Genomic DNA, 114,207 nt, shown 5'->3' with positions numbered 1-114,207 from the left:
CCGCTTCGCTCTGACTCCGTCAGCCGAATACTCGCGGCCTCCGGCCGCTTCGTTTCGCGCGTCCCCGCGCGAATTGCCCGCCTCCGGCGGGGGCGTTATGGAATGGGCCTCCGGCCATTCCATAACGTGCGTTCCTCCGGAACATAAAAATAGATTTAAGGAGTTTTGGTGCCTCCGGCACTACCCCTCCGGGTGGGGTTTTCAATACTCCGTATTCGAGGTGAAGTTGACTTGCTGTCAGGTTTCAGTCTTCCCTTTTGGATGAATGTGATTCCCTCCGGGAATCACTAGGGAATTTCCAATTCCCTCTATTTCCGGGACAGTTAAGCGAATTCCCGGAAATGTAAGGGTGGTTGGCCCTCCGGGCCAACCCATGTCCGGCAGAGCCGCCGGGGCGCCCTCCGGGCGCCTCTGTGGGCCCCCTGAGGCAGCCTCACGGGATCAACGTCCAGGCGCAGCACCCCGGTGCCGCGCAGTACCTCCGGCCTCTCCCCCGAGCCCCGAGGCTGGCCGCGTTGACCGCGTCCGCACCCTCTCCTCATCCAACGGGCGCGGGGGCAGGGGCAGCAGAGGGGATGTCTGCAGGCCGACCAGCCCGGATGGGGTTGCCGGCCTGCAGAGCTATCCGGGTGCTCTGCAGGCTGCCGCAACACCCATTGCAACCTCTATCGCAACATCGTGGCGCAACATCCAGCGCAACCCGTAACGCATCATGGGTTCCCCATCGGCCATAAAGACACTAATATTTGAAGTACTGGGGAAAGGCGACCCCCAGGAACCGCAAGGGACCAGCGAAGGGGAAGACGTGGAGATCCAGATCTCTGACGGAATCGTCCGGCGGGTGCGCGGAGGTACGGACGCACCCATGAACAGCCTTGCAATTCAGGCTCGTACAGTCGCGAACTTCCTGCCTCTGCTTTGCCAGCGCGCGGGGGCGAAAATCGTCCACAACTCCGACGCAAATTACACCGGCATCCGCTTCGACACCAAGGTCGGCCCGGTAGTGCTGGAAATGCCGACGGGAGACGGACCTTACCGGCTCGTGCACGAACTCGCTGAGCCGGACATGAACGGGCGCACTGAAGTTGAGATGCGTCGGTTCCCGCAGATCTACAAGCCCCAAGGAGTAGCGCACATCACGGCTGAGTTCCTCCGCTCACGCGGATTCCTGAACTAGTCCGGGCGGGGGGGCACCCCACCGGGCGCCCCCTGCACCCACCATCACGGGAAGGGGAAGGCAGGTAATGGATAACACGCGAAGTGCGGAGCAGGCCGAGGAAGCCGGAGCGCCTCTCACGAACGCCGAGCAGGAGCAGGCCGGTTACGCGCTGCGGGAGCTCGCCCGCAGCAAGACCGACCCGGACGCCCTGAAGATCCCGCAAGAGCAGTTGGAGATGGTCCGACCGTTCTTCGAACTGGGTTGGGCCCTGGGAGTGCGCACCGGTCACACCGGTCCGGCTATGGCCGGTGTACCGGTAGATCGCGCTACCGTCGCGCACGCATGGGGCATGCTGCGATGTGTGCGGGTGGTGCCGCAGCTCGCCGGGCCGGTGGTGGGGCAGAAGGTCAGGTATCACGGCAGCCTGACGCAGCGTCACGGCATCTACTGGGTCTACGCGGTGCACACGTACACCGCGCCGTTCGCTGAGGTCCCCGAGTCGCGCTACGACCTGTGTGACCTGCGTGGTGCAGTGGCGGTCAAGAACGCGCGGCGCAAGAGTCTTACGCCGCTGCCTGAGTTCCGCGCACTTGTCTAAGGCGCAGGTCAGGGGTGGGTTCACCTCAACGACAGAAACACTATTATTGGAGTCATTCGGGGGGCGGTGGCCCCACCCCCCGAGCCCGCAGAAACCAACGTCGAAGGGGAACGGCAATGGCAGACCAAGGAGCCCGGCAGGTGCTGCCGGAGGTACAGAAGTACCTCGAGACCGTGGAAGCGGCCGCCACAGCTCGCAACGCGGCCATCAGCGAGGCGGAGGGTAGGTACCCCGAGCGGTACAGCTCCAGCCAGGGCGGCCAGCGCCAGCACAGCGCATACACCAAGGAGGTCAACAACGCCTACGCGGCTTGCGGCGCCACCCGGGAGGCCGCCTGGGAGACCCTCAAGACGTCCGGTGACCCGCTGGTGAAGTGGATCACCGAGAACTGCGCGGAGTACCGGAGCCAGGCTCTGCACGTCTTGGCAATCCTGCCCGCCACGGTCGATGAACTGGATGATCTGGCGGACACGCAGGGCTGGTGCGGGGTCTGGAACGAACTACTTCAGCAGGCAATGGAAGCCGGTGTCGTACCCGGCATCACTCCCCCGAGTCCCGCCAGGAAAGCCGTCTTCGAGCGGATCGATCAGGAAAGCTGCTGTGACATGGGGCCGACGGCCCAGCGACGCATCAGCAAGGCCCTGGACGCCCTGATCCACGAAGCCCTCACGGCTCAGGCCAGCACCACAGAAACCACGGCGTGACCGAGACGGGACACCCAGCCGCCTGAGTCCGAGTAACGGCAACGCCGAGCCGCCGCGCCCTGCTTCCCCCGGCAGGGCGCGGCACCCCGGCGGACCTCCTGTCCGCCGGGCAGGGTGCCGTCTCCGCAGCCACAGCCATGTCGGCAGTGCCGGGAGGGGAACGAGGCACACAAACAGCCGGACCCCCGGGGCCTCGGTGACCGCGGCCGGGACTGCAGCAGCCGTAGCACCCGGTTGCCCCTGGGGGTAACCGCTCACCGCCCCCGCCCTGTGCCGGCGGTCGAGTTCACCGCCTCCCGCAGCGGCAGTGCCCCCTGCGGAGCATGGCCGCCGACTCGTCCATGCGCGCAGACCCGCCCTGCTGTGGTCGGCGCCTGCTGAGACCGAAGAGCTCCAGCTCAGGGGGCGGGTTCACCTCCGAGTTAAAAACACTATTATTGAAGTTGTTCGGGGGCGGTGGCCCCGCCCCCTGAACCCGCAGAAACCAACGTCGAAGGGGAACCGTGAGCATGACCGACGTAAATACCGCGTTCGCCGCTGAGAAGGCTGCACAGGTCGAAGCCGTCCGCGAACAAGAGCGCGCCCTGCAGGCCCGCGTCGACCGGGGCGAGGTCCGCATGATCGGCGCCGACCGGTACGAAGTCCTCACCGGCTGGGACCGGGGCGAGACGTTCACCGTCTCGCGCAACACCGAGGGGCAGATCCAGCAGATCATCGCCAACCACGGGCTCGACAGGCAGGCGGACGGCACCATCGCCCTGTATACGTCCTCCCCGGCCTGGCACGGCCTCGGTCAGATCATCCCCGGAGGCACCACGGACATTGACGAGGTGCTGCGCCTGTCCGGGCTCGACTTCGAGGTCACCACGGTGCCCGCCCTGTACGAGTGGCAAGGTGAGACGCGCGAGCACGCCGACCAGCAGCACACCATCCGCGCCGACACCGGCGCCGCTCTCGGTGCGGTCGGCTCCCGCTACACACCGATCCAGAATCGGGCGGGGTTCGTCTTCCTCCAGGAACTGGTGAGCCGCTATGACGTGGTGTGGGAGTCCGCCGGGCTCCTGCGCGGCGGGAAGCGCGTGTTCATCTCCATCCGCCTCCCGGAGGCGGTCACCGTGGATGCCGACGGCATCAGCGACATCGTGGTCCCGTACATCGCCGTCATGAATGACCACTCCGGCAACGGCCAGTTCCAATGCGTCGTCACCCCCTGGCGTCCTGTCTGCGCCAATACTGAGCGGTTCGCCGTCCGTGACGCCGTCACCCGCTGGGCCGTCCGGCACACCGCAGGAGCCACCAGCCAGATCAAGGAAGCCCGCCGTACCCTGGGCCTCTCATCCCAGTACTTCGAGCGGTTCACCGACGAGGAAACCGCGCTGGCCCGCACGGATATCGCCATCGCCGACTTCCACCAGGCGATTGCCGACCTGTGGCCCCTCGACCAGGACGCCTCCAACCGGAAGCGGACCAACCACGCCACCCGGCTGGACGCCCTCGACGACGCATTCCGTACCGAGAGCGAACGCGTCGGACGGACCGCCTACGCGGCCGAGCGCGCCATCACCGGCTACCTCGACCACGTCACCCCCAGGCGCCCTCCGCAGTCCATGACTGAGGAAATCGCACGCGCCACGGCCGTACTCGAAGGCGCCGACGACGAGATCAAGAACAAGGCCCACCGGCGCCTGCTCCAGCTCCGCACCCGCTGAGCGCCGAAACCGGCGGCCTCAGCTGAAAACCCCCGTGCGGGCCGGGAACCTTCCCCGAGCCCGGCCCGCACGGGCCAGCCTTCTCCAGGACCGCGAAGCGCACCTTGCCACCTCATTCAGGGAGCAGAGCGTGCCCACCCCCGCACCTGCCGTGCGGCGGCGGCGCGACGCGTCTGCGCAACGGGCCCCGGGCCCACCAGACGCCTGCTGGTCCCACGGGAGCAGTGCGGCCGGCCTCCGGAGCTCACCGCCCCCTCCAGCGGCACGACCCGGTGCGCCGGTAGGGCCGTTCAAGGACCCGACGCCAGGAGCTGCACCTGATGCCCAGCCTGACGACGCCCTTCCGCGGCCCGCCCGCAGCCACACCAGCTACCGGGCAGCTGGCCCATCTATCCCCGATGACTTCACCGACTACCTCCAAGCGACGGTGTACCCGATCAAGTCCGCCGCGGACACGCCCTGGCGCACAGGACGGCAGAGACAGAGACACTCACCGCCGTCACGGGTGCCTGCGCGGACCATGGCGCGCGCCGCAATGACCCGTCCGACTTCCTCAACGTCCCCACCCGCGCGGCCCCCCGCCCTGTTCTGCTTCCTGATGCAGTGGGCAGTCCGAGGCCGGGTGGACCGCTGCACAGAGTTCGCACCCGGTCTGGCTGGTGATGCTGGCTGCCCTCTTTGCTCGCAGTCCTCCAGATCGCTGGCCCTCCCCGCCGGCACTCAGCGGCGGGGAAGGCCCTTCTGCTCGCTGATGCCGCCCGCACGCTGCCAGCGAACCCCGTTCGGCGCTGCCATGACAACGGAGCCGCCGCAGCCGGTCCGGGGAACCCGCAGGTGAGGGGGCAGGTTCACACACACCCTAAAGACACTAGTATTTCCAGAGCGAGGGGGGTTTCTCTTCCACCCCGTCCCTCTCCCGCCCGGGCCCGAGCGAAGAAGCCACTGTGCCGGGGCAGTTCATGTGCACCCGCAGCACCGGACAGTGGTCCACGCGCTTCCCGTACCGCTACCGCATCGCCCGGCCCGTCCGGCCGCCCCGCCCGGCGCGGAAGACGCTCGGATCATGCGTTGGCTGATGAGCCTCGGTGAGCGCATCCGGCAGGTCGAGAACCCCGCCCCCGATGCCGGACCTACACACCCAGCCGCCCTGGCCGCTCCTGACCGGCCGCCCGAACACACAAGGGAGCACACCTTGGCAACCTTCGACCACATCACCCGCGAGCGCTGCGACGAGTTGGGCCGCGCCCTCACGGCGGCCGGTCTGCCCTGGACAGACAACGGCCGTCAGGACAACCCCGCTCTCTTGACCTACACCGCTACCGACGCTCATGGCCGCGAGTGGCGCATCAGCCCGGCCACCAGCAGCCAGATCGTCCCGTCCCGTCCCGCGAGTATCTGGCAGGCCCGGTCCGCCGAGCTGATGCACCAGACGCGGCCCATGTCCGCACAGGCAGTCGTCGACCACATCCGCAACTCCCCGACGCCCCGGCCCTCCGGGAACCGCCAGGACGAGCCCCTCGACGAGCGAGCATGCCTGCGGCGAAGCCCTGTACGCACCGACCGCCAGGCCATACGGCGCGCCCTGCGACGCGAGATCACCGGAACCATAGGCCTGCTCACCGACGAACACGATTTCCGTGCCATGCGGCGTTACCGGAGCTTCGCCTTCGACGACTGCGCGACCTACTGGAACGCGGTCGAGGAGCTCCTCAAGGCGCGCGCCTCCCGGGGCATCTACACCACGGTGGCTCTCTTCGACCCGCAGGAGTACGCCGACTTCTGCGCCGACGCCGGCCTGGCCCCGGACACCCCGTCCAGCCGGACTCGCTTCACCGCCGAACTCGCCCTCACGGGCCCGGTCATCCCGTACGAAGGCCAGCCGCTGTCCGAGCTGATCCCTGTCCTGATCGACGAAACGGTCCGCCAGGCCACCTGGGAGTACGCCTCCACAGCCTTGGCCCGCCTCGGCAACTGCGCCACCTGCGGCGAGGACATCGGTCGAGCAGCCTTGGCCCGTGCCGTGGAGCTCCTCTCCCGCATCCTCGACACGGCCCGGTCGGGCAACCACTCCCTCGTCTGCAGTGTGAGGGCGGCAGCGGCACCCGAACCCCTCATCTCCACCCTCCACGCAGCTACCGACGCCGACAGCACCGCGCCACTCGATGAAGCCGAAGCCCTCGAGTTCACCACGGTTTTCGCCTTCGGCCTTGCGAGCCGGAGCCCAGGCGGGCTCGTCATGCGCACCACCGCCCCGAACACCACCGACCGGGCCTGCGGCTGGCGGTTTCGCGGGGGGCACCTTGAAGCCCTCACGGCAGGCGAGGTCTTCGACGCATACTGCACCGACATCGCTTCGGGCGATCCCATCCCGCCGGAGCCAGCCGTCGACTACTGCGCGGCGCCCGATCTCGGGCAAGAGCGCCCGAAGCCGGGCCATCACCATTGAAGGGCCGCCGGAACACCTTCGGCCGCCTGCCTGACGCGCACAGGCGGCCGAAAAACCGCAGGTCGGGCGAGGGTTCACACCACCACTTCTCCGGCCACGGGGAGTTCCATGGGCGAGCTGGAAGGCTGTTTCTGGCACAAAGAAAGGTGTGTCACTCATCCCCCGCCGCCCGGCCTCCCCTCCCCCTTCCAGCCTTGGGAGTTGCCGTGCTCCGAGCGCTGATCCGTGTCCTGCGACCGGCCCGTCGGCGCATTACCACTCGCCGGGTTGCGGCCAAGATCGCGATCCTGCCGCCCACGGCGCGCGAGACGTGCGGCAACGACGTCGGGGCCGGGGAGGCCATCGCCTGCAACCGCGGTCGCCTCGCCACCGCGACCGCCATCGTCCTCTGCCGCAGCGGCTGCACGCTGCCGGTACGCGACCTCGGCCTGGACGACGCCGTCCGCCCTCCGCCCCGATCCCGGGAACCTGCGCGGCCCTCCGCCCCGCCCTCGCCGCCCTGGCAGCCGACGCCTCCCTCATCGCCACCCGCTGACCCTCACACGCCATGCGGGGCGCCGGCCTGCGGGCCGACGCCCTGACCTGTACCGGCATCCAAGCGACAGCAAGCCCGTCGACACGCTCGCCCCACGCCGAGACGGGCGACGTCACCAAAGAGAGTGCTCACGATCCAGCTCCCGTCGGCATTGAGGAAAGAAGGAAGCATGAGCAACAAGCAGACGGCCGCGGCGTTCACGGACACGGCGGCCGCCCGCCTCGCGGGACAGATGATCGCCTCCATCAAGGCGGCCTCACAGCGGATCAAGCAGGGGCCGGACGCCGACGGCACGCCGTGGGGCCCCGAGCACGCCGGATACGCGCTCCTGCACTCGCTGGGCCGCTGCACGGATGACCTGCAGGACCTGGTCAAGAAGAAGGGGTGGACGCTCGAGCAGACCGAGGTGCCCCGCGCCTGGGGTACGCGGTGCGTGAAGGTCCACGCCCTGGAGACCGACGACGTGGTGAGCATCAGTGGCCGCTGGACCGAGGTGCGCGACGTGTGGGGTACCGAGGAGGGCCAGGACCCGGCCGAAGACTTGGGCGAGGACCACGACGACGTACCAAAGATCCGGGAGATCCTCGACCCGGCGCTGCCGTACACGCGCCTTGCGCTGCGGGTGATCGACCCCGAGCGGTCGTTCCCGCACGAGATCGTGTTCGCGGTCATCGGCTTTGACTATCAGGACCTGGTCACGATGCAGGTTCCGGCGGTGCTCCATGTCTGACGAGGACCCGTTCGAGCCAGGCACCGCCTGCGTCACGAAGAAGATGCGCCCGCCGGCCTGCGGGAGAACGACGTCGTGACCATCGACGGCATGCGCACATGAGCGGCGCAGGAACAGGGGCGCACAGCGTCAGGCCGGTGCAAGGCCGCTGTCCATTGCGCCCGTGCCGCCGCAGAGCGCAGTGGCGGCCGGTTCCCTGTCCGGCCTCTGCGCACAACGCCCTGGGAGCCCACTTCAGGAAGCCGCGTTTTCGCGGGTCAGAAGGTATCTGGACCCCATAACTAAAAACACTATTATTGAACTTAAAGCGAGGGGCCCCTCACCCCCTCGCCGATTGGGCAAGGAGAAGGAGAGCCCCATGGCCACCGCTGCCTCGGCCGACACCCTGGGCACCCACGAGGAGAACGTGCCTCAGTCCGTCTATCTCGACCCGGCGCTGGTCCTGCGTGATGAGCAGAACGCCCGTGAGCACGACACCGAGCCGGACCAGGAACTGATCGCCTCCGTCAAGGAGATCGGCGTCCAAGACGCCATCAGCGTCCGGCCCCGGCCTGACGGCACCTACGGTGCCTTCAAGGGCTGGCGACGCGCCCAGGCCCAGCAGATCGCCAACGCTACCGCTGAAGAGGACGGCCGCCCGGCCCGCAGGATCAAGGCGTACGTGCGCGACGACCTGGTCGGCCGGGACGGCTGGACGCGGTTCCTGTCCCTGGTGGAGAACAAACACCGCGAAGGCATGAGCGAGCGCGACATCCTGCGATCCCAGGAACTGTCCCTGATCGACATGAGCGACATCGAGCGGCGCCAGGCAGCCAAGGCCCTGGGGGTGGGCCGCAATGCCGCCACGCATGCCAAGGCGGCGCAGAGACTCGACGACGCCGCGCTGCGCCGGGCGGCGGCCGGAGGCATGGACCTGGAGCAGACTGCCCAGCTCGCCGAGGTCGAGTCCATCACCGGTGCGGAGCGCCGTCTGCTCGCCGCTCTCCGGCGTGACCAGGAGGAGGGCCAGGGTGGGCGCGGGCACTGGGATCAGGAACTGGCCCTGCTGCGCGCCGAACTTGACTACGTCGCCGAGCGCAAGAAGGTCCTGGCGAAGCTGGAACAGGAGGAGATTCCGGTATTGCGGGCGGCTTCGTGGGGAGAAAAGGACCCCTCCAAGCCGCTGTCCCAGCTCACCACCGGTCTGGGGAATCCGCTCACCGAGGAGAACCACCGCCGGTGCCCCGGTCACAGTGTCCGGCTGGATGAGGAGAACAGGCCGGTCTGGCACTGCGCCCGGCCGGTCGAGCACGGTCACAAGGTCCGGCCGCAGCCCAAGAAGCCCCGCACGCAGGAGGACGAGCAGAGAGCGGAGGAGCGCCGCAAAGTCATTGCCTGCAACCGGGCGTGGAAGGCCGCCGTCGGCCCGCGCCGTGCGTTCGTCACCCGGCTCGTGCGCATGAAGGCTCTGCCGGACGCGGCGCGCGTCTTCGCGCAAGACGTCCTTTTCACCGTTCCCTGCTTCTACAGCTCCTGGACGGACAAGCACGAGTTCGAGACCGTCGCGTGCTTCCTGGGCATTGGCTATGAACGTGAGTTGGGGAGTCGTTTCGCGATGAGTGTGGGTGTCGCGTTCTGACCGACATTGCGATGTCGGTTTGTTTTGACGTCAGGCGGGGGCTTGCGGTGGGACTGTGGGGTGTGCTTCTGCCGCTGGGGGCCTGATGGGTAACTCGCAGTCGAAGGTCGAGCTGTACACGGCGATCCGCAAGGATCACTTGCTGGGGATGTCGATGCGGTCGTTGCAGCAGGTTCACAACGTCACGTGGCGGACGGTGCGGCGGGCTCTGGACGGGAAGTGGCCGGAGCCGCGGAAGAAGCCGCGGCGCAAGGAATCGCGGCTCGATCCCTACAAGACGTTGATCGACTCGATGCTGAAAGCGGATCTGGATGCGCCGCCCAAGCAGCGGCACACCGCGAAGCGGATCTTTGACCGGCTGGTCGAGGGGCACCAGGCCCGTGACATCTCGTACTGCATGGTCCGGCTCTACGTGAAGGACCGGCGCAAGGAGATCCGCCGCAAGGCCGGGGTGGGCCCGGAGGCGATGTTCATCCCGCAGAAGCATCTGCCCGGGGCGGAGGCGGAAGTCGACTTCGGGGACGTGCACATCGTGCTCGCCGGGGTGCCGACCAGGGTCTACCTGTTCTCGCTGCGGCTGTCCTACTCCGGCAAGGCGGTGCACCGCGTGTTCGCCTCCTGCGGGCAGGAAGCCTTCCTCGAAGGACATGAGCACGCGTTCCGGCGGCTGGGCGGCATCCCGCGCGGGAAGATCCGCTACGACAATCTGCGGGCCGCGGTCGAGCGGGTGCTGGGGCTGGGCCGGGCCCGGGTGGAGTCCGACCGGTGGACGGCGTTCCGCTCGCACTGGGGCATCGAGGCGTTCTACTGCCGGCCAGGCATCGAGGGCGCCCACGAGAAGGGCGGCGTCGAGGGGCAGATCGGCTACTTCCGGCGCAACCACTTCGTCCCGGTCCCCGAGGTCGCGTCGCTGGCGGAGTTGAACGAGCTGGTGGACCGGTGGGACCTTCAGGACGAGAGCCGTCGGCTGCGCTCGCGAACCCGCACGATCGGTGAGGCTTTCGCCCACGAGCAGTCGATGCTGAGACCGCTGCCCACCGAGGTGTTCGAGACGGGGCGGTGGTTCACCCCGCGCGTCAACCGCTTCGGCCAGATCACGGTGCGCTCCAACACCTACTCGGTGCCGGTCCGTTTCATCGGCCGGCAGCTGCGCGTCCTGCTGCATGCCAACGACCTGGTGGTCTATGAGGGTCGCACCGAGGTCGCCCGCCACGAGCGGCTCAGCGGCCGGGGCGGCTCCCGGCTCGTGCTGGATCACTACCTGGAGGCGCTGTTGCGCAAGCCGGGCGCCTTTCCGGGGTCGACTCCGCTGGAACAGGCCCGCTCCGCGGGCCGGTTCACCCCGGTCCACGATCGGTGGTGGGCGGCGGCCTGCGCGGCACACGGGGATGCGGCCGGCACCCGCGCTCTGATCGAGGTGCTGCTGCTGGCCCGGCATATGGAGCACGAACACGTTGTCGCGGGGCTGGCGGCCGCGATCAGGGCGGGCGCGCTGACGGCGGACGCGGTCGCGCTGGAGGCCCGCAAGGCCGCCGAGGGCGACACCGGGGAACTGTCCGCACCGGCTCCTGGCACAGGTCAGACGGAAGGGCCCGCGGCGACGGTGACGTCCCTGGCCGACTGGAGGCTGTCCCACTTGCCGCCGGACAACCGGCCGCTGCCGTCGGTGGCCCAGTACGACCAGCTGTTGAACCGCCGCGGCCGCAGGGCCGGAAACGAGAAAGAAGGATCATGAGCCCACGCAAGCGCGGACTGACCGAAGAAGCCGCCGCAGCCTCGATCGACCAGGCATGCCGGATGCTGCGGCTGCCCTCCATCCGCCAGCAGTTCGGTGACCTGGCCGATGCCGCGGCCCGTGATCAGATGTCCTATCGGGCCTTCCTGGCCGAGCTGCTGATGACCGAATGCGACGACCGGGCCCGGCGCCGCTCCGAGCGCCGCATCAAAGCAGCCGCGTTCCCGCGGGAGAAGTCGCTGCGGGCCTTCGACTTCGAGGCCAACCCGAACGTTGACCCGGCCACCGTCAACACCCTCGCGACCTGCGACTGGGTCAAGAAGAGCGAGCCGCTCTGCCTGATCGGGGACTCCGGCACCGGCAAGTCCCACCTGCTGATCGCGCTGGGCACCGAGGCCGCCTTGCATGGCTTTAGGGTCCGCTACGTGCTGGCCACCAAACTCGTCAACGAGCTGGTCGAGGCCGCCGATGAGAAGCAGCTGTCCAAGACCATCGCCCGCTACGGGCGCGTCGATCTTTTATGTATTGACGAGCTCGGCTACATGGAACTCGACCGCCGGGGCGCGGAGTTGCTGTTCCAGGTGCTGACCGAACGCGAGGAGAAGAACAGCGTCGCGATCGCCTCCAACGAGTCGTTCTCGGGGTGGACCAAGACCTTCACCGATCCGCGACTCTGCGCGGCCATCGTGGACCGGCTCACCTTCAACGGCGCCATCATCGAGACCGGCACCGACTCCTACCGCCTCGCCCACACCAAGGCCCAGGGCGCACAGAACAAAACCAGCTGAACAGCTCTCAGCATGACCAGTTCCCGCTTCCGATCAACCCAGGTCGCCCTCTACCCTGAGGTCAGGTGAAGTGGGGCTTTCGTCCCGCACCGCAGGCTCCCAGCCCCCGGGCCGTGAACACCGAGGCCGGCTGGAGCCGCATCGCCGACTACACGGCTCCAGCCTCCGCTCTCCACGCGTGACCGGTCGGCGGGGCACTCCCGCAGCCTCGCCCCCACGCCAGGAGAGCACCTCGCGCGAGGACCAGGGGGGAGCCGTGGTCCCGCGCAGGGCCCGGTCGCCGCCCCATCTACGGCGCGGCGACCGGGCATCTACCAGCTTCCCACCACAGGAACGCGATGTCCGCCCTACGGCCCAACACTTCGCCGCTCGGTGGCTTCGTGGTGTCTTCGGGAGTCGTTCCGGGGCGCCGGGCAAGGCCAGTGTCATTGAAGGTCACCCGGTGGTCATGGCTCGCTGCTGGGGAGGTGGGTGCACTCTCGTGTGAGGGCAGTGAATGACGAGCGGATGCGCGGGAAATTCGCTCTTCGTACCAATATCGGCAAGATGGGTAGGGTCTTCACCCCCCTTGCCCTATGTTCAGAGGAAAGCCTCTCCGCACCACTCGGGTGCTGTCATACAGAGGTTCTCTCCCGCAGCAGAGTGAGCCTGCGGAGCATGAGCGCCGGGCCCCGCATCCACTCCCGCGGATGCCGCTGAGGCCCGGACCATCCCTCGGAGCAGATCAACGCCGGACTGCCTCATGCCCCCGGCAGCTTCGAGGGAGTGCTCCGCGGTATCAGGGGGGCCGCGGAGCACATGGCACGAGGCCGCCGCACCCGAAGCGGCGGCCTCCGCCACGACACCCGACGTGCGGTTCCTTATCTCTTCGCGTTGTTCGTGCCTGTGGTGCAACACGCAAGGAGGGGAACCCGATCAGCAACTCATGGCCCGTCCCTCAAGCCGCCTGCCGCGTGGTGCGTCTGCACGGGGAACTCGACATCGCCAGGATTCCCGAACTCACCACGCTGCTGCGCGGAACCTGCCAGCAGACACGGACCGCCTGGCTCATCGTCGACCTGCGACCCGTCACCTTCATGGACTCCACCACGCTCCGCGAACTGCGCACCGCACAGGAACGCTGCGAACAGTCGGGCAAGGGACTGCGCCTGGTCTACGACCAGCCCTTCATCAGCCGGCTCCTGGCCCTCCACGGCGCGACAGCGCAGTTCCCGCGACACGCCAGCACCAACGACGCCTGGGCAGGCCGCGAAACACCCCCGAAGAACTGACCGCCCACCGCCCCGGGCCGGGCACACAAAGGGGAGTGAACGGGCGGCGGCCGCCGTTGCGAACGACGGCCGCGTGCCCCGTCCTGGTGGCCGCTCCCCGGCCACTGGAGCACTCCCTCCAGGCAGCCGGGGGCGTGGTTTTGCCCGGCCTCAAAGGTGCCCCGAGGGACTGGCCGGACTGTCGGCGACTTCCGCGGGAGAGGAAGGCGAGCCCGGCGCTTGTGGGATGCGCCGCAGGCTCACTCTGCTGCGGGATAGGCCCTCACGGGTGCGTCAGAAGACGGTGGAGGACTACTTTCAGCCTAGGCCGCCGCCACGGCTCCTGACCCCCACAAGCGTGAACTGTTACGCGGAACCGGCATCGGATGCGGCACGCCCCACACCCAGGCTCTGAGCCAGCCACGACGGGACCCTAACGTCATACACGGCCTGGCATGCCCGGCTTCACGAGCCGGTTCCGACATCAAAAGCTATCGCGATTGATCATGCCTAGATGCGCTCCGTGACTCCCCAACACATCGCGAAACGACTCCCGCTCGGACCTCCACAGCCACTGGGCATCAAGCAGCCCCAGAACGCCGACCCGGCAAAGACGGCGGCGCAACTGCCCAAGACACGTGTGGCGAGCGCCCTGTTCGCGCATGTCGCCGCTGCATGTGAGTACGACATCCGCGAACCCAGGACCTGGTCGAACCTCACCGAGCAGCAGGCTCGCTACCTGCTGCTCCTGGAGGAGCTCGGACAGCGCGACCACGGCAGCTACCGGCTGTCGGAGGTCGAGAGCCAGGCCGTGGCCAGCCACCGGCCCGACGCCGCGTAACCGCGTTTCCCCAAGCCCCGGCCGGGCACGCCCGGTGCCCAGCTGGTCTCTCCATTCCTTGTGTCCCAGAGAGGCGAAGAGCAATGCCCATCACCATGGCCGAAGTCCGGCATTTCATAAGCCGGTTGCCCGATCCGACCGCCGTCGCGCAGGTCCAGGAAGCCGCCGCGAAGCGGCTCGGCGAGATCGATAGGGCCGCGTATGCGGGCGTCGTGGCCGGACGGAGGGCCCGCCTCAACGACTCCCTGCGCCCGGCCTTCCTGCGCCGCCTCACCGGCGCCGTGCAGGAGCGCAGCCGACGCGGTAACCGCCGCGCAGGCTTCCTGCTGGACGAGGAGTCCACCCGCGTCCTACGTAGCGACCCGCGCAACAGCCGCTACCGCATCTCCGAGGACACCAAGCGCTTCCGGCTCTCGGACATCCCCCTCGCCTGCATGGACGTGATCGACGACTGACCCAGGCCATAGGGCGGCGCCCCGGCGAGGGGCGGTGTCTGCCAGCATCCGCAGGTCAACCGGCCAGTCTCTTCGCTCCCCGGCCCGCGCACGAAGGGCCCGCCCTGAGCTTGTTCCTTAGAGGCCGGGATGCCAGAAACCCTCAGCACGGGCGAGCTCGTCCTGGGACCTTCGTGCAGAGCGCAGGCGCCGCCTGACCGACGCGCCCCGTCCGTGACGGTTCAGTACTGTCCGTTGACCGGAATCCAGCCGGACCATGACTCAGGCTTGTAGAACTTGCCCGTGTCGCCGTCGTAGCGCAGAACTCGCAAACGGACGTTCCCGTCCTCGCGGTAATCCTTGTTGCACGTCGCCCAGGTGTCTACGCCGAGCTTGTTGATGCAGACCGCGGAGGGCCGACCGTAGTCGGTGTAGACGCCGACGGCTGCGGACATGTCGTCCTTCTCTGTGTCCCGGGACCAGACGATGTCGCCGTTGTGCTGGAAACATCCCCTGGAGCCGTAGGCAGCAGTCATCCCGAGGCACGTGTCAGATGCCGCAGCGGCCCTGGACGTCCCTTCCACGAACGGGACGTCGGCCCCAGGCGCCGGGGAGACACCCTCGATGATCTCGACATCCGACGGCAGCAGTACTTCTTCAAGGCCCACCGGTGAGTCGTCAGCCAGTGCTGGTGCCGCAGCGACGGCCGAAAGCGCAAGCGCTGTCGCGCCCACGAGTCCACACCATCTCAAACGCCAGGTTTCACGCATGCTTCACTACCCCCCACTTGTGACCTCCGGAGTGAAGCCACCATCTGCTAAGTGTGAACAGCATGTGAGGGTAGTGGATCTTTGTGCGCCGTGAAAGAGGCTTCTGCTGCGTGAGACCCTCAGGGGGCTTCTGCGGCGGTATAAGTGGCCGGCGCCCGTCTTCAACTGCTTGAGCTGCCGGGGCGCCCGGTTGTAGCTCGGAAGCTGCAACGCGATGCGGACGTGTGCGTCCAGAGCCGCACGCACGAGTGCAGCGTGCACCCTGAGAGGGCACTCAAGCGGTGACTTGCATATACCGGCTCATCAAACTCGTTTCGGTAACGAAGCACTGCGTTCGCCTCCGTGCCGCAGCTGCCCCGGTCGACCGGATGCACCGCAGGCAGGTGCTCTGTGCCCTGCCTGCCGAGAACGACGGGGTCGAGGACCTCTTGGGCTGCGAGTTGCATCGGCAGCAGAAGAGGCGGCACGCCTCTCATGCGTGCCGCTTTGAGGCTTTGTCGTCTCGCGTTCCTCAGCCGCTCCTGACGGCGTAGTCATGACCGCAGTCGGTCATGCTGTGCGACTTACTGCGTGTCAGGCGCCCCGGATCCTGGCTCACCATCGGTGCTTTCGGGGAACGCGAGATCGAGAGCGCACTCCTCCGGGATCTCAGCGGCAGAGGTCTCACACTTCGCGGAATCCGCAGTTCCCTGGCCGCCCGTCTTCGGAGCACCAGCCTGGCGCTTGCCTGTTTCGATCTGCCCCTTCATATCCTCGACGGAGGAAGGCTTTTCGGGGGCGGTGGGCCCGGCAGGTCGCGTGGTGTCCGCGGCATCCGGCGAGGAAGAACAGGCCGCTGTGGCAGTCGTAGCGCACATGACGAGTGCGGCGGAGGCCGCGACGGTGCGAAAACGCATGTAGATCCCCTTACGCGGACGCTCAGACATCCGATTCGGTTGTTGATCTACCATGCCACATTGTGCGGTACGGGCGGCAGGGGAACCGTAAAGAAAGCGTACTAGGGCGCGACATGCGCACCGATGAACGGTGACCGAAGCCGCGGGACGGGTCGTGTCGGACAGCGCATGTTTGGTGGGAGTAACCGGTGTGGTGCAGCCAATGCCCCATAGCGTCAGGGAGGGAGAGCCGCGGCTTCGGGCTCGCCGACGTCTGCCGACACATTGGCTCATTATGCACACATGGTCTTCATCCCCGTCCCCTGCCCAGTTGGCGAACGTGTACAACCCACCAGGCACACCACGCTTTTGAGAAGCCGACAGAAGTTCTCCACGGCCCAGTCCCCCTCCGGCCCCTGCGAACCTGCCGGACGGCCACTGGTTTTCGGAACACGAACACCTGCTGACCGTTTCAGCTGCTCGCGGGGGGAGCAGCCCCAACGCTGCGGAGCCTGCCGGGCCCGCGCCGTATCGTTCCCCCTCTACGACTGATCCCCCAGGCGGGTGGCTGTAGCGCACTTCTCCCGAACTACCGGGCCCGGGCCAGCTACCACCGATACGTGATCAAGTCTTCGTTGCGCAGCCTCGCCGTCGCCCTCCTTGCCCTGCCCGCCCTCGCCGCCGCGCCCACGCACGCCGCGCCGTCCGCTCCCGGGCCCTACCACCTGCCGCTGGCCGAGGCCATCGACGCGCTCCCGCGTTCCGCGGAGTCCCGCGCCGGCTATGAGCGCACCAGCTTCCGGCACTGGATCGATGAGGACGGTGACCGGTGCAGCACCCGCGCCGAGGTCCTCATCTCCGAGTCCCGCACCAAGCCCGACATCGAGGGCAAGTGCAAGGTCACTGGAGGGTCTTGGTACTCGTACTACGACGGGAAGACGCTCACCGACCCGAGGGGCCTGGACATCGACCACATGATCCCGCTCGCCGAGGCCTGGGACTCCGGTGCCTCCCAGTGGAGCCCCGACCGCCGCAAGGCCTACGCCAACGACCTCGACGCCGAGACATCGCTGGTCGCGGTCACCGCGAAGAGCAACCGCTCCAAGGCCGACCAGGACCCGGCCCAGTGGCTGCCGCCGCTCGCCGACGCCCGCTGCACCTACGTGGCCGAGTGGGCAGCGACCAAGCTGCGGTGGTCGCTGAGCGCCAACAAGGCGGAGATCGCCAGGCTTCGGGACCTCGCCCAGGAGTGCGGGCACCAGGACGTCGGCTACGTGAAGGCGCCCGAGGACACCGAGAGCGCATGAGGTGAGCGGCTGGCAGCCGCCCGCGAGGCTCGGGGTCCGCAGGCGGGCCCACACGGCTTCCCGGTATGCCGGGAGCTCATGACTCGCTGCGCCGCGCTTGTCACCTGATTCAGTGCAGACAACCCACCAGGCGCGGCAGGCACGCTCACCAGCCTGTACCCCAAAGTGCGGCAGGAGCCTGGGGATTACGCTAGTTACTATTCAACATCCGGTTGGGAGATGGAGAGTAGATCCCCTTCGAGCTTGAAGGCGAGCGGTATTCCGCTGCGGAGCACCGCAACCAGGTCAGCGTGGTCTCCGGCGCGTACCCAGCCACGCAAATTTCCCGGTGCGTCAGTGATTTCGATCTCTTCGGCGGGGCCGGACTCGGGCCAGTGCAGGCTCACATCAGATTCGAACGCCTCCCATGACCGGTAGGTGTCGCGATCGTACGCGTCCACGGCGAGTTCAACCGACGAATCCTGCAGCAGAGCGCGTAGCAGGCTTCGCCTGCGGGTGCGGACGTACTCGATGAGGTCGTCGGTTTCCAGATCGCTTGCCTGGTACAGCGTGCGCCACTGGGTGATGTGCTGGTCCGCGAGCCACCGGCGAAGACCGGTGGGTGCAACGCCTTCAGCCTCGGCCCGGCGGCCGATGGCGTGCGCGAGGGTTCGTGAGTGGATGCCCGAGGTGAGGAGGTGAAGGGCCTGCTCGGTGTCGACGCCGTAACGCAGACACCAAGCGGTGTCGGGACGCAGGCGCACGGGCGCCGACGCTACGGTCAGGTGATCGTTGGTGAGTCGGATGAGTGCCCCGAGTGTCCAGGACAGATAGTGCTCGAAGGTCTCGCTGATGTTGGCGACGGTCTGCTCCAGCGCCCAGTCGGAGGGGGATTGGGGAAGCCACTGGCGTGCGAGTTCGGGAATTGGCGTGCCGTCGATCCAGGCGTGCATCGCCTCCTGGAGATCGACCTGCACCCGGATGCGCCCGCGAGGGGCACGCCGGTCGTGGAAGACCCAGGCCTGCCGTCTTTCGGGTAGCTCAAGTAGCACGTCGAAGGCGCGCCCCTCATCCAAGACCTGCAGCGTTTGAGCCAGGGTGAGACTCTCGGGCTCGATGATGTCCCACGCACTCACCGACTCCGGTGCAATACCATGCAGGACGCGTTCGGCAAGCCGCCGGGCAAGCTGGTCGAGCGTCCGGGAGCTCTTGAGGCTGGTGCCGGTCGTGGTCCACCGGCGGCGCGCTGTGGGCGAGGTGGCCAGGTATCGCTGTTGGGTTTGCTCCGCCAGGTGCTGCCATCGGTCTTTGATGTCGTCGGGAAGCTGCTGCATGGCCAACAGCCGGTCGACGGCCTGCAGGGGATTGCCCGCCGTGAGCTGTTCGTCGGCATCAAGTACGAACCACACATAGGAGATGAAGTCGCTGGCTAGCGACTGTGCGACGGCCAGGATGCCATCTGCGCTCTGGGCGATAAGTTCCTCGGCTTCCGCTAGGGCGTTCAACGCCTGCTCAGTGGTCAGCGCGGACTGAACCTCCAGGTCTGCCTCTGTGGGCGTGAACAGGTCGTGATCGCTCGCGTCTATCCTGCGGTTGAGGGCGAGGAGGATCCACCCTTCGCTTTCCTGACCCGCGCGGCCAGCCCGGCCGACGGCGTTGAGCAGCTTCGCGGCGTCCAGCCCTGGAACGCCGTTGGCCTGTGCACGCTGGTCCTCGCTCAGGGCGGCGGTGATGACGACGGTGCGGACCGGCAGGTTAACGCCGTCGGTGAGGGTAGTGGTGCTGACCACAGCCTTAATGAGGTCGTTGCGCAGGGCGCCTTCGATGGCCTCCAGCACGTCGGTGGGTAGAGCCGCATGGTGGAAGGCGACGCCGCGTCGGGTGCAGGCGATGAGCGGGTGGGCTTCGCCGAGCTGGGCGCTGAGCTCCTCGGCCAGGAGATGTGCTGGCTCGTGCTCGGGCAGATGGTCTGCCATGGCCCGGGCGGTGTTCTGTGCCAGCTGGCGGGTGCTGGTCACCACGAGCATGGGACCGGCAGGGAGAAGATAGTTAGCGGCGCGGGCGAACATCTTGTAGGCGGGGGTACTCTTCGCGTCCTTGGAGGACCAGTCCTTCGGGTTGCGCTGGCCGAAGACGAGTTCGCCGAGCGGGTCGTCGTGGCTGGTCGTCAGTTCGGCGATGCGCGCGGCTTGTGCCGGACGGATGCTGATGCGCACCGAGACGGGTACCCGGGTCGTGTAGGGCTTGGTCTTCGACCGCCGAGCAACAGTCGTCTTCTGATCCCACAGGGGGTTGGTGGTGAGCAGCCCGTGCAGGCGCCGCGGTCCTCGCCACGGGGAGGTGAACAGGACGTCCGGCTCATGAGGGTCAAGCCAGTGAGCCAGCGCCGCGCCGTTGCCGACGGCCGCCGACAACAGGACCAGCCGCGGGGCATCCGGGTGCGCCTGGCAGAAGGCCAGCAGGCCTTCCAGGAGGAATCCACGCTGGCCTTGCGCCAAGTGGTGGGCTTCGTCAATCACGATGAGTGTCACATCGCGCAGCGCTTTCTGCGGGTCGTGGCGCAGGGCGTGCATGAGGCGCTCGGGGGTGACCACGTCGATGTCCGCCTCGTCGTCCTGCTCGGCGACGGGATCTGACCACAGGGGGAAGTCCGGGGTGTCCACGCCGAGTTCTCGGTCCAGAACACGCAGCCGGTCGCGCAGTGAGCGGCGCATTTCACGGCTCAGGCTCCGCAGCGGCGACACATAGATCACGCGACCGGGCACAGTCGCCAGATGAGTGCACATGATGAGCTGCGAGACGAGGCTCTTGCCGGCACTGGTGGGCACGCTCACCAGGAGACGGTCCGTTGCGGGATCGAGCGGGTTGGCGGCCGGCCGGGTGAGCAGTTCACGCTGTGGCGGCCACAGCGTGAGCACCGGCGGAGACGTCAGGGTGAAGGCCTGCGCCACCGCACGCGGGGTGCCCGGGGGTAGAAGGCTGTGCAGACTGCCGTCGGCGAGGTCTCCGATCATGTGCAGAAGGTGCGCCGCGACCCATCGGGCGTTGAGGTCGCCTGAGCCGGCCTCACCACTGAGCACGCTACGCAAGGCGGTCTCTGCCCTGGCCAACCTGTTCCGGGCGCCGTAGGTGAGGAAGTTGGCCACCGCTGCCACCGCGTCGACCACCGCTGCGGCCGGACCGAACAGCGTTCCGCTCAGGTCGGGTTCCTGCAGCTCTTCGGCAAGATCCGCAAGCTCGGCCCGCCAGTAGCGCACCAGGGTGCGCACGGCGGTGGTCTGCAGACCGAGGAAGGCGACCCCCGCCTCAAGAGCCAGCGTTTCGATGAAGTCCCTGACCGTGAGCCTCGATTCGCCGCCCAGCTCCACGCCTGCCAGCTCGGCCGGGCCATGGCACAGATAGCTCACGCGGCGAAAGACGGCCGTCGCATTCGGGTCCTGGCCGGCACGCCGGTAGCCCACCTGTGCTGCGAAGGCGAGCGAGAGCTGCTCAACGGGCGCTCGCTCCGTACCGGCGAGCGCGAGATCGAAGATGTGGGCACTGACGGCGAACGCGTGGCGCTGACGGGTCGGCGTGTACAGCTCGGCCGCCTCGGACAGGGCACACACACCGTGGAGATACCAGGCCGTGGTCAGGACCTGGTCGCTGATGACGAAGCGGTTCATGATCGCCCCGACCTCGATGTCGGCGATGAGGCGGATCAGCTGCTCCGGGCTGGGCAGGGCATCGGGCTGGGGCGGCCCGAGTGCATCACGCAGCACGGGCAGGTTCAGAGTGCGCTCCACAGATACCCCCTCACCTGGGAGGCGAATGCGGCAAAATCCTCGACCGCGACGATCAACCCGCGCAGCTGACCTGGGTGCACCAGATTAGGGAGATAGGTGGGTACTTGGGAGAAGGCGGAGCGCTTCGGTGTGCTGGCCGTATTGGTCGACACGCTCACGCCAGCCCCGCCGCGGGGATCGGCACGCATCCACAGTTCAGTCAGCTCAGACATGAGCAGGCCGAGATCCCCGGGGAGTGTGGAGTTCGCCCACGAGATTTTGGCGACGTACTCCTCTCCACGCCGGGCCAACTGGGTTGCGGCCGAGGTGATCGTGCCGCTGACCGAGCCGCCACCCGTGAACTTCTTGATCTCCCACAGCTTGAAAATCAACGACGTGTCCGTTGCTGCAGCGATGCGGTGGACGGCGAACCCATCCGCGCCCCCCTCGGTCACACTCCAGCTGGGCGGCTCCAACAGGGCCAGCTCATGGCCGGTCACGTCTTCCTCACGGGTCAGCAGATACCACAACCACTCCCCAACATGGCCGGGTACGTGATCGTCGGCGTCCGTGCCCGTAGGAGGCAGCCCGAACACCGGCTGCACAAAAGGCTTGACCAGGCGGGCTTCATCGCCCGACAGCGACTTGGCCGCAAGCGCCGCATCTCGCCACCACTGATAGGCGCGTGAATGACCGGCACGATTGGACATCAGCGCATCCGCGATGATCCAGGCGACAGCGGCGCGCTCGACTGCACTGTCATTGGCGAAGCCGATGAGCTGCCACGGACAGACTGCATCCGCAGCCTGGGCCGTCCGCGTGGTGAATGGAGAAACCTTGTAGCCGAGTGCGGCTGCTGCCTGATCCGCATCGGCAGCGGACACCCGAAGAACGTCCGATCGTGGCACCGCAGCCCGCCCTACCCGTTGCTGAGCCCCTTGCGAAAATGCAACACAGGAGCGATCCGCCTATCACTCGATCATACGGAATTGCCCACGTGTCTCAGGAGCTCTGATCGCATCGCACGGGGCGGTCCTGGCGATCATGTCGTTACGCAGTCGCCCGACAGGGCCGCGTACTGGGCGCTGCGCAGCCGCTCAACGGCCTGTCTAGGGTCTTCCATGTCTCATGAGACATAGCGAAGTCTGGAGAAGATCGGGCGCACTGACCGGATACCACAGCACCGCGTTCGCCCCTGGCGAGGTAGCCATCCTGAGCAACCTGGCGCTCGTGCACGGCCAGCCAGCGGGGCCAATTGCGCCAAGAACGGCAGTGGCAGGAGCAGGGCATCGGGGTACTCTCCTCCCTCGATCGCGGAGTGCAGCTCAGTGGTGCGCTCGACACCCTGGCAGTGATCCATTCGTTCCTCGGTGAGTGCGGCCCAGCCGTGGAGCGACCCCGAGGTGATCGGAATCTGCCTCAAGGAAGACACGCCGCAGGCTCTGATCAGCCTGCTGATCAATCGGGCCGTCGCGTACCACGAGCCGGGGCGGTACGAGGAGGCCCTGGCCTACAGCACCGAAGCTCTGCGCCGCTGTCAGGACCGCCACGACGAGGCGGACGCCCGGGTGGTTGTGGCGATCCACGCACCACACACCGGGTACGCCGACCTGGCCGCCATCCAGGCTGAGCTGGCGCTCCAGGCGGCCCGCACGTCCGGTGGCCCGGTCAGTGAGATCGACGCCCTGATCCCGTGGGGCAGCGTGGACCAGCTGCGCGGAAACATAGCCAGCGCCACCGTCCTGCTGAGCAATGCCTTGACGATCGCCGAGCGCCACGGCTTGCGCCAGCAGCACGCCGGGGTACAGACCTGGCTGGCCCGCGCCTGCCTCGTCGCGGGCGACGCCGACCGCGCCGCGGACCTCGCGGAAGGCACCCTCGCTACAGCTCGCGGCCTGGAGCTCCGCCTGATCGCCTGCCTTGCGTTGACGCGCTCGCAGCCGCCCGGCGGGCCACCGGCGATCCCACCACAGTGGTCCAGCATGCCGCTGAGGCCGAGCAAGTCGCGCAAGAGACCGGCTACCGCAGGCCACCCGGAGCAGGCCTCACCTGAGACTCATTACGGCAATGAAGCGGGGAGCGCCTGCGGCGCCGAGGCACTGCAGCGCCGGGTGGCCGATAAGGAAACCCGAGTCTGGCTCGGGGCAACAGCCGTGCCATGTGCGGCGGCTGCCGCTGACCCCGCGCCGGCTTTCGCTCCCGTCTGGGAGGCATACTCGATGATGATGACGACGACCCAGCGCATCCTCGACCTCGCTGTGGCGGCACGGGCCAGCCTCGACGAGGAGCTGGTGCTGCTCCTGCACGAGGCGAACGAGCTCTACCAGCAGGGACTCCAAGAGCTGCACCGGAGTGTGGCGGCGCGCCTCGACGAGCTGCCCATCGCGGAGTTGATGGCCGCTGCGGAGAGGGCCGGTATGCCCTGTGATGCAGCGCAGGACCGCGATGAGGTGATCCTGCTGCTGGCTGTGGCCGAATGGGAGATGACGCCGGCCGCCATGGCGTACGCGGAAATGGCGGAGGACGCCGCACGGCGCGGTGTGTGCTTGATCCCTGAAGACTGAGCCGTGAGCGCGGCCGTCCCGGAGAGACCTTGAACTGCTGGCTGGACCTCCTACCGCAGCTCCTGCCATTATTTGCCTTGTGGGCCGGGCCGGCCGGCCTACTTCTGACAGGACGGACGGTTCTGCCATGGCCTCGCGTCGTGAGCCTCGCCTGGCCGACGCTGCCGAGATCGCGGCGGAACAGGGTCTGACGGCCGCGCGCATCAGCGGCCTCTATGCCGAGCGCGCGAAAAACGCGGACGGCGTGTCTTTTCCCGAGATCGCGGGTATGCGCGGCCGCGCCCGCCTGTGGGACCACGAGAAGGTCACCGAGTGGTTCGCCCACCGCAAGCCGGCAAGGCTCCAGGAACACTCACCGCCTTCCCTCGACCCGGAGGAACTGCTGCACGCGGCGGCTGCCTCACGGTTCCTCGGCTACAAAAACTCCAACCAGGTCACCACCTTCGTCCGCGACCACCCCGGGTATTTTCCCGAGCCGGACGCCGTCGAAGAGCTGGGCACGGCCGAGAACCCCTACCGCCGGCAGCTGTGGCGCGTGCAGACCCTGCTGGACTGGATGGCCACCCGGCCCGGCCGCGGTAGACGAGCGGGAGCCAAAGCGGCACCGCCCCTGCCCCACGTTCCCATCGACGGTGATCCCGACGAGCTTCTGGGCGCTACGGAGGCGGCCGCCCTGCTGGGATACAAGTCCCTCGGCTCCTTCTCCAGCAGCCTGTCCCAGGGAAACCTGCCGCTGCTGGAAACCACGGACGGAGTCGCCGAGAACGCCGGGCGCCAGAACGGACGCCGACGGTGGACGCGCCGGCGCATCCTCAAGCAGGCCGCCCGGCGCAAGACCAAAAAATAGAATCCAGCGGTGAGCCCGTCTCGCTCACCGCCCCAAAGACGCGGCAGCCGGTTACGGGCGTTGGTCCCTTGCGGGCCGGCTGTCGCACGATGGCCGGCATGGCGTGGCTCGCCACCACGCCCCCGCAGCAGATCCTGCTGCGGACCGGCCATCGCCTCCATCCCGCCCGCGTCCGCCCAGGACGTCTGCTGATACATCCTGGGGCCCAGTGCTCTGTCCTCCCCGCACCCTCTCCCGTGACTCAGCCTCGCCGTTCCGCAGTTGCAGGCAGGCCAGCCCCTGCTGGCCGTCACCGACTTGAAAACCGGTGGTCTGGGGTACGTGGTCCGGGCCGGCCCTGAAGTGGTGGCACCGTGTCGTGTTCGTGATCGTGGCCGGGCCTTGGTGGTCGAAGGCTTGGCCGGGGGTGTCGGGTTTCCTCCCCACAGGCGAGCACGACGACGGTGGGGAGCAGATCCTCACGGCCCTGGTGCGCAGCCGTACAGACGCTCTTGGCCGGGCGAGTGGACGTCGACAAGGTCTTCTCGCGTCCGGGTGCCACGGTGAGGAGAGGAGACCTCTATGGCCGGTGAACTGCTACGCCACCAGGTGCTGGCGGCGCTCGCCCAGCACCGCATCGCCACCACGAGCCAGCTGCATCAGATGCTCCGGCCCAACGGCACCCGGCAAGTGGTCTCCCGCGTTCTGGTCAGACTGCGGGTCGAGGGGTTCATCGACTTTACGGTGCTGCCCAGCGCATCCCTGGCGCGCCCCCGCGCCTGGCACCTCACCGAGCAGGGCGGCCGTCTGGTCCGGGACTTGCCCATCCTTCGGGGGCGCCAGCCCTACACCATCGCTTCCACAGCAGCGGCATCACTGAAGACACAGCACACGCTCGCCGTCGTACGAACCCATCTGACCTTCAGCGCAGAGGCCCGCCGACACGGTCACGAGCACGGGCCCTGGGACTGGACTCCTGAGGTCTCGCACTCCGTCGGCGAGGGCGATCGCCTGGTGGCCGACGCCGTCATGCACTACACCCTGATCGAAGACACTCAACGGCGAAAGCTGCGCGCCTTCGTGGAAGTCGACCGCACCACCATGAGCAGCGAGCGCCTGGCCACGAAACTGATCGATTACGCACGGCTCTATCACTACGACGGGCAGCCCATGGGGCGCCGCAGGGCGCCCGCCTCAGCCGGGCCGGGCTGGCTTCGCTGGTATCCGGTATTCCCGCGGGTACTGTTCGTGCTGACCGGTGCCCCCCGCACCCGGCTAACCAGCCGGGTCAGCGATCTGCAGGAAATGGTTGCCCAGCACCCCCTCGTCGCTTCACTGGGCCGCGCAGTGCCACTCGGCGCGGCCATCCTCGAAGACCTCGAGGAACACGGGCCCGCCAGCAACGTGTGGGCGCCGTTGCGCGGCGGCAGCCCCGGCTCCTGGGCCGCCCTGTGAAGCGCCCTCGAGACTCGCTCTCGACTAGGGGGCCAGGGCTGGAGGAGTAGTCCTGTTGTCCGTCGCCCCTGGCTCACGGCAGCCGGAGCAGCGTTGTCGGTGATGTGGTTCCAGCCGCTCTCGCGACATCTCCACGCAAACGTGCTCGGCCCTCAGCGTCTCTGCCATACACCGGAGATGCCCACTCCCCCAACCTTCAGCGACAGGCTCAGCACGGCGAGCACCGTCGAGACTCTGGTCAAGGCCGCACATCAGGCCGGCCGACTACGTCGCGACGTGGGCATGGGCAATCTGGTACTGCTCGCTCTCCATCTGGCATCCGCGTCCTCTCCCCAGGAGCTGGAGCAACCCGGCCGTTCCGCGCAACCACGCCTCTGTGCGGGCGGCACGTTCCGGCATCATGCATACTCAACACATAAATCCCTGCCCCTCGTTCGCCCCGTATGACCGTTATGACCAAATCGGCGAAAGTGCTCGAAATCAGCTTCTGCCAGTAACAAACCTGCAGGTCGAGGAGTGTGCTCCCCGCGCCCGCGGGGATGGCCCCAAGAAGCGGGTCACGGTCGAGGCGATCGTCAAGTGCTCCCCGCGCCCGCGGGGATGGCCCCCGCCTCTTCGAGCGCCTGATGTACGCGGCCTCGTGCTCCCCGCGCCCGCGGGGATGGCCCCGGCGTGAACCGGTACCTGCGCAGCAGTCGGCCAGCGGCGCGGCGAGCAGTACGTCGCTGCCCAGGAGCCCCCGCCTCAGAGGGCGAGGCAGGGGCTCCTGGGATTCGGCTATCGGGCGAGTTGCACCTTGATCGGTACGTACGGGAAGCGCGTCACGTTTTCGGACAAGGCGGCTTTCTCGCTCGGGTCGATGGCGAGCCGCCAGGGGGCCTTGATGGCGGCCCACTGAAGCCGAGCGGCTCCGAGGTGAGCAGGCCCGCCCTCCGGTTCCGGACTGGATCGCAGAACGGGGCCAGGCGTGGCGGCGCACTCTGGAGTCCTGGCCAGCGTTGCGCCGGTAGTCGTCTATCCGCCGTCCGGTACGGGAGGCCGGCGGGTGGTCGTGCGCGGGCAGATTCTTGGCCTTGCGCACAGCGACCGCGATGTCCTGGAATTCCTGCGCCGGGCCGACCTGCCGGACGCGGAGGAGCTGCTCGACGATCCCGCTTGGGTGACGAGGCGGGGCGGGCAGGCGCACCACTACGAGGCGGCGTAGTCCCGCCGTCCGCTATACCGCGGCTGTGTCGGTTGGCGCTGGTACGTACTCGACCTGCTGGCGGCCGCAGCCCTCGGCGAGCTTCTCCAGCGCGGCGACCTCGCCCTTGTTGGCGGTCAGGTTCCAGCGGAGCTTGGTGGCAGTCCAGTCGGCTGCGTAGGTGCAGCGGGCATCGGCGAGCGGCGGGAGCCACTGGGCCGGGTCTTGATCGGCTTTGCTGCGGTTGCTCTTCGCGGTGACTGCGACCAGGCTGCGCTCGGCGTCGAGGTCGTTTGCGTAGGCTTCGCGGTGTTTGGGCGTCCACTTCGAGGCGCCCGAGTCCCAGGCCTCGGCGAGCGGCACCATGTGGTCGATGTCCAGCCCCTTGGGGTCGGTGACGGTCTTTCCGTCGTAGTACGAGTACCAAGTCCCTCCGGTCACTTTGCACTTGCCTTCGATCACTGGCTTCGTGCGGGACTCGGAGATCAATACCTCCGCGCGGGTGGCGCACTTGTCGTGGTCGGCGTCTACCCAGTGCTTGAAGCTGGTGCGCACGTAGCCCTCACGGGCTTCGGTAGCGCGCGGCAGCTTGTCGATGGCCTTGGCGAGGGACAGGCGGTGCGGCTCGGGGGCGGCCGGTGTGGGGTGGGCGGGCGTGGCGGCCAGGGTGGGCAGTGCCAGGAGGGCGACGGCGAGGCCGCGCTTCAAGGGGTTGGTCATGTTTCGGTGATAGCCGTGTCAGGCAGGCGCGGTAGGGCAAAACATTCGGTGACCACCCGCCTGGGGGATCAGTCATACCGAGGAAACGTCTCGCCAGGCCCTCGGCCCTGCGGTATCCACAGGCACACCTGTTCGTGTGCGCCTTGCCCTACTGTGGCGCTCTCGATGGAGCATAAGGGGGCGTCATGCGCAGGGTGGAGCTGACGGACCAGGCCGATGCGGTGATGGAGGCGCTGCCGGACGACGTGCACGAGGAGGTGCTCGCCGTCATCGACGCCGTGGCCGACGCCCCGGACGCACGGGCGGGGCAGGCCGCGGTGTTCGGGGCGTCGAGCTGGGTCACGTTCTCTCTGGCAGGCGAAGTCGTCAGCGTGCTCGATGTGGGCTGGACGGGCTGAGTAAGGCTGACTGCGGTCCCTAGGCTCCGGAAGTGCCGCCCCGCTGGCTCGTGGACCGCTAGCACGGATTGCCCGGGGCGCGCGTGACACGGTCGTCCCGTCCCGCAGTGCCGCGGACTCCTTCTCGGTCGCACGGAGGGTACGGCGACGGCCTGGCCGGCGTGTGCACACGACGTTTGAGTCCTGGCGCGACTTGATCAACGACATCAAGTTGTTGCGCCTGGACTCGTTCCCGATCGCCGACCGGCTGCGGGCGCTGAAGGCGGCCTAGGCCGCGCGGTCAGTGGTGGCCGTTGCCCTGGTCTTCCTCACGGTCGGCGGGCGCGTCCGCCACCCCGTCCTGGCATCCGTCTGGGCACGGGGCCGTGCCCCCGTTCACCGTGATGGTGCCCTGCCCGCCGCAGTTATTGCACGTCGCCATCAGCTTGGCGCCGGGCGATGACTTGATGCATGCGCAGCGCGAGCCGCCGCTGCAACGCCTTGCGTTCGACGAGCTGGAGCAGCCGCGTGTACTGCCCGTCTTGCTGCAGAGCGGGGATCCATTTGCGGTCGACGACGCTCATGCAGGTCCTCCCCTGAAGGGTGGGGTCAGGCAGCAATCCCGGCGGCAGCCGCGAGTTCTCGTACGCCCGGTCCCCGCGGGGGCCTGCAGTGGGTCTCAGCGACGGTGTTCTTGATCGAGGGGCGGTTGCGGATCTCGCCCAGAGAGGCGCGGGCCGCGGTAAGGAAGGAACGCGTGGCCTGCTCGGGCCTGCCCACCCTCCACTGCGCGCGAGCGCGGTCGGTGTGGATGCGGCACTGGCGCTCGGCTGTCGTGAACTGCCCGGCGTGCAGATCGCCGACCGGCTGCGAGCCATGCATCTGCCGAGGGGCTGAGCCCCGTCAGGCGGGCAGGTGCCATCGGGGGCCGTCCGGGGAACCTAGTCAGACCGTCTGCTCCAAAGCGGTGTCGGATACCGTCATGCCGAACTCCGTCAGTGTGGGCGCCCCGGCCTCCTGCCAGGCTTCCAGCGCCGCTTCTACTTGGTCCCACAGACGTAGGGGCCCGTGCTGGTGCACCGTGGTGCCGTTTCCGTCTGGTTCGGTCCATGCCTGAGATCCGGTGGCCACGTCCCGCAGGATCACGCCGGCGCTCGTGGTCATCAGCTCGGCGGAGGGTGCGGCGAGTTGGGCGACGAAGTGACCAGCCCATTCCTGGAGCAGAGCGGGGTCCACGCGTGCGGGGCGGGTGTTGCCGTCGTGCCGCAGGAGGCTCGGGTGCGGTGGGCGCTCGTGCGGGCGGGCGAGCATGTAGGAGATGGGGTCGGCGGTGAAGCGGCCGTGCGCCGCGCCGGTGTCGTCGAGGGTGAGGCGAATGAGTCCGGAGGCGAGCATCCACCCGCTGATGGTGGTGGTGATGGACCCGCCGTCGGCCAGTTGCCACAGCCAGGACCGGGGGATGGAGCGGACCGCGCAGGTGGCGATGACCGCGTCGTAGTCGGCCTGTTCCTGGTGTCCTTGCAGGCCGTCCCCGACCACCAGCGTGGGCGCGTACCCGGCCTCATTGAGGTGCGTGGCCGCGCGCGGCCACAGCGGTGTCGTACTCGATGCTCACGACCTGCTTCTCGCCGAGCCGGTGGCACAGGATGGCCGTGGAGTAGCCGGTGCCTGTGCCCACCTCCAACACCTTCTCGCCGCCTTGCAACCCAGCCACTTGCAGCGTGCGTACGACGAGGGAGGGAAGGGTCGCCGACGAGGTGGGTGTGCCCGAGATGGGGCCCGTCGCGTCGGCCGCGTCCACGCCGTCGACCTGGGTCACCAATGTTCGGTCGGCGTACACCAGGCGCAGCCACTCCTGCTCGCTCACCTCCCCGCGGCGCACCGGCTCCCACCGGCTGCCTGCGGGCCGGTAGAGCGCGGTATCGAGGAACAGGTCACGGGGCACTGCCGCGACCGCGTCGCCCCATTGGGGGGCGAGCGTCGGGTTGCTGCTGCAGATCTCGGCGGCCAGGGCGCGGCGCAAGGGGGCGGTGTCAACGGTCACGGTGTTCTCCCGCATGCTGAAGCTGGTCGGCGACGGCGCGGACGAGTTGGCTGGTGATCGGTTCGGGGAACCACGCGAACTGCCCGTTCGGATTGCACTCGTACCACCATGCGCGGTCGGCCGCGTCCAGGCCGAAGTCGAACGCGCCGAAGACCAGCCCGAAGGCGTCCAGGTAGGCGCGGACACCCTTGGCCAGCTCGGGCGGGGTGTCGATGAGCGTGTAGGTGAGGGCGTCGTAGTGACGGCGCCAGTCCGGTCCCGGCGCGCCGTCGATCCGCACGGTGAAGACCTTCTTGCCCACGGCCGTCACGCGCAGATCGGCTACCGATGGCACCCGGTGCTGGAACTGGTGCATGGTCTGGGCGATGCCCGCGGTGAGGTCTGCCGGGTCCACCTCGTCGACCCACACGGTCAGCGCCTGCCCCTGGGCATCGTGGTAGTCGGTGCTGCGCAGCGGCTTGTACACGACGGGGCCGTGCTCGCGGGCGAAGTCGCGCGCTGCGGCCGGGTCGTTGGTGAGCAGGGTCGGGGGGACTTCGAACCCGCACCGGGCGGCCACGGCCAGCTGGGCCGGTTTGTACTCGGCATCCCGGTTCCGCCATGGATGATTCACATAGTGCGCGCCGGGCAGCGACGCCAAGAAGCTGTGTCTGAGCCCAACATGACAAGTTCGCTGAGGCTCGAGAGCGTTGGTTGAGGATCCCGAAAGTGCGAAGGAGTGGCGGGGAGGGTGAGCTAGCCAGGAACATGGGGTTATGGGGGGAAGATCGCTTCGGGCGCGAAGAGTGTGGTATTGGCTGGCAGGTCTCGCCGCAAGTGCGGTGGCCCTGGCTGCTGCGTACGGTTTCGGGTTGGAGGTAGCAGCTCTGGCGGTCGGAGTGCCGCTGGGACTCGGAACGCTGATTCTCTCAGCGCCCGTGGGGTGGATCGGGGAGACGCTGAAACCCCACCCCCGGACGCTGGCGGATGTGGAGAGAGCGCTGGTCAATGACGTCAGAGATCAGTGCTATTACCACGTCACCCTGTGGAATTCCCACAATCCGGGCATGTCCGTGGCCTGGCAGGCGGATCCGGCCTGGGTGGCGGGCTGGGAATCGTTGCGTCAGGCTGCGAACAGTCGCGTGCCGCCCTCTGGTCGGGATGACTGGCGTCAGGACTTCGCAGGCCTCAGCGGCGGCGTCAGTGGAGTTACCGGTATCGCTGACGTCTTCCTCGAGCGTGTGCCGGCGCGTCGTCTAGTCGTGCTGGGTGAAGCGGGGACGGGCAAGACCACGCTGCTCAGGCATCTGGTGCTCAGTCTCCTTGCCGCGCCTTCCGACCTGGCACGGGTCCCGGTGTTGGTGCCGCTTGCTTCCTGGGATGCCACCACAGAGTTCAAGAAATGGCTTGAGACGCGGCTTCCTGCCCAGCACGCCTGCCTCGGAGGGGCTCCGCCGCATGACACGCACGAACCTTCACTCGTGCGCGCCCTGCTCAAGGAGCAAAAGCTTCTCCTGGTCCTGGACGGGCTGGACGAAATGCCCCGTCATATACAAAAAGACGCACTGAAAAAGATCAACGACTGGCTTCGGCCTGGTGAGCCCCTTGTGTTGGCCAGCCGTCCCGAGGTCTATCGCAGGGTTGCGGGCCTCGATGCGCAGTCCTCTCCCCGGCGGGCGGCAGCGTGGCTCGGAGGCGCTGCTGTTATCACCATGCTCCCTCTCGATGACGCTGCGGTGGAGGAGTATGTGGCAGGCGACGTCCCAAACCGGGGATACGCCGACCGCTGGGCCCCCGTCTTGGCCCGGCTCCGGTCGCATGGGTCCGAGCCAGTGGCCGAGGTGATGCGGGTGCCGCTGATGCTGTGGCTGGCGCGAAGCATCTATGGCCCTAGTGGAAACGTGAGCTACGGCTGGGGTGGCACTCTGCCGGATCCCGTCGAATTGTGCGACCGAGAACGCTTCGCCTCTGTCAGCGAGTTAAAGGAACACCTCTTTCGGAACTTCGTCCCCAGCGCGTACCGCGGCAGCGGTCACTCGGCAAGAGCGCGCTGGGATACCGAGAGCGCCGGAAGGATCCTCGGCTATCTCGCCAGGAACGGACGATTCTTGAGGGACTCGGTTCGGCCTCATGACGTACTGCCGGGCAATGGATGGGGATGGCCGCTGGTCGAGGCCGTGGATGCCTTGGCTGCCGCAGGCGGAGTCTGGCTGGCTCTGCAGGCGGTTAGCCGCTTTCTCGGGCAGTTCCCAGGCTGGCTCATCTGGGTCCCGGGCGTCTGGCTGGCTTATGTCTTCCTCTACATTTTCGGTTCCCTCCTGGCAGGGAGTGCGGAAGCGCTTTTCACCCTGGTGCGCTGGTGGGGCTGGCCGGCCATCGCCATGGCAGCGGCGAGCTGGTGGCTGGACTGGCCCGGGCTGTGGACAATCGGCTGGTTCGTCGGCGCGTGGTTCCCCTTCTTCCCGCATCCCGAGGATGTCCGCTTCGGACATGACCGGTGGTCTGACCGGTTTGAAGCGGGAGTCTCGTGGGCCACTTGCGGAGGTGCTTGCTGCGCCATCGCCCGGTCTGTGGGGGCGCTCGACGTCGACCTACTGATCGGCCTGGTCTGTGGGTTGGCCTACCAGATCCTTCGACGGCTGCTAGCCCGGATCGACCGGTTCTGGGGAAGGCTGACGACCCCGGTACCCCTCGCTGGAGCCGTTGGGGTGGCAGTCGCCATGGCACTGGATCTCAACTGGCACGGCCTTGACCCGGATGACCTGGTGTCCAGCTGGCCTCACACACCGCTTGGTGCGGCGTTGGTGTGCTGGCTCATCGTTGTCGTTCCCCACAACATCCGCTACTACTGGCGTTGGGGCTGGCCGGAGACACCTGTCCGGCCTCGGATACTGTGGCGTTTTCTGCCCACGCGGTGGCCCGAAGCAGTGGCGGTTCTCCCGGTGGCGCTCTGGTTTGGACACCATCTAATGCAGGACTGGCGGGTACTGGGGGCGGGGATACTGGCGGCGGCCGGGATGCTGCTGATCATTCGCTTGCTGCGCCGCTGGGCGGCCTTTCTGATGGTGTATCAGCCTGTCAGGGCTTACCTGCACCTTCAGGGTCGACTGCCGTGGCGTCTCAAGGACTTCCTAGAAGACGCTCACGAACGCGGAGTGCTGCGCAGAAACGGTACCTTCTATGAATTCCGCCACATTGATTTGCAAAACCACCTTGCCAACCAGCCGTAGCTGGTGATGTGGGAACCGCTGACGTGACCGAGATAAAGACAGCCATGCCGTCAGTTCATACGGTGACGGTATGGGTGGCGACGGAGTGCCCCGACTGCGGCTGGTCGTGATCGCGGACGACGATGCCGGGCCGCGGCTGTGTCGCGGGTGCGGTGGTCCGCTGATGCCGGTGGCGAAGGCCACGGCGGTGTTCTGTTCTTCGGCGTGCCGGTCTCGGCACTGGCGGCAGATGCGCAGGGCGCGGGCGAGGACCGAGGCGGTCCAGGCCTGCGTGACGGCCAACTGCCCGGAATGCGGAAGGTCCTGGACGGTCGGGGTCGACCGTCCCGCCTCGGCAAACTACTGCTCTCCCGCCTGCCGCAAACGGGCCTGGCACAAGCGGCGCTCGCCGCGGTGCGGGGTGTGAGGCGGCCCATCCGACAGCCAGTGCGCCGATCCACGCGCTGGGGCCGTACGCCCTTTCCTGCGGCCGCAGGCCGTAGGACGGTGCGGAGTGACGGGTCGCCAGGGCAAGTTGACGGCATAGCAGGAGTGCCGCACCCGGACCCGTGGGGGTGGTGTCTGGATGCCCGCGGTGATCGGCAGTGTGACCCGGGAACGCTACGACGAGCTGGTCAAGCTGGGACGGGACTGGGTCGCCACGATGAGCGGCGTCCAGTGGTGGATCGGTGGTGCGGCCCTGGAGATCGAGCCGATGCGCTCGTATGGGGGTGCGAATCCGTCCGGGAAGGACGACCTGTTCACAGTCAGCGAGGCCATCCGGCTGTTCGCCGAGGATATCGGCCTGTCGTACTCCACCGTTCGTGACTACCGGTGGGTGGCCTCCCGCTGGCCGAAGGAGCGCCGGCGGGCGGACGTCTCGCACACGATCCACAAGATCCTGGCTGGTATCCAGGATCCTGCTGAGCGGTTCGAGGCGGTGAACAACCCCCCGCCCAACCCCCGCGGCGGACAACCCCGCTGGACGCACGACAGCGCGAAGCGGGTGGTGGGCTGGAAGGTCGACTCCCCGCAGAGCGTGCAGGAGAAGGTGGAGGCGATCCACGATCTGGCCACCGACGACGCGGTGGCGGCGGTGGTGACCACCGACTTCCTGCGCCGTCCCGCGATCGCCTCGAAGGCCATGGCCGACGACACCGCCCGGCACGCCGTGAACGAGGCCCAGTTCGACCGGTTCCGCATGCAGGCCCAGTTCGCACGGGAGGAAGCTGCCCCGCAGCTTGAGCGCATGGAGCACAGCGCGCAGTTCATGGACCTGGTCGCGGCCTGCGCACAGTTCGTCACCACGGCCGGCAGGATCGTGCCGAACCTGCGGGGCGAGCAGTACGACGCCGGTGAACGCGACACAATCGCCCGCGGCCTGGCGCGGGTACGCGCGGCGGCCGACTGGATCGAGAACGCTGTCACCCGGGGCGAGGTCGACCTGGACGAGCAGCTTGAGAAGCTGCTGAAGGGCTCGGGTGAGTAGGCGATGGGGCGGGGCGTCCCCGCTCATGTCCACGCCGAAGCGATCCTCGCCGCCCTGCAAGAGGCCCGCCCCGCCGGACTGACTATCACCCAGCTGATGGCCGCCACCGAGCGCACCCGCGCGCAGGTCCACACCGGGCTCGCGCACCTGCGGCAGGTCGCGGCCGCGCGTGGTCTTCCGCCGGTGACCTGGGACAGGCGTTGGGGATACCGGCTGCTGGATGACGCGCCGGAGGTATGGACCGGCTACGAGCGGGCGTTCTTCGACACCGTGCACCACCGGGTGGAGAACTTCATCGCCGGGATCCTCCTTCCGCACCAGAAGAAGACCCCAGAGGACCCCTACATCCGCACCGTGATGGCCCAGATGGGCGCGATCGAGTCCACCCTCCAGCTGCTGGCCAACCTGGAGTGAACCGGAATGGCAGGAGGCGGGCCGCGACCGTCCCGCAGTTGGCTCCTCGGGTCGCGGCCCGGCACCATCATGCTGCTGCCCCGCTACCACTACCCCTCCGACGCCAGCGACCTCGAATGGGCGCTGCTCGAACGCCTTCTCCCGACGCCCGCATGCCAGACCCCCAAGGGCGGCGCTCCCGAGAAGTGGCCCCGGCGACGGGTGGTCTTTACCGACTGTCGATATGGCCTTCTCGCGGAGGAGCTGGGCGGATGCGTCGCGAACGTCTCCGGGACGTTGAATGCGCTGGAGATCCCTCGGAGGAGCCTGTTGCTTGGAGAAGAGGCCACCTGTCGAGGACTTGGCCGCCTAGTCTTGACGGCGCCTGGCCCACGTTGTTGCGGCCCACCAGCCACCGAATCCGGCCCAAATACCGGCAACGAGGATGCCGAGGCTGACGAGGGCCATTGTAGGGAGCCACGTTGCCGCCACCACCAGTGGACCGACCAGCGCTGTGAGAACGGAGGCCACGAGTCCAAGGGCCGTGCCCCCAGCTGTTGCGGCGGCCATCTGCCGAGCTGGGTCTTTCCTTTCGCGGACATTGACATCCAGCAAAGCTGCACGGCAGGTGAGCGCAGGGTCGGGACCGTCCACCAAGACCGAGAAGGTGATCGTCTGCTTCTTGGCAATGAGACTTGGGCCGACTCTGAGTGCTGTTCCGTCGATGGCGACAGTTGGCAGGTGGAGCGAGGAAGGTTCGGATGTCACTTTAAGAAGGGCGACAATGCGAGCCCTGACGTCGAGACGGATAGGCAGGCCGGCGTCATACTGATTGCTCGAAATGTCCCTACGTCCCTTATTGATCATCTGGACTTGCAGCACGTGCGGTTGCGCAAGGGCGTCACCGCCGTGCCGGACCTCCAGGCTGCTGCCCGCACCATCGGCTGCTTCGAGCAGGTTCGTCCGAGCCGACATCCAGTAGGCCATCTGCCGCTTGGGGTTGGCCGCCCGCAAAGCAGCCCAGCCTGCAAAGAATCCCGCGATCAGACCGCCAAACACTGCAAGGGCCGCCCAGAGGGTGGCTGAGGCATACCAAGAACCTGCGAACGTCATAGCGGACCCCATCGAGTGTTTTCCGATTGCCCGATTCCTCGCCTACTCGCTGAGCTGAGACGTATCTATCCCAGCTTCCGGTTGCGTCGCCTCCAGGCATTGTGTTTCAAGATCAGCGATGCGCTTTTCGGCGAAGCGAAGGTTGGAGCGGGCTCCTGCGAGGCGTTCTTGAAGGCTCCGGTGCTCGCCCGTCAGCTGTTGGACCCGGCGTTTAAGGGTGGTGTTTTCTGTGGTGAGGGCCTGGACGGTCTCGCCGGGGACCATCTGGTCGAAGTCGCGGATCTGTCCCATGAGCTCGCCGATGCGCTGCCGTTGGATGAGGACCTCTTTCTGGGTGCGGGTCAGCTCGGCCTCGGCGTTCAGAGCACGCTCCCGCCAGGATGCCTCGATCCGATCGTGGTCCTGTTGGCCCTGGCGGTCGTGGCGACTGCGGTGGTCGGCCGTGGCGTTCTGGACAAGAGCCCGTGCGTCAGTGTTCTCGTAGAGGAATGTTGCGGACACTCCTGCTCGTTCGGCGACGGCCCGGACGGTCAGGCGGCCGCGTTCGCGGCGGAGTTGGCCGAGCGCCTCCTCAACGCGGGCTAGCTTGTCCCAGGTCTGCCGATGGCGGGCGGCAATGGCGGCCGCGGTGGAGGCGGTCATGCGGCATCGTCTCCGTGCTGTTTGTGGGCCAGATCTTGGGCTCGGAAGGCGGTTCTCCAGACCTTTCCGAAGTAGTCCTGGGGCCGTCGCAGGTCGAGAGCGAGGGCGTCATCGAGCAAGCCGACGGCCGCCAGCGCCTTCTCCAGGCCGTCGATCGCTCGGGCGGTCGACTCGAAGACCTCGTGCAGGTAGTCAGCGGTGGTGCTGTCGGGTGCGCGCTCGGCGAGCATCCGCCACTGCTCGCGTTTGCGGTGCCAATAGACGAGGTCGGCGCCGGATATGACGAACTTGTCGCAGTTGTGGCAGGCGAGGTTGAAGGGGCAGGCATCGCCGTTGACAACGGGCTGAAAGGTGCAGAAGCCACCTTCGGCCGGTGTGCTGCGGCGGGTGAGGTCAATGGCGAGAGCTTCGGCCTCCTGCCGAGTCATCGGCTCAGCGCCGGAGAGCATCAGGCCCGGCTCGGCGGATCCGGGGCCGGCGACCCAGAGCGCGTTGAGGGCTTCTTCGAGGCGGGGGCCGGTGTTGGCGAGGTGGACGTAGTGCTCGGCCATCGCCTCGGAGAACTGGCCCAGGTAGCGCTTGACGTGGGAGAGATCGGCGCCGTTCTTGAGCAGGTTGGTGGCAAGGGTGTGACGGGCCTGGTGGGCGACGACGTGGGCGATGTCGAGGGTGTCGACCCAGTCCCGGAAGTTCTGGGAGAACCAGCCGTAGCTGACGCTTTGCAGCATGCGCCGGTTCTTCTGCTTGCGGGGGAACAGGGCGATCTTCAGCCGTTCCTGTGGAGTCGGCGGCCGTCCGAATCGCTGGATGAATCGGGTGACGGTCTTGTCCTGGCGCTGCTGGATGCGGCGGTAGAGCCGCTCAGGGATGCGGATGGCCTGGTCGTAGTTGCCGACCTTGGTCTGGTCGTGCCAGAACATCGGCAGCGAGTTGAGGCGTCCGATGCACTCCAGCCGGAGTTTGAGGACCTCGTTGCAGCGGCGGCCAGTGAGGACGAGCGCCTCCCATGCGTCGCGTAGTCCGCGGTCGCTCGGGTCGAAGTCTTCGAGGTTGCTCAGGCTGGTCTCGTCTGCGAGGGCCCGGGCGACGTCGTCGGGGAAGGGCCGACGCCGTCCGCTTTTGTAACGGCCGGTCGGCAGAGTGACGATGAAGCTGCGGGGCAGTCCGATGCGTTCGGCCTCGCCGGACTCGAGCGCGAAGCGCAGGATCCGCCGGGCGCCGTTGAAGGTCGCCGCCATCGTGCTCTTGGTCACAGGGGTGGGACCGCCGTCCGGCCCGCGGCCGCGGGTGTGGGCGCCGAGGGATTTCAGTCCGTGCTCGGCGCGATATCGCTGGTCGGCGATGAAGTCGGTCATGTGGGCTGCGGGCTTTGTCGTGCTGCCCAAGAGGTGGGTGGTGGAGCGGAGTAACTCGTGGACCATGCGGGCGAGGCGCAACGCGAGGGACTACGAACGGCTGATGTCCCACGCGGAGGCCCACATCCAGTGGGCGTTCATCACCCTCATGTCCCGCCGTCTGGCTCGGCAGCTCCGTCGCACCGAGGCGGTCCCGGACACCCTCGCGGCAGCCGCCTGAAGATCCCTCCACTGCCGTTCGCCTGCCCGCCCCCTCGACGCCCGCCCGAACGGCAAACCGAGGTATCACCATGCCTCATGGCGCCGGGGCCTGCGGAAAGGAGATATGACACAGCTTCCAAGAGGCCGCCCAGACCGAAGCGGACCTCTTCGACGGACCAGCGGGCGTCCTGCTCCTCCAGGCCCGCCGGGGCGGCGTAACTCCCGCAGAAGAACCCCCCGCTGGCCTGGTACCTGTGCGCTCTGCCCAACCCGTGAAACTGGAGCCAGAACGCCCACCTGGCTTTCGAGGGCGACGAGGACCTGCGGCGCCTGGCCGCCTACCGACTGCTGGCCGCGTACGACTCCAACCAGGCCGGGGCCAAGTCGTCACGATCACTGGAGACGACGAAGCCGGAACCGAGAGGCGCGAACTCGGTGACGCCTCGAAGCTAGTCGACACCGGGCTCGGCTACCTTCTCGGCTCCGAGCAGACCATCACGGTGGCGGGCGCGGAGCATGCCGACGAGGAATCGACGGACGAGGCCGCCATGGCGCTGGCCGTTCAGGAGAAGCTGAGGGCGTGGGCCGAGAAGGAACTGCTGCCCCTGCGTATTCAGCAGGCGGAGCGGACCGCGCCCCTGCTGGGCGACGCGGTCTACAGCCTCGCCTGGGAACCGGCGAAGGGCCGCGTCCTGCTGCGGACCTGGGACCCGGACCTGTTCTTTGTAGGCGCTACAGGTCATCTCGTCAGCCGGTAGAACAGCTTAACCGCGCGAGTTCGGCGAAGCTTTCCATTCTCGATCGAGGATGGCGTGTACAACCGAGTCGCGCCACTGGCCAGCCTTCCGCACGTGTTCACGGATGACCCCCTCCTCGACCAGACCGGCAGCGGACATGGTCTTTGCGGATGCCTCGTTGAGCGGAGACCGAGCGCCCCAGACACGGTGAAGGCCAAGGTCATCGAACGCGAGCGCGAGAAGAAGGCGGACGGTTTCAAGCCCGTACCCTGCCCCCCAAACGTCAGGACGAAGGGCGAACCCGAAGGTAGCGGCGAGCTGCTGATGCGGGTCCGTGGCGAGGCGACCGAAACCGATAACTTCGTTGCGATCTCGCTCGACGACAGCGAGGGCGTACTCACTCCGCGGTGTTGCCTTAGCGGAGGCGACTGACCGAGACACGATGGCGCCGACCTGTTCGCGGGTGCGGGGCTCGAAGGACAGGTGTTCCGTGGCTTCGGAACTCCCGTAGATCGTGAACACCGCCTCCGCGTCCTCGATCTTGAATTCTCGGAGGATCAGACGCGGGCTCAAACGCTTGACCGGGTACATGCTCGGGACCCTACCCGCGCAGGTTCAGCGCGGCAGAGCTGGCCGTCGCGCGGGGAATTGCTCAAGTTCTTCGCGGAGTTCGCGGGCTGTGATGGCTGCACTGGCGGGTGTGCGGACAAGGGCTTGGTGGACGCGGAGGGCGGAAACGACGATGCCGTTGTTCCGATGAGTGCCGGGCAGGTCGAGGACGGGACGGATGGCTTCGGCGGCGCCTTCCAGCTCGCCGCTGTTGAGTCGGATGAGGGCGAGGTTGCACTGCGCTCCAGCAAGGTCACCGAAGGCCCAGTTCGGAGCACTTGGGTCGCTGAAACCCTGCACGGCCAATTCAGCTTGGGCAGAGAGGCCCGCGTCACCGTCGCCGAGGAGTGCTCCCGCCTCAACGGTGTAGTAGAGCTGCTTCTCCGAGGCGTAGGTAAGCAGACCACCGAGGGCATCGAGGTCGTCCGGCACGGTGCGTTCGCGTCGTTCGGTGGCTTCGCGGGTAACTGCGGACACGGTCTGTGTGTCACCCAAGACGGCCGCTGATCGAGCTTGCAGGCCAAGGAGCCACAGCGCGACGGTGCCATCCAAGGAGGCTGCGATCGCGGAACCCCGCCTGGCGTAGTGCAGGGCGTCTCCCATCTTCCCCGACCAGTACGCGATGAGGGACTTGAGTCCATCCACCAGAGCCATGAGACCGGGGTGTTCGGCCTCCTTCGCGCAGAAGCCGGCGACACGGGTCATGGTCATCGCTTGATCGGGATCCTCCATGTCGTTGAACCCCTTGGCGACAAGGAAGGAGAGCACGCCTGCGTTGAAGTGAAGGTCGCGGAGCTGTGTTGGTCGAGCCCTGCCGCCCTCCAAGATGCGGAAGGCATCTTCCTGTGCCGTCAGCAGGTCTTGCCAGATGAGCGAGAGGGGGTCGCGCGGGTACGCGGAGACGAGCCGTGCGACTTCCTCGTTGAGGAAGCCGAGGGTGTCGTCCCCCACCCTGTCGCGGTCCGCTCCGAGAACGAACTCCTTTGCGCGCCGTGCAGCCATCGCACCCGTCCTTTTCATCTCGTTCAGGGCCATGCCGGGTTCGACATGGGGTTCGGTGAGTGGCGTGCTGGCCAATGGGACGAAACCGGGCTCGGTTCCCTCGGGAACCTCGGTCCACAAGTCCTCGATGCTGTAACCCAGCATCTCGACGAGGACGGGCCGGAAGGCTCTCATCGGCTTCCGTCCGTCGTAGAGCCATCCCTGGAAGGTCTTGGGCGCCGGGTTGACGTGCTTCAAGCCGAGCCGCTTCGCGGCTGCCTCGTAGGGCGGCAAGAACTCTTCGTGGCTTCGTATTCCGCGGGACTCGAGGATGTGCCGGAAGAACAACATGTCGCCTCCCTTCATTAGCTCAGACCGTCACTCGCATCGACGGTAGAACGCCCTCCTTCCAACTTTCCCTGTGTCACGGCTCTTTAGCGGATCCGGGGACAAGCCGAGGGCGAGCCGAGGAACGGCGTCAATCTCCCCTCAGAAGCCGAGGACGAGATGGGGGTAGAGCCGTCGGGCTGCTGTTGCCACGCTCGTGCCAGAACTCGCTGTGAGTGCTTGAGCGAACACGATCGTGGAACCAGGGAGCTCCCCGTGAATGCGCAGAAGCAGACCGCTACTCCGCCACCAACGGTGGCCGCGGAGACTCGCTCCATTGGAAGGGTGGTCGTTCCCGTTCGGTGGTCCACCAGGCAACTGAAGCCCGAGGCGTCGCAATGACCACTCCGCTGCCCCAACGCACCTTCACCCCGGATTGGGCTATCCCGGCCGCCGGCGAGCCCGTGTTCCTTCATCGTGACGATGAGTACGTCAGCCGCGAAGAGGTTGCCTCCGACATGGGGGACCTGACTGCCCGTGTCCGAGCCCTGCTGGGCCTCCAAGAGGGGCTGCCGTCTGTTGCATTGCCGTTGGGCGGGCGCTTGTTCGACGTGGTGGTCACCGCGAGCGGTGACGCCGCTCGGGCCGTTATCCGGCTTATGGATGAAGCCCAGCCCGACGGCTGTTGCGGACCAGTGATCGAGGACCCCCGGCGATCGTGGCTGTACTGGCTCGTGCCCCCTGGCTCCAGCACACGGTGGGCACCACATCAGTACGGCACGTGTCTCGGGCAGCCACATCAGATCGTGATCCCGCCCCTCGAGCAGAGGGACCCTCCTGGTGCCTACTGGCTCCGGCCTTTCACGAACGACCGCCTTGTACCGCCGGGACCGCTGCGGGACCTTCTCACCGCCTTCCGGCCCGCGCCTGTGCCGCACGAAGTACTTCTCGCGGCCGAATTGAGAGCATCGTGATCATCCCCCACGAGGCTTCGGCTCGGTCCGACCGTGTGGACTCTGCTCCCATCAAGCAGACGATCACGGAGGCGACCCTCCCCGGGGTGGCAATGCCGCCGCGGGCCATGCTCGCCGTGCGCATCACCGCGCTCATCAGCCACGTGAAGACGCTGCTGCCCGCGGTGCCACGGGAATCTCCCGCATACGGGCACGCCCAAGACCTGGTCCTGCCCCGAGCTCGGCCTGGTCCGCAGACCAGTCATTACGAGCTGTGGCAGTACTCCCTCACCCTCGCCCACGCCGTCCAGGACCTGCTCGACGTGGCCCAGCAGGAAGCAGGACCTCATGCCGCCCAGCACTGATCAGCACCCGCCGCAACAGGCCGAAGCCTCCGTCGGCGTTGATCACGTCGCGATCTGTCGCGCGGTAGAGCGCGCGCTCGCCACACCCCCGCCGCCACGCAAGGACGACATCCTCTTCAGTGGCGAGCCGCTCGGACCGCCCAGCGTGGTGGATCAGACGAAGATGCTCTTGGCCGTGCTGCCCACGTTGCTGACCACCTGCCAGGACGTCGTCGCGTCGTGGGAGCCCGAGCCGCAGCAGATGGTGCTCCACATGATCCGTGACTGCCACGCTCTGATCGAGCGGCGGCCCTTCATCCCGAACGCCGTGGACGCCCACGACTACCTCCTCCAGCTCGCCCGGGAGACCCGAGCTATCGCAGCCCTCGTCTACAACGGCCGATGAGCCATCGTGCGATCGCCCGTGCCGAGATGGCTCTTACCTTCCTGGCTTGTGCCGCACTCCTGACTGCCTCGTTGACTCGCGGCGGCTGATCTCCCGCTCCACATCCGAGTAGGAGCGGGCGGTGCCCTCCACCTGAGGACTGTGCGTGGGCACCAAGGGGGTCGTGCGCGCCTTCCCCTTGCACCGGTGCGCACGGCCCCTCCTCACCCTCCCGGCCTGGTGAAGGGGGTCACACCTCACCAGACCGGGCACACCGTGCGCTCGACGAGATCAGGTCGGGAGCGAGCGCACGGAAGGGCCCCCGAGGCCCACCCCGGGTGCCGCCCCCCGTGGCGTCGGCGCGGCACCCGGGGCCACCCCCTCGAAGGAGGGGGTGGCTAACCGGTATGCGTAGAAAGGCAGTTCATGGAATCCCCATTCCTCCCACCCTTCGTCTGCGCCCTCCTTGCTAACGGCGCCACCCCGGGCGAGGTCCCCGCTGTGGCAGGCGCAGACGCCGCGCAGTGGCTGGAGCCGTTGAAGCAGAACGTCGTCGACCACCTGCGCGGGCCCGCCCTCCGCAACAAGACGGCGTCCTTCCGGAGCGACGGCTTCGTGCACATCCCCCTGCCCAGTGGCCAGAACGGCACGTGGGCACACCTACGCCTGTGTGATGACGACCAACTTCTGCCCTGGCCGGTGACCGCCAGTGCCGTCGTGCTGCCGCGTACCGGCAGCATGGTTGTGCTGCACCTGGCGGGCAGCACGATCCTGGAGATGTTCGGACACGGACAAGACGACGGTGCGAGCTTGCCCCAGTACGTGCGCACGCTGGGTCCGGGGCACGTGATCGCTGTCCACGCCGGCACGCGGTGCGCTACCCAGAGCCTCGACAGCGTCCAGCTCATCGTGAGCCAAGACCCCGACTTCCCCAAAGGCCGGGTGCCGTTGCCCCTGGAGGACCAAAGTTGGGCCATCCACGGCGCACGGTGGCGGCTCAGTGTCCCGTCGGCCAGTCCCCTCTCCGCTGCTCTCGCCCGGAGCGACGCATGATGTCCGCCGTCCCTGATTGGCTGCAGAGCATCACCTTCGGCGCGGACCTGCGCACGGCGCACCTCACCGGCTTCCTTCTTCTGGACCGGCTGGCTGCTGACCGGGCCCTGCTGTCCCAACTCGTGCACCGGATCGAGTTCGATGTGGAACGACTCGCGGCGAGCCGCGTGACACTCCTGCTGGACCGGTTGTCGCTGTATGAGCCGCCGGACCACAGTTTCGAGATCCGGCTGAACATGAACCCCCGCCAGGACAACCAGCTCCTCCCACACGATCACTGCTACGACTTCGCAGCGCGCATCCTGACCGGGGGCTACACGCACGTGGTGCGGTGCCGCACCAACGGCAACGACGGGGACTTCACCGCTGGGGACCTGCTGACGGGCGTCGTCACCCTCGAACAGCCCGGCTCCTCCTACACGCTGGGGCACACCGCGGTGCACCAGGCAGTGATGCTTCCCGGGACGGTCAGCCTGTTCGTACGCGGCCCCCGCCGCAAACGCCGCTCGCACGCCGCCGCCGACCTCATGCCGCCGGTGGATCAGTGGCCCGCGCCGGCCGAGCCCGACGGCGCTCCGGAGGAATCGAGGTCGGCCACGCGCGCCGAGTACCACGCGATGCGCCGCCATCTAATTCAGCAGGGCCTCATCGACTGACCGGCCGCCGTACCCTCCGTGGTTTTCGTGCCGCGCTCCGGCACGGAATGCTACGGCGCACCAACCGCACCGCCCCTCAAGGAGCCCAGCATGAACGCCAGCACCGTCCTGATGACCGATCACCCCGCCTGGGCCCAGACCACCGGCGGTACGTGGGCGCGCGCCGTCCGCAGCGGCCGCGCGCTGTGGATGGCTTCCTGGGGGTTGTCCGGGGTGCAGCTGCAGTGCCTCGATGGCGCGGAGGACACCAAACCGGTCATCGCCGTCACCGAGCCGGGCCTGCTGCCCGCGGGCGTGCCCGCCGAGCTCCAGGTGGCGCTCGTATCGCTCGGGGTCGCTCAGCGGCTGGCCAATCCGTGGCTGTGGGACGCCCTGACCGCCGCAATCCTGCGGCAGGTCGTACGCGCAGGCCAGGCCCGTCGCCTGTACCGCGCCTGGTGCCGCACGTATGGGGCGACGGTGGACACCGCGCACGGGCCGCTGCACATCGCCCCGGAACCCGAGCGGGTCCTGGCCCTGAGCGATGAACAATTCGCCGAGGTCGGGGCCAAGTTCCACCGCAGCGCCCTTCGGGCCGCCGCCGAGCACTACACGCGCCTCCACGCCGACTGGGCTCAGCTGCCCGCGCCGGAACTGGCGACGGCTCTGACCGCGGTGCCGCGCATCGGCCCGTGGACCGCGGCGGCCGCCGCATCCGACTTCACCGGGGACTTCAGCATCTACCCGCACGACGACTACGCCGTACGGGCCTGGGCGGCTCAGGCCGCCCCCTCTTACGCCTGGCCCGACAAGAAGGACAAGTCCTTCGGGCCGCTGTGGAAGGCCTTCGCCGGGCCCGACCCCAAGAACCTGCACGCGCTGACCCTGTTGACCCTCGCCTTTGGGTCCCACGCGCCATCCCGGTAGCCCCTGCCGCAGGGGTGCCGGCCGCTTCCTCTCCGTTGACCTGGAGGAACCATGCTGGCCACACCCGCACCATCACGTTCGTCGGCCCTCGACCTGATCAGCGGCGCCGACCCGCAGCACCCGCTCGACGCCCTGTTCGTGAACGCGCCGCTGCGCGACTACGACGTCCGCCCGCGCCTGAACGACTACACCCTGCCGGTCCTCGGCATGGCCTACATCGCCACATACGCCCACCAGGTCGGCGGGTTCAACGTGGGGGTCCTGGACGCCGAAGCGCACGGTCTGGGCCTGAAGGAGACCGCACGCATCATCAACCGTGCACGGCCCCGCTGGGTGGGCATGAACCTGCTCGCCCCCACCTACGAGATGTCGGCCCAGATCGCGGCCGACCTCGATCCGGGCATCGCGCTCATGGCCGGCGGACACCACGCCAAGGCCATGCCCGAGCGGATCTTGGCCGACCCCCGCATGGCCAACCTGCGCGCCCTCGTCTTGGGCGAAAGCGAACTGCGGGTGGCCGCCCTCCTGGAGGACGAGGACCGCCGCCGGGAGCTGCCCGGCGTGCTCTGGCGCGACCATCTGCTGGGCACCCGCGCCACCGGCATCCAGCGGGATCCGAAGCTCACCGCGCAGATGCTGGGCCCGGACATCAACGCCCTGCCCCATGTCAACCGTGCCTTCCTGCCCCAGGACCCCTACCAGGCGGCGCCCACCGAGACCGACCGCCGCCTGGCCGAGAGCCGCGAAACACCGCTCCTGGCCCGCGGCGCACGCCACGGCCACATGGAGGCGAACATCGTCGGCTCCCGCGGCTGCCCCTACAACTGCACCTTCTGCGGCGCCGCCGTCAGCGCCAACCCAGACGCGCTGATCCGTGTCCGCGCCCCCGAGAACATCATCGAAGAACTCGACACACTGCACGCCGAGTACGGCACGACCGCGTTCCGCTTCGTCGACGATCTCTTCCTCGGCATCGGCCGCGTCATCGAGGAACAGATGGCAGCGTTCACCCGCCACAGAATCGGTGAGCGGTATGTGTGGGACGCCACCGGCCGCATCAACGTCCTGGACCGGGTCTCCGACCGCGAGCTGGAGCGGCTCGTCGCCAACGGACTGCGCGAGGTCGCGCTCGGCATCGAGTCCGGCAGCGACCGCATCCTCAAGGCGATGGACAAACGCATCAACGCCGCCATGACCGAACGCGTCGCGCGCCGCCTGGTCGAGCACGGCATCGGCGTGAAGGGCTACTTCATCCTCGGCTTCCCCGGCGAGGATCACGACGACATCCAGGCGACCGTCCGCCACATCCACAACCTCTGGCGCATCGCCGACCGCAACCGCGCCACCATCCGGGCCAGCGTGTTCGAGTTCCGCCCCTACCCAGGCACCCCCGTGTGGGACACCCTCACCGCCGCCGGCCACCACCCTGACCAGCTCCTCGCCTACGGCGACGTCGACCTCACCCAGGACGGCGCCGACGAATCCATGCGCCAGCGCGACGAGTTCAACTTCTCCGTCGGCATCCAGTTCGGTGACGTCCCCCTCACCGCGGTCCGCTCCACGCTGGCCACCCTCACCCGCGAGCAGCACGAGCGCAATCAGGCCCCCCAGGGGGCCGCGGCATGACACAGCGACGCGGAATGTTCATCACCCTCGACGGCCCCTGCGGCGTCGGGAAGTCGACCACCGTCGAGGCCCTGCGCCGGGAGATGCACCATCGGGGCGTCACCGTGCGCCAGACCGTGGAGCCCTCCACCAGCAAGCTCGGCACCTTCACCCGCGAGAACGCCTCCGCCATCCACGGGCACGCCCTTGCCTGCCTGGTCGCAGCAGACCGGTACGCGCACATCGAACACGAGATCAAACCCTCACTCCACGCCGGGGACACGGTCATCTGCGACCGCTATGTCGCCTCCACGCTCGTGCTGCAGCAGCTCGACGGCGTGCCCGTGGACTTCCTGCTCGACCTGAACGCCGACATCCTGATGCCCGACCTGGCGGTGATCTTGACCGCGCTGCCCGGACTCATCGCCAACCGGGTAGCTGAACGCGGCGCCCGCCACCGCTTCCACCTCGACCCGACCGCACCGCTACGCGAAGTCGACCTCTACGCCGAAGCAGCCCAGACCCTGATGACCAAGGGCGTCAAGGTACTCCTCCTCGACACCAGCGACGCCACCCCATCGGATGTCGCCAGCCGCATCGCCGACGAATTACCGCCCCCCTCGGTAGCGTCGGCTGACACCTCCAGACCAACAACCCCCCAGGAACCATGAATCCCAACCCCAAGCCGGCCCAGCCCGTCATCGACACGCACGTCATCCTCCGCGACGGCGACAAGATCCTCTTCTCCCTGCGCGGCGGCAACTACGGCACCAATCAGTGGCACATGCCCAGTGGCAAACTCGACACGAACGAAACACTGCGCGCCGGCGCCGCCAGGGAACTCTTCGAAGAGACGGGCGTCACCGTCGCGCCGGAAACACTGCGCCTGGTCCACGTGGTGCATCACAAGCAGAGCGAGTCGATGGAGCGCATCGGTTTCTTCTTCGAAGCGACGCAGTGGGATGGCGAGCCCGTCAACAAGGAGCCGCAAAAGTGCCTCGGCCTTGAGTGGTTCAGCGTCCACGAGCTCCCCGACGACATCATCCCGTACCCCGAAGCGGGACTCCTCGGCTACTTGGCGGAGGGCACCCTCACCGAGCACGGCTGGAAGCCGAGCGACACGCCGTCCGTATGAACTCCTCCGGCCCGTCTTCGCCGCGGCGCAGCCCTGCCCTGCGTCGCGGCTGTGCCGCCCGGCCTTTCCTGCGCCCCCGAACCAGAAGAGGAGCCACCCTGTGGTGACGTCCACCCAGCCCATCCGGATCGCCATACTCGGAACCCACTCCACGGGCAAGACGACGCTCCTCAGGCGCATAGAGATGGAGCTGCGTGGTCACGGCCTCTCCGTGGCGCGCACCGGGCAGCTCGGCATGCGCGCCTCCGCGGCCGGCCTGCCGACGATGCAACACCACACGGTTCAGTCCACTGAGTGGATCATCGCTCAGGGCATCCTTGACGAGACGACCGCAGCCGCTCAGGGTGCCCAGGTCATCCTTATTGACCGAGCCACCCTCGACGCCATCGCCTACTTTCAGGCCGCGATGGCATTCCGCGCCGAGACCCCGACCCGTCTCGAACGCGAACGGCTTCTGGCTCTGGCCTCCACACAGCTCCCCAAATACGGCCTACTGCTCGCGACTGTGCTCGACGGGAGCATGCCCGTCGACACTGACCACGACCCTGGCTTCCGGTGTCTCGTCGACCAACACGTGCACCGTGTCCTGGACAACGACGTTATCCCCCACCACAGGGTGACCAGCGACCCCGACAGCCAAGCCCACGCGGTCGAGGTCGCCGTGCAGCACTGCCTGAAGGAGGAGGTCGTCTGACTTCCGCGCGTTCATGGACACCATCACCGTTGCCGGAAGGGCCGTGTCTCAGCACGGGTTCGCCCCCTTACACCTGACCGGCTCCTGCGCCTGAGACGACGACCGCGACACCCCGCTCAGCCAGCCGTGCAGCCCCTGCTCCTGCCCCTCTTTCTTAACTCGAAAGCGCAGCTCAACCGAACATGGCCGACTTACACGATCTGCCGCGGTCGACACTACGGCGGCTCCCCGACAGGTCCCGCTCCCAGATCCTCCCGCTCTACAAGGTGCTGCTGGAGGAGCTGCACACGAAGAAAATCGTGCCGGGACAGGTGATCACCTACCACGAGCTGACACACCGCTTTAGCGCCCAACTTGAAGTAGTGGCCTGCGTCATGCGGCTTCTTCGGCACGACGGCCTAGTGGAAACCAGGCCCCGCCTGGGCACACGCGTCATCGTCGACGGTGAGACCTGGACGGTCCCTGACCGGGATAAAAACATGTCCCTCGCCGCGTATGTCGAGAAAGTCATGCGCGCCAGACTCGCCGACCGGGTGTATCCGCCGGACACCCAAATACCGACCTTAGGTTTGCTGGCCGAGGAGTTCGGAGTGGGGGTCAAGACCGTCCGCAACGGCCTCATCCCGCTCTTCCAAGAGGGGCTTCTGAAGACCTCCAACCACAAGAGGTACGGGACGAAGGTCACGAGACGGGTCGACAGGACGCCGCGCACCAAACTGCTTCAGCTGGCCAAGCGCCCTTCGCACCCCCGCGGGACGCTTCACCGGGCATGGGGAACAGCGAAGACCCTCGCTGAATGGAGCCGTGACGAGCGGTGCAAGGTGCCCTACCGAACATTAAAATCGCGGGTCCTAGACCACCACTGGCCACTCGAACACGCACTCACCAGACCGCGCGATGTGTAACCGAGCGCGACCCTTGACGTAACGCAACGCGGCACTGCCGCGTCTTTCTGAGTGGCCATAGCCTTGGAGCGGGCCCGAAAGCTTCATGGGAGAGCCCTGCACATGACCAATGAGGCTTCGTCCCGCCCTGCCACCGCAAGCAGGCACCCGAACAGCTGGGTCGTCGCAGCCGAGATCGCCGTCGACGAGGCCATGGCCCGCGTCGCCGACTTCCGCGGCTCCTTCAAGACCAAGGTCGAGCAGCGTATCAACGCGCTGGACACGTACTGCAGGGACTGCCGGCGTCCTTACCTACGACCGCCTCGTCTCCATGGTCTCGGTGCCCCGCATCCCCGTCTCGTGGCTGTTCGCCCTCGCCCCCGGCGGACGCCTGGTCACCACGATCACGGGCACCGGCCTGATCGTCACCGCCGACAAGACCGACGACGGCGGCGCCAGGGGTCGCGGAACGTCCTGGCGGGCGGCATTCGCATCAAGGACGAGCGCGGCAACCCGACCTACGCCGACGACCTGAGCGAGCTGAAGAACTTCCTGCCGTTCCAGGTCGAGATCGGCTGCGGTACCAGCGCCGAGGCCGGCGTGCCGCCGCTGCACTTCCTGCACGAGGTGTACCGGGTCACCGAGCGGAGCGACAACGTCGTGAAGCAGGCGCACCCGTTCGTCCTGCGCCCGCGGCAAGACACCCTCGTACGGGAGATGCTGCTCAACGATACGAAAAAGGCGGACGACCTGGTCGAGATGTTCCGCAAGAGCTTCCTTGCCCAGCCGACGGCCGCGCACCACGCGCTGCATGAGGCAGGACACTTCGTGGGCCCCGTGAGCCAGCACAACTTCGATCTGCTCGCCGCGCGTGCCGGGGTCCCGGAGCACTTCGTGCGCCGCTACGACCAGAAGATCCGGCCCGTGCCGTTCCACCCCGAGGCGAAGTCACTCGTGGTCATCGGCCTGCACTCCGACCGGCGATCTGTCCAGAAGCGGGCCCGCCAGCGCGGCATGCAGGTCTTCTACGTCGACACCGAGGGACTGGAGGAGCGCGGCCGGTACATGCCCTACCCGCTGGAGGGTCCGCAGGACGGCGACATCATCGTGAAGGCCGCGGCCATCCCCACCCTCGTCAACCTGTGCCACCAACTCGGCGTCAGCTGATCGCGCCCCTGCCCGGAGCACTGCAGCCGGAGGTGAACCGCGCTGCCAGGGCTCCGGGCAAGCTGGCGCCCCAGCGCGTGTCCGCCGTCTCGAACAGCGCAATGCGCCCTTGAGCGACTCGACTTGGGAGCCCCTTGCCAACCGATAGCGTCGGGGGCACATCGAACTTGGTGTGTGCCGACCAGACAAGGACGACCTGCAATGCGTGATTCGGTGGCATGGACGACTCTGATCGTCGGCGGCAGCGGCTTCCTGGGAACCGAGTTGATCCGGCAGGCGAAGGCCGCAGGGCACACCGTGGTCGCGACGTACACGACGAAGCCGGGCGACGCCGCACCGTCGGCCTGGTACCCGCTGGACCTACGAGATGCGGAAAACCTGGAAGCCGTCATGGCCGAGGTGAACCCGCAGCGCGTCCTCAACGTAGCGAGCGGCGGGGCCGACTGGGCGGTCACGGCCCAGGGCCCCATCCATCTTGCGATGCTCGCGGCCAGGCACGGCATCCGCATGGTCCACGTGTCCAGCGACGCGGTGTTCTCCGGCGCCCGGGGCCGCCGCTACGACGAATCCTGCCTCCCCGACCCCCTCACCCCCTACGGCGCAGCCAAGGCCGCGGCAGAGACCGGAGTGCTCGCCGTGCACCCGAAAGCCACTGTCGCCCGCCCGTCACTGATCATCGGCTATGGCCGCTCGGCACACGAAAAGGCCGTCCACGAACTCGCCGCCGGCGCGCGCGACGGCGCCCTGTTCACCGACGACATCCGATGCCCCGTACACGTCACCGACCTCGCCGCCGCCCTCCTGGAGCTGGCGGCATCCGACACAACCGGCATCCACCACCTCGCCGGCCCTGACGCTGTGAGCCGACACGAACTCGGGACGCTCATCGCTCGCCGAGACGGCCTCGACGCCACGCGGCTGCGCCCAGGCCTGCGCGCCGACAGCACGCTGCCCGGCGCCCTCGACGTGCGCCTCGACAGCCAGGCGACCCAGAAGATCCTGCGGACCACCCTGCGTGGTGCCCGACAATTCTGCGCCGAACCCGAGTGACCACCATTGCCGGTATGCGAGAACGCCCGGGTACGCCACGGGGGGAACAGATTGCGACTTTCACTCCGGGTGTGAAGGGGAGTGAAGTCGACGTAACGGAACGCGGCACTGACTCGTCTCCCTGAGTGACCATGGCACTCACGAGCCTGTGACCTCGCCCGTGCCCGGCCAGCGATGCAGTCAGCAGTAGCTGCGGTGCACACGGCGGCGGTGGCCGCGCCCACGGCACCCCCGCAATAGCTGAACCGACGTTTTCGCCGAGCTCGCTCACCTTGTCGGTCTTCCACGGCTCAGTACACCAACCCCGGCGCCTGCCAGGTGCGCACGAGATGGTTGAGCACGGCGGTCTCGATGCCGATGGCGGCGGCCACGGCCGTGAGCGGGTGGCCCAGGCCGTGGTGGAGGACGGCCACGTCGTACTGCAGTGGCGAGTGGGCGGTCAGGGGCAGGGGGCAAGAGCGGCTGCCGGTGTGGGCCACGAGCTGTTCCCAGGCGTAGGCACCTGGATTGGGGCGGCTGATGACGTAGGGCCAGTGGGTGATGATGTGGCCGAAGGTGGCCGCGACGGCGTGCTGCGCCTCGTGGTGCGGCAGATGGGCGTGGGCGTAGCCGAAGTAACAGTTGTGGTGCAGGGAACAGAACGCCTCGAAGGCCGGCGGGAGGGCGAGCGGAGTGCCTGCCCCGATGGTCGGGGTGGTGAGCCGAGGGCGGCTGGGTGCGCCGCGGGGGCCTGGGTGCCGGCACGGCGGGTCCGGTGTGGCGGGGCGGGAGGTGGAGGCCCGGGCGAGGTTACTCATCCGAAGGCTCCGGCGGGCAGAGGGCTGACGCCCGGGGCGGTGGTGCGGTCGGGGTGAGGCCTGGCGGCCGCCCAGAGGGGGCGGATGGTTTCGGGGCGGCCGTGCAGGGCGCTGACCAGGCGTCCCATCGTTTCCCATTCGGGGACGTGGGCGCCCTCCAAGATGGTGGAGATTTCGTGGGTGGACAGCGTGTGGTCCAGGCGTGAACTGAGCTGTGCGACGTCGGGGTTGGCGTCGGCGAGCAGGAGGCCGCGTAGGGCGGCGCTCAGGTTCACGGGTTCGGCGGGGCGCAGGCCGCGGGCTTCGTTCCACAGGGGCAGCAGGTCGGCCGGGTCGGCACCGCAGGCGGTGGCGATCACGCGGGTGATCCGCCAGGAGGGCAGGCGGTCACCGGTCAGGACACGGGAGATGTAGGAGGCGGAGACGCCGGCTTTCCTGCCGAGCGCGCGCAACGTGAGGGTGCTGGTGCGCTGGAGCTGGGACAGCGCCCGGGCCAGTACCTGGCCGGGGTGGTCCAGATCCCTGGCAGGGATTCCCTCATCGGTGGTCTCCGTGGTCTGCTCCCCCGGGCCCGGGGCGGCGGTGCGGTGCGGAGGGCGCTGGCGGGGGACGGCCCTCACCGGCGCGGCGGCGGCCGGCGGCGGCTGGCGGCGCTGGGCGCGCAGCTGGCGGCGGCGGCCGGCGGCTTCCGCGGACCAGTGGCGGCTGACATTGTCTGTGCCGACGTTCAGGGCGCGGGCGATGTCCGCGGACTTCTTCTTGTGCCCGCGGGCCTGCTGCACCACGGCGGCGGTCAGGTCCTGCACCTCCCGGTCGAACAGCGCGATCTGCTCGAGGGCCTCGAGCGGCCGCCCCTCGGTGATGAGGTCCTTGACGCTCTGCAGGTGGTGGACGCATTCACCGACGACCTGCTCGGCGTAGGCGTCGTGGTCGCTCTCACCCTGGAGGCCGGACAGCTTCCGGTAGGCGCGCCCGCACGCGTCGGAGCAGTACCGCGAGGGCCGGCCCGGGCGGGGCTTGGCAGTCTGCGGGACCGGCTTGGTGCAACCAGGGTTGGCGCACCTGGGGGCCTGGTCCTTCGGAGTCATGTCGTGTAGTCCCTTTCGGGGGTGTGCTACCGGGAATCTCAGGTGGAATTGGGGGGTTCCACAGCGCCCCGAAGATTGCTCTCGGGGTCATCTCTGATCGCCGCCCGGTCCGTAGGCGGCACAGCCGGGTGCCGTGGGGCCGCTGTCGGCAGCAGCCCCACGGCACCGGTGGCGTCAGGTGACGGAAATACGCCGGTAGCGCACATACGAGCGGCGCAGGGCGAGCACGAGGAACGGCACGACGGTAAGCGCGAATTCGCTCGACTCGGGCCGCATGACGAGCACGACGACCGCGAACAGTGCCGAAATGACCCCGCCGAGCTGCATGTTGACCTGCTGGTCACGCTGCTCGCAGGGTTTAGCCCAGACCTGTCGAGGGATGCTAGCTTCGGGTCCCTTCAGCCGGACGGTCCGCACCGGTCGGCTTGGAATGTGGTCGGGAGGCATACGCCCTCCTAGATCAGTGATCCGAACAGATGGCGAGTCAGCCCTGGTTCAGATGTGGCGTCCGGGCCGGGGCTGCTCGTATGCCGCCGAACGTACCGTTCACGCAGACGAGGCACCATCACTACAGTCCGTTAATGGGACACTTGCGGTTCTCTCTCGTTCGCTTTTGCGACTCCGATCGGAACTCGATCCAAATCGGTCAGACTGCAACGCAACAGAGCGCGAATATGCGCCAGTCACTCAGCCGGGTATGGCGGACGGTCGCGCCAGTCGCGCCACCCCTATGCCCACGCACCACCCCGCGCTCACCGACGCGCCGCCTCCTGAACGAGCTCCGAGCCCCCTTCGGCACCAAGCGACGCCAGCACGATCCAACGCCGGCACCCGCGACGGCCTCCGTAGCGAACGCCGCCCGGCAGAGCATCACGCCGTGGAGGGCACGTGCGCATCCTGACCGTGTGCCTCGGCAACATCTGCTGCTCTCCCTATGCGTGCTCGCGCACTGCGGCGGCCCGGCCGTGGAGGTGCGCTCGGCAGGCCTGCGCGACAAATGGGTCGGCATGCCCGCCCACCGCTACATGATCGCTATCGCGGCCGCCCACGGCTACGACCTGCGCAGCCACCGCACCACCCAGGTGAGCACCACTCTGCTGGAGTGGGCGGACACCGTCCTGGCGATGGACCGCGCAGTACTGACGGAGCTGCGCGGCTGCACCGATGAAGCGATCGCCGGCAAGCTCGCCCTGTTCCTCGGCGACCAGGACGTCGCCGCCCCCTAGGGGCAGGGCGACGACGTGTTCACCGCCTGCGTGGCCACCATCGAGGCGGCCGTGGCGCAGCACCTTGCCTGACCGGCAGGGGCCTACGCTCTGGCGGCCGCGAGCACGACATCGACCAGGCGCTCGGCGGCGTCGGGGCGCCCGTAGGACCGGGCCCGTTCCGCCATCGCCGAGCGCTGCTGCGCATCCGTCAGCAACGGTGCCGCCGCGGCCTGCAGCCGCTCGGCCGACACCTCGTCGACCAGTGCGACGGCCGCCCCGTTGTCCGCCAGGTGACGCGCGTTGTGCACCTGCTCGTTGCCGGCCGAGGTCGCGAGCGGGATGAGCACCGCCGCCTTGCCCAGCGCGGTCAGCTCGCTGATCGTCCCGGCACCGCTACGGGAGATCACTACGTCGGCCAGGGCCAGCACGTCGGGCAGCTCGGCACCGACGTAACCAGTGAGGTGATAGCGCGCCGCGCTCGACGCAGGCAGGTGTGCTGTCTGCTGGCGCAGGTTCTCGACGTTGTCGCGGCCGCACTGGTGGATGACGTTGGCGTGCTCGAGCAGCCACGGCAGCGCCCCGCACACGACGTCGTTGATCTGCTGCGATCCCTGGGCGCCACCCGTGCCGTAGATGGTCGGCAGCTGACGGTCGAACCCGTGCAGGTTCAAAGCCTGGATGGCCTTCTCTCCCTGACCGGTGGGGACTTCGGGGCGCACCGGGTTGCCGGTGACCACCGTCAAGGCACGCACCGCTTCCGGCAAGAGTGGCACGGTGGACTCGGAAGAGACGGCCACACGGGTATCGCTGCTGCGGCGAGAGTCTTAGGCCAGCAGGCCGTCCGCCAGGGCGCCAACGTCCGCTTCACCAAGACCAGCCGCATCCTCGCCGAGCTCGCCGGCGGCCACGCGGACCGCACCTGGGACAGGCGCTTGCGCGAACTCATCCGCCCTGACCTGCTCATCCTCGACGGCTTCGCCATGCGCCAGCTGTCCGCATCCCAGGCCGACGATCTCTACGAACTCGTCTCCGAACGACAGGGCCGATCCCTGATCATCACCAGCAACAGGGCGCCCAGCGACTGGTATCCCCTCTCCCCCAACCCGGTCGTCGCTGAGTCCCTGCTGGACCGGCTGATCAACTCCAGCCACCAAGTCATCATGAACGGACCCAGCTACCGGCCCAACAAGCGGCCAAAGGGCCCCACCGGCAAGCCGGACACCTCCGCCGGCGGCTAGAACCCGCCCGAGCCGATCTTGTTAGATGCCCTCAGCGGCCGAGCGAGCCGATGAAGTGGTCCAGCCGAGAGACGACTTGCCACAGGACCTCAACCGATCCTGCGGCATCGTCCGCAAGCTCCAGGCCATGGTCCGCCGAGGGCACTTCCAGGACATCGTGTCGCAGGGATGCAGCAATTCGTGAATCCCAGAGCTTGTCGGCACTTCCGCCGATGAGGAGGGTCGGCTCCATGGCTCGCCGGAGAGCCGCGGCAACATGGTCGATGGTCAGGACCGGGGTGAGCCAGGCTCCCGGGATGTTCCTGTCAGCTGCGATGCCGCAGGCGAGGGAGCCCAGGGACTTGCCGACGACGAGCCGACAAGCCCCCGCCTCGGCTTCGATGGCCTCGGTGACCTGTCGCTCTACCCATGCGATCCGGTCGTCCACCGTGAACTGCGCGAACCCATCGGGGATCTGCCACCACAACTCCTGAACCGTCCAGCCGTGCTGGAGCAGGACACTCCGGGCGAAGTGCAGTAGCGGCCTGGCAGGCGAGTAACCGACACCTGGAACGACAACTGCGACACGATCTCGGGCCCCGTCGAAACGGGTGGGCATGGCGAAGGGGACGGGATCAGACATGGCCGCAGACTACTAGCGAGCTGATCACGTGGCTCCCGGTGCTCGAACGCCACCACAACCACCACCACCTGGGGAATTACGTGACCGTCGACAGATCCTCAGCCTACCGACCACCACCTCCCGAATGCCGCGTTTCAGGGGTGCGGAGGCAGTTAGCGATCAACCGGCTCAGGCATGTCAACGAAAGGTGACGGCAAGTGGCTTGCCCCCGTACAGGCTGGTCGCCTCACGGCCCTGGCGATCGGTAGGTTGTGCCGTCGAACATTGATGCCTGCTCAAAGAGGGGTCAGGGATGAAAGACCCCGAGCTCACGATCAAGCTCACCTGCGACGGAGCAAGGATCCTGTCGGACTGGCTGGAGCGACTGCAGACGACCGGCCTCAGCAACACGGTCGACCATCCAGCCGCATAGGCGCCGATCCACCGAATCGCCGGCCAGCTCAACCAGATGCTCCCCGCTCTGTTCTTCCCCAGTGACGACGAGCGGCTCGAGGAAGCACGGTCCTGCCGAGAGTTCAGAGCGGCCCCCGGCCGGCCGCGGCAAGCAGCTCTGGCGGAGTGCCTATCAACGCGGGAGGGCTGGGATTCAGTCTCCGGGTGTCCCGTGTGTGATCGTGGACGAAGTCGATTTGCAGGCCGTACTGATGGTCAGACTGCTGGTGCGAAGGCCGTGATTGCCTCGACGAGATCGGCCGGAGCTTCCAGCGGGATCAGGTGACCCGTGTTCGGGATCACCGTGAGGTCGGCTCCGGAGAGGTAGGGCACCAGGTTGTTGACGAGCACGTCGACGGGCTCGACATGGTCGTTCTCTCCGGCGACGACGAGGGCGGGGACGCTGATCATGCGAGTGTGCTCGCAGATGTCCTCCGCGATGCCGCGCAGCGGCCACTCAGTACGGGCGGCATCGGAGCTGGCCCGTGAGTCGGTCGCGATCTGCGACTTGATCGATTCGGGCAGCTCGGTCGCGGTGAGGATGTGATCCCGTGCGCCGGCGACGGACTCGTCAGAGTCGTAGGCGCGGGAAAGGCCTTCCTGGTACTCGGGAGTGATCTCTACGGCGGGCTTCGCCGGAGCGGAACCGACGAGGATGATCCCGCGCAGGCCCACGGGCCGGGTCGCCGCTATGAGCTGTGCGATCTTGCCACCCATGGAATGCCCGACGAGGAGGTAGTCGGTGATGCCCGCGTCGGCGATAACGGCGAGCGTGTCGTCGGCGAGTTGGCGGAGGCTGTAGGGGCCGGCCAGGTTGCTCGAGCGGCTCCACCCGCGGAAGTCGACAGTGAGCATGTCGCGTCCAGCGAGGCGGTCGACGACGAAGTCCCAGGTGCGGGCGGATCCACCCCAGTAGTGCAGGAACACCAGGGTCGGTCCGGTCCCCCGCCGGTGGTCGTAAGCGGGCAATAGCGGCTGCTGCGTCATGTTCATCGTGACTCTCTCGATCAAGGTTCTGAGGCGGTTGTTCTGTGTGTTCATCGAATCTCTTCCGCTGTGCCGGGGCATCGGCACGACTGGTCGCCTGATGGTGGAAACTGGACAGATGGCCGTGATCCGCCAGATGACTTACCAGCCCGTCGGGCGCCGTGCCGCCACTGTCGAAACCATGACGTTCGACCGCCTTCGCGAGCTGAACGACGGCGGGACGCAGCGTGCCGACTTCCACGTCCTGGCCGTCGTCGATGCCGGGCACGGATCCGTCACCGTGGACTTCCTCCGACACCCGCTCCAGGAGCGGTCCGCGGTGTGGGTCGCTCCTGGAGCTGTGCACCGATGGGATGACATCGCTGGCGTGGCTGGGCACGTCGTGCTGTTCGTGCCGACCGCGCCGGTCACCCACGCCACCCGGGAACTCGTCGCGTCCCCGGACCTGGTCGCACACTGGTGCATTCCCGACGCGGACTGGCCGTTCGTCGAGACCGCGCGCGACCATCTCCTCCTCGAAGCATCCGCCCCGCCCGGGGATATCTCGACGGAGCTGCCCGAGATCCTGCTCTCCGCGCTCATCGCCCGGCTACGGCCTCCCCACGCCGAAGTACGGTCGATCAATCCGGTGTTCCGGCTGTTCCGGTCCAGCGTCGATGCGCACTTCCGGGAACATCACGACGTCGGCTACTACGCCCGGACACTGGGATACGCCCCCCGCACCCTCACAAGAGCGGTGCAGCAGGTCACCGGCCGCAGCGCGAAGGCGTACATCGTCGATCGGATCGTCCTGGAAGCCAAACGGCTCCTCGCACACGACCGCCTCACTGCGGCCGCCTGCGCCAACACGCTCGGCTTCCCCGACGCGTCCAACTTCTCGGTGTTCTTCCAGAGGGCGACAGGCATGCGCCCGGGCGCATGGCATGCGATGGTGGCCGCCGAGTGAGGGGATGTACTTAACAAAGGCACCATCCATGAGCACAGAGCGTCGCAACTCCATGATCGTCAGGGCTCCGTACCCGGCCCGCTGCTTGGGTATCACCGTGCCTATCTGTGCGACCTCTAACGACCTGGGGAGCGATACCAGCTCCGGATCTGCCTGACGGTCTGGGCCTCTGGAGGGAGCACCGTGGAGCGGGCGCGGCACGGTTGCCCGTGGTGCAGGGTCGAGGGCGGGTGCCGCGGGGGCATCACTTGCCTTTGCCCGGGGTGCGTTTGGCCGGGCGCCCGCGGTGGTCGAGGTGACCGGGGCTTGGCCCAGGAACCTCACCGAGATTGAGCGGCTCGGTGTACTGGTTCTTGACCCCGCTGACGCACCGATGCTGGCTGGCGATCCGTGTATTGGCGTGGCTGGCCCCGCGCACGGTCGGACACTTGCCGTTGCGCTTCGGCCAGACCCAGTCGCACAGCTTGGTTTAGCGGCCGTCGAATTGTTGAGCTTCCTGTGACGTGGTGCTGTACAAGAACTCGAGTGATGTGGGACGGCTGCGGGCGGGCGGCTTCTGGGGGCGGAATGATTCATGCTGGATGCGTGACGATCAGCGGGGGAGGCTGTGATGGGGCGTCGTGAGAAGCCGGTGGACCCAAGTCAGGGGCCGGTGGAGGAGTTCGCGTACGCGTTGCGCAAGTTGCGTCAGGAGGCGGGCACGCCGACCTACCGGGCGATGGCTCGGCAGGCCGGCTATTCGGTCACGGCCCTGTCGACGGCCGCCGCAGGGGAGAAACTTCCCTCCTTGGCGGTGGCCTTGGCATACGCGGAGGCATGTGGAGGAGACAGGGCGCAATGGCAGGAGCGATGGCGTAAGGCGCAGCAGGAAACGGAGGCCCGGGCCGGCGTCCCGCAGGAGGAGACGGCCGTGGCGCCGTATCGCGGACTGGTGCGTTTCGAGGTCGGCGACCGAGATTTGTTCTTCGGCCGCGCCCGCCTGACCGACGACCTCCTCGGCCTGGCACGTGCCCACCGTGTGACGGCCGTGTTCGGCCCCTCGGGCAGCGGCAAGTCCTCTTTGCTGCGCGCCGGCCTTATCGCGTGCCTGCGTGAGGCCGAGGACGCCGCGTCGCGCCCGGCGGCTATTCGCGTCCTGACCCCTGGGCCGCGTCCGGCAGATCACACGAAGCTGTTCATCCCGGCAGCGGCGTCAGGGGAAACCTGGCTGATCGTGGACCAGTTCGAAGAGACGTTCACCCTCTGCCACGACCCGGCGCAACGGCGGGCGTTCATCGATCTGTTGCTCTCCGCCCGCGACGGCGGCAGTCGGCTGCGGGTGGTCATAGGTGTGCGGGCCGATTTCTACGCCCGCTGTCTGGAACACGAGGGGCTGGCCGCGGTCATCCAAGAGGCGAGCCTGCCCGTCGGCCCGATGACGCCGTCCGAACTGCGCGAAGCGATCGTCAGACCCGCCACTGCAGCGGGGCTGATCATGGAGCGCGCCCTGACCGACCGCCTCATCGAGGAGGTGGGCGAAGAGCCGGGCGGTCTGCCGCTCCTGTCCCACGCCCTCCTCGAAACCTGGCGCCGCCGCCGGGGCCGCACTCTGACCCTCCAGGCATACGAAGCGGTCGGCGGCATCCACGGCGCCATCGCCCAGACAGCCGAGGCGTTCTACACCCAGCTCACCGAGCCCCAGACCGAGACCGCCCGCCGCATCCTGCTGCGCCTGATCACCCCGGGCGACGGCACCCCGGACACCCGCCGCCCCGTCGACCGGACCGAGCTGGACAGCACCGGCCCCACGGGCAGCGACTCCTCCACACTGCTGCACACGCTGGCCCGCGCCAGGCTGATCACTCTGGACGAGACCACTGTCGACCTCGCCCATGAAGCCCTGATCACCGCATGGCCTCGGCTATACCGATGGATCGACGAGACCCGGGAGCGACTGCGCCGCCACCGGCGCCTGACCCAGGCCGCACGCCACTGGCAAGATCGCGGCCACGACAGCGCGACCCTGCTGAGGGGTGCGGAGCTCACCGAAGCGGAAGACGCTTTCCGCACCGCTGAGCAGCAGGGCGACCTGACGGTCCTGGAACGGGACTTCCTGCATGCCTGTGCCGCGGCCCGGACCCGCGGGCGGCGGGTCCGGCACGGTGTGACAGGTGCGGTAGCGCTGCTGGTCTCGCTCGCGCTGGTGGCGGGCACCGTCGCCTGGCAGCAGAGCAGGACCAGTGAACAGCGGCGCCGAGAGGCGGTGGCCCGGCGGGTAGCCGCAGTGGCCGACAGCATGCGCGCCTCCGACCCCGTCACGGCGATGCGGCTGAGTGCGGCTGCCGCGGCGCTGAACGAGACGACCGAGACCCGCTCGGCGCTGCTGGGCGCCCTGTCCCAGAAGGAGCAGGATGTTTACGGAGTCCCCGGGGTGGAGCCCATGGGCATGACGCAGCTGAGCGAGGACGGCCGCACCGTCGTCGTGGCGGGTGACCGTGCCGTACGGGCGTGGAGCACCACCGGGCACCGGCCCACAGGCCCCTCCCTCCCTCTCAATGGCGAGGCAGCGGTGGCCCTCGGCCCCGACGGACGCCAGTTGCTGACGACGTCGGACGACCAGGTCCGGCTGCGGAACCTGCGGACCGGGAAGCCGATGGATGCGCCCTTCGGGCACGCCGACTCGACCTACTCCTTCGGTCCCAGCGGCCGCATGGTGCTGGAGGAACAGGAATCGGGCGACATCACGCTCTGGGACGCGAAGCGTCAGCGCGTGAGCTTCCAGCGGCGCGGTCCCGCCATCCAGTGGGCCATCAGCCCGGACGACCGGCTGCTGGCCCTGTGCCCGGACCGCAAGGGCCCTTTGCGGATCCGGGACCTGACCGGGCACCGCAAACAGGTGGAGCGGTCCAGCCCGTGGCCCGGCGCGTACGGGCGCAACGCATGCGACGAGGAGTCCTCCCTCCACTTCGCCCAGGACAGCCGTGCATTGATGGCCCTGACCACGGACGAAGTGCGGGTGTGGGACCTGGACAAGCACCGGGAGCGGACCCGCATCCGGCACAAGGGGCTGGATGAGGCGGCCCTCAGCCCCAACGGCAGGTTCATCGTGGCCACCGACGGCGAGGAAATCCTGCTGTGGAGGACAGCGAACCCCACGAAACCGGTCTTCCGCATCCCTCTCACCAACGAGTCAGCCACTCAGCTGCGCTTCGACGTGAACGCCGGAGCGATCCGCTACCTCAGTGAGCTCGGCAGCACCGACCTCACGGTGCGCACCCTGTCCTACGGCGCGGCAACAGCCGACGGGTGGAGAAGAGAGCCCGCCGCCCAGGCCAAATACAGCAAGAACAGCCGGATTCTGGCGCTCGAACGACGCAGCAAGGACACCTCGCGGTTCGAAGTGCGCCGCGTCCGGGACGGAAAGCCGATCTCTCACACCCCTGCTGTGCGGTGCGAAAGAGCGAAGTCCCCCTACAGCGACGACACTTGTCGCACTGAACTCACAGTCGCCCCTGACGGCAGCGCCCTCGCCTACACGAGGCTCATGCTCGACGCCGATGGCAGCCCTGGCAAACAGAGCCCTGTCACGCTGTGGGACGTGCGGAAGAGCTCCCGGTCCCGCTCGCTCACCAGGCCCGGTTCCTCCCGCGAGGACGCCGCGGTGGTGGGCCTCGCCTTCACCCTCGAAGGACGGTCCCTGCTGATCCGCCACTGGGGCAAGGCGCCCACGGAAACCTGGAACGTCTCGACCGGCACGAGGATGCGGCGGGCCACCGCTGAGCGGCCGACCCACAAGACCGGCACTCCAGACGGCAGTTTTCGCGTGGAGTCCTTCATGACCTCGCAAGACAGCGACCCACTGGCGATGCGCCCCGACGGACGGCTGCTCGTCGCCCCTGAACAGACGATCACCCTTCCCTCGGGCCGGACCGCCGCCAATAGACTCCCCGACAAAGAGATCAGTGCGCTCGCCTTCAGCCCGGACGGCAAGCAGCTGGCCGCGGGCGCGACCAGCGGACGGGTCGCACTCTGGGACGGCGAGGTGAAGCAGAACCTCGGCTCACTCGCCGGGACGTACGGCGCCGCCCGGCCGGGACCCGGGGACACCGAGGCGGTCACCGCGCTGGCCTACTCACCCGACGGCAGCACTCTGGCCGTGGCGGGTGACCACGGCACGCTGCAACTCTGGGACGCCGCCTCCCGCCGGCCGCTGGGCACCCCTCTGCCGACGCCGGGCGACGCCGTGCTCGCACTCGCCTTCTCCCCGGACGGCCGCACGCTCTACACCGCGGGCGAGCACAGCACCCCCCGCTCCCTCCCGGTGGACCCGGAGCGCGTGACCGCGTCCGTCTGCGCGCGCGCCGGCGGCAGCCTGTCCCGGTCCGACTGGCAGAAGTACATCCCTGAAGTGCCGTACCGCGATTTTTGTCCAGCTGCAGACCGAACATGACCGAAACGAAGGAAGATGCTCGCCGTGCTCGTCGGCGGCGCGCTCGCTGTGAACTCGCTGACCCTGATGGGCGCCGCCGCGCGGCCCGCATCTCCCCCCCGGCGTTGTCGGTTTATGCGGAGGGCGGAGTCGGGACCTGGGTCACGGAGTTGAGTGTGCCCCAGACTCGCGGTCAGTGCCTGTGCCAGATCCCTTGATCGATGACGTGCTACGCCGACATCGCCCACTTCATGGCCGCCCTGCCCCTGCCCCTGCCCCTGCCCCTGCCCCTGCCAGAACCCTCCACCACCCGCTGGCTCACCGGCGAGGCCGACGTCCGCTCCGCATGGCGCGGCCTGGCCCAGGCCCGGCAGGAACATCTGCGCGCCAGCACCTGACCCCGGACACACCGGTGGCCCCGGCCAGAGTTCTGGTCGGGGCCACCGTCACATACAGGCGAGGACCCGGCAGCGGGGCCCGTATTCAGGACCGCCGACTTCCTTGGTTGGCCCATATGCCACCCATGAACATGTAGCCGAAAAGAATAATGAGCATGGGTATGCCTATAGCCCACCTGGCACCTTGCCCCAGCCCTGACATCCACGCCATGATCGGCCAGAAGGCAAGTCCTAGAATTATCAAGCCGCCAAGGAAAACACTGAGACGCTTTGAATACTGGCTCATCCCCTGTCCTTTCGTTCGACTGCGGGAGCCAGGCGCCGGGCGGTGTAAGTGTGTTGTGGGCCAAGCGCCGCCTTTGGTCGAGATAGGGATCCGGTGGTCAGAAGTCCTGCTCGCCGGGGGGCTGTCCCACGGTCCACCACTCTTCTTCGGCTTCCTCGAGAGCCTGGACCAACCTGTCGATCATTTTGGCTACTTCTGCCTCCGGACTGTCAGCCGCCAGACCGGCCCGCTCAGGCTGGGTGGCATACCAGTACTCCCGTACGAAGGGGTTCTGCAGGAAGGCCCGCATGTGCACGAACAGGTCATCCCAAGGTAGGGCGCCCGTGGCCCATGAGAGGACCATGTTTTCGTACATCGCCCGCACGAAGAGGTACTGGCGACGCCGCTCTGGTGTCTGGGGAGCCATGAAGCCATCGCCGAGGTACACGGTCTCTGCCAAGGCGGGATCGTTCATGGCCCGCAACAGCAGCTCCATGCGGCGCTGACCAGCCGCGATCAAGGCCTCCTGGCGGTGGGTCTCTTGCCAGAGGGTCTGCTGCCATTCACCCTCTGCCCTGCGCCGCCGGAACGGCGACCACCGTCGACGCCTGGGGGCGGGGCCGCGCTCACGGGGGCTCCCGGAGCGGGGAGTCGCGGTAGGCGGTAGCTCAAATGGCAGGAGCCGGCCCCGGTAACGGGCCGCAAAGGCCCGCGCATCAGCCTCCGTTGGCTCGCGCCGCAGTGCGACATCAGCTGTGGCACGAGCGGCGTCCTGGATCACGCTGTAGGAGGCCTCCGGGAATGAGGTGCCGAGCATCCGCTCGACGACCCGGTCGGCCGACTCCTTGGGCGCCATGAGACCACCGTAGCGGTCAGCACTACACGCGACGGTTTTGATCGCACACGAAGCACCGGTCCAGCTGGGCTGCGTTGAACGCGGCTGCACGCGCGAGCCGCTCGGCCTCAGCTGCGGCTACCGCGGGCGTCAGTCCTTCAAGCCGCGCCCAGTTGTCCGCGACGAACTGAATGGTGTCGCTCCAGTGCTCCTCAGCCGCCTCGCGGTTTCCGGCGTGCGGGCCCTCGACGTACCGCTCGACGAAACGGCGCCCCTCCCCGTCCTCGGCCTCCAGCTCGACGAGCGAGCGGATGCGGAGCCTGTGGGCGCGGTCGGGTTCCGGCGTCGCGGGTTGCTCCGGGCTTGTTACCCGCTCGCGGATCTCCTCTTCTGACAGCGGCCGGCGAGCATCAATCTGGCGGCCCAGAAAGTAGCCCGCAGCGCCACCGATAATCGCGGGTACGAGCAACCAGCCGGACAGGCTCAGCGCATAGGCGAAAGCCGGCTCTGGTCCACTTCGTGTGGTGTGCGCAACGCTGAGTGAGGTTGCGGCGACTACCTGGGCTCGGTTGGCGGCGAGATCTATGCTCGGACGCATGATCGAGACTGAGCGGCTGCTCCTGCGGCCTCTGCAGGTGTCTGACGTCGACGTTTTCGTCGAGCTCCATGCCGACCCGCAGGTCAACCGCTTCGTCGGGTCCTTCTCACGTGAACAGGCACTAGCACGTCTCACTGTGATCGAGCGGCAGTGGGCTGAGCGGGGCCATGGCCTGTGCGCTATCGAACTGAAGTCGAGCGGGGAGTTCATCGGGCGAAGCGGTCTGCAGTACTGGGAGCAGTTCGACGAGGTGGAGCTGGGGTGGACCCTTCGAGCGGATCACTGGGGGCACGGCTATGCGACCGAGGCTGCTCAAGCGTGTCTGGACTGGGGGTTTGCCACCCTTGATGACGACTACTTCACGGCTCTGATGCGGCCGGGCAACGAGGCGTCAGTGAGGGTGGCCGAGCGCATGGGGTTCGCGCCGCGTCGAGAGGACCATCTGCAGGGCCGCCCGGTCACGGTGTATGCCGTGGACCGTCCGGCCGATCTGCCCGCTTGTTGATGTTCCGCATGAGTCACGACAACAGGACTCTCTTTCTCAACAGGGCGAAGCCAGCACGGCCGAACATCTGACGCTTGAGCATCTTGATCCGGTTAACGTGGCCTTCGACGACGCTGGAGTTCCAGGGCAGTGTGAGGCCGGCGATGACGGCGTCGATGTCGCGTTCGAGGTGCTGGGCGAAGTGTCGGAGGCTGGGCAGATCGGTAGTGGATGTGGCCGCTTCGATCCAGGCCGGCAACTGGTCGCCCTGGAGGTGGGCGACCATGTGGCCGAAGGAACGCACGTGCTCCGAGAGTGCCGTCAGTTCGGGGCAGTTGGCCAGGACTGCCTTGAGCTGGAGCCTGTCGCCTTCGGGCAGGGCGTCGGGGTGAGTGAGAAGCCAGCGTGTGACGGCGCGGGCCGACGGTGGGCGGGGGCCGACTGGTTGGGGCTTGCCGCGGAGATTCCTGCTGACGTAGTCGCGGACACCGGCGTAACCGCGGGGATAGCCCTGTTCCTTGATCTCCTCCCATAGTTTCCAGGCATTGGTGCAGCCTTCTTGCCAGCGCTGATCGAGGTAGGGCTTGAAAGCGTCGAGCTCAGTCGCACGGTTTTGCCACTGCCCGGTGACCATCTCCTCCGGCGTGGTGGCGCGGGAGAAGCGCAGGATCGTGTTGAGGGTCATCCCGAGCTGCCGGGCGACGGACCGCTTGCTGTGCCCGGCGGCGAGGAGAGCGTGGATGGTGGCGTGCTTGGCGCGGGTGCGTTCGGCGAACCGGTGCCCTGTCGGCCAGGGCGACAACGCGGTCGGCTCAGGCTCCTTCTGAGGTTCCTCCGGCTGTGTCGGCATGGGGCGCAAGCAGCCGCGGTGCCGGTAGACGCACTTCTCGGCAGCTTCGCCCAGGTTATGCCAGAGATGCCACCGGTCGGCGACCTGGAGGGCCTGCGGGGCGCCACGAGCGGCGCCCTCGGCGAAGAAGGGAGCCCTGTCACGGCAGACGATCTCGATGCCGGGCCGCTCGGCGAGCCAGGCCGCGAGCGTGTCCGCCTCCCTGTCGGGAAGGAGATCCACCGGGTGGCGTGTCTCGACGTCGACCAGCACGGTTCCGTAGATTCGGCCCTTGCGCTGGGCGTATTCGTCCACGCCGACCACGCGGGGTGCTGTGGCGGCGGGGTCCGGAAGCGAGGCGATCAGCCTCAGCAGGGTGTTCCGGCTGACCGGGACCTTGAAGGCGTCCGTCATCCGGGCGCCGGCCCGGCCCGCGAGCGCAAGACCGACCGATACCAGTGTCGACCGCAGCCGCTCAGTCCGTCGTCCGAACCTGCGGGTGAGGCCGGGTACTTGCTCGGCGAAGGTCTTGCGCTCGCAGGATTCCTCCTCGCAGACGAACCTCCGCACCCGCAACGACACCACGACGAACTTGCCCGCCGTTGGCAGATCACGAAGGAACCGCTGGTAAAAGCCGTGTATTCGCCCCGACCAGCATCCACACCCTGGACAGGGAGCCCGCCCGACGGCCGTACGGGCCTCGACCCTCACGACCGTTTCGGTCACCTCGACCGATTCCACCAACACGCCCTCGACCGAGGAGAACAGCAGCTCGTCCAACTGCGGCAGCACTTCGTTCACGGCGAAGGACTGTCGACCACACCATCATCCAGCCGAGCGATTTCCGGGCGAACTCAACCGCCATCACACGAAGACCAACAGTCACCCTGCGTACGCGACCACACGAAGTGGACCAGAGCCGTAACTCACCAACAAAGCCATCGAGGTGGTCCATGTGCGCGGCGGCCCGGGAGGCAAGCACAGGTGCACGGTGCCGGCCTCCTCCGCACCCGACCGTGATGGCCACGGTGGCATAGTCGGCGGCCCTGGGCGAGCAGCTGTCAGTGACTCCCAGGGCCGCACATTGTGGTCCGGTGCTGACCGCCCCGGCCGCGTGCACGACCAGACATCTGTCGGCACCGAGGGCATCACCAAACAGCTCCGCCTCCATCAGGAGATGAAAGCCGGGGCCGACGAGGGCTACCGGGGGCAGGCCAACGAGTTCCCCGGCCAGGCTCGCGGACAGCACTGCGGGCGGCTTGTTCCTTTTCCGTCACACCTTGCCGATGCCCAGCGTGTTCGTCCCCGGCAGCATCCTCGACCCGATGACCGTGACCCAGTAGTCCCCCAGTAGGTTGCCGAGCCGGGCCATGTCGGCCGCGCCCAGTGCCTGCCAGGGTGCTGCCGCCAGCTCGTCCGTGTGACGCTCGACCTCGGTGCGCAGCGCACGCCCCATGCCGGTCGCCGTGCCGTCTGACTCCAACAAGCCCCGCCCGGCCAGCCGTTGGCACGCAGCGGCCCACTCCTTCTTGCTCCAGCCCCGGCTTGCGAAGGTCTCCTCGGGCGCCGCCCCGATTGCTGCAAACGACACCAGCGACTCCACTGGGTCGAGCCCCGCGATCAGCAGCGCCGCGAGGTGGCCGTCCCCACGGTGCTCGCGCAGAATCGTCGCGGCCTGCCAGAGCACCAGGTGTGGGGCGTCCGGCCAGGGCTGCGCAGCATTAGCGGCGGCAAGTGGCCGGCCCGTGTGTACGGCAGCCTCGGCGGCACGGCGGGCCAGGGCGGCGGTTTCGGCCAGCTCGGGGCTGTCGATACGGTCACCGAGAAGTGCGCGGTATGCGCGGTCGACGGCACGATGGCGAGCAGCGAGGACGTTCTCAGGGTCTGCGGCGTTCCATACGGAGGGAATGTGCTCCCTGACCGTCTCCGGGCTGAAGCTGTAGAACGCGGACGTCACCTGCTCGCTCCCGACCGCCCCGAGCGGAGCGGCCCGCCAGGCGAAGTAACTCGGCCAACGGCCGGACTTGATGCCGAGCCGATCCGACTCCTCGAAGGCCTCTGGTGCGAAATAGACCACCGCGTGCAGTGGCTCCAGCAGATGCCACAAGTGACGTACACGGCTGAGCTCGGTCTGGGATCTCTGATCCGACATGCGCTCTCCCTGCTCTGCGTTCTATCCGCCTGAACTTGACACCGACTAGATTGTCGACCCTTTCCAAACTTGTCAACGACTAGATTTGGCGTAACCTGCTGAGCATGACCACCAAGAGCAGTTCGTACCATCACGGCGATCTGCGTCACGCTGTCCTGGCTGCAGCCCTCGACGTGATCGCAGCCGAGGGCCCCGGCGCCCTGAGCCTGCGCGATCTCGCCCGTCGCGCCGGTGTCTCGCACGCGGCCCCTGCCCACCACTTCAAGGACCGCACGGGTCTGCTGACCGCGATCGCCGCGGAGGGCTATCACCTGCTGGCGGACGCCCTCGCCGACGCAGCCGATCTACGCGAACGGGGGGTTCGCTATGTTCGGTTCGGGATCGAGCATCCCGCGCACTTCCAGGTCATGTTCCTCCCGGACCTGCTACGCGGTGACGACGCAGCTTTGCTCGCCGCCCGCGCCCGGGCCAGGGCCGAACTGCGGGCCGGGATCTCCGGAATATCGCCAAGCTGGCGCGGAGAGGACGCCCGGCTTGCGGGGATCGCCGCCTGGTCGCTCGCCCACGGCTTCGCCACGCTCCTGCTGAGCGAGAACCTGCGGGAGCCGGTGGGCGAGCGGGATCCGGAAAGCATGTTCCGGGCACTGGCCGAGCTGCTGTTCTCCGGCAGCCGGGAATAGGAGGTGCGTCATGTCCCGCGATCGGTGACAACCTGTCACAGAAACACCAATCTGCCCTCCCACCGTTAACAGGCGTCCAAGTCGTCGATGGGGTCGTACTGACTGGGGATGTAGCGCGGCTCCGTGCGGCGGCCGTTGCGCCCCAAAAGGCTTGTTATCAGCCGCAGCGAGGTGCTTGCGGCTTCTCTAAACGACGTCGCGAGCGGGAACAGGAGCGCATCCGTGCCGAGTATCGGGAGCGGGAGCGGGAGCGCGCGAAGCGGGAGCGGCAGGCGGCTGCAGCTCGCGTGCGGTGGGCGGCTGAGGCGCTCGTCGACCCGGACGTGGTGGTCCTCGACACGGAGACGACCGGCCTGGACGACAACGCGCGGATTATTGGTAACTCCGGCTAACAGAACCTGCGGAATGCCGTTGGGCGGGCTGGGTCATCGGCCTCTGTGGAGATCTTCGTCCACCGGTGGTTCGTCGCTGAGGTAGTCGTAGGGGTCCTCGTCCAAGAGGTGCATGTCGTAATCCAGGTCACCGAAGTGTCTGAGCAGCTTGGTCCCGACTTCGAGGTCACATGCCGCGCAGTGGAACGCGTAAGGGACGAGGTAGACGCTGGCGTCAGGCTCGAAGCCCCGAACGGTCACTTCGCCAGCTACCCATCCCTGAGAACCGCAGGCAGGGCACTCTGTTGGCGCTTCCTTGCTCATGTTGATCATCGGCTGGCTGGTGATCGCGGCCAGAACGACCTCACGCTCTTTGCGTGACATGTGTCCGAAGCGCTGTTCAAACACTGACCGGGCCTTGACCAGGAGGGCTTCCGCCGCGACGCGTTCCTGTCGGACCTGCTCATCGACCAGCTTGTCGTGCAGGATCAGATAGGGGCCCCAGTAGCTCGTCGGATCAACTTTCAGTTCTTCGAGAACAGGGTCGACCAAGCGCAGACAGACCGTGAACACTGCTTCGGCTTGCGATGAGTCGTGTATCGCGCTGTGGGCAACTCCGTTGCGGGCGTCCGCCAGGGGCTCAAGAGCCTTTCTGTCGATCGGGATCTTCCTGGGAAGGAGCTTGACCACTCGCTCATGGGCTTCAACAAGGCCGATGGTTTTGACCTTGGTCAGCGGGCCTGCGTGGGAACCCAGGCCCGTGGCATGGAGCAACGAGTCGAAGTGCCGACCGTCGACGATCAGAGCTGGATGAATCGTGGCGAGGTATGCCTTGAGCAGGTGCTCCGTAGCCACTCCAGCGTGGTGAACGGCGAAGTCGTAGCTCTCGGGGCCCTCGACGAAAGCCGCCAGTGCGGCATTCATCCATCTGTGGGCTGAACCTTTCAACTGCTCTGAATCCATAGCCGAGACGATAAGACCGCTGGACCGTCAGGTGCTCGGAATTTCACTAGTGCCCGCTGCGCGGCTCAGTGACGCTTGGGGGTGGGGCCGGTCGTGGAGTTCTGCCGCGTATCGAGCCCAGTTGCCCCGGATTGGGTCCAAGAGTACGGGTGCGGCGGCGCGGGGCTCGGGAGCCGATCGGAACGGCAGCGCGGCGGGGCATGGTCCGGGTACGGCGGCGGGCGCGACCAGAGCCGCGGGACGGTGTGGTGGCCATGAAGACGTTGATACGGGCGGCGGGCGGCCCGTGCGTCGGGTGTTGCGAATTCATAGTGCCTTGGCCAGCGAGGGTCAGCTGGCCGGGAAGTGCCGGCGCGGGACCCGCAAGCGCAGAGGGAGGGCGGCGCGGCGTGCTCCTGCTGGCGAGCGACGATGGGAGTGTCGGGTCGGGGACGTCTCCGACCCGGTGCCCCACCGTCGCGGCAGCCGGTGCCGCATCTACCGGCTCCGGGGATCAACCGAACTTGACGGGCTGGGCCGACGCGGTGATGGAGGCATTGCCGGCCGAGGTGCTCGCCGTCATCGACTCCATGGCTGACGCCCCGGGTGTGCGCCTGGGTCCGGCCGTGGCGTTCGGAGCGTCGAGCCAGGCCGCGTGCAGCGTGACGGCTGGTGTCGTCGAGATGCTCGACGTGGGGTGGACAGGCTGATCTGCGCTCCTACTCGGCCGCCGTGTGTCGCGGCCGCGTCCCGGACCGCATGGAGCAAGCGGCACCCTCATCCGCGCCTACGCTCCTGGTGAGGTGAGAATGCGCCTCACAGATCGAGAACCGCGCGCAGCGCCTGGTCTACCCGCGCCATCGTTTCGGCGGGCACTACGCCGACGCGGGTCGCGTCCGTGAAGCGTTGCGCGTGCAGTTGCTGGAGGTTCACGGCGACCGCGGTGCACGGCATCGGGTCGCCGATCACCACGCTCATTGCCGTGTCGGGGTAGCGCCCGCTCGGATGCAGCACGATCGCGAGTACCGCCTTGAACGACGCCTCCAGACCGTCCAGCGAGACGATCAGGACGCTGCGTCCGTCGGCCAGAGTCCAGACCTCACCGCGTCTCACAGAGCGTCGCCCTCGCCTGCCAGGTCCTCCCCCAGACCCAGCGAGGCGAGCTGCCGCGCGGCATCCAGAGTGGCCTGGCGGCGAGCCGCCCGGACGATGTACGCGTTCAGGGACAGGCCAGCAGCCTCAGCACCGGCGCGGATCGAGGGATCCAGATCGTCAGGGATGCGCAGGGTCATCACAGCCATGCCACCACTTTAGCCACCAAAACTGGTGCCTATGGTGGTGTCAGGCCATGTTCTTCGCTTTGAAGCGGCCTGCCCCCAGCTCGGCCCCTCCTCCGCGCAGTGGCTTGATGGGGCCGGGGCCGTCCGCGACCGCTGGCACCGCCTCGTCCAGCTCTGCCGACCCCACCTCGGCGCCAGCGGGTATTCCGGCGTCAGCGTCAGGGCGTCAGGTTGAGGATGCGGACCGGCTCACCGCTCCATCGGTCGGGTGCGGTGGTGGCGATGATCGCTCCGTCGGGGCGGTCCGGAGTCGGCTGGGCCGTGTACTGGCAATGTGCCGCTGCCCAGGTGCCGTGCCGGACCACGGCCAAGGCCGCCGGAGAAGAGTCTGGTTGAACTGGAAAGACCCGCCTTCACGCCCGCAAGCACGGGGGCCTACCTGACGGAGCCCACGACACTCGCACGTCCTCAATTCGCAGTGGCGCGTTCGTCATCCAAGTGGGCCATGGCATATCCGAGTTCGTCGGGATGGCGGGCCAGGCGGGCCATCACCCACGCGGTCTTCGCGTCCATCCTCTCACCGAATTCGGCGGCCAGGCGCCGGGCCTGCCAGGTTGTGCGCGGGGCGAGCACCCAGCGTACGAGCGGGAGTCGGGTCCGGTCAGCGCCGGCAGTCATCCGGCTTGCCCCAGCAGGGGAGATCTCGAGAGCGGGATCAGGGGTGTGCGGGTGGGCCACGGCGGCGAGTCTGGCGCCCGGGCGTATGGCTGGGGCGACCGACAGGCTGCAGATCACCGAAACGGGGGCCGCCGGGATACCCGAGAGGCCGAGGTGAGTGGTTCCGGCTGGTCGCCATGCGCCAGCACGGGCCCTGGGGTCCGCGCCAGCCTCCAGTGCAGGTCCGCGGCAGGCGTGTCTCAGGCTTCGTTGTTCCTGCTGGTGCCGTGAACGTCATGTCCCATGAGCGATGTCACCTGCGACGCGGGTGGGCCCAGCGGGTGCGGGACGGATTTGGGCATGGTGATGGCGCTGATCGTGCAGGACTCACAAGTGCGGTGTTCTTCCGCGCAGAAGGTCACAGTCCAGCGGTGATGCTGGAGGCGTTCACGTTCGCGGCGGAGAGCGTTGTCGAGGGTGGTCAGACCGGGGTCGAGGATCCAGGTCCCGTCGTTGTACGGCTCGAAGCCGATGCGTGACCATGCCCGTCCCAGGCTGGCACAGGCCCGTCCATAGTCGGTGTGATCGTCGCGTTCTACCGGGCCGGGAAAAAGCGCGATGACGCCGGCCCCGTGGCTGAGATAGTCCAGAGCCAGTCCGGTGAGGTATACCCCGAGACCGTGTCCCCGCAGGCGGCGGTCGATGGTGACCTTGTCCACGATGATCGTCTTTCCTGGCAGGGCGAGAAGGTCCAAGAGATCGTCCCTCAGGTCACCCGACTCAGGTTCATACAGGGTCCTGCCGATTCGGTAGAGGTCTGCGCTGAGGTTGTCGAAGCTGTCCACGATGTTGGCTCCGCGGTACTGGTCGGCGACGCAGATTCTGATCGTGCCGAAGCAGGGGCCGGGGCCGTCCTCGTTCAAGTGCATGCCGACGTCCCAGTGCTGCACGCCGTCTTCGTGCCACGGATCGATCCAGTGCTCGCTGCTGTAGCTGAGGATCATGTCGTCGATCCCGACGCACTCGACGACGGGTGGATGGCTCGTCTGGGTCTGAGCCGGGGCCTGCGCGGATACAGCGGGCGGAGCGCTGTGGAGGTCGGTCACAGTTCGTCGTTGTCGGGACGTGCGTGTGGGATCAACGGCCGGGTGCTGTCGTGTTCGGTCGCGTGGAGACCTTCCGGGCTGACGGGGAGTGGCTGCGGGGTGGTGAGAACGATCTGGGCGTCGCTGTCGGCGGTTTCTGCGCAGATTGCCAGGACGGCGTTGGCGAGGCGTTCGCCCTCGGGTCCGCCCCCGAGACCGTCGAGGGGGGCATCTAGCCACTGGACGCGGGGAAGCAGGACGAGCGGCATGCTGCGGGCGGCTTCCAGCACCATGAGGTGGTAGGCGGTGTGAGCGATGCTCACCAGTCCTGCTGAGCGGGCGAGCTGCTTCAGAGTCCGATTGTTGATCTTTGGTGCCAGGGTCTTCGGATCGATCACAGCGCTGCGGATCTTGTCTGGGGCCATGGGAATCGCGATGGCCGCGAAGATCTGCGATAGCTGCTTCGCGGTCTGCTGCCTGTGCTCCTGCGCGTCCCCCTCGGCAGCGGTCCAGGCTTGTGCCGCGTCATCGGCCTGCTGGGACGACGACGCGGCCTTCCTCTCCAGATCGGTGAGTTGAGCGAGCTCCTGGCGTCGCGCCTTGACCGCCTCCAGCTTCGCCCGCGCCTCGCCCTCCCCCGCCTTTGCGCGGCTCCGTGCTGCTTCGCGCGGAGCAATCTCCTGCGCCCGGTACACAGTTGCCCGGTCGGCCAGCCGCTGCGCGTTCTGCTCGGCCTTGCGTCGCACATCGACCGCCTGCTGCACGGTGCGCTGGGCATCGCGCACCGCCGAGTCCGCTGCTGTCGCAGCTTCCTCGGCCCGCTCCAGTTCCCGGGCGCGCTGAGCCTGTCGTGCGGTGAGGCCTGGGTCGGGCTGGCGGCACAACGGGCACAATGGGCCCGTGCCTGAGCGCGCCTTCAGCGGCTGTTCGCACTCGGGGCAATGTGTGCGAGGCCGCACCGCTTCCTCCGCGGCCGTGAGGCGCTGTCGCGTGAGCCCGCGGCGCTCATACACAGAGATGTATGTCTGATGGGCCCGGTCCCCTGCGGTGGCAGCGTCCGAGACGGCGAGCAGCCCCCGTGCCGCTTCTGCTTCCCGGCCCGTCAGAACACCCTGATGGTGCTCGAGGTCCTGCGTCAGGCGCAGGACCTCGGCAGCATGCCTATCGGCGGTCTTGGCGTAGCTCTCTTCCTCCATGTCGAGATCAAACGAGGTGGGCAGCCCGTAACCCTGGCGTTGCTCGGCTGCCTTGCGCAAGGTGGTCGCGTCCCTGGTCGCCTGGCTTCGCTTGGCTTTAGCTTGTGCCTTGAGACGCGCGGCCTCCTCATGGAGGACGCCGAAGCAGACCTCCAGAGTGAGGTTCATGTCCGTCACGCTGACCGAGCCGAAGAGCTTGCGTCCCGCATGGTGCTGCTGCAGATACACCAGGACGAGCACCGTGTCGATCGTGACGTTTCCGCGCGGGGTCTCCATGGCAGGGATGCCCATGCGCTCCAGTGAGAAGTCGCCTGCTGCCTGTTCACCGGCCTGAGGACGTACGGGCAGCGGGTCCTCGACTTCGCCGGTGGTCTTGTTCAGGAAGGTCACGTGCTGGGCGGCGAGGTCCAGGGTGGCCGTCCAGACGCCCTCGTCCGTGGCGAACTCAACCCGGACGGCCTCACACTGCTCAGTGATCACCGGGGTGAGAACCACGCTGATGGCCCCCAGGGCCGCGAACGCCGCCTCCGAAATCGTGCTGCCCCCAGACCCGATACCGGCTTTCAGCTGCCGCATCGGCGCCTCGAGAGCGATCCCGCCCCACTCCCCTTCGATCAGGAAATCTTCCTTCAAGAAGACGAACTTGCCCGCCATGACATCCCTATCGTTGATCCACGCTCCCCAGACGGGACGTGCCGACCCGCATCAACGACGCCTGCAGAGAGCGGATGCTGCGTGATCTGCGCCTCCAGCCCATCGGAGGACATCGGATGTGACAGGTTGAGATACGCGGTTGACTCCCAAGACAAGATGTCAGCGGATTGATCAAGGACAGCGAAGCCAATGCCGCACATCGCTGGCCACCGGCGCCGGGTCATGATCGGGAAGCGAGGCGGGCAAGGGCCGTCGGGGTTCACCGACGTGCTCCAAGGACCTGGTGGGTTGGGCAGTTCCGGCGCTCGACGGGTCATACCCAGGTCTGACGCTACAGTTCAGATCCTGGTCCGACGCCCAACGGGGGGCGGCGAAGGCATCGTCAACAGTATGAAAAACACGACGACATCCATGGCTACCCCGGCCGCAACGATCAGCGCCCGACTGCGTGGCGCGCTGCCTGTGGAGCGACTGGAGGGCACAGGCTTCCCCGGACGCTGGGTGGGCGGCACCGCCATGGTACTCGGACCACTCCTGATGCTGGCCGGCGCGTTGCTGCGGGTCCGCTTTCACTTCTTCTACCCCGATCAGCTCGCCGCGTACGAGCAGCACCCCACCCTGATGGCCACCGCGTACGGCCTCTTTGCCGCAGGCAGCCTGCTGCTCTGGCCCGCGGTGGCGGTGGTGGCCGCACGGATCGGGGTCCGGAGCGCCAGCTGGAGCCTGTGGGGCGGGGGCCTGGTGATGTTCGGGCTGTTCGCCCGCGCTTTCCATGCAGGAGTGGAACACCTGGCCTTTCAACTGGTGCGCTCCCAAGGAGTCGATGCTGCCACCGAGGCGGTCTCCGACGGCTACGGCGCCTTCCACGTCTTCGCCGCGCTGAACCTCGCCATCCTCGCGGGGTGGCTCATCCTGGCCCTCGGGGCCTGGCGCACCCGGGTGCTCGGCCCGGTCCGTGCCACCGCACTCGGCCTCATGGCGGCACTGCCTCTCGGAGTACTCAAAGGGACCACGTCGCTGTCCCTGGTGGCCTTGGCCGGACTGTGCGTCGGGCTGGTGCCGCTGGGCCTGGCGCTGTTGCGTGAAGGGCCCCGTCCTAGCGGCAAGGCGGTGCTGTGCTGGGTGCCGCTGGCCCTGGTGGTGCTCGGGCTGATGGTGCTGCTCGGACAGGCCGGCTGAGTGCACCTGTACAGGTACGGTCGGGCCATGAAGCTCAAGGGGCAGCGTCATCTCTACGCTCTCGACCTCGGCGCGGCCCTGGCTCTGACAGCCATGTACGTCGGCTTCGCCCGGTTGACCGCCGACGACGGCCAGCCCGCCTACACAGGTCCTGCCTGGCTAGGCTTTCTGATCGCCGCCGCGGTCGGCCTGCCGATCGCCGTACGCCGCCGTTGGCCGCTCCCGGTCCTGGGGATCGTGCTCGCTGCTCTGGCCGCGGCGTCGCTCCTCAACATCCCTCGCGAGCCGTACATCGCCGCCGGTCTGGCGGCATACCTCGTCGGGCTGGCCGAGCCCGTCCGCCGGTCCGTGCCCGCGCTCGCAGTGACGCTGCCGGTGGCGTGTGGCACTGTCTACCTCTGCCAGGCGGTGGTCACTCCCGCTGAGGACGGGCAGGGTGCCGTAGGCGTGGCCGCGCTGGTACTGGTGGTGATCGGCGGGGCCTGGGGCGCGGGAATCACCGTGCGTGGTCGGCGGGTCGAGGCCGGGCGGGAAGAGCAGCGCCGGGCGGAGCGCGCGCTGGACGAGGAGCGCCTGCGGATCGCCCGGGAGCTGCACGACATCGTCTCGCATAACCTCAGCCTGATCGCCGTCAAGGCGGGTATTGCCGGGCATGTGGCGGAGGCCGACCCGCAGGAGGCGCGGGCCGCGCTCAAGGTCATCGAGGAGACAAGCCGTTCCGCACTGGCCGAGATGCGGCGCACGCTCGGCGTACTTCGCACCGAAAGTGCACCCCTGGGGCCTGTGCCGGACCTCGACCGCCTCGGCTCGCTCGCTGCGGAGACGAACCGGGCAGGGGTGGACGTCGACTTGACGGTGCGCGGCACGCAGAGCCTGGCCGAGGGGACACAGCTGACCATCTACCGGATTGTCCAGGAGGCCCTCACCAACACTGTCCGGCACGCTGCTCCTACCCGCTGCCGGGTCACGGTCGAGGCGGACACGTGCGAGATCCGCATCGATATCGAGGATGAGGGACCACCGCCCGGATACCCACCGGCCAACCGGCCACTGCCAGGTGGACACGGTCTCCTGGGGATGCGGGAGAGGGCGATGATGTACGGCGGCAGCTTCGAGGCGGGGCCCCGGCAAGAGGGCGGCTTCGCGGTGTCGGTCCGGCTGCCCGCCGAAGGGAAGCAACAAGCATGATTGACGAGCCACAGGTCCGAGTGCTGATCGCCGACGACCAGGCAATGGTGCGCGGCAGCTTCCGCATCCTTGTCGACCACACACCCGGCATGACCGCCGCGGGTGAGGCCGCAGACGGCACAGAGGCCGTCGAACTCGCCCGCCGCGAACGACCAGACGTCGTGCTGATGGACGTACGCATGCCAAACCTGGACGGCATTGAGGCGACCCGACAGATCTGCTCGGACCCGGCCCTGTCCGGCGTTCGCGTCCTCATCCTCACCACCTTCGACTTGGACGAGTACGTCTACGCCGCCCTGCGCGCCGGCGCCGCAGGCTTTCTGCTGAAGGACACCCCGCCGACCGAGGTCCTCACCGCCATCGGCGTGGTCGCCGCAGGCGAAGCACTGCTCGCTCCCTCTGTGACCCGCCGCCTGATCGGGGAGTTCGCCCGCCGCCCGGAGCCGACCCGACCGCCGAGCCGATCGCTGGACGCGATCACCAACCGTGAGCTGGAGGTACTCGGCCTGATCGCCCGCGGCCTGTCCAACACAGAGATCACCCAACACCTCCACCTGAGCCTGGCTACGGTCAAAACCCACATCGGTCGCCTCCTCGCCAAACTGCATGCACGCGACCGTGCCCAGCTTGTGATCGTCGCCTACGAGACCGGGCTCGTAGGCGACCGTCGGCGTGGGGTGTGACTGTGATGGCGTGATTGTTCGGCGGCACTTGGCGTCGTCGGTGGTGCCGAGGCGGAGCTCGGACGCCGGAGGCCCCGGGGCGCCTGTCGTCATTCGAACGCTTGATGACAGGAGGCCGGAGCGTCCAATGAACCCGTGCAATGCGGGGGTTCGAGGCGGCGCGAATCCAATCAGATCCGATGGTGATTGATGACAGGGGTTTGACGACAGATAGATAGGGTCCGATCCTCCGTACGGAAGGGGCCCTCGGTGGCGAACCTGGTCTACAAGCGGGTCTCGACCGACCAGCAGTCCACCGCCCGGCAGAACCTCGTCCTGGACGAGGCCGGGATCGAGGACCCGGTCGTCTTCGAGGAGAACCCGGGCACCTCCAGCCGCCTCCACCCGCTCCAGCGCCCGAAGTTCCGCGAGCTGCTGAACTACGCGCGGCCGGGCGACACCGTGCACATCTCCGAGATGTTCCGTCTCGTCCGCGGCACCGGGCACATCCTCGAGTGCTCGACGTCCTCCACCGTGACCAGGCGCTGCGCATCCACGACGGCGCGTTTCCGCGATGGACCTCACCGCCCGCCACCCGCGCACCGGCGAGCTGCTGTCCACCGTGAAGTTCATGGTGCAGACCCTCGCCGCCGCCAGCGAACTCCAGCGCGACCTCCAGCGCGAGCTGACCTTTGACGGGCTGCGGGCCGCCGAGGCCAAGGGCAACAAGGGCGGACGCCGCCCCGCTGTGCCGCTGCGGAGACCGGCGACTTCCACGAGCGCGCACGCCGGGGCGTACAGGTACCAGCCGGCCTGGGCGTGCGCGCGATGGATGAGGCGGGAGGCGAGAACGTTGCCCTCGCTGGCTGCGGCCATCGCGGTGTTGTCAGCACGATGTGCATGGCATCGCTCACCAGGCAGCCGCCCGGGCCAGGCGGCGGTCCAGCTCGCTGTCGAGGTCCTGCTCCTCAGCGCGAGTGGGCGCATAGCCGTTCCACTCCTTCAGCGCGGCCCGGGCCGCGCGGCACACTCGTCCGGGGTAAGGAGGAGCACCCACCTCACCCAGCACCACGACGGGGAGCAGCGGGACCATCCCCCGCGGGTGCGGGGAGCACCGGGCTTGTCGCTGCCGAGCGTCTTGTCCTTGGGGACCATCCCCGCGGGTGCGGGGAGCACCGATCCCCAGGCACCCGTAGACGAGCAAGGCCTGGGACCATCCCCGCGGGTGCGGGGAGCACTCCAGACAACTGACGTTGATGGTCAGGGTGCGGGGACCATCCCCGCGGGTGCGGGGAGCACGCCAGCACGTCCGGGTCACCCCTGCCGGCATGGGGACCATCCCCGCGGGTGCGGGGAGCACATGGACGATCTTGTCCGCGGCACGGATGGCCGGGGACCATCCCCGCGGGTGCGGGGAGCACCCGGGCGGGGGCGTGCCGTCGGCCTCGTCCTCGGGACCATCCCCGCGGGTGCGGGGAGCACCAAGAATGCACAGAAAGGATTCCCCTTCACTCGGGACCATCCCCGCGGGTGCGGGGAGCACTCGGCGCGGTCCGCCCGGAGGCGCGGCCGTTCGGGACCATCCCCGCGGGTGCGGGGAGCACGACCATCGACTTCGGCGGCGCCGGGGGGAGAGGGGACCATCCCCGCGGGTGCGGGGAGCACGGCGTAGCGCCCTCGGTCCCGGCGGTTGCAGGGGGACCATCCCCGCGGGTGCGGGGAGCACACTGCCCGACCTGCTGTTTTGTCAGCCAGTGCAGCTGTTTCGCTGCACTTTCTTCGAAACGGAAGAAAACGGCAAAAGGGCCATAGGGTGCTCAGCCTCTGCCGAATCGGCGACGTTTTGCAGCGTTGCTCCAGCCCGGCTTTGGTGCGGTGGAGGTTTGTGGAGGCTGTTTGTTGGGGCGGTTGATGAGGGTCAGGCCCTCGTGGTCGGTCGGGCGCCAAGCGTGGTCATGGGTACGAAAAGTGAAGCCCTGTTCGTTGTTGGTGGTGTGGGCGAGCAGAGCGCGGCCCTGGCCCGCGTATTGCTGGACCTCGTTCCACAGGATGTCGCGGACGCGGGCGGAGGGGTTGCCGATGAAGACACCTGCGGAGATTTCGAGAAGCCAGCGGGTGAGGAATCCGCGGAGGCCGGGTGGGCAGGTGGTGAGGATGATGACGGTCACCAGATGACTGCCTCGTCTGCGTCTGTAGCCCCGTGCTTGGAGCCGTAGTTCACTCCAGATGCCACTTCGTGGCCTTGGTCGATCTGGAGAGTGACGCGGTCCTGTTCGCCGGCCTGGTGATCGGCAGTCGTCTGGGCGTCGGGCAGCAGTAGATATTTGATGTCGTTGACACAACGATCCAGGAGTTTGGTCTCGTTGATGCGGTCGCGCAGGCTGCGGCGGGTTCGAGGGCCCACGTCCTCGGGTCCCTCGGCCGCGACGTCGAAGGCGAGTGGGATGCCGATCTCTGTCTTGTAGAGGTCTGCGATGTCCAGGACGAAGGAGAGTTCGTGCCCGGAGTGGATGAATCCGAGGCCGGGGCTGCAGCCGAGCGAGGCGACGACGGCGTGGGCGATGCCGTACATGCACTGGGCTGCGGCGGTAATGCCTTGGTTGACCGGGTCGCCGCTGCCGAAGTCGCCGGGGGTGTATTTCCTGCCGTGCCAGCGGACGCCGGTGCGGGCTGCCTGGGCGCGGTAGCAGTCTTTGACGCGCTCGCCCTCGCGTCCCAGGAGTTGCTGGCGGGTCAGGCCGTCCGGGTTCTCATCGGGAAAGCGCAACCGGTACATGGCGCGTGCGACAGCGAGGCGACTGCGTCGGCTGGCCCATTGTGCGGCCTGGGCTTCGACGAGAGCGGCTGAGCGGCTCAGGGCCCTGCCGCCGGCGTAGTAGCGCACGCCGTGCTCGCCTACCCAGGCAACCGCCGCTCCGGTCTCGCCGAGAACGCTCATCGCCTGGTGAGTGATGCGGGTGCCGGGGCCGAGCAGGAGGGTGGCGATGGTGGCGGAGGGGATGTGGGTGGTGCCGTCGGCGTCCTCGATGGTGAGGGCGTTGGCGTCGCGGTGGATGGTGCAGCGTTCCAGGTAGATGAAGGAGATCCGCTCACCGGTGCGGGTGAGGTGGCGCGGAGTGAGAGCGGCGCGTTTGCCGACTGTGGGCATCTCCTCACTTCCCGGGCGCAGAAGACGTCGGGGCAGGGGCCAGGGTCATGAGCCCGCAGCCGTAGGCCTTGGCCTTGCCCAGCCCGTGGGTGAGAGTGCGGCGCAGGGCGTCGGCATCAGTGACTTCGAGGCGTCCGTCGAAGGTGACCGTCACAACTTTCACCCGGTGGGCCGACGTCCTGTCGTGGCGGGATTTGGCGAAGGACAAGGCGCGCTCGTCGCGGACGGTCAGCTCGTAGCGGTCTCCATGGTGGGGATGGTTGTGGTGGGTGGTTCCGTCGGGCAGCAGCTGTTTCTCCGGCGACTTTTCCAGGACGCGGAATCCCGCGCGTTCTTGGCGTTTGGGGTCAAGGAGCCAGCCCTGTTGGTGGACGGGGGTGAGGTGTGCGGTGCGTTTGGTGGGTTCTCCTTCTTTGCGCCGGATGTGGTGTACCGGGTTGGCGGTGAGCCGGAACTGCCAGATGTCGCCTGGGGCCAGGCGGTTGAGGAAGGGGGTGTAGGGGCGGGTCTGCCAGCCGGGGGTGTCCGGGGTGTGGGCGGCCGGCCAGCCGGCCTGCTCTACGAGGTGGGTCAGGTCGGGCTGGTCCGGGCTGACGATGTAGAGGAGGACTTCGGCCTTGGCATTGTGGTCCAGACGCCACAGCACGCGGGGGCCCTCACCGGCGCCTGCCGCGGTGGTGGGCAGCAGGTGGGGAAAGGAGGCCATGACTGCCGCGTGCAGCGACTGCGGTGAGGAGAGCAGGCGGCGGGCACCAGGCCGTGCGGTGTGCACACGGAACCGGGTCAGATACATCAGAGGGCCTCCTCCGTTACGGCGTCGAACGGGTCGTGGTGCGGCACCGGGCGGGCGGCGGGCGTCTCGCGGCGGGCTGGCGCTGCGAGCGGATTGGGCACCTCTGCGGTGGTGCTGACAACGGAGCGCAGTGCGTGGCGCCGGTGTGCGGCGGCGAAGCTGATCGGCTGGTCGCGCAAGGCTTCTGCGTGCTGTTCCTCTGGCCCGGGCTCCCGCAGAACGGTCAGGGCGATGGTGTGCTCCTTGTGGCGCAGGCGCTGGTACCAGTCGGCGGCCTGCCACGGTTCTTCCTGCAGGGCTTTGGCAAGGGAGGTGTGGCGGGTCGCGAGTTCCACGGGCAGGGATGGCGGGCAGGAGCGCCGGCCGAGGAAGAGGGGGTGGGCGGGTGTGCGCAGGGCGCTGTCGAGTTCGTCCAGGAGGTCTTCCTCGCCTTCCAGGGTGGCGAGGAAGACGGCGTCGGCGAGGTAGAAGCGTTCGGACAGCGGCATGGATTTGCCGGTGACCGCGTGGTGGGCGGTGTGGAAGTCCCGCAGGCGGGTGCCCGGCTGGTCGATGCGGACGCCAAAGCGCAAAGAGGCCAGGCGGGCCAGGCCGGTGTCGTCGTTGCGGTGAAGGCCCGTGGCTGCGGCGAGCATGCCGATGACGCCGCTCTTGGTGGGGGCGGGCTCGGTGGTGCGGCGCACGAAGCGGGCTGATGCCCCCCAGGCTTGCAGGGGGCCGGCCAGCCGCAGGAGGAGAACGCTCATGCGGGCGTGTCCAGGCGGTCGGCGACGGCTTGGCCGACCGCTTCGACCAGGTCGCTGAGCCGGTGGGCCTGGTTGCCGAGGCCAGCAAGTGGCTCGGTGTGGGAGCCGATGCGCAACACCCATGTCAGGGTGGTCTTTTCGTCACCGTAGGCGCCTTCCACATCCGCCGCGTACTCGGTGAGGCGGGTCACCGCTTCGCGCAGGTGGCCGCCTTGTGTGGTGACGGGTTCCTCGAATGCGGCGACGTAGCTGATGGGCCGGGTGGTGCGCAGTTTGACGATCACGGCGTCGGGGAGGGTGTGGTGCCCGAATGTGTTGATCTTTCCGGTCGGCAGTGACTCCAGGAAGCTCTGCACGAACACCTCGACTGCGCGCCGCACGGGTGCGGTCCGCGGTTCCTCCTCGCGCAGTCCCTCGCCGAGGTTCTGGGCGAGTTGGTGGACGCTGAGCGCCGCGTAGCGGTAGAGGGTGGCCGAGTTGAAGTCGATGGTGCCGATCATTCCGGCGCCCGATTCGGCGTCGGTGTTCTTGTCGTCCACGGCCGTGTAGTAGTCCGACTCGGGCTCGACGCGGTGCACGCTGATGGCGTGGGCGACCTGGACGGCGGCATCGACGTTGAAGTCGGCGGAGTCGGCCACCATGCGGCCGAACAGCGCGATGTCGACCGAGTGCCGGGTGTCGGCGATCTCCCGCGCGCGTGCCTTGTGCTCCTTGTCCTTGAGGTAGGTCTTGATGTCGGGCGCGCCCTCGACGGCGAGCGCGGCAAGCCCGTCGAGTTGCCGGGCGCTGAGGAACATCAGGTACTTCGATTCCGGCGCCGCCTGGGGCCCGCCGTCCTTGGCGGCGTCGGCTTTCCGCTTGGGCACCTCGATCTTGGAGCCGGTGGCCGCCTGGATCACCTCGGCGGCGAGCTGGAGGGCCTCGGCACCCTCCAGCTCAGGAGCACGGTCGGTGATACGGGTGGCGAGGACCTCGGCGACCTTCTTCGTGCGGACACCGAGTTCGCTCGGGTCAAGCAGACCCTCCTGGTTGAAGTAGGTGCGGGTCGCGCGCTTCCAGGCCTGGCTGGAGACACGGGCGCGGGGCACCCCGCCGTAGACGGCTGACTTCGGTGCGCCGGTGTCGTCCCGGTTGAGGTTGCTGGGCGGCACCGTCTGCAGCGCGTGCACGTCGAGGAAGATGCGGTTCACGAGGCGTCCTTGTCCGTGGAGTCGGTGAGGGTGTCGGTGTCGTCGGCAGCGGCGGGGATGTCCGCCTCGTCCTGGTCGGGTGCCCGGTGGGAATGGAAGGAGCGCCCCCACATCCGGCGGACATCCTCGCGGCCGGTGAGCTCTTGCCAGTGGTAGAGCTGCCCGGCCAGCAGGGCGTAGTCCAGGGGAATGTCCGCACCCCGCAGCAGCAGGACAAGCTCGCGCAGCCGCTGGGCCAGGGCAGGCAGACCGGGTGCGGTGCCGGCCCGGACGAAGCGCTTGCGGATGGGCTCGGCGATCTCCCCCGGCGGCATCAGCTGGCGCACCGCGGCACCGAGCGCCCTGGGTGCAGTGCGGGAGCCGACCCGGTGCATGGCCGTGCCACGGGACTGCTGATGCAGGGCCCACAAGGTGAGCGCCACATACACCGCGTCCTCGGCGCGCACCAGTTCCCCCTCGCTCAAAGGCCGCCCGCCCTCAGCCGGCCGGCCGTGCAAAGGTCCGGTGTCGGCCAGCCCCCACAGATCCGGCATCTGGGAGACGTCCTTGCCCGCGCCCCGGCGCAGCCGGGCCAGTGCCGCCACCGCATAGGAGTCATCGCTCAGATATCCCCGTTGCAGGGAGGCGATGAGGCCGCCGGTGAGAGCGCTGACCCGCTGCGCGGGGGTGGTGCTCTTGGTGGGGGTGGTCATGCGGGCTCCTTCGCCAAGGAGTCGGGCCCGGCCACGGAGCCGCCGTGCGGTGTCCGGTCACGGGGAAAGGGGTCGCTGAGCGCTGTGTTGAGGCGGATGCGGAACCACTTGTCGGCCGACGCCGAGTTGAGCCACTGGGCGCCCTTGCTCGTCGCGACGACGCGGCCTTCCCATGCGGCGTCCCCCGCCTGGCTGATGAGCTGTTCGGCCAGGCGCGACAGGTGCCGGTGGGCGTCTTGCTGCCAGCGGGTGCGGTGGGCGTCAGGATCTGCGGCCGCGGCCAGGCCGCGCAGCCACAGCCGATAGGGGCCGTCCAACGCGGCAAAGCCCAGGCCGCGGGCGGCCGAGCGGGGCCCGTCGCTGTCGCGGCCCGCCGCACGGGCGAGATCCGTTGCGAGATCACCAAGCGCGGTGACCGCCCGCTCCGCCTCGCCGACCGCGTCGATGGCGTGGCGGGCCAGCGCACGGTCCTGCTGATGCAGCAGCACCACAGCCATCGCCAGCCGGTCGTCGACGACCTCGTCGATCACCGACTGCTGCGTGCCATAGACCGCCCCCACCACACGGGCCCGGATCAGAAAGCCGCGCGGCAGCTCCCTTTCCGTTACCAGCCGGGCAATCCATTCCAGGATGCCCGGCCGCAGCACACTGGCGGCCTCACCACCCTGCGCCGCTTCGGCCCGCCCCACGACCAGGGCTTCGATACCCCGCCAGGCCGCCCGTTCCGGATCGTGCTGCCGCGGCAGATACACCAGGGACTCGCCGCGCTTCTTCTCCTGGGCCAGGCTCCTGCGCCAGGCGGTCATCGGCTCATCACCATGCATGTTGTGCGCGGCCAGCGGATCGCCATAGCCCAGGACCACGCCGTAGGCACCCTCGGCGTCACAGCACAGGCGCAGCCGACGGCTCTGCCAGGTGTACAGGTCCCGCACGCCCGCCGGACGGGTGCGACCCGAGGGGCCGGGCCCGCACGGCTCACGCCGCCAGGCCGGAACATCCTCGGCACTAGAGCGCACACCGCTCGTGTCGGCGGCCACCAGATTCAGCAGCAGGGTCTCGCGCAGCGTCTGGCCCTCGGCGAACACTCCGCCGAGCGTCCCCGCCCAGCCCACCCCCAGCGGATACACCTTGCCGCCCTTGGCCCGCGTATCACCATCGATCCCCGTCTTGATGCCGGAGGTGTCATAGGCGTGCGCGTGCACGACCCAGCGGGCTGCCTCGGCAAAACCGAGCCGCTCAACACACGGCATTCTGGAGCTGAAGAACGGCTCCCCGTTGGGAACATCCGCAACGATCCGGTTGAGGGAGAACACCTCGTCACGGACGGTGCGTAACCGTGCGACCTGGAAGAACGGCGTGTGCGGGTGCAGCAGATCAAACCGCTCACGGTGGGCGTCGAGGTAGGCGGCCACCGGCGCGAAACACGCATCGTCCGCCCACAGCCGCGCCCAGTGCTCCGTGTCGCGCGGCCCCTCCAGCGCATCGTGGGCCACTGCGAGCAGCAGACGCATCAGGGCGAATTCCTGGGTAGGCAGATCCCCCACCAGGCTCCGCAGGTGGCCGGCGCGGGCGAACACCTCACGCAGCGACAGCTCTTGCTGGGCGCCGTGCATATCCAGCACTGCAATCCACGGCCGGCTACTCAGATCGAACGTCAACGCCTGTTCTAAGGCGCCCGGTTCACCGGAATCAGTCACTGCTCACCTCGAGTCCGTCGCTTTGGCTGTAGCGGAGTGCGAAGCCTGCCAGAGAGGTCTGACAATCGGCGTCGAGCACCAAAATCAGCTGGCCGGCCAGCCAATGGCTGTCCCGGCCCTGCCAGGCCGGTATGTACAGCTCCTCCAGCTCGGCGATCGCACGGTCCATGACCTCGGGGCGCGAGAACTGCAGGGGCAGCCGAAGCCCACAACTGGCCGCGGCCCGCGCCGCGGCCGTCGACGGAGGCCGGTCGGTGGGCAACTCCAGCCCGCCCAAGCCCTTGGCCAGCCACGGCAGGGTCGCCAGCACCCCATCGGCACGCCGCTGCACGACCACCACCTCCAGGCTCTCCGTACTGTCGCGGACCTGCGCCCGCCCGGCCCGGGTGTCATCCGCATCCCCCACGCCCGCCGCAACCCACCCGATCAGCGGCCGCCCCGGCGGCTCCACCGCACCCAGCCGGAACACCTGCGCCCGCTCCGCCTGCTCCGCCTGGTGCTTCTCATGGCGCTCCCACGCCGCCGCCATCGCCTCGGACCAGGCGGCGGGGCCCGCAGGACCCTCGGCATAGGCACCCTGGACCAGCAAACTGATGTCCCCGGGCAGCCGCACCGGCCGCCGTGCACCCTGCAGGTGAGGCAGCAGCACAGCCGCGGAACGCAGCAGCGCATACGCCCCGTACACCGCGACCGACCCCCGCACCGGCACCGGCACCGGGCCGCCCCAATCGACACCGGTGACCAGGCACCGGGCCGCCCGCAGCCGCTCAGGGCGCTCCCCCTGCCCCGCACCACGCACATGGCGGTGCAGGCGTCCCATCCTCTGCAGCATCAGATCCACCGGACACAGGTCCGTGACGAGCAGGTCGAAGTCGACATCGAGGGACTGCTCGGCGACCTGGCTGGCGACCACAATGTGCGGTCCCGCCGGACGCCGCCCGCCCGCCTTCTCCGGCGGCCCGAACCGGGCAAGAAGACCGGCGTCCTTCGCCGCCCTATCCACATCAACAAAACACGAATGCGCGACAGTCACGTTCCGTTCACCAAAGCGCTCCCGCAACACCCGCGCACTCTCCAGGACCCGCCGCACCGTGTTACGGACGACCAGGACACAGCCCCCGCCCTCCAGCTCGACCGCCAGCCGATCAGCCAGCAGCTCCTGGTCATCGTCCAGCGGTTCCAGATGAACCTCGCCACCCCGCAGCGAGGCCGCAGCCCCTGTGACGACCGGTACCTGACCGGGCGTCACCGCCGTCAGCAGCGGATACGAGGCCACGCCAGCCACCCGTTCAAAACCGTCTGCCACACCCCCGCCCTCACCGCCAACGCCGGCGTAGGCTTCCGCAAGCTGACGGCGACGGCCCGAGGGCAACGTCGCGGACAACACCACCACCGGCACCCGGTAAGCTCCCAGCCACGCCAGCACCCGGTCCAGATAGACACTCATATACGTGTCATAGGCGTGCGCCTCGTCAATCACCACGACCTTCCCCGCGACCGCAAGGTGACGCAGCACCAGATGCCGGCTCTTGAGCCCGGCGAACAACAACTGGTCCACCGTCCCCGCCACGAACGAGGACAGCATCGCCTTCTTCCGCCCCCGCAGCCACGCATGAGCCACCAGCTCCGCCGAAGCAAACCGCCCCGCCTCCGCAGACCGCCCCCGCCCCGCCTCACCGTCCACATCAACGGCCACCACCTGCTGCCGGCCCTTGCGCAGCAACCCGGCGTAGTCGTCGTTGAGAGCGGCCTTGGAATGCGCGAGCAGCACAGAACGCGGGCCGCCTTCTGGCGCGGGCAGACGATCAAGCCACTCCAGCAGCCGAGGAAACATCGCGTTACCCGTCGCCATCGTGGGCAACGCAAAAAACACCCCGCCCGCACCGGACCGGGCCGCGAAAATCTCAGCGACCGCAAGCGCGGCCTCCGTCTTCCCCTCCCCCATCGGAGCCTCAACGATCATCAGCCCCGGCGCAGACATCTCCCGCGCCAACCGGACCGCCGCCTCCTGCACCGGCCTGACGCTCGCCCCCCGCGGCAGATCAAAACGCGCCGCGACCACCTCCCCCGCATCCCCGTACGGCTCCTCCGCCCGCCACGCCACAGGCAACCGCAACCCCCGCCACGCCGCAGCCACACGCTCGGCACCGCTCCGGGTCTCCTGCGGGAAATACGGAAACAGATCCGGATTACTGGCGATCCAGTCGGCAACGATCACCACTGCGGTAAGCAGCACCTGCACAGGCTGCGACAACCGCACCGCCCGCCAGGCACCAAGCCGCTCCCCCGCCCCATACTCCACAGCACACGCGGCCAGGAGCTCCTCCTGCACCCGCCGCCACACCGACTCGCTCGCCCCCGGCGTCCGCAGCAGATGAGGACGGTCATACAGATCACTGAGCTGCCCGTGCTCCGGCGGCACCCCATGATGACCACCCACCACGACGGCGAACTGACCGCTCTGCCGCGGCGGCCAGCCATGCCGCTCCTCCAGCCACTCCTCCAGCAGCACCTGCCCCGCCCGCGCATGCGCAGCCATCACACGATCCGCCCCGTACTGCCTGCGGGTCTTCATCTGCAGGCCCTGCCCCCGCATCACATCAGCCAACTGATCGACCTGACACGCGAAAGCCGGCGTCGCCTTGCCTATGTCATGCACAGCCGCCAGCCACATCACCAGACACCGGCCATCTCCCGCCCCACCCGGCAACGCCTCCGCCACCAACGCCCGAACATTCGCGGGCAGCCACTCATCCCACAACAACCCGGCCACCGCCGCACTGTCAGCCATGTGCCGCCACAACGGCAGCCACCCCTCGGCATCCCGGTCGTGCTTGGCCCACACCGAACGCACCGGCCCCACAAGCCGCCCGCCGAGCCCCCCACAGGACGACTCCCCCTCAACAGTCATGCCAGAGGCATACATGCAAACCCGGCACCACGGCAGCAATACCGAGAAAGCGCACCTATGTACGAACAGATCAAGGAGAATCCAGACACCAGCACACGACACTCCGTACAATCTGGCAGCGCGCACACTCAGAAACCGCGCATCAACCTGTATGCCTGTCATGCCCAGACAGCAGAACCGCTGGAACTCAACTCCCGGCAGTACCAGCCCTGCAGTTAGAAGGAAGAGTGTGCCCCCTACCGGGGAGAGCCTGCCGCCTCGGCCGCTTGGCGACAGCCCGTCAGCCCATCCCTCCGCATTCAGTGTTACCCGGCATCGCTCATACTCGACGTACAAGCATCATCCTAATTCGACCCATATGGGCGTTATGGCCGAACCGAAGAAACTGCTCGAAATCAGCTCCCGGCCCTAACAAACTTGCAGGTCGAGGAGTGTGCTCCCCGCGCCTGCGGGGATGGTCCCGTGGCTGTGGACGACCGTCCTCAGCCCGGTGTGTGCTCCCCGCGCCTGCGGGGATGGTCCCCCGCCGGGCACGTGTGGAAGATGGGCCGCAGTGTGCTCCCCGCGCCTGCGGGGATGGTCCCCTCTCCGGCGAGATGGACCGCTTCGCCAAGTAGTGCTCCCCGCGCGTGCGGGGATGGTCCCCGGATCTCGCGTCCGTTCTCCGGCTTCCACGCGTGCTCCCCGTGCCTGCGGGGATGGTCCCTCAGGTTTTCATCAGCGGAGTTCGGCGACCAGAGTGCTTTCCGGTTCTCGCACGCCGTACGTCCCAGCCGTGCCTCGCCTGCCGCACCGCCGATCGGCGAGTCCTGGTCCTGCCACCGGCTTGCTGCCCGCAAAGAGGCCGGGGCGACGATGTCGCTCGTCCGTCGATGAGCACGGGCGGAAAGCGACGCCCGGACCCGTCTTGATGCAGGTTGCGCAGGGTCCGCTCCGCGCACGCTGAGTGGTCCCGAGTACGTCGGACCACAGGTCGCGCAGGGTCGTGCTCCGCGCATGTGGCTGTCGCATAAGGCGCTCTGGCGCCTGACAGGTACTCAGCGGACAATCGGTGTCACATTCTGTTGTCTGAGGGGGCTGGCATGGGTGTTCTGTGGCCGTTGGAGCCCGCTACGGCTGCCAAGCACCGTCTGTACCAGCGATATCTGGGTGCTTGGTGGCCGATCCTGCTGCAGACGTCCCAGCGCACCGGCTTCAGCAGGCCGCGGGTGACGCTGCTGGACGCGTTCGCTGGCCCGGGCCGCTATGAGGGCGGTGAACCCGGCTCGCCGGTGTTCATCCTGGACCGGCTCCTGCATCACACCGCGGTAGAGCGGATGAACCTCAGTCCGCACCGAGTGCACCTGATCTTCATCGAAAAGGACAGGACCCGCCATGAACACCTCCTGACCGAGCTGACGGGCCGGTTCGGAAAGCTCGCCGACCTGCCGGTTCGGGTAGAGGTTCGGCGGGGCGAGGCGGGTCGAGACAGTCTGCCGGTGCTGACCGAGCTGGGCGCGTGGGGGCATCCGATCCTCGGCATCTTCGACAGCTGGGGCAGCGTGAACGTGCCACTGGAGGTGATGCACCGGATAGCACACAACCGCTCCAGCGAAGTCATCACCACCTTCGGCCCCAACTGGTTCAGTCGCCGCGAGGAGTTGAACGGTGACATTCTTGACGAGGTTTTTGGTGGACGTGAGCACTGGGCGCCAGCTGCCGAAGAGGCTAGGCCTGACGAACGTTGGCGTGCGTGGCTGGGCACCTACCGCAGTGCACTCCGTCGGGCAGGCTTCGGCTACCAACTGCAGTTCCGGCTCGTGCCTCGCACCGGGCAGCCCCTGTACCTGGTCTTCGGCACTGGCAGCGACGCGGGGCTGAAGGCAATGAAGGAAGCGATGTGGAAGGTCGACGACCGTGACGGCGAGAGCTTCCAAGACCCCCGCACCCGCGGGGCCCAGCCGGTCGGCCAGCTCGACTTCTTCCAGTCCGTCGACGCCTGCGATCCGGAGCTGCTGGAGCTGGTCACGCAGCGGCTCACGCTCGGTACAGCCACGGTGGAGACGGTCGGGCAGTGGCTGTTGACGGAGACCGCCCGCTGGCTGCCGACACACGCGCTCAAGGCGGTGCGGCAGATGCGGCAGGACGGCTCCGTCGTGGTCCACTCGCCAGGCAAGCTGACCAGCAAAAGCTGGATCAGCCCGCCTGCTGCGGCCTGACGGAGTCGCCGGTCACACCGAGGTGCTGTCTTTGAGTTTCGGATACTCGCGCACCCGCAGATCCGCAGGGAAGCGGGCGATGTCCTTGTGATGCCGCTGGTCCCAGCAGGAGCCGAGTTGTTTGACGAACGGCGCCGTCCCGGAGTGCCGGCACCGTTCGACGATGTCAGCGGCCCACTTCTCCCGCATTGGCCGGGCACCCGGGCCGGATTCGCCACCGACGATCGCCCAGTCGATGCCGGTCAGATCCAGGCCGGTGAGCGGCCCGAGCAGAGGCTCGCACGACAGGAACCGCACAGCCGCCGGGACGAGCCGCAGGTCGTCCACGCGCGGAAGTTCCTTAGCAGTCTCCACCGACACGCCCATCCACAGGTTGGCAGGCCACTGAAGGCGGTCGGCGACCAACCGCAGCCGCCGCGCCCGCTTGGTCAGAACCTGGTACGTATGCTGCGGCGTATCCGAGATCACCTCGAAGACACGCCGCACATAGTCGAGCGGGACTCGCGCGTGGAACAAGTCGCTCATGGAGTTCACAAATACGGTGCGCGGACTTTTCCACCCATACGGCACGGCCAGCGCGTCCGGGTGCAGAGTCAGCCCGAACCCCGCGCCCGAGGTGCGCGGGTTCCCATCGTTCTGGTATTTCGCCGACCCCATTGCCTTCAGCCGTTTGGCCAGGGTGAGGGCGTAGCAGTGGTCGCAGCCGGCCGATACCCGGTCGCATCCGGTCGTCGGATTCCAGGTCGCCTCAGTCCACTCGATAGAGCTGCGGTCGCTCACCGGTCCCCTCCCACCCTCATGCCCGTGGTGCCACTGCTGTGGCCGACTATCACGGTGCGCTGCCTAACGATGCCGTCCCAGCCGGAGTCGCGGGATACGTACGCCGGTATCCGACCGCATCCGGTTCCTTGCCACACTCCCATATCGAACTCCTGTTTGAAACAGGGCCTTTGAGGCTGCTTCCCCGCCGTTCACGTGGCCAACGCGACCGCAACTGCGGATCCCGGCGCCAGGATCCGCAGCCCACCGATGGCCCTGCTCCCGCTGGCGGCAAGCGGCCGAACTGATCGGACCACCGTGGGGCCGTTCTAGCGGCCTCACGATGTGATTTTCGGTGGCGGCCCAGCATGCAGACCAAGTCGCTTACGGCGTGCACCTCAGCTCCTCGTGACGCCGTCAGGTTCTTCCAGGACACGCCTTGCTGTGGAGCGAAACAGCTGCAGCTCAGCAGCTAAGGCCTTGTGGATGTTCCGCAAGCGTTCGGCGTCATCGGGCGAGTGCTCGCGAGCGGTTAGCTCATCAGCGAGGGCAGTGAGCCTCCATGCCTGCGTCACGACGGCACGAACGACCGTGTCGAGACGCTGTGGCCCTTCAAGGTCCACAACTTGGGCTGCCTCGATCAACTCAATGCGACTGCTGTGCAGGGCCTCACGCCAGTCCGTTGAGAACGCGGCGGGTGGGGCAGGGGTTGGGCCGACGTTCAGTACATCGCGAAGGTGCGCGTTCTGTTGGGAGAAGCGTCGCCCAGCGTGAAGGAATGCGAGGTACGCCTCGCGGCGAGCCTGGCGTTGCCATTGGAGGTGCGTCGTACGGGCCTGAGCCCGCGACTGCCATCGAAGCCCCCATACGGTCGCTACTGCGGCCACCGTTGTCCCGCCCACGCCGGCGACTGCAACGAGTGCGGCGGCTACCTCCTGGTCCATGAGGTCAGACAACCACCTGTCGCAGCCGCAGGGGCACTTACGGTGGGACCCTCCCAAGCGCCGGGGGTTTCTCTCGCGGCTGGCTTGCTCAGAGCGGGCCATCCGCCACAGGCGAAGACCCCGCTCCTGCGCAGGGTCTGCAGTGCCGCGAGGCTCATGTGGTTGATGAGGACTCGTGCGCAGAGTGATCCGTCGGCGTAGGGGAAGTTCCAGTCGTCGCGGCCCTGGGACGTTTTGAAGGCTCGGGGCTCAGGCACTGCCTCGGCTGGGGCGCTCGGCTTTCCAACATGGAGCGTGGCGCAGGCGGCTGCGGGCGGCGGGGTGGTGCCGGCAGGAGCAGGCGCTGTGCCGTGTGTCGGCGTCGTGGGGTATCACGCCGTGATCTTTTGCTGGCGGCTCTGGGGTGGGGGTGCTGATGTCCGAGGACGCGCCTCGGAGGCTTTGGCTCGCTGGTCGGCTTTCTGTTTCTGCTCCTCGGGGGTGAGCTTGCCGAGGTTGCGGACGTGCTCGACCTTACGTGCGCCGGCGACCCTGTCGGCCTGTAGTTCGGGGCTCAGCTTGAGCAGTGACAATTTGGTGGACAGGGTCGCCCTGGGGCACACCGAGCCGCTTGGCTGCGTTGGTCTGGCTTCCGTAGAACTCCACCATCTGCTGCAGGGCGTGGCTTCCCGAGTGAAGCTCGCGGGTCTTACCGGCGAGGAGTATCAGGCGCAGTGGCGCAGCTGGTACGAAGCGGTAACCCTCTTCCAGTCCGCCGTCACCGCGCACGCCAAAGCCACCGGCCAGCCGTAGCACGAGGTCGAGCAGGCAGTGAAGAAGGCGGTGCGGCACGCCGACGAGGACCCGGCGGAGTAGCGCCCCAACCCGCAGCCCTCTGCCCGCCGCCCGCCATCTGGGCTCACGGCTGTGCGTCACTTTGCGGGGGTGGCGGCTGAGCATGGGCATACCGGCTGACGCAGACCCCGCCTTCCCCGGGGACCCAGCGGGGCTGGCCGGGACCGCTTCACCACGCCCCCGCAACGTCGGATTGGAAGAGGATCCGTGCCATTTCCACGAGGTTGGCCCGCGGCGTTCCGACGACGTGGACGTGCGACGGCTTCGCCGAAAGCCTCAAGCGATGTGGGGGCTGGTCCGCTTGCGGATGCTGTGACCTAGGGTGTTCGACTGAAGCAACTGAGAGCTGCCAGGAGGCGTGCCTGTGACGGACGGTCTGCGATGGATCGCATCGGCGTATGAGGATGAGGGGTTCTCCTTCTGTTTCGCCGAAGGTATTTCCCCGGAAGAGCTGCTGCTGCGATTCGGCGCCGAGCTGCAGAACACCCTCAGGTTGAGCCGACAAGAGGCGGAAGCAATCGATCTCTTCAACCACTACCCTGACGACAACGACTTGGGCAATGTTGACGCGGGTGAGGACGAGCTGAGGAGCAAAGGGTTCGTCGCTCCCGATCGAGTCGTGCTGCGGGCCGGACAGATCGAGGGCTGGAGTTACTGCATGCAGAGCTTCGGTAGTTTCGCGGCAGATTCGGATGCTGTCCGCGCCGCTTCTGCGGGCACACGATGCGTTGCGCTCAGTACCACCGTGAACGCGGATGTCTGGGTGACCATCGCACACGATGGGGAAGTGACGTCCTCGTTCGACCCGATTGATCCGGAGGAGAACAGCGGTACCCGGCCTGATCTACTTCCGGTGCCTGACTTCTCCGAGAGCGACGATGAGGCTGCCGACGTGCTGGCTTTCTTTGAGCGCGATCTTGGGCTGTGGGTCCCGGGGGCCTCGGACACCGAGAAGCTGCTGGCTGCGGCATTCCAGGGGTGAGGATGCTGTTGGGCCACCCGCTGTAGCGGATGGCCCAACACTCTATTCACCGACCAGTGTTCACGGCCGGATGACCGGGCCGCTCCCCAAGCAAGAGGGTCTCCCGCCTCAAGCGGGCCGTCAGCTGTCCGGTTCGAACTGGCCAGACTTCACGTAGAAGGCGTCGTCGTCCAGCATGCGGTTGCTGTTATAGAAGCGGCCGAGGTCGCCTCCCACACCTTCGTTTTCCACCTTCGGCATGGAGGCCCGCCCACACGGCGCGAGGGGATGATGCCCATACGAGATCATGGCGTGGTTATAGCGCCCCTGCCCGAGCTCGCGTGACTTGATGCCCGGCCATACGGCCCACTGCTGGCACTCCTTGCCGGAGGAGATTCCGAGCTGGCCGCCGCTCTCCTTGGTAGACGCAAACGGGTATTCGTCGCATTGGAGCTTGACCGACCCCTTGGGCTTGAACTGATCGTCCTTCTTGAAGGTCTTGTCGCAGACCTTCCTCCGGTTCTTCTTCACCGTGGCCTTGTTGAACTCACGGTGCAGCGCGTAGCCACCATGGCCCTCCAGACCCGGATGCGGTTTGGCCCACAGCATGCGGCCGATGAAGTTCCGGGCGCCGCGGTACTTCTTCTGCACGGTGAAGGTCGGCGTGTACTCCGGGATTACGCAGCCCGCCTCGTTCGTGATCTTGGCGTCGCAGCGCACCTTCCAGGCGTCACTGGTGTTGTAGCCCCAGGTCGCGGTGCCCTTACCCACCTCGGTGCCATTGTCCAGACCGATCTCCATATTCCACACCAGATCAATGTTCCTCTGGCCGGTGGATTCGTTCCAGTGGCGCAGCCAAGTGCCCTCAAGCGACTTCCCGACAGCCAGGGGAGCCTCACCTTCCCAGGGGCCTGGGCTCTGGCGGCACACGCTGGCGGTAGGTCGACAGCTAGACGTCACCTTCGCAGTGAGCTTCTGCGCATCACCGATAGCATTGTTGAGCCTGAAGTAGAAGAACTCATCGAACTTGGTGCTGGTGTTGGAGGTGTCGATCTCTTGCTTGACCGTCGCTTCCGCAAAGCCAATAGGCGCGCCCTTCTGGTTGACGACCACAATGTAGTCGTCGCGGACCCCGCAGATCGATGTGCGCGTGACGTAGGCGTTGTTCTTCTCCTGCCCGTCGCACCACACCATCTTCTTGGCGGCTGCGGCATCCTTCTTAGCACCCCTAGCCCTCGGGCTCGTGTTGAGCTTCGCCAGACCGGAATCCCACTCGGATTCGGCCCCCTTGGCCTCAGGAGACCCCGCGAGCGAGGGCGCCTTCTCGTCGAAGCAGATCGCCGCGTCCTGTCCCGGCTTAATGAACTCCTCGGGAGACTCCCTGACTTCCTCGCACGAAGGCCCCTTAGGGGCAGCAACTGGAACCGCCCTGGGGGCGCCTTCTGCTAGCTCTGCCCCTTCGAGAGGATCGATTTCATTCGAATCCTCTTCAGCGCCTTCGTCTAGGGTCTCGTCGCCCTCAACAGCGTCGCCCTGACTTTGACCGCTACTCTGCTGTTCTGCCGAACTCCCCGACGTGTCTGCCGCATTGGCGGTGAACCCCGATGCCAGGACTACCGTCGCTGCGATGACGGCAGTGAATGCCCTGATTTTCAATTCCCCTCCCGGTGTGCCAAGTTCGGCACATTGCTGGATTGCGGTGCCCCCCACTACAACCAGCTGGTCGTCGGTGATCTCACCATATTGGTGAGCAAGTGCGCAAATCGGTGAGTATCGAGGGCAGGCCCAGCGGATCCGGGGCAGCAGACGTCGGGGGGAGAAGCATCTGGCGGGAATGTGCACGCAGCGTAGGACCGGCACATCCATGGCGATCCTTCGTGGTACAGCCTCTCGGTGATGGTGCAGCAGGCATGGGGCCCGTTTGGGAGGGCATAGTGAGCCTTCATCAATTCGCCATCGGCGCCTGGCCGCAGCTTGACTACAGCCTGTAGTGACCAATACAGACCGCCCCTCGATACGGTCTTTCCCTGGGCTGGCCACTACCTGGCTTCCCCCTCCAGAGCCACGGCGCTGGGCCACTCATAAGATGCTGGCGGCCTACGTGTGCTGTCGCTGAGGTTGGTGCCGCGTCAGCGGCGGGTAGTGGCGCAGCGGCGGACTGTGTCGGGTCCGCCGGGTTTCGAAACCTCCGCCCGCATCCGCGCTGTCCGACCCGTGCGTCGACTTCAGTCACGAGCCTGTTGTGTGCCTGGAACCTGTGCAATGCTCCCGCCGGCGATGGCTCCCCGATCCCGGGAGCGCTGCCCTGACTCACCCAGCTCACCTAGGCACGGGCTGCACCGTTCCTCTCGGCCGCCCCACCGGGCTGGCGCCTGCTCACGTCCATCCCCGCGGGTGCGGGGAGCCCGTCGTCGCCGACGGCGAGATGATCACGCTCGGGGGATCATCCCCGCACGTGCGGGGATGATCCCGTGGCCCGGTCGAACAGCAAGTACTGTCCGTCGTGCTCCCCGCCCGTGCGGGGATGGTCCCTCGGGGCACCTCCACGCCGCGTATCGTCCTCGTGCTCCCTACACCTGCGGGGATGGTCCTGGCATCTGGCCGGTTCTCGATCTCGTGCTTCCCGCCCCCGTGGAGTGGACATCACCCGTTCCGGCCATCGACTGACCCCTTCCGGGATCGTGCCACTGTCACCGGCCGGGCGGTCCCAGCGCGTCGTAGGGCGCCAACAGGGTGGTACAGGGGTAGGAGTTAGGGTCGGGGCCTCTCGGGCCGGGCGCCGGTGCCGAGCCCAGGATCGTGTGCGTGTTCTGCTGGTCGGTGGTCAAGTCGGATCTGGAGCTGAGCGAGGACGCTGGCCCGCGCGGTGGGCCCGTAGGTGAGCCGCTTTCCGGTCGTCGCGTCGAAGGTCACCACTTCGCTGTGGGGTGCGGAGCACATCAAGGCCCGTTCGATGGCAGGCAGGCCGAGTCGGATGGCATCGCAGGTACCGAAGCGGCTCAGAATGAGGAGGTCCTGGGTGACCTGCTCCCAGTCGCCGACGGACGGCCAGCCCGCGCCTCCGTCGAGTTCGTGGGTGAGGGTGGCCAGGGGCACGATCTCCCTGGGGGCGCGGTGGCCGTTGTTGAGGATGCGGTGGATCCGGTCGCCGTCGGGCCGGCGTACTCGGCTGTGGAGCAAGGCGGCGGCCTCGACGATGGTTGTGTTGATCTCGTGCAGGCCACGGGGCGGGAAGTAGGGCTGGTGGGCGAATAGGAGGTGTGGCGCGTTCTGCGGGCTCGGAAGTTTGCCGGGACGGGAGGTCATGGTGGGGCTCCTTAGCTGCTGTCGGCTGTACGGCGTCGGTAAGGCGAGGCTCCAAGTGGGCCGCTGGACGAGCTGCGTTGACCGAGCCAGTGGTAGGGGTGCGTCACCGCAGCCAGCCGCAGCTGGTGCATCCGGTAGTCAGGTGGCGCAGACGGTGCACTGGCCGCCATCGTCGGGGCGCGCGTCGTTGGGGTAGGGCCGCTGTAGGAGGTTCAAAAGGACGCCGGGCGGGGCGGTGGGTCTGCTGCGCGGTGCGTAACTGGGCCGAGCGGAGGGCAACGCACGGCGTCGGGCTGGCGGCGGAATGCTCCCAGGCCGTTGGGAGGGCTGGTTCATGCCGTGAGTCAATCCGGGAGCCTTGACCAGTTCACCGGCCAGCGGGCCCCGGCCACGATCACAACGGCATCACGACAGACGGTGTCGGTGGTCGGCCCCGACCATTCCTGGGCCGGCAGCGGACGGGCGGTGACAACAATGATGCGTAGTGCGAAGGGGGGCCGGTATGCAGTCGTCGATGCCTCCTGCGGCGGCCGGACGTAGGTCTTTCGGGCCAGCTGGCCGTGGGGTGAGGCGCACCGTTGGCGCTGGCGCTCGGTCAGTCGGGCCTCTGCGGCGCGTGGTGGGAGAGGGCGACCACGACGGCCCATAGCCCCGACCACCATGGGGATGGCCTCGGGCACCGCTGCTCACAGCGATGTTCAGGGCCCGCCAGGACCTGACCTGCCGTAGCCGGAGCGCGGGCAGGGCCCCGTCCCGCCACCGGTGCGGTGCTCGGCTTGGTGTGCACGACGCTGGGCTGCCGAAGCGGTGCACTGTGCACAGGCTCCGGGCGCGGGTGCGTGCCCTCTGCAGGAGTGCGTCCTTGGTCCCCCTTCTGCGCCTGTTCGATCCTGCAGGTGGGGCTGCGGCGCTCGTGTATCGAGACTGTGCTTGCGTGCGGTGGTAGCTGCTCCCACGGGCCGCCCGCGTATTCGTGACCGGTTCGAGGCTGTGGTCAGGGCGGTGTGGTTGGCGAAACGGTCGGGCCGGGCCGGTTCTCTCAGGGGCATCAATCCGCCTGTCCTTCCTGGGAGTTCACGCATGTTTCGTCCCAAGCAATTACCCGATGCCGGGAGGCCGCCGGTGGCCGCCGGGGTGGCGCTGATTCAGATGCGGCGACGTGTGCAGTGGGGCCGCGCGGGCGTCTGGGCGGCGCTTGCGGCCGGGCCGCTGGCGCTGGCCCTCGCGGCGTTGCAGCCGTCCACGACGGTCGCGGCGGCGTCGGGGGCGGCCGCGCAGCGTCCTGCGCAGCCTACGGCCGTGGCCGATCCGGCGGGATACGTGGCGGAGTTCGTCGATGCCTGGCTGCGCAGTAGTGAGGACGTGGGCAGTGCGGCCGGGCGCCGGGCGCAGTCAATGGCTCCCGGTGTCCCGCTGCCTTCCCTGGCGGAGGATGCGCAGGCGCCGCGCCGGGTGACGCCGGTGCGCAGTATGCCGCGCGGGGAGGAGGGGCAGTGGTCGGTGACGGTGGCGGCGCAGTATGCGGATGCGGTGCGCTATTTCGCGGTGCCGGCGCTCGTCTCGGAGAGTGGTGATTCCTTCGCGGTGATGGCTGCACCGGCGCTGGTGGCTGCTCCTGCCTTGCACCGGGTGCCTGTCTCTGCGTATCGGGTCGCCGTCCCCGAGGGTCCGTTGACGCAGGCCGCGAAGGAGTTCTTGTTGGCGTACTTGGCCGGGCGGGGTGAGGTCGGCCGGTATCTGGCGCCCGGGGCGGAGGTGGCGGCGCTCTCCCCTGCGGCGGTGAAGGACGTTGAGGTAGAAGAAGTGGCCGCGCGTGAGGAGACGGCGGCTGGCGGCCGGGTGCCGCGGGACGGGGTGCGGGTGCATGTCCTGGTCCAGGTCGAGGCGGAGGGTGCGGCAGGACGGTGGCCGCTGTCCTACGAGCTCACGTTCGCTGCGCGCGGCGGCCGGTGGGAGATCGCCGCGTTGTCCTCCGGGTCGGGCGGTGAGCGCTGATGGACGGCGTCCACCGTGTGGTTGTCGCGGGCAGGTTGGCTGACCTGGGTGATTCCTGGATTGGGACGGCGAAGGACTTGGGCGCGGCCGGTCTGCAGGCGGCGCTGGTCATCATCGTCCTGGTGATCATGTTGCAGCGCTTCAGCCTCAAGGCGGGGATTGGCGCTTTGATCCTCATGGTGATCGCGCTGGGCTTGTACAACTCACGCGACCAGCTGGCGGATATGTTCGAGGACGAGGTGAAGAACCCGGCCAAGAGCGCCCCCTTTGTTGCACCTCCGCAGGGTGAGGGCGGGCCGGTGAGCAGGCAGGGGGCGACGTGAGCGCGGCCGCCGCGCGCCGGGCGCGTTTTTACACCTCTGCGCGGCGCTATCCGTGGGTGATGGGCAAGATCGGTGATTGGCGTCTGCCGCTGGGGCCTTACAACTCGGCACAGATCGCGCTGGCCACCGTGGGCGGCTTCGTCCTGGTGAAGTCGGTTGGGGTGTGGGGCGGGTTCGGGCAGCTGTCGGTGGTGCCGGTGGCCGCCTGGATTGTGGGGATCTGGTTGTTGCGGCGCCCGAAGATCGGTGGGCGTACACCGGTCGCGGCCGCCTTGGGCCTGATGGCGCTGGCGGTTTCGCCCGCCGGCGGCCGCGTAGGCCGCCGGGCCGCACGGGATCAGCCCGCACGGCGTCTGGGCGGCGGCTTCACCATCGAAGGCCTTCCCCCAGTCGACCGCACGCCGCGCCCGGTACCCGCGCGCCGTCCTGGCAGCCCCAGCTGGCCGGATGCCCGGGCCGGTGGGCAGCAGCCCGTCAACGTCGGCAGAGGGCCGTCGCCGGCATCCGCAGCCCCGGCGTCGCCGGTGCGCGCCGTGCTGAGGCGAGCCCACCTGCACGCCCAGAACTCGGCCAGGACCAGGGAGGGTTGATGCGTGTTCCCATCCGGCACATCGCCGGGCATCTGCTGTGGTCCGCCCACGGACACGTGTGGGCCATCTACCGTCTGCATCCCGGCCCCGACAGCCAGGGACGGAGTCAAGAGAGCGTGCCGGGCACCTATGTACCGTCCGCGGTCCGCAACGAACTACTTGAGAAGACGACAGCGCTGGTGCGTTCGCTGTCCGGCGCACCGCGATTGTTCGGGCTGTGCGCTCAGGTCGATGCGAGTGAGGTCGCCTGGCGCATGGTCGAGGGGATCGCTGAGGCCGGGGGGTCTTTGCCATCTGAGGCGTACCCGTGGATCGAGCACCTGGAGGCGGCGCTGGATCTGCTGGAGGACCAGGAGATGCACCAGCGCTCTTGGTGGCTGGCCGTTCCGCTTCAGAGCGGCCGCCAGAATCTGCAGGCGGCGACAGCGCTGTGGGCGGAGGTCTGCGACGCGCTCGGGCTGCGGGCCGCGCCCATCTCGCGCGCCGAGGTGAGGGCGTTTCGGGAACAAGCCGTGCAGGTGCAGGCCCAGTTGGCGGGTAGTGCTGCCTTTCGTCCGGCGCGGCCCGCGGAGATCGTGTGGATGATCCAGCATGCGGTGCACCGGGGCCTGGCTGAGCCGCTGCTTGGCCAGGCGGCGGCGAGCGAGCTGTATGGCGGGCAGGTGCGCGGCGGGGTGTTGCGCTCTCCCAGCTATGCCGACCTGGGACTGGTCCGCCTCGAAGAGGGCGGCACCGACCGCGCCGAGCAGCCCGCCCCCGAGCCGCCGGGAGCGCGGGCGGTGCGGGGCCGCATGCCGTGGTGGAAGGGGCGATCGCCGTCGCCCCTGCGGCGTCGGTGGCTGCAGGTCGAGAGCGCCTCCGGTACCGGGTATCAGGCGCATCTGGCGCTGGCCGAGTGCCCGCCCGCGGTCAGTGAGGAAGCGGCGGATCTGTTTACGCAGCTCGAGGTCCTCGATTTTCCCGTCGATTTCACCGTCGATCTCACGCTGGTGCCGGCGGAGACGGCCCGCGCCCAGGTGCAGCGCAAGAAGAACGAGCTGGTGGACCAGGCCGACCAGTACGAGGTGCGGCCCACCGGGATGCCCGCCTCGCTGCCACAAGCCGCCGGTGATCTCGGGGAGCTGGATGGCCGGCTCGCTGGCAACAGCGTCGAGGTGGAGGTGCAGAGCATCACCGTGCTCACCGTGTGGGGGCCGACTGCTCAGCTGTGTGATGCGCGGGCGCGGGCACTGGAGAAGCTGCTGGCGGGCGCCGACTACCGGGCGGTGCGCCCGTGCGGGCTGCAGGTCGACCTGTTTACCCTCGGGCTGCCCGGGGCGGTGCGGGCACCGCGGTTGCGGGAGTTCACCCAGCATCAGCTCAGTGAGGACTGGGCGTTGTCGGGGGCCTTCGCGCACAGTGAGGTCGGTGATCCGAGCGGCCTGCTGCTGGGGCTGGATCTGGACTGTGGCACGACCCGCCCGGTGTTGATCAATGTGGCGGATGCGCCGAAGCAGGATGCCTCTGCCTCCTTGGGTGTGGTGGGGGATCTCGGCGGCGGCAAGAGCGTGTTGCTGAAGTTGATCGCCGGGTCGCTGGTGGACCGGGGCAGTCGCGTCATTTGCATCGACCGGACACCGGTGCGGGAGTGGGCGCGTTTCGCCCAGGCGGCTGCGCCGGGCCGCTGCCAGATCATCGATGCCGCACAGGCCGCGCTGTCCATCGATCCGCTGCGGATGTTCCCGGGCGCGAAGGGCCGTCACTACGCCCTCAGCTACCTCACGCTGCAGCTGGGGGTGGGCCCGATGACCACCGCCGGTGAGGTGCTGCATCACGCCGTGGAGCAGGCCGCCAGCTCCGCTGCCTGCTCGATGAGCGCAGTGGTCGCCGTCCTGCGGGATATGGCCGCAGGCCAGGCGGGCAAGCGGCAGGATGCGGCCGCCACGCTGGCCGGGCTGCTGCGCGTGGTGGAACAAAACCATCTGGCCCGCATGGTGTTCGATCCCACGCTGCCTCCCGTGCAGTTGGAGGGAAAGGGATCCTCGGACTTCATCGTGGTGTCGACGAGCGGGCTGAAGCTGCCGCCCAAGCAGGCGTTCGCCCATCCTGAGGTGCTCCATCAGCAGCCGCTGGAGGCGCTGATCGGCCGGGCGGTGCTCTATCTGATCGCCGCGATCGCCCGGCAGGCCGCCTTCGCCCGGCCCGAGCAGTTCTGTGCGGTCGCTCTTGATGAGCTGTACTGGCTCACCTCGTCCACCGAGGGCACCGCCCTGGTCCACGAGATCCTGCACGATGGCCGCAAGCACGGCGCCGGATTGCTGGCCGGCGCCCACGAGGCCGAGGAACTGGGCCCCGACCGGGGGCTGATGGCCTACCGGGCGCTGGCGCGCACCACCGATCGTGAACGGGCCCGCCGTGGCCTGGAGTTCGTGGGCCTGGACGGCCGTGACAGTGCGCTGGTGCGGCTGGTCACCTCCAACCTGTCCCCCGTCGGCCAGCGGGAGCGGGCCGGGGAACTGTTGCTGACCGGGCCGCGGCAGAACACCGGCCGCCTCAAGGTCGTCATCCCCTCGCTTGCGCGGATCGCCTCGGGGATCACCACCACGCCCGGCCAGGCACCCCCGGTGCCGGCGCCCGAGAGGGCCTCCTGATGATCAGCCGGGAATGGGACCAGGCCCGGCGGCGCCATGCCTGCCGCCGGGCCGCCGGCATCGCGGCTCTGGCTGGTCTGATGCTGGCCGCGCTCGTCATGGCCCTGCAGCTGCTGGTCGCCTGGGCGCTGCCGGACGGCCACGGGCCAGCCACCGGCCACCGCGCGCCCTCACAGCGCGCCGACGTGTGTGTGCTGGTCGTCGGGCCGGCGCTGCGCCAAGGTACAGCCGGAGCGGGCCGGCCAGCGCAGACAGGACCGCAGGAGCACGTTCCTGTGGTGCCGGGCCTGCCACCGGCCGCAGCCGCGGCCGCGGCTGCGGCTGCGGCCGCGCTCGCCCTGGTGGTCCTGCGCCGGTCGGGGAGAGGGGACCTCTCATGATCCGGTGGCGTCCGGGGCACGGCAGGCTGCGCTCGTTCACCTACGCCCTGCTGCTCGCGGTGGTGTTCCTGATCGTCAACGCCCAGGTCGCCTACGCCGCTGAGGGCGGCGGGGACATGCTGGCCCCGCTGAATGTGGACAGTTCCGAGGGTGTGCCGATCAACGGCTATGAGCTGTCCGCGCACGGCGGGTCGATCTTCTCCCTGAAGACCAACGCCTACGCGTTTTTGATGAACGGGCTGTTCACGCTGTTGCGTCTGCTGGTCGGGCTGGCCTGCTGGGCCATGGAGTTCGCTCTGCGCTTCCCACTGATCAAGGTGCTGGCTGATCCGGCGCAGCAGATTTCTGACACCTACAACGACATCGTCGTCGACACTCTTGGCCTCAAGGGGCTGCTGCTGGGCTGGGCGTTCATCTTCGGCGGGATCCTTCTGGTGCGGGGCAAGGCGGGCAAGGGGCTCGGGGAGATCGCCTTGACTCTGCTGATTGCCGCGTTCGCGGCATCGGCGTTCATCCGCCCGGACTATCTGCTGGGCCCCGACGGGCCGCTGGCCCAAAGCCAGCAGGCGGCCGGTGAGGTCGCCCAGGCCACCGTCGCCTCCCATGACTGGGGCGGAAAGCTGGCCAGCGGCAACGCGGGGCCGTGTGGGACGGGTCTGTGGGGGCAGGCGCTGGAGAAGTGCCACCAGACCCAACAGGAGCGACCCTACTCCGCCTCCGAGGTGGCCAAGCCCATCCAGGATTCCCTGAGCAATGTTCTGGTCGTCAAGGGCTACATGCTCGTGCAGTACGGGCGGGTCCTGGACCCGGGCAAGAAGGCCGACCGGCAGGCGTATGCGCTGCACCTCAAATGGGTTTCCGGCGGCTACAAGCCCGGCAGCCGGGAGCATGCCGAGCAGGACCAAAAGGCTGATGACGCCTGCAGCGGCATCAAGGGGCCGGCCAAGAAGTACTGCAAGGCGGGCCATCTGAACAACCAGAGGCCGGATGCGGAGAAGGACCTGCCCAAGCTGACGTTGGGCAATCAGCTCCTGGAGGCGGCCAGCCCTGTCTTGAGCGAGCAGGATCAGCAGTTCGCCGCGTTTTTGGCGGAGTTGAAGAAGGCCGGGCCGGTGGGCAAGGCCTGCGCGCGTTACGCCCAGGAGCCCACTGGCTGGCGGGCGGCCGGCGTGCTGCTGCTGTTCCTCTCCTCGCTGCTGATCTGTGCGATCGCCCTGTCGGGAGCGTTCGTGCTGGTGGGGGTGCAGGCCGCGGATGCGGCGGCCGCCGCGGTCGGCGGTGTCGCGCTGGTGTGGGCGATGCTGCCGGGCCCCAACCGGCAGGCCGTGTGGAAGTGGCTGGCGCTTTTGGGCGTCTGCGTCGCCGCGATGTTCGCGGTGTGCATGTTCTTGCCCGCCTATGGCATCGGCATCGACATCGTGCTGACCGACGGCCCGCAGATGCCGGCCGAGCGGCTGCTGGCCCTTAACGGTCTGGCCCTGGCCGCTCTCGCCTTCCACCGCCGTCTGCTGCAGGCGCTCTCGGCGGCCGGGCAGCGGCTGTCGCTGCGGATGCGCTACGCCAAGATCGGCGGAACCCATCTGCCCGGGGACAGCTCCGAGATCGGCGCGGCCCTGGCGGTCCACGGCGGCGGCCAGGGTGCGGGCGGCGGGTTCGGGCTGCGCACCCTGGGCGGCGGATACGGCCGGCTCGGTACCCGCCAGCGCCTCCTGCGCTCGCTGGCCGCGATGACCGACGGCACCGGCATGCCCCTGGACACCGGGCGGCTGCTCACCGATGCGGGCGCGGAGGCCTCCCGCGGCCTGGCGCCGCTCGCGCTGGCTGCGACCGGCGCCCGGGTGGGGGCGCGCGGTGCCTGGTGGCTGGCGGTGGGCCGCCACCCCGGCGATCAAAGGCTGGAGACGATGCGCAAGCCCACCGGCGCCGAAGACGTCGGCGCCGGTGCAGGGCCGGCCGCCACGGCTGGGGCGGTGGCCGGGCGGACGGGCGGGCCGGGACGCCACGGGCCGCCGGACCGCTACCGGGAGAGGGACGGTTTGATCGCCGATCAGCGCTCGGGGGCGGTCCTGCACGACCAGCACAGCGATCGCACCCTGTTGTCCACCCGGGCGCACAACAAGCTGGTGCGGCTGCGCGGCTATCGCCTGCTCAACCGCGCAGGCCGTCTCGCCTACGGCGCCACCTACGGGCTGCCCGCCAATACCCGGCGCGGGCGGGCTCGCGCCTCGCAGTACACCCAGGACGCCCGGCAGCAGCTCGAGGTGTGGCGCAACACCGTGCGCGAGGACGGCCGGGCCTGGCACGGGCGGCACGCAGATACCAGCGGCACCGCATCGGGGCCGGCGGCCGGCTCGCGGCGCCTGCCGCCGCCCTCGCCCAGCGGCCCTGCCGCACCGCCGCCGGTCCCACCGCAGCCTCCGGGCACCCCGCCGGGCCCGGTCCGGCCGTCTGCCTCCCCCTCCCCCGGCACGGGGCAGGCGGCGGGCCAGCCGTGGTGGGCCGCTGGCGGAGCGCGGCTGCCCAGTTCGCAGCGCACCCCGTCCTCTCCCACCGTGCTGGGCTCCAGCCCCAGTTCACGCGAGGAGGCACGCCGGCGTTTTGAGGAACTGCGGCGCCGCACCATGCAGGGCGACCAGGACAGCTCGCCGCGCCTGGGTGTGGCCGATGCCGACCGTGAAGGGGACGAGCCGTGAACCGGGTGAAAGGGCGCCGGCGCGCGAAGTGGGGGTGCCTGCTGGTGGCCCTTGTGATCGCAGCCGCCTCCTGTGCCGCCCCGATGGCCGGGGTCTTGTCCGCTGCGGCCCAGCTCTCCGCCCACAAGCCGGACCTCGAAGACGAGCCCGGCCTGGGCGGCGGCGCCGCGGACATCCCGCCGACGATGCTGGCCGCCTACAAAAAGGCCTCCCACACCATCAGCCGTCACGCGCCGCGCTGCCGGGGGATGTCCTGGCCGGTACTGGCCGGCATCGCCAAGGTGGAGAGCAACCACGCCGCCGGGCGCCCCATCGCCGCAAACGGTGACATCCACCGGCCGCGGATCTTGGGTGTGCTGCTGAACGGGTCCGGCACCGGGCACAACCACACCGTCTTCCCCGACACCGACGGCGGCCGCTGGGATGGCACCGCCGACGGCGAACGGGCCGTGGGCCCCTTCCAGTTCCTGCCCTCCACCTGGCAGTCCACGGGGCGCGACGGCAACGGCGACAAGGTCAAGGACCCGCACAACGCCTTCGACGCCGCGCTGGGAGCCGCGGTGTATCTGTGCGGCCGCGGCCGCAATCTCCACCAGCGCGACCAGCTGCGCGCCGCGATCTTCCAGTACAACCGGTCGCAGGAGTACGTGCACCACGTCAGCCAGCAGATCGAGCACTACCGGGCGGCCGCCACCAGCTCGTCCCAGAGCGTGGAGCTGGGGCAGGCATCCGGCACCGCCAAGACTGTCCTCAAGGCGGCGCTCGCCCAGCGCGGGACGCCCTACTCCTGGGGCGGCGGCAACGCGCACGGACCCAGCCGCGGCACCTGCTGCTCCCCCAGCGGCGCATCCGGTGCCGGCATCACGGGATTCGACTGCTCAGGGCTGACCACCTACGCCTACGCCCAGGTCGGCATCGCCCTGCCCCGCACCGCGCACACCCAGGCCACGATGGGCCGGCGCATCCCGGCCGGCAGCGGCATCCGCGCGCTGCGCCCCGGCGATCTCGTCTTCTACGCCGACCGCACCGGCGCCATCTTCCACGTCGGGCTCTACGCGGGAAAGGGGCAGATGGTCAACGCCGCACGGCCCGGAACCCGGGTGCGCATCGACCCCGTGGACGCGATGCCCGGCTATGCGGGAGGAGCACGCCTGCTGTGACCACCCCTCCCCTGCTCCCGTGCCGGGTGCCACGCGCCCCCTGGTGGCTGCTCGCCTGCACGCTCCTTTTCGCCCTGGGCGGCTGCCTGCTCCTGCAGGTTTCCCCCAGCCGGCCCGCCCAGGACGGCCACACTCCCGCCGCGGCCGTATCCGGGCCGCCGGCCCCGCCCACTTCCCGCACTGCCCGCCGCCCTGCCGGAAACACCCGGAGTGAGGGACCGGCCCACTCCGCCCCGGCCCCTGCGGTGCGCGCGCCACGCCGCAGCCGGCGGGCCACCGACCGGCAGATCCAGCAACAGCTGCAAAACGCCTGGCCAGCAGACCTGCCCGCCGCCCAGGAACAGCAACTACGCCACCAGGCAGCAGCCTTGCTGCAGGCGGATGTCACCGGGGTGGGCCGCGCCCGCTTTCCCCACCTGTTCGATGCAAGCCCGACCGGTGCTGTGGCGCCCGCTTTCAGCCGCGTGCGGATCCAGGCGGCCATCGCCCGCCGCGACGGCGCGGCCGACCGGGCCGTGGTGCACCTGGTGTGGGCGGCCGCCGACCGCGGCGGGACCTTCACCGACGGGCGCACCAGTCGCTACACCTTCCACCGGACCAAAGGAGCCGGCACGTGGACGCCCCGCACATGACGCAGCAACGATCCGATCCCCTCGCCTACCCGGCCGGGGCGGTACGGGTGCTGCTGTGGCTGGCCTCGCACTGGTACCTGCTCGCCCTGGCCGTGGCCGCCACACTCATCGCCGCACTGGTCCTGACCCACCATCTGGCGATGAAAGCCTCCCAGGAGCGGATGCATCTACAGCTCGAGCCCGCTCCGTACTTCGACCCCACCGCAGAAGAGATCTTCCGGCGCGGCGTGGAACTCGCCCGGGCCTGCACCTCCTTGCCCTGGTGGGCGCCGCGCCGCGCCAAGGCGGTGCGGATCCGGCTGTGTGCCGATCACCGGCATCCTTTCGCCTACCGGCTCGAGGGTCCCGCGGGAGCCGAACGGCTACTGTCCAGCACCCCGTTCGGCCCCCACGTCCGCGTCACCAAGACACGACCATTGCCCGCCCGGCCCCGGGCCCACGAGGTGCGCGCCGAGTTCATCCTGCGCGGCAATCCGATCGCCAGGCTGCGCGAGGTCCCGCTCCAGCCCGACCCCCTGCAGCCGCTCGTGGATGCCGTCGCCGACCTGCGCGCCGACCTGGGTGACCTGGCCGAGATCTGCATCGATCTGCAGCGGGCCCCCAAGTGGGCGCTGCGGGTGCGCCGCTGGCAGCTGGTGGGCCGTGCCCGGCGCGCAGAGGAGCGGGAGGCCGCGCGCGCCGCGCGCTGGCTGCAGCGTGATGGGGCCGGTCTGGACGTCTCACTCGTGGCCCATCTGCAGCAGCTGCTGTCGGGCCGCGGCAGCGGAGCCCTGCGACCGCGGCCGGTGGTGATGCCTCCCTCAACGGGCCGCGTGGACCGCTCCCAGGCGCTGGGAAAGCTCGCCGAGGACGACCAGCTGGTGCGGGTGCAGATCCTGGTGCGCTGCGCCTCGGACATCGAGGGGCGCGCCCACGCCCGGATGGCACGGATCCAGGCCGGCTTCGACGTGTTCGGCGGCTCGGCCCGGCTGGCCATGCGCGGCCTACGAGTCGGCCCCTGGCGCCTGGGGGCCGACCGCTTCCCACACCGTGCCGTCTTCGACCGGCGCTGGCAGACCGGGCAGTGCGAGCCGCCACGCGCGAACTGGGTGCGTCTGGAGGAGCTGGCAGGGCTGCTCAAACCGCCCACGGTGCACTGCCGCCTGCCGCTGCTGCCCGCCGACCTGCCCACCTGGAGACCGAAAGATCCCGAGCTGCTGCTGCAGGGCTGGTACCAGGGACCCGACGGGCGCCGGCGTCTGGTCGCTACACACACGGGCGAGACACTGTATGAGCTGGGCGTGGGCAAGTCGGGCGGCGGCAAGACGGAACTCGCCGTGGCCCAGGCCATCGGATATGCCCATGCCGGGGGCGGGCTGCTGTTCGTCGACCCGCACCGCGACAGCTTCGCCCGGGCCGCCCCCTTCCTGGCGCACGAGCACATCGCGGAGCGACTGGCCCGGATCGATCTGACCGGTGTCGGCACCCGCCCGCAGGTCAGCTCGTGGAATCCGATCGGCATGGACCACCAGCGGGCCCGTCATGCGGTCGTCGAAGGCGTGGTCGACTCCTTCGCGGCTGCGTTCGGGTGGGACGACGCCTCCGCACCGCGCGCGATCGCAATCCTCACCGCAGCGCTGACGGTGCTGACCGCGGTCAACGAGCTCGCCTGCCGTGCCAGGCGCCCGGCGGACCAGGCCACCATCTTCCACGTCCGCGCCCTGCTCACCGACGCGTCCTTCCGCGCCCAGGCACTGGGCGCCGTCGGCCACGTCCTCAATGAGGACTCACGTGCCTGGTGGGAGCACACCTTCCCCACCTTCCCGCCCGATGCCTTCAGCATCCTGCTCAACCCGCTGACCCGGCTGTCCGGCAACCCGGTCACCTACGGCTTCCTCGGCCAGGGCCAGGGCGTCTACAACATCCGTACCGCCATGGACGACCGCATGATCGTGTGGGTGTGCACGGCCGGCCGCGGCCCCACCGACCGCCTCGTGGCCGCCCTCCTCAACCGCGATCTGCTGCAGGCAGGACGCTCCCGAGTCGATCTCCCCGAAGCCCAACGGCAGCTGTTCCGGGCCTACTTCGACGAGCTCATCACCCTCGCCGAAGCATCCTCGGACTCCATCGCCAGCATGTTCGAGGACTTCCGGAAGTACCGCGTCCAAATCCACGCACTGACGCAGCTACTGGCCCGGCTGCCCGGCGATGTACGCCAGTCCCTGCTCCAGAACGCCTCCACCCTCTCCACCACCAAAGGATCCCGGGCCGCCATCGCGCCCCTCACCGAGGAATGGGGAGAACGCCCTAGCGCCGCCGAAATCGCCCACCTTGACCAGTACGACCACTACGCCACCTTCACCATCGAAGGACGCCGCATTGGCCCCGTCCTCATCCACGGCCCCCACCTGGAGGACGTCTTCGCCCACCTGGCACGCCCGGCCAAGGTCCGCCTCCTAGAGCGCTGCGCCGACCGCATGGCCGGCGCCCTGCCTCTGCCTCAGCTCACCGCACGCGCCACTGCCCAGCTGGACCGGGTGATCACCTTCCTGAACGAACAGGCACCCACTTCACCGGTCACACTCACCAAAACCAGGAGCTACCAGTGACGACACACAGCTGCCCGACGGCCCCTCAACAGCCGATCGAAGAACCGCCGAACCGAGAGCGACTCAGGTCGCGTTCCCGGGCCCGAGCGTGACGCGTCCGCGCACCTCGCCACGGCACTTGGAACTTCAAATCGATATGTAGATCTCTGCGAAGCACGCAGACGAAGATCCACAGGAAGGCCGACCAGCGACGTCGTCGTCATCACTCCGTAGCTATTGCAACCATCAACTACTGGAAATACGTGACCTGCTGGCGGGGGTGTCCTAATGTACGCACCACGCACGCGCGAGACAGAAGCCACAACTGGCCTCTACTGTAACGGAGTTGACCACTCCGCCCAGCTTAGCGGCACTGGGTCATCGTTCTCACAACAAGCCATACGGGGAGAGCGCACATGACATTGCGATCGCATCATTACGTCCGCGCACGACGGACTATGCCCCTGGTATCTCTCACGACGGTGCTGGGTATCGCCCTCGCCATGACCTCTTGCAGCAGTGACAGCAGCACAGACCACGCTGACGACAGCCGGCGGGGGAAACCCACCAAGTCCGTCAAGCCGGCCAGCCCGCGAGCCAAGACCGACACCCCGCAGGCCAGGGAGAAGAAGGCCGTGCTCACCGCCTACAAACACATGTGGAACGAGCAGGTCAAGGCATACGCGAAGGCCGACACCAAAGGGACCGGCCTCAAAAAGTACGCCACCGCGGACGCCTTCGCTCGCGCCCAGAGTGACGTGATGGGCCTTAAGGCCAAGGGCATCGTTGCCACTGGCGAACCGGAACACAACACCACGGTCACCAGCATCGACATCGACCGTCAGGTGCCCCGCGCCGAGCTACGCGACTGCATGGACACCACGAACTGGCAGTACAAGTACCGCAACACCGGCAAAGTAGTTCCTCTGCCTAAGAAACGCATCAAAAAGTACGTCGTGACCGTCAAGGCCGAGCAGTGGAGGAAGCAGTGGATGATCCTCGACGTCACTCCGCACAAACGCGCCTGTTAGCCGCGGTATTAGTCACTGCCGTGGTCGCCTCGGGACTGGGGATGCTTACTGCACAGGCACATGCCGTACCACCTGAGACGGGATGCAGCCCCATCTCCTCCTTCGTACTGTGCGACGTGGACAAAACCGAGGTCCGCCCAAGCAGTCCGGGCAAACCGGGAGATCCCACCAAGCAAGGCAAAAGAAGAAGGAGCCAAGGGCCTTCGAACGACTGCATCGTCACCAAGATGAAGCCACAGCCTCCCGCAAGCAGCGCGTTGTGGGACGGCCACCAGCCCGGCGACGGCGCCATCTACACACGAACCTGCGCTGGCGCGCTCGTAGGCGCCGCTATGAGCGGCGGACCTGTCGTGCCCTTCCAGACCTTCTGGTCTGCCACAGCACCAGCCGCGCCGACGGTTGACCCGCGTGTCCTTGCCAGACAGGCCGTTGACTCGATGCTCCTGACCGGGCCGGACATTGCGAGCCCCCGGGCAGCCGGAAAGTACACCGTCGGCGTGCCGATGTGGATGTGGGTGGAGCCCTCCCCCACCACATTCGGCCCCAACACCGCCTCGGCGTCGCTGGC

General features: G+C 68.1%; 97 protein-coding genes, 4 pseudogenes and 2 CRISPR repeat arrays (1 of these 103 only partly in view). Of the genes and pseudogenes, 61 read left to right on the top strand and 40 right to left on the bottom strand.

The window, feature by feature from the left end; all coding sequences use genetic code 11:
• The first annotated feature begins 805 nt into the window (after positions 1-805).
• The 12 genes from ACZ7LU_RS38780 to ACZ7LU_RS38725 all read left to right on the top strand — a co-directional run bounded on the left by ACZ7LU_RS38780 (position 806) and on the right by ACZ7LU_RS38725 (position 14,568).
• Positions 806-1,177: a hypothetical protein gene (locus ACZ7LU_RS38780; protein ID WP_468317955.1), complete on the top strand. Its 372-nt coding sequence runs from the start codon at positions 806-808 to the stop codon at positions 1,175-1,177.
• A 67-nt stretch (positions 1,178-1,244) separates the two neighbouring features.
• On the top strand, positions 1,245-1,757 hold the full coding sequence (locus tag ACZ7LU_RS38775) for a hypothetical protein (RefSeq protein WP_471919524.1): 513 nt from the start codon (positions 1,245-1,247) through the stop codon (positions 1,755-1,757).
• A 140-nt stretch (positions 1,758-1,897) separates the two neighbouring features.
• Positions 1,898-2,461, top strand: coding sequence for a hypothetical protein (locus tag ACZ7LU_RS38770; protein WP_471919523.1), 564 nt, complete (start codon positions 1,898-1,900; stop codon positions 2,459-2,461).
• 509 nt (positions 2,462-2,970) lie between these two features.
• Positions 2,971-4,170 carry a DUF932 domain-containing protein gene (locus ACZ7LU_RS38765; RefSeq protein ID WP_471919522.1) on the top strand — a complete coding sequence of 400 codons (1,200 nt, stop codon included), beginning with the start codon at positions 2,971-2,973 and terminating at the stop codon, positions 4,168-4,170.
• Positions 4,171-5,608: 1,438 nt separating this feature from the next.
• A complete protein-coding gene (locus tag ACZ7LU_RS38760; RefSeq protein ID WP_471919530.1) occupies positions 5,609-6,616 on the top strand; it encodes a hypothetical protein in 1,008 nt (335 codons plus the stop codon).
• A gap of 704 nt (positions 6,617-7,320) precedes the next feature.
• A complete protein-coding gene (locus tag ACZ7LU_RS38755; protein ID WP_471919521.1) occupies positions 7,321-7,881 on the top strand; it encodes a hypothetical protein in 561 nt (186 codons plus the stop codon).
• Between the two features lie 358 nt (positions 7,882-8,239).
• Positions 8,240-9,499: a ParB/RepB/Spo0J family partition protein gene (locus ACZ7LU_RS38750; protein ID WP_471919520.1), complete on the top strand. Its 1,260-nt coding sequence runs from the start codon at positions 8,240-8,242 to the stop codon at positions 9,497-9,499.
• An 85-nt stretch (positions 9,500-9,584) separates the two neighbouring features.
• Positions 9,585-11,234 (top strand): IS21 family transposase, encoded by a 1,650-nt coding sequence (gene istA, locus ACZ7LU_RS38745; protein ID WP_471919519.1) that lies wholly within the window; start codon positions 9,585-9,587, stop codon positions 11,232-11,234.
• Positions 11,231-12,022: an IS21-like element helper ATPase IstB gene (gene istB, locus ACZ7LU_RS38740; protein ID WP_468845272.1), complete on the top strand. Its 792-nt coding sequence runs from the start codon at positions 11,231-11,233 to the stop codon at positions 12,020-12,022. The genes istA and istB overlap by 4 nt, the downstream gene beginning before the upstream one ends.
• A gap of 953 nt (positions 12,023-12,975) precedes the next feature.
• On the top strand, positions 12,976-13,293 hold the full coding sequence (locus ACZ7LU_RS38735; protein ID WP_471919518.1) for an STAS domain-containing protein: 318 nt from the start codon (positions 12,976-12,978) through the stop codon (positions 13,291-13,293).
• Between the two features lie 493 nt (positions 13,294-13,786).
• Positions 13,787-14,113 carry a hypothetical protein gene (locus ACZ7LU_RS38730; RefSeq protein WP_471919517.1) on the top strand — a complete coding sequence of 109 codons (327 nt, stop codon included), beginning with the start codon at positions 13,787-13,789 and terminating at the stop codon, positions 14,111-14,113.
• A gap of 125 nt (positions 14,114-14,238) precedes the next feature.
• Positions 14,239-14,568 carry a hypothetical protein gene (locus tag ACZ7LU_RS38725; RefSeq protein ID WP_471919516.1) on the top strand — a complete coding sequence of 110 codons (330 nt, stop codon included), beginning with the start codon at positions 14,239-14,241 and terminating at the stop codon, positions 14,566-14,568.
• A 221-nt stretch (positions 14,569-14,789) separates the two neighbouring features.
• On the opposite strand, the gene ACZ7LU_RS38720 is transcribed toward ACZ7LU_RS38725, so the two are convergent.
• Complete coding sequence (locus ACZ7LU_RS38720; protein ID WP_471919515.1) at positions 14,790-15,317, bottom strand: hypothetical protein; 528 nt, start codon at positions 15,315-15,317, stop codon at positions 14,790-14,792.
• A gap of 1,495 nt (positions 15,318-16,812) precedes the next feature.
• Here ACZ7LU_RS38720 and ACZ7LU_RS38715 point away from each other — a divergent pair.
• Entirely contained in the window at positions 16,813-17,499 is a 687-nt protein-coding gene (locus tag ACZ7LU_RS38715; protein ID WP_471919514.1) for an HNH endonuclease family protein, read from the top strand.
• Positions 17,500-17,696: 197 nt separating this feature from the next.
• Here ACZ7LU_RS38715 and ACZ7LU_RS38710 read toward each other — a convergent pair whose 3' ends face one another.
• Entirely contained in the window at positions 17,697-21,263 is a 3,567-nt protein-coding gene (locus ACZ7LU_RS38710) for a DEAD/DEAH box helicase (protein WP_471919513.1), read from the bottom strand.
• Positions 21,248-22,126 (bottom strand): hypothetical protein, encoded by an 879-nt coding sequence (locus ACZ7LU_RS38705; protein WP_471919512.1) that lies wholly within the window; start codon positions 22,124-22,126, stop codon positions 21,248-21,250. The genes ACZ7LU_RS38710 and ACZ7LU_RS38705 overlap by 16 nt, the downstream gene beginning before the upstream one ends.
• Before the next feature lie 486 nt (positions 22,127-22,612).
• On the opposite strand from ACZ7LU_RS38705, the gene ACZ7LU_RS38700 reads away from it, so the two are divergent.
• The 4 genes from ACZ7LU_RS38700 to ACZ7LU_RS38685 all read left to right on the top strand — a co-directional run bounded on the left by ACZ7LU_RS38700 (position 22,613) and on the right by ACZ7LU_RS38685 (position 27,291).
• Entirely contained in the window at positions 22,613-23,806 is a 1,194-nt protein-coding gene (locus tag ACZ7LU_RS38700; RefSeq protein WP_471919511.1) for a hypothetical protein, read from the top strand.
• Between the two features lie 127 nt (positions 23,807-23,933).
• Positions 23,934-24,653, top strand: coding sequence for a hypothetical protein (locus tag ACZ7LU_RS38695; protein ID WP_471919510.1), 720 nt, complete (start codon positions 23,934-23,936; stop codon positions 24,651-24,653).
• A 561-nt stretch (positions 24,654-25,214) separates the two neighbouring features.
• Positions 25,215-26,087 (top strand): replication-relaxation family protein, encoded by an 873-nt coding sequence (locus tag ACZ7LU_RS38690; RefSeq protein ID WP_471919509.1) that lies wholly within the window; start codon positions 25,215-25,217, stop codon positions 26,085-26,087.
• A 988-nt stretch (positions 26,088-27,075) separates the two neighbouring features.
• On the top strand, positions 27,076-27,291 hold the full coding sequence (locus ACZ7LU_RS38685; RefSeq protein WP_471919529.1) for a hypothetical protein: 216 nt from the start codon (positions 27,076-27,078) through the stop codon (positions 27,289-27,291).
• Positions 27,292-27,303: 12 nt separating this feature from the next.
• On the opposite strand, the gene ACZ7LU_RS38680 is transcribed toward ACZ7LU_RS38685, so the two are convergent.
• Positions 27,304-27,990, bottom strand: coding sequence for an HNH endonuclease family protein (locus ACZ7LU_RS38680; RefSeq protein WP_471919508.1), 687 nt, complete (start codon positions 27,988-27,990; stop codon positions 27,304-27,306).
• A gap of 185 nt (positions 27,991-28,175) precedes the next feature.
• Here ACZ7LU_RS38680 and ACZ7LU_RS38675 point away from each other — a divergent pair, with 185 nt between their 5' ends.
• Complete coding sequence (locus tag ACZ7LU_RS38675) at positions 28,176-28,388, top strand: hypothetical protein (protein ID WP_362991108.1); 213 nt, start codon at positions 28,176-28,178, stop codon at positions 28,386-28,388.
• 404 nt (positions 28,389-28,792) lie between these two features.
• On the opposite strand, the gene ACZ7LU_RS38670 is transcribed toward ACZ7LU_RS38675, so the two are convergent.
• From ACZ7LU_RS38670 to ACZ7LU_RS38655, 4 genes and pseudogenes are all read right to left on the bottom strand, one after another.
• On the bottom strand, positions 28,793-28,951 hold the full coding sequence (locus tag ACZ7LU_RS38670) for a hypothetical protein (protein ID WP_471919507.1): 159 nt from the start codon (positions 28,949-28,951) through the stop codon (positions 28,793-28,795).
• Positions 28,952-28,976: 25 nt separating this feature from the next.
• Positions 28,977-29,249 carry a hypothetical protein gene (locus tag ACZ7LU_RS38665; RefSeq protein WP_471919506.1) on the bottom strand — a complete coding sequence of 91 codons (273 nt, stop codon included), beginning with the start codon at positions 29,247-29,249 and terminating at the stop codon, positions 28,977-28,979.
• A gap of 63 nt (positions 29,250-29,312) precedes the next feature.
• Positions 29,313-30,426 (bottom strand): annotated as a pseudogene (tgmC, locus tag ACZ7LU_RS38660) (ATP-grasp peptide maturase system methyltransferase).
• Positions 30,401-31,051: an MvdC/MvdD family ATP grasp protein gene (locus ACZ7LU_RS38655; protein ID WP_471919505.1), complete on the bottom strand. Its 651-nt coding sequence runs from the start codon at positions 31,049-31,051 to the stop codon at positions 30,401-30,403. The pseudogene tgmC and the gene ACZ7LU_RS38655 overlap by 26 nt, the downstream one beginning before the upstream one ends.
• Positions 31,052-31,262: 211 nt before the next feature.
• On the opposite strand from ACZ7LU_RS38655, the gene ACZ7LU_RS38650 reads away from it, so the two are divergent.
• From ACZ7LU_RS38650 to ACZ7LU_RS38640, 3 genes are all read left to right on the top strand, one after another.
• Positions 31,263-33,620, top strand: coding sequence for an NACHT domain-containing protein (locus ACZ7LU_RS38650; RefSeq protein ID WP_471919504.1), 2,358 nt, complete (start codon positions 31,263-31,265; stop codon positions 33,618-33,620).
• Between the two features lie 565 nt (positions 33,621-34,185).
• Positions 34,186-35,088 carry a DUF6192 family protein gene (locus ACZ7LU_RS38645; protein ID WP_471919503.1) on the top strand — a complete coding sequence of 301 codons (903 nt, stop codon included), beginning with the start codon at positions 34,186-34,188 and terminating at the stop codon, positions 35,086-35,088.
• Between the two features lie 3 nt (positions 35,089-35,091).
• A complete protein-coding gene (locus ACZ7LU_RS38640; RefSeq protein WP_471919502.1) occupies positions 35,092-35,502 on the top strand; it encodes a RacP protein in 411 nt (136 codons plus the stop codon).
• Between the two features lie 348 nt (positions 35,503-35,850).
• Here ACZ7LU_RS38640 and ACZ7LU_RS38635 read toward each other — a convergent pair whose 3' ends face one another.
• The 3 genes from ACZ7LU_RS38635 to ACZ7LU_RS38625 are packed head-to-tail and all read right to left on the bottom strand — an operon-like array spanning position 35,851 to position 38,621.
• On the bottom strand, positions 35,851-36,594 hold the full coding sequence (locus tag ACZ7LU_RS38635) for a hypothetical protein (RefSeq protein WP_471919501.1): 744 nt from the start codon (positions 36,592-36,594) through the stop codon (positions 35,851-35,853).
• Between the two features lie 42 nt (positions 36,595-36,636).
• Positions 36,637-37,236, bottom strand: a complete 600-nt coding sequence (locus ACZ7LU_RS38630; RefSeq protein ID WP_471919500.1) for a DUF6262 family protein — start codon at positions 37,234-37,236, stop codon at positions 36,637-36,639.
• A complete protein-coding gene (locus ACZ7LU_RS38625; RefSeq protein ID WP_471919499.1) occupies positions 37,233-38,621 on the bottom strand; it encodes a tyrosine-type recombinase/integrase in 1,389 nt (462 codons plus the stop codon). Before ACZ7LU_RS38625 ends, ACZ7LU_RS38630 begins: the two co-directional genes overlap by 4 nt.
• Here ACZ7LU_RS38625 and ACZ7LU_RS38620 point away from each other — a divergent pair.
• Positions 38,599-38,811, top strand: a pseudogene (locus ACZ7LU_RS38620) (hypothetical protein); the annotation flags it as partial. The gene ACZ7LU_RS38625 and the pseudogene ACZ7LU_RS38620 overlap by 23 nt on opposite strands.
• A gap of 481 nt (positions 38,812-39,292) precedes the next feature.
• Positions 39,293-39,550 (top strand): hypothetical protein, encoded by a 258-nt coding sequence (locus ACZ7LU_RS38615; RefSeq protein ID WP_471919498.1) that lies wholly within the window; start codon positions 39,293-39,295, stop codon positions 39,548-39,550.
• Between the two features lie 6 nt (positions 39,551-39,556).
• Here the strand turns inward: ACZ7LU_RS38615 and ACZ7LU_RS38610 are convergent, their stop codons facing one another.
• Together ACZ7LU_RS38610 and ACZ7LU_RS38605 are read right to left on the bottom strand one after the other, a co-directional pair.
• A complete protein-coding gene (locus tag ACZ7LU_RS38610; RefSeq protein ID WP_471919497.1) occupies positions 39,557-40,120 on the bottom strand; it encodes a GNAT family N-acetyltransferase in 564 nt (187 codons plus the stop codon).
• Positions 40,121-40,144: 24 nt separating this feature from the next.
• Complete coding sequence (locus tag ACZ7LU_RS38605; RefSeq protein ID WP_471919496.1) at positions 40,145-41,470, bottom strand: hypothetical protein; 1,326 nt, start codon at positions 41,468-41,470, stop codon at positions 40,145-40,147.
• A 985-nt stretch (positions 41,471-42,455) separates the two neighbouring features.
• Here ACZ7LU_RS38605 and ACZ7LU_RS38600 point away from each other — a divergent pair.
• From ACZ7LU_RS38600 to ACZ7LU_RS38545, 12 genes are all read left to right on the top strand, one after another.
• Positions 42,456-42,764, top strand: coding sequence for a hypothetical protein (locus ACZ7LU_RS38600; protein WP_471919495.1), 309 nt, complete (start codon positions 42,456-42,458; stop codon positions 42,762-42,764).
• Positions 42,748-43,149: a hypothetical protein gene (locus tag ACZ7LU_RS38595; protein ID WP_471919494.1), complete on the top strand. Its 402-nt coding sequence runs from the start codon at positions 42,748-42,750 to the stop codon at positions 43,147-43,149. Before ACZ7LU_RS38600 ends, ACZ7LU_RS38595 begins: the two co-directional genes overlap by 17 nt.
• A 480-nt stretch (positions 43,150-43,629) precedes the next feature.
• A complete protein-coding gene (locus ACZ7LU_RS38590; protein ID WP_471919493.1) occupies positions 43,630-44,181 on the top strand; it encodes a hypothetical protein in 552 nt (183 codons plus the stop codon).
• Positions 44,178-44,837, top strand: a complete 660-nt coding sequence (locus ACZ7LU_RS38585) for a hypothetical protein (RefSeq protein ID WP_471919492.1) — start codon at positions 44,178-44,180, stop codon at positions 44,835-44,837. The genes ACZ7LU_RS38590 and ACZ7LU_RS38585 overlap by 4 nt, the downstream gene beginning before the upstream one ends.
• A 90-nt stretch (positions 44,838-44,927) precedes the next feature.
• Complete coding sequence (locus ACZ7LU_RS38580; RefSeq protein ID WP_471919491.1) at positions 44,928-45,743, top strand: DNA glycosylase family protein; 816 nt, start codon at positions 44,928-44,930, stop codon at positions 45,741-45,743.
• 51 nt (positions 45,744-45,794) lie between these two features.
• On the top strand, positions 45,795-47,369 hold the full coding sequence (locus tag ACZ7LU_RS38575; RefSeq protein ID WP_471919490.1) for a B12-binding domain-containing radical SAM protein: 1,575 nt from the start codon (positions 45,795-45,797) through the stop codon (positions 47,367-47,369).
• The gene (tmk, locus tag ACZ7LU_RS38570; RefSeq protein ID WP_471919489.1) at positions 47,366-48,019 is read left to right on the top strand and encodes a dTMP kinase; all 654 of its coding nucleotides are present in this window, start codon (positions 47,366-47,368) and stop codon (positions 48,017-48,019) included. Before ACZ7LU_RS38575 ends, tmk begins: the two co-directional genes overlap by 4 nt.
• A complete protein-coding gene (locus ACZ7LU_RS38565; RefSeq protein ID WP_471919488.1) occupies positions 48,016-48,483 on the top strand; it encodes an NUDIX hydrolase in 468 nt (155 codons plus the stop codon). Before tmk ends, ACZ7LU_RS38565 begins: the two co-directional genes overlap by 4 nt.
• Positions 48,484-48,586: 103 nt before the next feature.
• Complete coding sequence (locus ACZ7LU_RS38560; protein ID WP_471919487.1) at positions 48,587-49,177, top strand: AAA family ATPase; 591 nt, start codon at positions 48,587-48,589, stop codon at positions 49,175-49,177.
• A 266-nt stretch (positions 49,178-49,443) separates the two neighbouring features.
• Positions 49,444-50,082, top strand: coding sequence for a GntR family transcriptional regulator (locus ACZ7LU_RS38555; protein WP_471919486.1), 639 nt, complete (start codon positions 49,444-49,446; stop codon positions 50,080-50,082).
• A 102-nt stretch (positions 50,083-50,184) separates the two neighbouring features.
• Entirely contained in the window at positions 50,185-51,228 is a 1,044-nt protein-coding gene (locus ACZ7LU_RS38550; protein WP_471919485.1) for a hypothetical protein, read from the top strand.
• Positions 51,229-51,429: 201 nt separating this feature from the next.
• The gene (locus tag ACZ7LU_RS38545; RefSeq protein WP_471919484.1) at positions 51,430-52,278 is read left to right on the top strand and encodes an SDR family oxidoreductase; all 849 of its coding nucleotides are present in this window, start codon (positions 51,430-51,432) and stop codon (positions 52,276-52,278) included.
• Between the two features lie 290 nt (positions 52,279-52,568).
• Here the strand turns inward: ACZ7LU_RS38545 and ACZ7LU_RS38540 are convergent, their stop codons facing one another.
• From ACZ7LU_RS38540 to ACZ7LU_RS38530, 3 genes are all read right to left on the bottom strand, one after another.
• Positions 52,569-53,075, bottom strand: coding sequence for a hypothetical protein (locus ACZ7LU_RS38540; protein WP_471919483.1), 507 nt, complete (start codon positions 53,073-53,075; stop codon positions 52,569-52,571).
• A complete protein-coding gene (locus ACZ7LU_RS38535) occupies positions 53,072-54,163 on the bottom strand; it encodes a helix-turn-helix domain-containing protein (RefSeq protein WP_471919482.1) in 1,092 nt (363 codons plus the stop codon). Before ACZ7LU_RS38535 ends, ACZ7LU_RS38540 begins: the two co-directional genes overlap by 4 nt.
• Positions 54,164-54,337: 174 nt before the next feature.
• On the bottom strand, positions 54,338-54,610 hold the full coding sequence (locus ACZ7LU_RS38530; RefSeq protein WP_362991058.1) for a hypothetical protein: 273 nt from the start codon (positions 54,608-54,610) through the stop codon (positions 54,338-54,340).
• 458 nt (positions 54,611-55,068) lie between these two features.
• On the opposite strand from ACZ7LU_RS38530, the gene ACZ7LU_RS38525 reads away from it, so the two are divergent.
• Positions 55,069-55,389: an arsenate reductase/protein-tyrosine-phosphatase family protein gene (locus ACZ7LU_RS38525; RefSeq protein ID WP_471919481.1), complete on the top strand. Its 321-nt coding sequence runs from the start codon at positions 55,069-55,071 to the stop codon at positions 55,387-55,389.
• Between the two features lie 83 nt (positions 55,390-55,472).
• Here ACZ7LU_RS38525 and ACZ7LU_RS38520 read toward each other — a convergent pair.
• Positions 55,473-56,180 (bottom strand): annotated as a pseudogene (locus tag ACZ7LU_RS38520) (UDP-N-acetylglucosamine--N-acetylmuramyl-(pentapeptide) pyrophosphoryl-undecaprenol N-acetylglucosamine transferase); the annotation flags it as partial.
• Between the two features lie 6 nt (positions 56,181-56,186).
• Here ACZ7LU_RS38520 and ACZ7LU_RS38515 point away from each other — a divergent pair.
• Positions 56,187-56,609, top strand: a pseudogene (locus ACZ7LU_RS38515) (ATP-binding protein); the annotation flags it as partial.
• Positions 56,610-56,640: 31 nt separating this feature from the next.
• Here ACZ7LU_RS38515 and ACZ7LU_RS38510 read toward each other — a convergent pair.
• Both ACZ7LU_RS38510 and ACZ7LU_RS38505 read right to left on the bottom strand, forming a co-directional pair.
• A complete protein-coding gene (locus ACZ7LU_RS38510) occupies positions 56,641-57,231 on the bottom strand; it encodes an alpha/beta hydrolase (protein ID WP_471919480.1) in 591 nt (196 codons plus the stop codon).
• Positions 57,232-57,879: 648 nt separating this feature from the next.
• Positions 57,880-58,656 (bottom strand): alpha/beta fold hydrolase, encoded by a 777-nt coding sequence (locus ACZ7LU_RS38505; RefSeq protein WP_471919479.1) that lies wholly within the window; start codon positions 58,654-58,656, stop codon positions 57,880-57,882.
• Between the two features lie 112 nt (positions 58,657-58,768).
• Between ACZ7LU_RS38505 and ACZ7LU_RS38500 the strand changes: the two genes are divergently transcribed.
• The 3 genes from ACZ7LU_RS38500 to ACZ7LU_RS38490 all read left to right on the top strand — a co-directional run bounded on the left by ACZ7LU_RS38500 (position 58,769) and on the right by ACZ7LU_RS38490 (position 64,402).
• The gene (locus tag ACZ7LU_RS38500; protein WP_468317677.1) at positions 58,769-59,596 is read left to right on the top strand and encodes a helix-turn-helix domain-containing protein; all 828 of its coding nucleotides are present in this window, start codon (positions 58,769-58,771) and stop codon (positions 59,594-59,596) included.
• 610 nt (positions 59,597-60,206) lie between these two features.
• Complete coding sequence (locus tag ACZ7LU_RS38495) at positions 60,207-64,025, top strand: nSTAND1 domain-containing NTPase (RefSeq protein ID WP_471919478.1); 3,819 nt, start codon at positions 60,207-60,209, stop codon at positions 64,023-64,025.
• 200 nt (positions 64,026-64,225) lie between these two features.
• Complete coding sequence (locus ACZ7LU_RS38490) at positions 64,226-64,402, top strand: hypothetical protein (RefSeq protein WP_471919477.1); 177 nt, start codon at positions 64,226-64,228, stop codon at positions 64,400-64,402.
• Between the two features lie 383 nt (positions 64,403-64,785).
• Here ACZ7LU_RS38490 and ACZ7LU_RS38485 read toward each other — a convergent pair whose 3' ends face one another.
• Both ACZ7LU_RS38485 and ACZ7LU_RS38480 read right to left on the bottom strand, forming a co-directional pair.
• The gene (locus ACZ7LU_RS38485) at positions 64,786-65,523 is read right to left on the bottom strand and encodes a DUF6082 family protein (protein ID WP_471919476.1); all 738 of its coding nucleotides are present in this window, start codon (positions 65,521-65,523) and stop codon (positions 64,786-64,788) included.
• A gap of 22 nt (positions 65,524-65,545) precedes the next feature.
• On the bottom strand, positions 65,546-66,100 hold the full coding sequence (locus ACZ7LU_RS38480) for a DUF6313 family protein (protein WP_471919475.1): 555 nt from the start codon (positions 66,098-66,100) through the stop codon (positions 65,546-65,548).
• On the opposite strand from ACZ7LU_RS38480, the gene ACZ7LU_RS38475 reads away from it, so the two are divergent.
• Entirely contained in the window at positions 66,099-66,605 is a 507-nt protein-coding gene (locus ACZ7LU_RS38475; RefSeq protein ID WP_471919474.1) for a GNAT family N-acetyltransferase, read from the top strand. The two genes, ACZ7LU_RS38480 and ACZ7LU_RS38475, sit on opposite strands and share 2 nt — an antisense overlap.
• Positions 66,606-66,618: 13 nt before the next feature.
• Here ACZ7LU_RS38475 and ACZ7LU_RS38470 read toward each other — a convergent pair whose 3' ends face one another.
• Positions 66,619-68,214 carry an ISL3 family transposase gene (locus ACZ7LU_RS38470; protein ID WP_471919473.1) on the bottom strand — a complete coding sequence of 532 codons (1,596 nt, stop codon included), beginning with the start codon at positions 68,212-68,214 and terminating at the stop codon, positions 66,619-66,621.
• A gap of 472 nt (positions 68,215-68,686) precedes the next feature.
• Positions 68,687-69,565, bottom strand: coding sequence for an SCO6745 family protein (locus ACZ7LU_RS38465; protein WP_471919472.1), 879 nt, complete (start codon positions 69,563-69,565; stop codon positions 68,687-68,689).
• 104 nt (positions 69,566-69,669) lie between these two features.
• Between ACZ7LU_RS38465 and ACZ7LU_RS38460 the strand changes: the two genes are divergently transcribed.
• Positions 69,670-70,245 (top strand): TetR/AcrR family transcriptional regulator, encoded by a 576-nt coding sequence (locus ACZ7LU_RS38460; protein ID WP_471919471.1) that lies wholly within the window; start codon positions 69,670-69,672, stop codon positions 70,243-70,245.
• Positions 70,246-70,670: 425 nt separating this feature from the next.
• Here ACZ7LU_RS38460 and ACZ7LU_RS38455 read toward each other — a convergent pair whose 3' ends face one another.
• On the bottom strand, positions 70,671-71,579 hold the full coding sequence (locus ACZ7LU_RS38455) for a hypothetical protein (RefSeq protein ID WP_471919470.1): 909 nt from the start codon (positions 71,577-71,579) through the stop codon (positions 70,671-70,673).
• A 503-nt stretch (positions 71,580-72,082) separates the two neighbouring features.
• On the opposite strand from ACZ7LU_RS38455, the gene ACZ7LU_RS38450 reads away from it, so the two are divergent.
• Complete coding sequence (locus tag ACZ7LU_RS38450; protein WP_471919469.1) at positions 72,083-72,268, top strand: hypothetical protein; 186 nt, start codon at positions 72,083-72,085, stop codon at positions 72,266-72,268.
• Between the two features lie 106 nt (positions 72,269-72,374).
• Here ACZ7LU_RS38450 and ACZ7LU_RS38445 read toward each other — a convergent pair whose 3' ends face one another.
• The 5 genes from ACZ7LU_RS38445 to ACZ7LU_RS38425 all read right to left on the bottom strand — a co-directional run bounded on the left by ACZ7LU_RS38445 (position 72,375) and on the right by ACZ7LU_RS38425 (position 76,430).
• Positions 72,375-72,671, bottom strand: a complete 297-nt coding sequence (locus ACZ7LU_RS38445) for a hypothetical protein (protein WP_471919468.1) — start codon at positions 72,669-72,671, stop codon at positions 72,375-72,377.
• Positions 72,668-72,859: a toxin-antitoxin system HicB family antitoxin gene (locus ACZ7LU_RS38440; RefSeq protein ID WP_471151288.1), complete on the bottom strand. Its 192-nt coding sequence runs from the start codon at positions 72,857-72,859 to the stop codon at positions 72,668-72,670. Before ACZ7LU_RS38440 ends, ACZ7LU_RS38445 begins: the two co-directional genes overlap by 4 nt.
• A 447-nt stretch (positions 72,860-73,306) precedes the next feature.
• Entirely contained in the window at positions 73,307-73,516 is a 210-nt protein-coding gene (locus ACZ7LU_RS38435; protein ID WP_471919467.1) for a hypothetical protein, read from the bottom strand.
• Between the two features lie 239 nt (positions 73,517-73,755).
• Entirely contained in the window at positions 73,756-74,601 is an 846-nt protein-coding gene (locus tag ACZ7LU_RS38430; RefSeq protein WP_471919466.1) for a hypothetical protein, read from the bottom strand.
• Complete coding sequence (locus ACZ7LU_RS38425) at positions 74,598-76,430, bottom strand: hypothetical protein (protein ID WP_471919465.1); 1,833 nt, start codon at positions 76,428-76,430, stop codon at positions 74,598-74,600. The genes ACZ7LU_RS38430 and ACZ7LU_RS38425 overlap by 4 nt, the downstream gene beginning before the upstream one ends.
• Before the next feature lie 390 nt (positions 76,431-76,820).
• Between ACZ7LU_RS38425 and ACZ7LU_RS38420 the strand changes: the two genes are divergently transcribed.
• The 4 genes from ACZ7LU_RS38420 (at position 76,821) to ACZ7LU_RS38405 (ending at position 80,155) form a co-directional block, all read left to right on the top strand.
• The gene (locus ACZ7LU_RS38420; protein WP_471919464.1) at positions 76,821-77,609 is read left to right on the top strand and encodes a hypothetical protein; all 789 of its coding nucleotides are present in this window, start codon (positions 76,821-76,823) and stop codon (positions 77,607-77,609) included.
• Between the two features lie 27 nt (positions 77,610-77,636).
• Complete coding sequence (locus tag ACZ7LU_RS38415) at positions 77,637-78,797, top strand: sensor histidine kinase (protein ID WP_471919463.1); 1,161 nt, start codon at positions 77,637-77,639, stop codon at positions 78,795-78,797.
• A complete protein-coding gene (locus tag ACZ7LU_RS38410; RefSeq protein WP_471919462.1) occupies positions 78,794-79,480 on the top strand; it encodes a response regulator in 687 nt (228 codons plus the stop codon). The genes ACZ7LU_RS38415 and ACZ7LU_RS38410 overlap by 4 nt, the downstream gene beginning before the upstream one ends.
• 249 nt (positions 79,481-79,729) lie before the next feature.
• Positions 79,730-80,155: a recombinase family protein gene (locus ACZ7LU_RS38405; RefSeq protein WP_471919461.1), complete on the top strand. Its 426-nt coding sequence runs from the start codon at positions 79,730-79,732 to the stop codon at positions 80,153-80,155.
• 389 nt (positions 80,156-80,544) lie between these two features.
• Positions 80,545-81,185: direct repeats of the CRISPR family, unit length 30 nt; unit sequence GGGGACCATCCCCGCGGGTGCGGGGAGCAC.
• Between the two features lie 91 nt (positions 81,186-81,276).
• On the opposite strand, the gene cas2e is transcribed toward ACZ7LU_RS38405, so the two are convergent.
• The 8 genes from cas2e to cas3 form a co-directional block, all read right to left on the bottom strand.
• Positions 81,277-81,627, bottom strand: coding sequence for a type I-E CRISPR-associated endoribonuclease Cas2e (gene cas2e / locus ACZ7LU_RS38400; RefSeq protein ID WP_468317639.1), 351 nt, complete (start codon positions 81,625-81,627; stop codon positions 81,277-81,279).
• A complete protein-coding gene (gene cas1e, locus ACZ7LU_RS38395; protein WP_468317636.1) occupies positions 81,624-82,607 on the bottom strand; it encodes a type I-E CRISPR-associated endonuclease Cas1e in 984 nt (327 codons plus the stop codon). Before cas1e ends, cas2e begins: the two co-directional genes overlap by 4 nt.
• 4 nt (positions 82,608-82,611) lie before the next feature.
• On the bottom strand, positions 82,612-83,400 hold the full coding sequence (gene cas6e / locus ACZ7LU_RS38390; RefSeq protein WP_471919460.1) for a type I-E CRISPR-associated protein Cas6/Cse3/CasE: 789 nt from the start codon (positions 83,398-83,400) through the stop codon (positions 82,612-82,614).
• On the bottom strand, positions 83,400-84,146 hold the full coding sequence (cas5e, locus tag ACZ7LU_RS38385; protein WP_471919459.1) for a type I-E CRISPR-associated protein Cas5/CasD: 747 nt from the start codon (positions 84,144-84,146) through the stop codon (positions 83,400-83,402). Before cas5e ends, cas6e begins: the two co-directional genes overlap by 1 nt.
• Positions 84,143-85,336, bottom strand: a complete 1,194-nt coding sequence (gene cas7e, locus ACZ7LU_RS38380; RefSeq protein WP_471919458.1) for a type I-E CRISPR-associated protein Cas7/Cse4/CasC — start codon at positions 85,334-85,336, stop codon at positions 84,143-84,145. The genes cas5e and cas7e overlap by 4 nt, the downstream gene beginning before the upstream one ends.
• Positions 85,333-86,028: a type I-E CRISPR-associated protein Cse2/CasB gene (gene casB / locus ACZ7LU_RS38375; protein WP_471919457.1), complete on the bottom strand. Its 696-nt coding sequence runs from the start codon at positions 86,026-86,028 to the stop codon at positions 85,333-85,335. The genes cas7e and casB overlap by 4 nt, the downstream gene beginning before the upstream one ends.
• On the bottom strand, positions 86,025-87,641 hold the full coding sequence (gene casA, locus ACZ7LU_RS38370) for a type I-E CRISPR-associated protein Cse1/CasA (protein WP_471919528.1): 1,617 nt from the start codon (positions 87,639-87,641) through the stop codon (positions 86,025-86,027). Before casA ends, casB begins: the two co-directional genes overlap by 4 nt.
• A 76-nt stretch (positions 87,642-87,717) precedes the next feature.
• Entirely contained in the window at positions 87,718-90,636 is a 2,919-nt protein-coding gene (gene cas3 / locus ACZ7LU_RS38365) for a CRISPR-associated helicase Cas3' (protein ID WP_471919456.1), read from the bottom strand.
• Between the two features lie 431 nt (positions 90,637-91,067).
• A CRISPR array of direct repeats spans positions 91,068-91,342; the repeat unit is 31 nt; unit sequence GTGTGCTCCCCGCGCCTGCGGGGATGGTCCC.
• A 376-nt stretch (positions 91,343-91,718) separates the two neighbouring features.
• On the opposite strand from cas3, the gene ACZ7LU_RS38360 reads away from it, so the two are divergent.
• Positions 91,719-92,834, top strand: coding sequence for a three-Cys-motif partner protein TcmP (locus ACZ7LU_RS38360; protein ID WP_471919455.1), 1,116 nt, complete (start codon positions 91,719-91,721; stop codon positions 92,832-92,834).
• A 12-nt stretch (positions 92,835-92,846) separates the two neighbouring features.
• Here the strand turns inward: ACZ7LU_RS38360 and ACZ7LU_RS38355 are convergent, their stop codons facing one another.
• Positions 92,847-93,614, bottom strand: a complete 768-nt coding sequence (locus ACZ7LU_RS38355) for a DUF5131 family protein (RefSeq protein WP_471919454.1) — start codon at positions 93,612-93,614, stop codon at positions 92,847-92,849.
• 1,583 nt (positions 93,615-95,197) lie between these two features.
• Here ACZ7LU_RS38355 and ACZ7LU_RS38350 point away from each other — a divergent pair.
• Positions 95,198-95,329 (top strand): hypothetical protein, encoded by a 132-nt coding sequence (locus ACZ7LU_RS38350; protein WP_471919453.1) that lies wholly within the window; start codon positions 95,198-95,200, stop codon positions 95,327-95,329.
• A gap of 406 nt (positions 95,330-95,735) precedes the next feature.
• Positions 95,736-96,353: a DUF6461 domain-containing protein gene (locus ACZ7LU_RS38345; RefSeq protein ID WP_471919452.1), complete on the top strand. Its 618-nt coding sequence runs from the start codon at positions 95,736-95,738 to the stop codon at positions 96,351-96,353.
• A gap of 120 nt (positions 96,354-96,473) precedes the next feature.
• On the opposite strand, the gene ACZ7LU_RS38340 is transcribed toward ACZ7LU_RS38345, so the two are convergent.
• Together ACZ7LU_RS38340 and ACZ7LU_RS38335 are read right to left on the bottom strand one after the other, a co-directional pair.
• On the bottom strand, positions 96,474-98,198 hold the full coding sequence (locus ACZ7LU_RS38340; protein ID WP_471919451.1) for a NucA/NucB deoxyribonuclease domain-containing protein: 1,725 nt from the start codon (positions 98,196-98,198) through the stop codon (positions 96,474-96,476).
• A gap of 885 nt (positions 98,199-99,083) precedes the next feature.
• Positions 99,084-99,638, bottom strand: coding sequence for a hypothetical protein (locus tag ACZ7LU_RS38335; protein ID WP_471919450.1), 555 nt, complete (start codon positions 99,636-99,638; stop codon positions 99,084-99,086).
• A 1,080-nt stretch (positions 99,639-100,718) separates the two neighbouring features.
• On the opposite strand from ACZ7LU_RS38335, the gene ACZ7LU_RS38330 reads away from it, so the two are divergent.
• From ACZ7LU_RS38330 to ACZ7LU_RS38280, 11 genes are all read left to right on the top strand, one after another.
• Positions 100,719-101,633 (top strand): conjugal transfer protein, encoded by a 915-nt coding sequence (locus tag ACZ7LU_RS38330; RefSeq protein WP_471919449.1) that lies wholly within the window; start codon positions 100,719-100,721, stop codon positions 101,631-101,633.
• On the top strand, positions 101,633-101,956 hold the full coding sequence (locus ACZ7LU_RS38325) for a hypothetical protein (RefSeq protein WP_471919448.1): 324 nt from the start codon (positions 101,633-101,635) through the stop codon (positions 101,954-101,956). Before ACZ7LU_RS38330 ends, ACZ7LU_RS38325 begins: the two co-directional genes overlap by 1 nt.
• Positions 101,953-102,546 (top strand): hypothetical protein, encoded by a 594-nt coding sequence (locus tag ACZ7LU_RS38320; protein WP_471919447.1) that lies wholly within the window; start codon positions 101,953-101,955, stop codon positions 102,544-102,546. Before ACZ7LU_RS38325 ends, ACZ7LU_RS38320 begins: the two co-directional genes overlap by 4 nt.
• Positions 102,546-105,176 carry an ATP-binding protein gene (locus tag ACZ7LU_RS38315; RefSeq protein ID WP_471919446.1) on the top strand — a complete coding sequence of 877 codons (2,631 nt, stop codon included), beginning with the start codon at positions 102,546-102,548 and terminating at the stop codon, positions 105,174-105,176. Before ACZ7LU_RS38320 ends, ACZ7LU_RS38315 begins: the two co-directional genes overlap by 1 nt.
• Entirely contained in the window at positions 105,176-105,556 is a 381-nt protein-coding gene (locus ACZ7LU_RS38310; RefSeq protein ID WP_471919445.1) for a hypothetical protein, read from the top strand. The genes ACZ7LU_RS38315 and ACZ7LU_RS38310 overlap by 1 nt, the downstream gene beginning before the upstream one ends.
• Positions 105,553-108,249 carry a hypothetical protein gene (locus ACZ7LU_RS38305; protein WP_471919444.1) on the top strand — a complete coding sequence of 899 codons (2,697 nt, stop codon included), beginning with the start codon at positions 105,553-105,555 and terminating at the stop codon, positions 108,247-108,249. The genes ACZ7LU_RS38310 and ACZ7LU_RS38305 overlap by 4 nt, the downstream gene beginning before the upstream one ends.
• Before the next feature lie 95 nt (positions 108,250-108,344).
• On the top strand, positions 108,345-109,409 hold the full coding sequence (locus ACZ7LU_RS38300) for a C40 family peptidase (RefSeq protein WP_471919443.1): 1,065 nt from the start codon (positions 108,345-108,347) through the stop codon (positions 109,407-109,409).
• Positions 109,406-110,041, top strand: a complete 636-nt coding sequence (locus ACZ7LU_RS38295) for a hypothetical protein (protein WP_471919442.1) — start codon at positions 109,406-109,408, stop codon at positions 110,039-110,041. The genes ACZ7LU_RS38300 and ACZ7LU_RS38295 overlap by 4 nt, the downstream gene beginning before the upstream one ends.
• Positions 110,023-112,629 (top strand): type IV secretory system conjugative DNA transfer family protein, encoded by a 2,607-nt coding sequence (locus tag ACZ7LU_RS38290; protein ID WP_471919441.1) that lies wholly within the window; start codon positions 110,023-110,025, stop codon positions 112,627-112,629. The genes ACZ7LU_RS38295 and ACZ7LU_RS38290 overlap by 19 nt, the downstream gene beginning before the upstream one ends.
• A 461-nt stretch (positions 112,630-113,090) precedes the next feature.
• Positions 113,091-113,639, top strand: a complete 549-nt coding sequence (locus tag ACZ7LU_RS38285) for a hypothetical protein (protein ID WP_471919440.1) — start codon at positions 113,091-113,093, stop codon at positions 113,637-113,639.
• Positions 113,640-114,136: 497 nt separating this feature from the next.
• Positions 114,137-114,207 carry the 5' end (the start) of an ATP/GTP-binding protein gene (locus tag ACZ7LU_RS38280; RefSeq protein ID WP_471919439.1) on the top strand. 310 nt of this gene lie beyond the right edge of the window, so only the first 71 of its 381 coding nucleotides appear in the window; its start codon is at positions 114,137-114,139; its stop codon lies off the right edge, out of view.

Source organism: Streptomyces sp. NPDC039462 (assembly GCF_055639375.1).
Note: the sequence above shows the minus strand (reverse complement) of the source record. Positions and strands in the feature narration are given on the sequence as shown.

Bases quoted from the DNA above. Each gene is read 5' to 3' on its own strand.
- ACZ7LU_RS38605 (WP_471919496.1), bottom strand. From the start codon at position 41,470: ATGTTGTTCTTCCGGCACATCCTCGAGTCCCGCGGAATACGAAGCCAC.
- ACZ7LU_RS38440 (WP_471151288.1), bottom strand. From the start codon at position 72,859: ATGGCTGTGATGACCCTGCGCATCCCTGACGATCTGGATCCCTCGATC.
- ACZ7LU_RS38305 (WP_471919444.1), top strand. From the start codon at position 105,553: ATGATCCGGTGGCGTCCGGGGCACGGCAGGCTGCGCTCGTTCACCTAC.
- ACZ7LU_RS38530 (WP_362991058.1), bottom strand. From the start codon at position 54,610: ATGCCTCCCGACCACATTCCAAGCCGACCGGTGCGGACCGTCCGGCTG.
- ACZ7LU_RS38310 (WP_471919445.1), top strand. From the start codon at position 105,176: ATGATCAGCCGGGAATGGGACCAGGCCCGGCGGCGCCATGCCTGCCGC.
- ACZ7LU_RS38335 (WP_471919450.1), bottom strand. From the start codon at position 99,638: ATGACCTCCCGTCCCGGCAAACTTCCGAGCCCGCAGAACGCGCCACAC.
- ACZ7LU_RS38730 (WP_471919517.1), top strand. From the start codon at position 13,787: ATGCGCTCCGTGACTCCCCAACACATCGCGAAACGACTCCCGCTCGGA.
- cas3 (WP_471919456.1), bottom strand. From the start codon at position 90,636: ATGACTGTTGAGGGGGAGTCGTCCTGTGGGGGGCTCGGCGGGCGGCTT.
- ACZ7LU_RS38635 (WP_471919501.1), bottom strand. From the start codon at position 36,594: ATGACGTTCGCAGGTTCTTGGTATGCCTCAGCCACCCTCTGGGCGGCC.
- ACZ7LU_RS38760 (WP_471919530.1), top strand. From the start codon at position 5,609: ATGTCCGCACAGGCAGTCGTCGACCACATCCGCAACTCCCCGACGCCC.
- ACZ7LU_RS38550 (WP_471919485.1), top strand. From the start codon at position 50,185: ATGACCAATGAGGCTTCGTCCCGCCCTGCCACCGCAAGCAGGCACCCG.
- ACZ7LU_RS38415 (WP_471919463.1), top strand. From the start codon at position 77,637: ATGAAGCTCAAGGGGCAGCGTCATCTCTACGCTCTCGACCTCGGCGCG.
- ACZ7LU_RS38480 (WP_471919475.1), bottom strand. From the start codon at position 66,100: ATGCGTCCGAGCATAGATCTCGCCGCCAACCGAGCCCAGGTAGTCGCC.
- ACZ7LU_RS38765 (WP_471919522.1), top strand. From the start codon at position 2,971: ATGACCGACGTAAATACCGCGTTCGCCGCTGAGAAGGCTGCACAGGTC.
- ACZ7LU_RS38360 (WP_471919455.1), top strand. From the start codon at position 91,719: ATGGGTGTTCTGTGGCCGTTGGAGCCCGCTACGGCTGCCAAGCACCGT.
- ACZ7LU_RS38465 (WP_471919472.1), bottom strand. From the start codon at position 69,565: ATGTCGGATCAGAGATCCCAGACCGAGCTCAGCCGTGTACGTCACTTG.
- ACZ7LU_RS38460 (WP_471919471.1), top strand. From the start codon at position 69,670: ATGACCACCAAGAGCAGTTCGTACCATCACGGCGATCTGCGTCACGCT.
- ACZ7LU_RS38720 (WP_471919515.1), bottom strand. From the start codon at position 15,317: ATGCGTGAAACCTGGCGTTTGAGATGGTGTGGACTCGTGGGCGCGACA.
- ACZ7LU_RS38485 (WP_471919476.1), bottom strand. From the start codon at position 65,523: ATGGCGCCCAAGGAGTCGGCCGACCGGGTCGTCGAGCGGATGCTCGGC.
- ACZ7LU_RS38675 (WP_362991108.1), top strand. From the start codon at position 28,176: ATGCGCAGGGTGGAGCTGACGGACCAGGCCGATGCGGTGATGGAGGCG.
- ACZ7LU_RS38640 (WP_471919502.1), top strand. From the start codon at position 35,092: ATGGGGCGGGGCGTCCCCGCTCATGTCCACGCCGAAGCGATCCTCGCC.
- ACZ7LU_RS38330 (WP_471919449.1), top strand. From the start codon at position 100,719: ATGTTTCGTCCCAAGCAATTACCCGATGCCGGGAGGCCGCCGGTGGCC.
- ACZ7LU_RS38315 (WP_471919446.1), top strand. From the start codon at position 102,546: ATGCGTGTTCCCATCCGGCACATCGCCGGGCATCTGCTGTGGTCCGCC.
- ACZ7LU_RS38630 (WP_471919500.1), bottom strand. From the start codon at position 37,236: ATGACCGCCTCCACCGCGGCCGCCATTGCCGCCCGCCATCGGCAGACC.
- ACZ7LU_RS38500 (WP_468317677.1), top strand. From the start codon at position 58,769: ATGGCCGTGATCCGCCAGATGACTTACCAGCCCGTCGGGCGCCGTGCC.
- ACZ7LU_RS38645 (WP_471919503.1), top strand. From the start codon at position 34,186: ATGCCCGCGGTGATCGGCAGTGTGACCCGGGAACGCTACGACGAGCTG.
- ACZ7LU_RS38545 (WP_471919484.1), top strand. From the start codon at position 51,430: ATGCGTGATTCGGTGGCATGGACGACTCTGATCGTCGGCGGCAGCGGC.
- ACZ7LU_RS38540 (WP_471919483.1), bottom strand. From the start codon at position 53,075: ATGAGTAACCTCGCCCGGGCCTCCACCTCCCGCCCCGCCACACCGGAC.
- ACZ7LU_RS38475 (WP_471919474.1), top strand. From the start codon at position 66,099: ATGATCGAGACTGAGCGGCTGCTCCTGCGGCCTCTGCAGGTGTCTGAC.
- ACZ7LU_RS38695 (WP_471919510.1), top strand. From the start codon at position 23,934: ATGGCCTCGCGTCGTGAGCCTCGCCTGGCCGACGCTGCCGAGATCGCG.
- ACZ7LU_RS38595 (WP_471919494.1), top strand. From the start codon at position 42,748: ATGCCGCCCAGCACTGATCAGCACCCGCCGCAACAGGCCGAAGCCTCC.
- ACZ7LU_RS38505 (WP_471919479.1), bottom strand. From the start codon at position 58,656: ATGAACATGACGCAGCAGCCGCTATTGCCCGCTTACGACCACCGGCGG.
- ACZ7LU_RS38755 (WP_471919521.1), top strand. From the start codon at position 7,321: ATGAGCAACAAGCAGACGGCCGCGGCGTTCACGGACACGGCGGCCGCC.
- ACZ7LU_RS38325 (WP_471919448.1), top strand. From the start codon at position 101,633: ATGGACGGCGTCCACCGTGTGGTTGTCGCGGGCAGGTTGGCTGACCTG.
- ACZ7LU_RS38510 (WP_471919480.1), bottom strand. From the start codon at position 57,231: ATGTCTGATCCCGTCCCCTTCGCCATGCCCACCCGTTTCGACGGGGCC.
- ACZ7LU_RS38435 (WP_471919467.1), bottom strand. From the start codon at position 73,516: ATGACTGCCGGCGCTGACCGGACCCGACTCCCGCTCGTACGCTGGGTG.
- istA (WP_471919519.1), top strand. From the start codon at position 9,585: ATGGGTAACTCGCAGTCGAAGGTCGAGCTGTACACGGCGATCCGCAAG.
- ACZ7LU_RS38410 (WP_471919462.1), top strand. From the start codon at position 78,794: ATGATTGACGAGCCACAGGTCCGAGTGCTGATCGCCGACGACCAGGCA.
- ACZ7LU_RS38585 (WP_471919492.1), top strand. From the start codon at position 44,178: ATGATGTCCGCCGTCCCTGATTGGCTGCAGAGCATCACCTTCGGCGCG.
- ACZ7LU_RS38580 (WP_471919491.1), top strand. From the start codon at position 44,928: ATGAACGCCAGCACCGTCCTGATGACCGATCACCCCGCCTGGGCCCAG.
- casB (WP_471919457.1), bottom strand. From the start codon at position 86,028: ATGACCACCCCCACCAAGAGCACCACCCCCGCGCAGCGGGTCAGCGCT.
- ACZ7LU_RS38610 (WP_471919497.1), bottom strand. From the start codon at position 40,120: ATGTACCCGGTCAAGCGTTTGAGCCCGCGTCTGATCCTCCGAGAATTC.
- ACZ7LU_RS38680 (WP_471919508.1), bottom strand. From the start codon at position 27,990: ATGACCAACCCCTTGAAGCGCGGCCTCGCCGTCGCCCTCCTGGCACTG.
- ACZ7LU_RS38340 (WP_471919451.1), bottom strand. From the start codon at position 98,198: ATGGATGTGCCGGTCCTACGCTGCGTGCACATTCCCGCCAGATGCTTC.
- ACZ7LU_RS38670 (WP_471919507.1), bottom strand. From the start codon at position 28,951: ATGAGCGTCGTCGACCGCAAATGGATCCCCGCTCTGCAGCAAGACGGG.
- ACZ7LU_RS38455 (WP_471919470.1), bottom strand. From the start codon at position 71,579: ATGGATTCAGAGCAGTTGAAAGGTTCAGCCCACAGATGGATGAATGCC.
- ACZ7LU_RS38535 (WP_471919482.1), bottom strand. From the start codon at position 54,163: ATGACTCCGAAGGACCAGGCCCCCAGGTGCGCCAACCCTGGTTGCACC.
- ACZ7LU_RS38425 (WP_471919465.1), bottom strand. From the start codon at position 76,430: ATGGCGGGCAAGTTCGTCTTCTTGAAGGAAGATTTCCTGATCGAAGGG.
- ACZ7LU_RS38575 (WP_471919490.1), top strand. From the start codon at position 45,795: ATGCTGGCCACACCCGCACCATCACGTTCGTCGGCCCTCGACCTGATC.
- cas1e (WP_468317636.1), bottom strand. From the start codon at position 82,607: ATGCCCACAGTCGGCAAACGCGCCGCTCTCACTCCGCGCCACCTCACC.
- casA (WP_471919528.1), bottom strand. From the start codon at position 87,641: ATGCACGGCGCCCAGCAAGAGCTGTCGCTGCGTGAGGTGTTCGCCCGC.
- ACZ7LU_RS38420 (WP_471919464.1), top strand. From the start codon at position 76,821: ATGAAAAACACGACGACATCCATGGCTACCCCGGCCGCAACGATCAGC.
- ACZ7LU_RS38775 (WP_471919524.1), top strand. From the start codon at position 1,245: ATGGATAACACGCGAAGTGCGGAGCAGGCCGAGGAAGCCGGAGCGCCT.
- ACZ7LU_RS38750 (WP_471919520.1), top strand. From the start codon at position 8,240: ATGGCCACCGCTGCCTCGGCCGACACCCTGGGCACCCACGAGGAGAAC.
- ACZ7LU_RS38490 (WP_471919477.1), top strand. From the start codon at position 64,226: ATGACGTGCTACGCCGACATCGCCCACTTCATGGCCGCCCTGCCCCTG.
- ACZ7LU_RS38665 (WP_471919506.1), bottom strand. From the start codon at position 29,249: ATGCATGGCTCGCAGCCGGTCGGCGATCTGCACGCCGGGCAGTTCACG.
- tmk (WP_471919489.1), top strand. From the start codon at position 47,366: ATGACACAGCGACGCGGAATGTTCATCACCCTCGACGGCCCCTGCGGC.
- cas5e (WP_471919459.1), bottom strand. From the start codon at position 84,146: ATGAGCGTTCTCCTCCTGCGGCTGGCCGGCCCCCTGCAAGCCTGGGGG.
- ACZ7LU_RS38565 (WP_471919488.1), top strand. From the start codon at position 48,016: ATGAATCCCAACCCCAAGCCGGCCCAGCCCGTCATCGACACGCACGTC.
- istB (WP_468845272.1), top strand. From the start codon at position 11,231: ATGAGCCCACGCAAGCGCGGACTGACCGAAGAAGCCGCCGCAGCCTCG.
- ACZ7LU_RS38495 (WP_471919478.1), top strand. From the start codon at position 60,207: ATGGGGCGTCGTGAGAAGCCGGTGGACCCAAGTCAGGGGCCGGTGGAG.
- ACZ7LU_RS38690 (WP_471919509.1), top strand. From the start codon at position 25,215: ATGGCCGGTGAACTGCTACGCCACCAGGTGCTGGCGGCGCTCGCCCAG.
- cas6e (WP_471919460.1), bottom strand. From the start codon at position 83,400: ATGTATCTGACCCGGTTCCGTGTGCACACCGCACGGCCTGGTGCCCGC.